The sequence below is a fragment of the Maribacter orientalis genome, from assembly GCF_900109345.1.
Taxonomy (GTDB): Bacteria; Bacteroidota; Bacteroidia; order Flavobacteriales; family Flavobacteriaceae; genus Maribacter; species Maribacter orientalis.
The window spans coordinates 288,358-403,700 of sequence record NZ_FNZN01000004.1 but is presented as its reverse complement, the minus strand read 5'-3'; the positions used below and the strand labels follow the sequence as shown (position 1 = coordinate 403,700).

The 115,343-nt window shown below is 35.8% G+C and carries 98 protein-coding genes, 1 tRNA gene and 1 pseudogene (1 of these 100 running past the window's edge); 26 read left to right on the top strand and 74 right to left on the bottom strand.

What is annotated here, in order from left to right; all coding sequences use genetic code 11:
- Together BMY56_RS11380 and rimK (BMY56_RS11375) are read left to right on the top strand one after the other, a co-directional pair.
- Positions 1–485, top strand: the 3' portion of a protein-coding gene (locus BMY56_RS11380; protein WP_091624127.1) for a bifunctional GNAT family N-acetyltransferase/carbon-nitrogen hydrolase family protein. It extends 1,042 nt beyond the left edge of the window; 485 of the gene's 1,527 nt are visible here — the last part of the coding sequence; the start codon falls outside the window, past its left edge; its stop codon occupies positions 483–485.
- A 38-nt stretch (positions 486–523) separates the two neighbouring features.
- Positions 524–1,894, top strand: coding sequence for a 30S ribosomal protein S6--L-glutamate ligase (gene rimK / locus BMY56_RS11375; protein WP_091624124.1), 1,371 nt, complete (start codon positions 524–526; stop codon positions 1,892–1,894).
- Between the two features lie 16 nt (positions 1,895–1,910).
- On the opposite strand, the gene BMY56_RS11370 is transcribed toward rimK (BMY56_RS11375), so the two are convergent.
- Positions 1,911–2,858, bottom strand: coding sequence for an NAD-dependent epimerase/dehydratase family protein (locus BMY56_RS11370; protein WP_091624122.1), 948 nt, complete (start codon positions 2,856–2,858; stop codon positions 1,911–1,913).
- A 63-nt stretch (positions 2,859–2,921) separates the two neighbouring features.
- On the opposite strand from BMY56_RS11370, the gene BMY56_RS11365 reads away from it, so the two are divergent.
- Both BMY56_RS11365 and BMY56_RS11360 read left to right on the top strand, forming a co-directional pair.
- On the top strand, positions 2,922–3,419 hold the full coding sequence (locus BMY56_RS11365) for a hypothetical protein (RefSeq protein WP_091624119.1): 498 nt from the start codon (positions 2,922–2,924) through the stop codon (positions 3,417–3,419).
- Positions 3,406–3,897, top strand: a complete 492-nt coding sequence (locus BMY56_RS11360) for a nuclear transport factor 2 family protein (RefSeq protein WP_091624116.1) — start codon at positions 3,406–3,408, stop codon at positions 3,895–3,897. Before BMY56_RS11365 ends, BMY56_RS11360 begins: the two co-directional genes overlap by 14 nt.
- A gap of 48 nt (positions 3,898–3,945) precedes the next feature.
- On the opposite strand, the gene BMY56_RS11355 is transcribed toward BMY56_RS11360, so the two are convergent.
- From BMY56_RS11355 to BMY56_RS11340, 4 genes are all read right to left on the bottom strand, one after another.
- Positions 3,946–4,650, bottom strand: a complete 705-nt coding sequence (locus BMY56_RS11355; protein ID WP_091624114.1) for a tetratricopeptide repeat protein — start codon at positions 4,648–4,650, stop codon at positions 3,946–3,948.
- 132 nt (positions 4,651–4,782) lie between these two features.
- Positions 4,783–5,157 carry a hypothetical protein gene (locus BMY56_RS11350; protein ID WP_091624111.1) on the bottom strand — a complete coding sequence of 125 codons (375 nt, stop codon included), beginning with the start codon at positions 5,155–5,157 and terminating at the stop codon, positions 4,783–4,785.
- A 125-nt stretch (positions 5,158–5,282) separates the two neighbouring features.
- Positions 5,283–6,092: an NAD-dependent epimerase/dehydratase family protein gene (locus BMY56_RS11345; protein ID WP_091624109.1), complete on the bottom strand. Its 810-nt coding sequence runs from the start codon at positions 6,090–6,092 to the stop codon at positions 5,283–5,285.
- Entirely contained in the window at positions 6,085–8,370 is a 2,286-nt protein-coding gene (locus tag BMY56_RS11340) for a M28 family peptidase (protein ID WP_091624106.1), read from the bottom strand. Before BMY56_RS11340 ends, BMY56_RS11345 begins: the two co-directional genes overlap by 8 nt.
- A gap of 120 nt (positions 8,371–8,490) precedes the next feature.
- Here BMY56_RS11340 and BMY56_RS11335 point away from each other — a divergent pair, with 120 nt between their 5' ends.
- Positions 8,491–8,955 (top strand): CBS domain-containing protein, encoded by a 465-nt coding sequence (locus BMY56_RS11335; RefSeq protein ID WP_091624103.1) that lies wholly within the window; start codon positions 8,491–8,493, stop codon positions 8,953–8,955.
- A 60-nt stretch (positions 8,956–9,015) separates the two neighbouring features.
- Here the strand turns inward: BMY56_RS11335 and BMY56_RS11330 are convergent, their stop codons facing one another.
- The 7 genes from BMY56_RS11330 to BMY56_RS11305 all read right to left on the bottom strand — a co-directional run bounded on the left by BMY56_RS11330 (position 9,016) and on the right by BMY56_RS11305 (position 15,463).
- Positions 9,016–9,369 (bottom strand): hypothetical protein, encoded by a 354-nt coding sequence (locus tag BMY56_RS11330; RefSeq protein WP_091624100.1) that lies wholly within the window; start codon positions 9,367–9,369, stop codon positions 9,016–9,018.
- A gap of 8 nt (positions 9,370–9,377) precedes the next feature.
- Positions 9,378–9,869, bottom strand: a complete 492-nt coding sequence (locus BMY56_RS11325) for a DUF6265 family protein (RefSeq protein ID WP_091624097.1) — start codon at positions 9,867–9,869, stop codon at positions 9,378–9,380.
- A 51-nt stretch (positions 9,870–9,920) separates the two neighbouring features.
- On the bottom strand, positions 9,921–10,304 hold the full coding sequence (locus BMY56_RS11320; protein WP_091624094.1) for a VOC family protein: 384 nt from the start codon (positions 10,302–10,304) through the stop codon (positions 9,921–9,923).
- Positions 10,305–10,998: 694 nt separating this feature from the next.
- Entirely contained in the window at positions 10,999–13,392 is a 2,394-nt protein-coding gene (locus BMY56_RS11315) for a DUF2309 domain-containing protein (RefSeq protein ID WP_091624091.1), read from the bottom strand.
- Complete coding sequence (locus tag BMY56_RS11310; RefSeq protein ID WP_091624088.1) at positions 13,392–14,876, bottom strand: proton-conducting transporter transmembrane domain-containing protein; 1,485 nt, start codon at positions 14,874–14,876, stop codon at positions 13,392–13,394. The genes BMY56_RS11315 and BMY56_RS11310 overlap by 1 nt, the downstream gene beginning before the upstream one ends.
- A gap of 41 nt (positions 14,877–14,917) precedes the next feature.
- Entirely contained in the window at positions 14,918–15,088 is a 171-nt protein-coding gene (locus BMY56_RS18630; protein WP_177170958.1) for a hypothetical protein, read from the bottom strand.
- Between the two features lie 78 nt (positions 15,089–15,166).
- Positions 15,167–15,463, bottom strand: coding sequence for a hypothetical protein (locus tag BMY56_RS11305; protein ID WP_091624085.1), 297 nt, complete (start codon positions 15,461–15,463; stop codon positions 15,167–15,169).
- A gap of 102 nt (positions 15,464–15,565) precedes the next feature.
- Here BMY56_RS11305 and BMY56_RS11300 point away from each other — a divergent pair, with 102 nt between their 5' ends.
- Positions 15,566–16,489: a LysR family transcriptional regulator gene (locus BMY56_RS11300; protein ID WP_091624082.1), complete on the top strand. Its 924-nt coding sequence runs from the start codon at positions 15,566–15,568 to the stop codon at positions 16,487–16,489.
- Positions 16,490–16,905: 416 nt separating this feature from the next.
- On the opposite strand, the gene BMY56_RS11295 is transcribed toward BMY56_RS11300, so the two are convergent.
- The 9 genes from BMY56_RS11295 to BMY56_RS11255 all read right to left on the bottom strand — a co-directional run bounded on the left by BMY56_RS11295 (position 16,906) and on the right by BMY56_RS11255 (position 27,562).
- On the bottom strand, positions 16,906–17,475 hold the full coding sequence (locus BMY56_RS11295) for a pentapeptide repeat-containing protein (RefSeq protein ID WP_091624079.1): 570 nt from the start codon (positions 17,473–17,475) through the stop codon (positions 16,906–16,908).
- Positions 17,476–17,485: 10 nt separating this feature from the next.
- Positions 17,486–20,638 (bottom strand): WD40/YVTN/BNR-like repeat-containing protein, encoded by a 3,153-nt coding sequence (locus BMY56_RS11290; RefSeq protein ID WP_091624076.1) that lies wholly within the window; start codon positions 20,636–20,638, stop codon positions 17,486–17,488.
- Positions 20,639–20,674: 36 nt separating this feature from the next.
- A complete protein-coding gene (locus tag BMY56_RS11285) occupies positions 20,675–22,228 on the bottom strand; it encodes a M20/M25/M40 family metallo-hydrolase (protein WP_091624073.1) in 1,554 nt (517 codons plus the stop codon).
- 75 nt (positions 22,229–22,303) lie between these two features.
- On the bottom strand, positions 22,304–23,596 hold the full coding sequence (locus tag BMY56_RS11280; protein ID WP_091624071.1) for a M20 family metallo-hydrolase: 1,293 nt from the start codon (positions 23,594–23,596) through the stop codon (positions 22,304–22,306).
- Positions 23,597–23,602: 6 nt separating this feature from the next.
- On the bottom strand, positions 23,603–24,565 hold the full coding sequence (locus BMY56_RS11275) for a 2-hydroxyacid dehydrogenase (protein WP_091624068.1): 963 nt from the start codon (positions 24,563–24,565) through the stop codon (positions 23,603–23,605).
- The gene (locus BMY56_RS11270) at positions 24,558–25,052 is read right to left on the bottom strand and encodes a VOC family protein (protein WP_091624065.1); all 495 of its coding nucleotides are present in this window, start codon (positions 25,050–25,052) and stop codon (positions 24,558–24,560) included. Before BMY56_RS11270 ends, BMY56_RS11275 begins: the two co-directional genes overlap by 8 nt.
- Positions 25,053–25,055: 3 nt before the next feature.
- Positions 25,056–26,219, bottom strand: coding sequence for a mandelate racemase/muconate lactonizing enzyme family protein (locus BMY56_RS11265; RefSeq protein WP_091624063.1), 1,164 nt, complete (start codon positions 26,217–26,219; stop codon positions 25,056–25,058).
- Complete coding sequence (locus BMY56_RS11260) at positions 26,219–27,103, bottom strand: sugar phosphate isomerase/epimerase family protein (protein WP_091624060.1); 885 nt, start codon at positions 27,101–27,103, stop codon at positions 26,219–26,221. The genes BMY56_RS11265 and BMY56_RS11260 overlap by 1 nt, the downstream gene beginning before the upstream one ends.
- Positions 27,104–27,127: 24 nt before the next feature.
- Positions 27,128–27,562, bottom strand: a complete 435-nt coding sequence (locus BMY56_RS11255; protein WP_091624058.1) for a (4Fe-4S)-binding protein — start codon at positions 27,560–27,562, stop codon at positions 27,128–27,130.
- A gap of 476 nt (positions 27,563–28,038) precedes the next feature.
- Here BMY56_RS11255 and BMY56_RS11250 point away from each other — a divergent pair, with 476 nt between their 5' ends.
- From BMY56_RS11250 to BMY56_RS19000, 3 genes are all read left to right on the top strand, one after another.
- A complete protein-coding gene (locus BMY56_RS11250) occupies positions 28,039–28,725 on the top strand; it encodes a GNAT family N-acetyltransferase (protein WP_091624056.1) in 687 nt (228 codons plus the stop codon).
- Between the two features lie 511 nt (positions 28,726–29,236).
- A complete protein-coding gene (locus tag BMY56_RS11240; RefSeq protein ID WP_091624050.1) occupies positions 29,237–31,546 on the top strand; it encodes a DNA topoisomerase 3 in 2,310 nt (769 codons plus the stop codon).
- Positions 31,547–31,553: 7 nt separating this feature from the next.
- Positions 31,554–31,685 (top strand): hypothetical protein, encoded by a 132-nt coding sequence (locus BMY56_RS19000; protein ID WP_262493786.1) that lies wholly within the window; start codon positions 31,554–31,556, stop codon positions 31,683–31,685.
- Positions 31,686–31,726: 41 nt separating this feature from the next.
- On the opposite strand, the gene BMY56_RS11235 is transcribed toward BMY56_RS19000, so the two are convergent.
- Positions 31,727–32,686: an alpha/beta hydrolase gene (locus tag BMY56_RS11235; protein WP_091624048.1), complete on the bottom strand. Its 960-nt coding sequence runs from the start codon at positions 32,684–32,686 to the stop codon at positions 31,727–31,729.
- 329 nt (positions 32,687–33,015) lie between these two features.
- Between BMY56_RS11235 and BMY56_RS11230 the strand changes: the two genes are divergently transcribed.
- Both BMY56_RS11230 and recQ read left to right on the top strand, forming a co-directional pair.
- Entirely contained in the window at positions 33,016–33,348 is a 333-nt protein-coding gene (locus BMY56_RS11230) for a single-stranded DNA-binding protein (protein ID WP_091624045.1), read from the top strand.
- Between the two features lie 191 nt (positions 33,349–33,539).
- Positions 33,540–35,624, top strand: coding sequence for a DNA helicase RecQ (gene recQ / locus BMY56_RS11225; RefSeq protein WP_091624042.1), 2,085 nt, complete (start codon positions 33,540–33,542; stop codon positions 35,622–35,624).
- Positions 35,625–35,629: 5 nt separating this feature from the next.
- On the opposite strand, the gene BMY56_RS11220 is transcribed toward recQ, so the two are convergent.
- From BMY56_RS11220 to metG, 5 genes are all read right to left on the bottom strand, one after another.
- Positions 35,630–36,916, bottom strand: a complete 1,287-nt coding sequence (locus BMY56_RS11220; RefSeq protein ID WP_091624039.1) for a serine hydrolase domain-containing protein — start codon at positions 36,914–36,916, stop codon at positions 35,630–35,632.
- An 89-nt stretch (positions 36,917–37,005) separates the two neighbouring features.
- The gene (locus BMY56_RS11215) at positions 37,006–37,839 is read right to left on the bottom strand and encodes a phosphatase PAP2 family protein (protein WP_091624036.1); all 834 of its coding nucleotides are present in this window, start codon (positions 37,837–37,839) and stop codon (positions 37,006–37,008) included.
- A gap of 78 nt (positions 37,840–37,917) precedes the next feature.
- Entirely contained in the window at positions 37,918–38,820 is a 903-nt protein-coding gene (locus BMY56_RS11210; protein WP_091624033.1) for a histone deacetylase family protein, read from the bottom strand.
- Positions 38,821–38,828: 8 nt separating this feature from the next.
- The gene (locus tag BMY56_RS11205; RefSeq protein WP_091624030.1) at positions 38,829–40,970 is read right to left on the bottom strand and encodes a Tex family protein; all 2,142 of its coding nucleotides are present in this window, start codon (positions 40,968–40,970) and stop codon (positions 38,829–38,831) included.
- Positions 40,971–41,000: 30 nt separating this feature from the next.
- Positions 41,001–43,079 carry a methionine--tRNA ligase gene (gene metG, locus BMY56_RS11200; RefSeq protein WP_091624027.1) on the bottom strand — a complete coding sequence of 693 codons (2,079 nt, stop codon included), beginning with the start codon at positions 43,077–43,079 and terminating at the stop codon, positions 41,001–41,003.
- 209 nt (positions 43,080–43,288) lie between these two features.
- On the opposite strand from metG, the gene BMY56_RS11195 reads away from it, so the two are divergent.
- Entirely contained in the window at positions 43,289–43,468 is a 180-nt protein-coding gene (locus BMY56_RS11195) for a hypothetical protein (RefSeq protein ID WP_091624024.1), read from the top strand.
- 59 nt (positions 43,469–43,527) lie between these two features.
- On the opposite strand, the gene BMY56_RS11190 is transcribed toward BMY56_RS11195, so the two are convergent.
- Both BMY56_RS11190 and BMY56_RS11185 read right to left on the bottom strand, forming a co-directional pair.
- The gene (locus tag BMY56_RS11190; protein ID WP_091624021.1) at positions 43,528–45,231 is read right to left on the bottom strand and encodes a DUF1501 domain-containing protein; all 1,704 of its coding nucleotides are present in this window, start codon (positions 45,229–45,231) and stop codon (positions 43,528–43,530) included.
- Between the two features lie 11 nt (positions 45,232–45,242).
- Entirely contained in the window at positions 45,243–46,736 is a 1,494-nt protein-coding gene (locus BMY56_RS11185; protein WP_091624019.1) for a DUF1800 domain-containing protein, read from the bottom strand.
- A gap of 188 nt (positions 46,737–46,924) precedes the next feature.
- Here BMY56_RS11185 and BMY56_RS11180 point away from each other — a divergent pair, with 188 nt between their 5' ends.
- Positions 46,925–47,284: a YraN family protein gene (locus tag BMY56_RS11180; protein ID WP_091624016.1), complete on the top strand. Its 360-nt coding sequence runs from the start codon at positions 46,925–46,927 to the stop codon at positions 47,282–47,284.
- Between the two features lie 89 nt (positions 47,285–47,373).
- Positions 47,374–48,033 (top strand): aspartate kinase, encoded by a 660-nt coding sequence (locus BMY56_RS11175; RefSeq protein ID WP_091624014.1) that lies wholly within the window; start codon positions 47,374–47,376, stop codon positions 48,031–48,033.
- On the opposite strand, the gene BMY56_RS11170 is transcribed toward BMY56_RS11175, so the two are convergent.
- The 12 genes from BMY56_RS11170 to BMY56_RS11115 form a co-directional block, all read right to left on the bottom strand.
- Entirely contained in the window at positions 48,030–49,349 is a 1,320-nt protein-coding gene (locus BMY56_RS11170; RefSeq protein WP_091624011.1) for a thioredoxin-like domain-containing protein, read from the bottom strand. The genes BMY56_RS11175 and BMY56_RS11170 overlap by 4 nt on opposite strands.
- A 154-nt stretch (positions 49,350–49,503) precedes the next feature.
- On the bottom strand, positions 49,504–49,833 hold the full coding sequence (locus BMY56_RS11165) for a tellurite resistance TerB family protein (RefSeq protein WP_091624008.1): 330 nt from the start codon (positions 49,831–49,833) through the stop codon (positions 49,504–49,506).
- A gap of 4 nt (positions 49,834–49,837) precedes the next feature.
- The gene (locus tag BMY56_RS11160; RefSeq protein WP_091624005.1) at positions 49,838–50,167 is read right to left on the bottom strand and encodes a TerB family tellurite resistance protein; all 330 of its coding nucleotides are present in this window, start codon (positions 50,165–50,167) and stop codon (positions 49,838–49,840) included.
- Between the two features lie 108 nt (positions 50,168–50,275).
- On the bottom strand, positions 50,276–51,544 hold the full coding sequence (locus tag BMY56_RS11155; RefSeq protein ID WP_091624003.1) for a serine hydrolase domain-containing protein: 1,269 nt from the start codon (positions 51,542–51,544) through the stop codon (positions 50,276–50,278).
- Between the two features lie 62 nt (positions 51,545–51,606).
- Positions 51,607–52,620 (bottom strand): 3-dehydro-L-gulonate 2-dehydrogenase, encoded by a 1,014-nt coding sequence (gene yiaK / locus BMY56_RS11150; RefSeq protein ID WP_218144563.1) that lies wholly within the window; start codon positions 52,618–52,620, stop codon positions 51,607–51,609.
- Between the two features lie 192 nt (positions 52,621–52,812).
- On the bottom strand, positions 52,813–53,130 hold the full coding sequence (locus BMY56_RS11145) for a TerB family tellurite resistance protein (protein ID WP_143057811.1): 318 nt from the start codon (positions 53,128–53,130) through the stop codon (positions 52,813–52,815).
- A 1-nt stretch (position 53,131) separates the two neighbouring features.
- A complete protein-coding gene (mfd, locus tag BMY56_RS11140) occupies positions 53,132–56,500 on the bottom strand; it encodes a transcription-repair coupling factor (protein ID WP_091623996.1) in 3,369 nt (1,122 codons plus the stop codon).
- Positions 56,501–56,641: 141 nt separating this feature from the next.
- Entirely contained in the window at positions 56,642–57,433 is a 792-nt protein-coding gene (locus tag BMY56_RS11135) for a hypothetical protein (protein WP_091623993.1), read from the bottom strand.
- 49 nt (positions 57,434–57,482) lie between these two features.
- A complete protein-coding gene (pdeM, locus tag BMY56_RS11130; RefSeq protein ID WP_091623991.1) occupies positions 57,483–58,163 on the bottom strand; it encodes a ligase-associated DNA damage response endonuclease PdeM in 681 nt (226 codons plus the stop codon).
- A gap of 14 nt (positions 58,164–58,177) precedes the next feature.
- A complete protein-coding gene (locus BMY56_RS11125; protein WP_091623988.1) occupies positions 58,178–60,646 on the bottom strand; it encodes a ligase-associated DNA damage response DEXH box helicase in 2,469 nt (822 codons plus the stop codon).
- On the bottom strand, positions 60,646–62,283 hold the full coding sequence (locus BMY56_RS11120; protein ID WP_091623985.1) for an ATP-dependent DNA ligase: 1,638 nt from the start codon (positions 62,281–62,283) through the stop codon (positions 60,646–60,648). The genes BMY56_RS11125 and BMY56_RS11120 overlap by 1 nt, the downstream gene beginning before the upstream one ends.
- A complete protein-coding gene (locus tag BMY56_RS11115; RefSeq protein ID WP_091623982.1) occupies positions 62,280–63,305 on the bottom strand; it encodes a ligase-associated DNA damage response exonuclease in 1,026 nt (341 codons plus the stop codon). Before BMY56_RS11115 ends, BMY56_RS11120 begins: the two co-directional genes overlap by 4 nt.
- A gap of 102 nt (positions 63,306–63,407) precedes the next feature.
- Here BMY56_RS11115 and BMY56_RS11110 point away from each other — a divergent pair, with 102 nt between their 5' ends.
- Positions 63,408–63,830, top strand: coding sequence for a tellurite resistance TerB family protein (locus BMY56_RS11110; RefSeq protein ID WP_091623980.1), 423 nt, complete (start codon positions 63,408–63,410; stop codon positions 63,828–63,830).
- 47 nt (positions 63,831–63,877) lie between these two features.
- Here BMY56_RS11110 and fbp read toward each other — a convergent pair whose 3' ends face one another.
- On the bottom strand, positions 63,878–64,888 hold the full coding sequence (gene fbp / locus BMY56_RS11105) for a class 1 fructose-bisphosphatase (protein WP_091623977.1): 1,011 nt from the start codon (positions 64,886–64,888) through the stop codon (positions 63,878–63,880).
- A gap of 108 nt (positions 64,889–64,996) precedes the next feature.
- On the opposite strand from fbp, the gene BMY56_RS11100 reads away from it, so the two are divergent.
- The 3 genes from BMY56_RS11100 (at position 64,997) to BMY56_RS11090 (ending at position 68,660) form a co-directional block, all read left to right on the top strand.
- Positions 64,997–65,479 (top strand): GNAT family N-acetyltransferase, encoded by a 483-nt coding sequence (locus BMY56_RS11100; RefSeq protein ID WP_091623974.1) that lies wholly within the window; start codon positions 64,997–64,999, stop codon positions 65,477–65,479.
- Between the two features lie 34 nt (positions 65,480–65,513).
- On the top strand, positions 65,514–66,761 hold the full coding sequence (locus tag BMY56_RS11095) for an aspartate kinase (protein WP_091623972.1): 1,248 nt from the start codon (positions 65,514–65,516) through the stop codon (positions 66,759–66,761).
- A gap of 81 nt (positions 66,762–66,842) precedes the next feature.
- Complete coding sequence (locus BMY56_RS11090; RefSeq protein WP_091623969.1) at positions 66,843–68,660, top strand: GNAT family N-acyltransferase; 1,818 nt, start codon at positions 66,843–66,845, stop codon at positions 68,658–68,660.
- 1 nt (position 68,661) lies between these two features.
- Here the strand turns inward: BMY56_RS11090 and BMY56_RS11085 are convergent, their stop codons facing one another.
- From BMY56_RS11085 to serS, 17 genes and pseudogenes are all read right to left on the bottom strand, one after another.
- Positions 68,662–69,162, bottom strand: coding sequence for a GNAT family N-acetyltransferase (locus BMY56_RS11085; RefSeq protein WP_091623966.1), 501 nt, complete (start codon positions 69,160–69,162; stop codon positions 68,662–68,664).
- A gap of 11 nt (positions 69,163–69,173) precedes the next feature.
- On the bottom strand, positions 69,174–69,659 hold the full coding sequence (locus BMY56_RS11080; RefSeq protein ID WP_091623963.1) for a DUF6428 family protein: 486 nt from the start codon (positions 69,657–69,659) through the stop codon (positions 69,174–69,176).
- A gap of 15 nt (positions 69,660–69,674) precedes the next feature.
- The gene (locus BMY56_RS11075; RefSeq protein ID WP_091623960.1) at positions 69,675–69,998 is read right to left on the bottom strand and encodes an ArsR/SmtB family transcription factor; all 324 of its coding nucleotides are present in this window, start codon (positions 69,996–69,998) and stop codon (positions 69,675–69,677) included.
- 78 nt (positions 69,999–70,076) lie between these two features.
- Complete coding sequence (locus BMY56_RS11070; RefSeq protein ID WP_091624480.1) at positions 70,077–70,484, bottom strand: YtxH domain-containing protein; 408 nt, start codon at positions 70,482–70,484, stop codon at positions 70,077–70,079.
- A gap of 55 nt (positions 70,485–70,539) precedes the next feature.
- Positions 70,540–70,925: pseudogene (locus tag BMY56_RS11065) on the bottom strand (VOC family protein).
- Between the two features lie 12 nt (positions 70,926–70,937).
- Entirely contained in the window at positions 70,938–71,393 is a 456-nt protein-coding gene (locus BMY56_RS11060; protein ID WP_091623958.1) for a DUF1801 domain-containing protein, read from the bottom strand.
- 1 nt (position 71,394) lies between these two features.
- Entirely contained in the window at positions 71,395–72,339 is a 945-nt protein-coding gene (locus BMY56_RS11055; protein WP_091623955.1) for a 2-hydroxyacid dehydrogenase, read from the bottom strand.
- A gap of 11 nt (positions 72,340–72,350) precedes the next feature.
- The gene (locus BMY56_RS11050) at positions 72,351–72,716 is read right to left on the bottom strand and encodes a cupin domain-containing protein (RefSeq protein ID WP_091623953.1); all 366 of its coding nucleotides are present in this window, start codon (positions 72,714–72,716) and stop codon (positions 72,351–72,353) included.
- 141 nt (positions 72,717–72,857) lie between these two features.
- Positions 72,858–74,210 (bottom strand): magnesium transporter, encoded by a 1,353-nt coding sequence (mgtE, locus tag BMY56_RS11045; protein WP_091623950.1) that lies wholly within the window; start codon positions 74,208–74,210, stop codon positions 72,858–72,860.
- On the bottom strand, positions 74,197–75,063 hold the full coding sequence (gene rsmA / locus BMY56_RS11040) for a 16S rRNA (adenine(1518)-N(6)/adenine(1519)-N(6))-dimethyltransferase RsmA (protein WP_091623948.1): 867 nt from the start codon (positions 75,061–75,063) through the stop codon (positions 74,197–74,199). Before rsmA ends, mgtE begins: the two co-directional genes overlap by 14 nt.
- A 20-nt stretch (positions 75,064–75,083) precedes the next feature.
- On the bottom strand, positions 75,084–75,716 hold the full coding sequence (locus BMY56_RS19070; RefSeq protein ID WP_177170957.1) for a DUF4286 family protein: 633 nt from the start codon (positions 75,714–75,716) through the stop codon (positions 75,084–75,086).
- 87 nt (positions 75,717–75,803) lie between these two features.
- Positions 75,804–77,591 (bottom strand): tetratricopeptide repeat protein, encoded by a 1,788-nt coding sequence (locus BMY56_RS11030; protein ID WP_091623945.1) that lies wholly within the window; start codon positions 77,589–77,591, stop codon positions 75,804–75,806.
- A gap of 68 nt (positions 77,592–77,659) precedes the next feature.
- The gene (locus tag BMY56_RS11025; RefSeq protein WP_091623942.1) at positions 77,660–78,304 is read right to left on the bottom strand and encodes a YdeI/OmpD-associated family protein; all 645 of its coding nucleotides are present in this window, start codon (positions 78,302–78,304) and stop codon (positions 77,660–77,662) included.
- Positions 78,305–78,387: 83 nt separating this feature from the next.
- Complete coding sequence (locus tag BMY56_RS11020; protein WP_091624478.1) at positions 78,388–78,714, bottom strand: DMT family transporter; 327 nt, start codon at positions 78,712–78,714, stop codon at positions 78,388–78,390.
- A gap of 138 nt (positions 78,715–78,852) precedes the next feature.
- A complete protein-coding gene (locus tag BMY56_RS11015) occupies positions 78,853–79,257 on the bottom strand; it encodes an OsmC family protein (protein ID WP_091623940.1) in 405 nt (134 codons plus the stop codon).
- 88 nt (positions 79,258–79,345) lie between these two features.
- Complete coding sequence (locus BMY56_RS11010) at positions 79,346–80,407, bottom strand: acyltransferase family protein (RefSeq protein WP_091623937.1); 1,062 nt, start codon at positions 80,405–80,407, stop codon at positions 79,346–79,348.
- Between the two features lie 222 nt (positions 80,408–80,629).
- Positions 80,630–81,901: a serine--tRNA ligase gene (gene serS / locus BMY56_RS11005; RefSeq protein ID WP_091623934.1), complete on the bottom strand. Its 1,272-nt coding sequence runs from the start codon at positions 81,899–81,901 to the stop codon at positions 80,630–80,632.
- A gap of 79 nt (positions 81,902–81,980) precedes the next feature.
- Between serS and BMY56_RS11000 the strand changes: the two genes are divergently transcribed.
- Positions 81,981–82,361, top strand: coding sequence for a VOC family protein (locus tag BMY56_RS11000; protein ID WP_091623932.1), 381 nt, complete (start codon positions 81,981–81,983; stop codon positions 82,359–82,361).
- A 5-nt stretch (positions 82,362–82,366) separates the two neighbouring features.
- Here the strand turns inward: BMY56_RS11000 and BMY56_RS10995 are convergent, their stop codons facing one another.
- Both BMY56_RS10995 and BMY56_RS10990 read right to left on the bottom strand, forming a co-directional pair.
- On the bottom strand, positions 82,367–83,701 hold the full coding sequence (locus BMY56_RS10995) for an HTTM domain-containing protein (RefSeq protein WP_091623929.1): 1,335 nt from the start codon (positions 83,699–83,701) through the stop codon (positions 82,367–82,369).
- Between the two features lies 1 nt (position 83,702).
- Positions 83,703–84,629, bottom strand: a complete 927-nt coding sequence (locus BMY56_RS10990; RefSeq protein WP_091623926.1) for a bifunctional riboflavin kinase/FAD synthetase — start codon at positions 84,627–84,629, stop codon at positions 83,703–83,705.
- Positions 84,630–84,681: 52 nt separating this feature from the next.
- On the opposite strand from BMY56_RS10990, the gene BMY56_RS10985 reads away from it, so the two are divergent.
- Together BMY56_RS10985 and BMY56_RS10980 are read left to right on the top strand one after the other, a co-directional pair.
- Positions 84,682–88,446: a zinc-dependent metalloprotease gene (locus BMY56_RS10985; protein ID WP_091623924.1), complete on the top strand. Its 3,765-nt coding sequence runs from the start codon at positions 84,682–84,684 to the stop codon at positions 88,444–88,446.
- Positions 88,443–89,129 (top strand): hypothetical protein, encoded by a 687-nt coding sequence (locus BMY56_RS10980; protein ID WP_245737200.1) that lies wholly within the window; start codon positions 88,443–88,445, stop codon positions 89,127–89,129. The genes BMY56_RS10985 and BMY56_RS10980 overlap by 4 nt, the downstream gene beginning before the upstream one ends.
- 1 nt (position 89,130) lies before the next feature.
- Here the strand turns inward: BMY56_RS10980 and pth are convergent, their stop codons facing one another.
- The 3 genes from pth to BMY56_RS10965 form a co-directional block, all read right to left on the bottom strand.
- Positions 89,131–89,697 (bottom strand): aminoacyl-tRNA hydrolase, encoded by a 567-nt coding sequence (gene pth, locus BMY56_RS10975; protein WP_091623921.1) that lies wholly within the window; start codon positions 89,695–89,697, stop codon positions 89,131–89,133.
- A gap of 149 nt (positions 89,698–89,846) precedes the next feature.
- The gene (locus BMY56_RS10970; RefSeq protein WP_091623918.1) at positions 89,847–90,476 is read right to left on the bottom strand and encodes a 50S ribosomal protein L25/general stress protein Ctc; all 630 of its coding nucleotides are present in this window, start codon (positions 90,474–90,476) and stop codon (positions 89,847–89,849) included.
- A 46-nt stretch (positions 90,477–90,522) separates the two neighbouring features.
- Positions 90,523–91,464 carry a ribose-phosphate pyrophosphokinase gene (locus BMY56_RS10965; protein WP_091623916.1) on the bottom strand — a complete coding sequence of 314 codons (942 nt, stop codon included), beginning with the start codon at positions 91,462–91,464 and terminating at the stop codon, positions 90,523–90,525.
- A gap of 192 nt (positions 91,465–91,656) precedes the next feature.
- Here BMY56_RS10965 and BMY56_RS10960 point away from each other — a divergent pair.
- Positions 91,657–91,736: transfer RNA gene (locus BMY56_RS10960), tRNA-Leu, on the top strand.
- A gap of 206 nt (positions 91,737–91,942) precedes the next feature.
- Here the strand turns inward: BMY56_RS10960 and BMY56_RS10955 are convergent.
- From BMY56_RS10955 to BMY56_RS10935, 5 genes are all read right to left on the bottom strand, one after another.
- Positions 91,943–92,314 carry a sensor histidine kinase gene (locus tag BMY56_RS10955; RefSeq protein WP_091623915.1) on the bottom strand — a complete coding sequence of 124 codons (372 nt, stop codon included), beginning with the start codon at positions 92,312–92,314 and terminating at the stop codon, positions 91,943–91,945.
- Between the two features lie 411 nt (positions 92,315–92,725).
- A complete protein-coding gene (locus BMY56_RS10950; protein WP_091623913.1) occupies positions 92,726–94,909 on the bottom strand; it encodes an endo-1,4-beta-xylanase in 2,184 nt (727 codons plus the stop codon).
- Between the two features lie 48 nt (positions 94,910–94,957).
- A complete protein-coding gene (locus tag BMY56_RS10945; RefSeq protein ID WP_091623911.1) occupies positions 94,958–96,313 on the bottom strand; it encodes a glycan-binding surface protein in 1,356 nt (451 codons plus the stop codon).
- 33 nt (positions 96,314–96,346) lie between these two features.
- On the bottom strand, positions 96,347–97,978 hold the full coding sequence (locus tag BMY56_RS10940; protein ID WP_091623908.1) for a RagB/SusD family nutrient uptake outer membrane protein: 1,632 nt from the start codon (positions 97,976–97,978) through the stop codon (positions 96,347–96,349).
- 11 nt (positions 97,979–97,989) lie between these two features.
- The gene (locus BMY56_RS10935) at positions 97,990–101,154 is read right to left on the bottom strand and encodes a SusC/RagA family TonB-linked outer membrane protein (protein WP_091623905.1); all 3,165 of its coding nucleotides are present in this window, start codon (positions 101,152–101,154) and stop codon (positions 97,990–97,992) included.
- A 786-nt stretch (positions 101,155–101,940) separates the two neighbouring features.
- Here BMY56_RS10935 and BMY56_RS10930 point away from each other — a divergent pair.
- The gene (locus BMY56_RS10930) at positions 101,941–106,029 is read left to right on the top strand and encodes a hybrid sensor histidine kinase/response regulator transcription factor (RefSeq protein ID WP_218144562.1); all 4,089 of its coding nucleotides are present in this window, start codon (positions 101,941–101,943) and stop codon (positions 106,027–106,029) included.
- 597 nt (positions 106,030–106,626) lie between these two features.
- Here BMY56_RS10930 and BMY56_RS10925 read toward each other — a convergent pair.
- From BMY56_RS10925 to BMY56_RS10910, 5 genes are read right to left on the bottom strand one after another with little or no spacing between them, the layout of a single operon-like run.
- Entirely contained in the window at positions 106,627–108,573 is a 1,947-nt protein-coding gene (locus BMY56_RS10925; RefSeq protein WP_091624473.1) for a sialate O-acetylesterase, read from the bottom strand.
- Positions 108,574–108,598: 25 nt separating this feature from the next.
- Positions 108,599–109,030, bottom strand: a complete 432-nt coding sequence (locus BMY56_RS19065) for a glycoside hydrolase family protein (RefSeq protein ID WP_317040617.1) — start codon at positions 109,028–109,030, stop codon at positions 108,599–108,601.
- Complete coding sequence (locus tag BMY56_RS19060; protein WP_317040616.1) at positions 109,018–109,635, bottom strand: family 43 glycosylhydrolase; 618 nt, start codon at positions 109,633–109,635, stop codon at positions 109,018–109,020. Before BMY56_RS19060 ends, BMY56_RS19065 begins: the two co-directional genes overlap by 13 nt.
- Positions 109,636–109,639: 4 nt before the next feature.
- Positions 109,640–111,091 (bottom strand): MFS transporter, encoded by a 1,452-nt coding sequence (locus BMY56_RS10915; RefSeq protein ID WP_091623899.1) that lies wholly within the window; start codon positions 111,089–111,091, stop codon positions 109,640–109,642.
- Positions 111,092–111,115: 24 nt separating this feature from the next.
- Positions 111,116–112,288: an endo-1,4-beta-xylanase gene (locus BMY56_RS10910; protein ID WP_091623897.1), complete on the bottom strand. Its 1,173-nt coding sequence runs from the start codon at positions 112,286–112,288 to the stop codon at positions 111,116–111,118.
- Positions 112,289–113,318: 1,030 nt separating this feature from the next.
- Here BMY56_RS10910 and BMY56_RS18875 point away from each other — a divergent pair.
- From BMY56_RS18875 to rimK (BMY56_RS10895), 3 genes are all read left to right on the top strand, one after another.
- Entirely contained in the window at positions 113,319–113,546 is a 228-nt protein-coding gene (locus tag BMY56_RS18875) for a hypothetical protein (protein WP_245737199.1), read from the top strand.
- Between the two features lie 13 nt (positions 113,547–113,559).
- On the top strand, positions 113,560–113,694 hold the full coding sequence (locus BMY56_RS18995; protein ID WP_262493785.1) for a hypothetical protein: 135 nt from the start codon (positions 113,560–113,562) through the stop codon (positions 113,692–113,694).
- A gap of 384 nt (positions 113,695–114,078) precedes the next feature.
- Positions 114,079–114,954, top strand: coding sequence for a 30S ribosomal protein S6--L-glutamate ligase (gene rimK, locus BMY56_RS10895; RefSeq protein ID WP_091623891.1), 876 nt, complete (start codon positions 114,079–114,081; stop codon positions 114,952–114,954).
- The last annotated feature ends 389 nt before the right edge of the window (positions 114,955–115,343 follow it).

Here is a 115,343-nt window from a genome sequence, read left to right as displayed (position 1 = left end):
AGGCAAAGATTTGGGGAATGCAAGGAGGTACGCATTTCAAGACTTTCGATACGGATTGCGGAAAAATAGGAGTATTGATTTGCTATGATTCTGAATTTCCTGAACTAAGTAGGTTATTGGCCGATGAGGGTATGGATATTCTTTTCGTACCATTCCTGACCGATACCCAAAACGGATATTCACGTGTGCGCCATTGCGCTCAAGCACGCGCGATTGAAAATGAATGCTACGTAGCGATTGCAGGTAGTGTGGGTAACTTGCCAAATGTTCAGAATATGGATATACAGTTCGCTCAATCTATGGTGTTTACACCGTGTGATTTCTCTTTTCCAACCAACGGTATTAAGGCGGAAGCTACTCCAAATACAGAAATGATTTTAATCGCAGATGTGGATATTGACCTATTGCGAGAGCTTAATCAATTTGGCGCGGTACGCAATTTAAAGGATAGAAGAACAGATTTATTTGAGTTAAGAAAGAAATAAGAAAAACTCCATTTTTAAAGGAGTCAAAAAATAACAATTTGGATAATTTACAGATTATAGGTAGTGAAGAGTGGTGTGTATTTAATGAGTTGGGTATACCAGCTATAAAAGCAAGGGTCGATTCTGGCGCAAAAACATCCTCTTTACAGGCTGCCAATATAAAAATAGTTAATAGAGGAGCTACCGAATGGGTGAAGTTTGAAGTGAGCCCATTACAAGAAAATCGAAGTATTGCAATCGAATGCCAGGCAAGATTGGTCGATCGTCGTATGGTAAAAAGTTCTTCAGGTATTTCTGAAGTACGCTTGGTTATAAAAACACCCGTCACCATTGGGGATTCGACTTTTGATATTGAGCTTACGTTGGCCAATAGAGATACGATGGAGTTTCGAATGTTATTAGGAAGAGAAGCCCTCAACGCACGTTTTATAGTAAATCCAGCGGTTAATTATCAATTACAAGATTTTGATGATACCGAAGTCAATAAAATGTACGCACCTTACTTTAAAGAAAAATCTGGATTAAAGATTGCGCTTTTGGCGAGTAATCCGTTGTTGTACAGCAATAAAAGATTAATGGAAGCTGCTGAGGCTAGGGGGCACGAAATTGTGTTTTTGAATGTTGAGCAAGCATACATGAAACTTGATGCCCATTCTCCTGAAATAAGATATCGCGGAGGTAATATTCTTAAAGATTTTGATGCCGTTATACCGCGTATAAAACCTGCCGTAACTTTTTATGGCTGTGCGTTAATACGTCAATTCAAAAATTTGGGTGTGTATTGCCAAAATTCGGCTGAGGCTATTTCACAATCAAGAGATAAGCTTTTTGCATCTCAGTTATTCTCTAATAACGATATTCATATTCCTATTACCGGTTTTGCAAAATCACCTATGGATACCAAAGACCTTATTAAGATGGTTAACGGTGCGCCATTAATTATAAAACTTTTAGAAAGTACCCAAGGTAAGGGTGTGGTTCTGGCAGAAACAAATAAAGCTGCGGAAAGTGTTATCAATGCATTCAAAAGTGTGAATACTAATATTTTGGTGCAAGAGTTTATCAAGGAGGCGAATGGGCAAGATATACGATGTTTCGTGGTAAATGGTAGAGTTGTAGCTAGTATGCAACGCCAAGCGCAAAAAGGTGAATTTAGAGCAAATATTCACCAAGGTGGTGTAGCTTCAATAATAAAAATCACTCCAGAAGAAAAGAAATTAGCCTTAAAAGCAGCCAAAGTATTGAACTTGGCAGTTGCCGGCGTTGATATTATTAGATCTAATAAAGGGCCGTTGTTGTTAGAGGTGAATTCCTCTCCAGGACTTGAAGGTATTGAAAACGCTACAGGTAAAGATATCGCCAATGCAATGATTGTGGCGATTGAAAAGCGTTTGAAATTCAGTAATTAAAAATTTGAAAAATAGGCTAAACCCTATTTTTCAAATTTTCTAGCATTGTTTCCGTGGTTTTTTGAAGGTCGAATTCAGCCTTCCATTTCCAATCTTTTTGTGCCTTGGAGTCATCTATACTACTTGGCCAAGAATCGGCGATATTTTGTCTAAAATCAGGTGAGTAATCAATTGTAAATTTTGGTAGAATGGCTTTGATATTTTCAGCCATTTCTTTTGGGGTAAAGCTCATGGCTGCCAAATTGTAAGATGACCTCTCTTTAATTTTACTTTCGGGAGCTTCCATTATCTGTAAGGTGGCACGTATGGCGTCGTCCATAAACATCATGGGCAATTTAGTGTCTTCTTTTAAAAAGCACATGTATGAGCTTTCTGATAAGGCCTTATGGTATATTTCAACAGCATAATCGGTTGTACCACCTCCAGGCATTGTTTTCCAGCTAATAAGTCCAGGGTAACGAATACTACGCACGTCAACATTGAACTTGTTGAAATAATATTCACACCAACGTTCTCCAGATTGCTTACTGATGCCATACACCGTACTCGGTTCCATTATAGTGTTTTGAGGTGTGTTTTCTTTAGGGGTATTTGGTCCAAAAACGGCTATGCTTGAAGGCCAGAAAATTTTATCTATTTTTTTCTCTTTTGCTAAATTCAGTACATTAAACAAGGTATTCATATTCAAGTTCCACGCACGCATCGGAAATTTTTCTGCAGTTGCACTTAACATGGCTGCCATTAAATAAATTTCACTTATATCATAGTATGCAATAACTTCTTCTAAATTATCATAGTTGGTGGCATCTAATATTTCAAAGGGTCCAGACTGCATTAATTCGTCGTTACCTTCTCTAATGTCACTTGCGATGACATGGTCGTTTCCGTATTTTTCCCTGAGGGCTAAAGTTAGTTCCGTTCCAATTTGACCACAAGCTCCAATTATCAATATGTATTTTGGCATTTAAAATAGCGTTAAATGAATATCATATAAAGATACCTTTTCTTAAAATTTGTACATTCGCTTATGCCCAAAATTATTTTTTATTTAATAGTTATACTTCTTGCTTCTTCATGTAAGGAGGCTGTTTCTGAAATAGAAAATGTTCAGGAATGGCAATGGGATGTTACTGATAGTCTTCCCAACAAAGTAAGTATAGATTCAAAAGCACAGACCATACTTAATGATTGGAAAGATTTCATGGCTTTGGAAAGGAGTTTTGATAAGATTTATTCAACTGAAAATAGAGAAGATTTCGTTTTAATAGTTGATGAGTTGGTCGAAAATCAGAAGAAAATGGAAGTGGGTATTTATCCTACTGCTTTTGATATACCTCAAATTAAAGGAAGACAAAAGGTTTTTAAAACATACGTTTTAAAAACAAAAGGTGATTTAGAGTATCGTCAAAACCCAAGGAAATCTTTGATAGAAATGATAACCGCTTTCAATGACCTTAGAAATCAGTTTAATGTAGTAGTAAATAATACGCTGCCAGATGAATTACGTGCAAATGAAGAAAATTAGTGTATTAATTCTGTTTATGGGTACTATGCTTTTTGGGCAAAGTGACGAAAAAATTCTAATTACCAAAGCCTTAGACGATTGGCATGCAGCTGCTGGATCGGCTGATTTTGATACGTATTTTGGACTAATGACCGAAGATGCTGTATTTATTGGAACAGATGCAACTGAAAATTGGCAGAGAGATGAGTTTATAAATTATGCTAAGCCTCATTTTGATAAGGGTAGGGCTTGGAATTTTACTGCTGTCGAGCGAAATATATATGTAAACGGCGAAGCAAATATCGCTTGGTTCGATGAGCTTTTAGATACGCAAATGAAAATTTGTAGAGGTTCTGGTGTTTTGAAAAAAGTAAACGGAAAATGGAAAATAGCTCATTATGTACTTTCTATAGCAGTGCCTAATGAAAATGTAGATGAGTTGGTGAAACTCAAAGGTGAAAAAGATAGTCTATTACTGAAGCAGTTGAAAATGAATTAAAAAAAGCGGATCCATTGGATCCGCTTTTTTTAGTCCTATAGCTTAATATTATTTTTTCTCTTCAGGAGCATCTTTTCTAGATGTTAAAGCTTGCTTGCTTAAACTTGCCAAATTAAAGTTCGGGTCCATTTGTAAAGCTTGATCAATCGTGGCAATAGCTTGATCAATATTATTTTTGTCCATGTTATACTGTATGAGACCTTTAATATGCATAAAGGCTGCTTTTAAAGGAACTTCATAGGGCTGTTGGCGCTCGTAAAAGGCATATTTCATGTCATCAGTTGCATTTGCAAGACCATATTCGACATTTTTCATGGCACCTGCATTGTCCCCTAACTGTACTTTTAAATCTGCTAATTCATAGGCTAAATATGCATTAGGCTCTCTAACGTTCAAAATTTCAAATTGCTCTAAAGCTCTTTTTGGTTGGTTTAAGGCTTTTAAAGAAATCGCCTTAACTTGAACAGCAAGGTCTGAATCAGAATCTACTTTTTCTATACCGATAGTATTTAACGCCTGTAAATGCTGATTGTCATTTGCATAGATGTAAGCAAGTGTATCCATTCTTTCTTTAGAAGGAGACAGTACATTCAAGTGGGTCAGTGCATTAATAACACCATCTACATCACCCTGTATACGCATTTGGTCATAAAATGCTTGATAATGCTTTTCTAATTCTGTCTTCGTTTGTGAATATCCAAAATTGCCAGAAAATAATGTGGCAATTAATACTATCAAAACAGTCTTTTTCATCTTTTTAGTTCTATTTAAGGTGCGCTAAACTATTAAAATATTCTGTATGGTCCTGTTAAGGAAAGCCTTAAATGTTGAAAAAGGAAAAAGGCGCCTACAAGGCGCCTACTAAAATCAATATTTTTTAAACTTTTAAACCAATTCAATGGTATTATTAGAATTTCTAAAAGAGTTTAAAAGTTGTGAATAAAAGCCAATGCTTTTGTTGTCTCTTTCAACACAAGATTTTAAAAATTTACTTAAACTATTAAAAAGTAAATTTGCATAGAATGTTGGCAAATAGGTATTTACCATTTTTGGGTCATATAAACTATCATCTTGTATAACTTCCATCTTTATTCTATGTCGGTGATAATCTATTATTACATTAGTAGCATTATAGTACTTTTTTAATAATGCGACATGTAATTGCTCGTACTTTCTAGAACCGTTCGGATTCTTACAACTTAGGGAGATGAGCTTCTCTAATTCAACTAAAACCCTCTCCCTTAATTTTTCTTTCTTCATGACATTTTGGATTTAAATTGTCATATAAAGATATGTCATTCATCTATAAATTGCTGAAAATCAATGTTTTATTAACTATTTTATGCCCAATATGTTGTGAAAATGAATGTAAGTGTTGTAAAAAGTTAATTTATTGATGTAAGAAAATCATATTCATTAATAAGAAAAAGACTACAGGTAGTTATTAATTTATATGTCTTGTTGTTTTCTGATTCATAGTGGGGTGGAGTTATTCCTTTCTTTAATGCTTCTTTAGTGTAATATTCTTCTTTGGTTGGGTGTTTTGGATACACAGCATTGAGAATCGCATTCCAATGATTATGATGAATAATGGACTTTATTATTCCTATACAATCATCTAAATGAATAAGGTTGATGGGTGCATTGCCACCTTTAAGATTTTCCCTACCGGATAGCATGGTAATCGGATGCCTTTCTGGACCAATTAATCCTCCAAACCGAATAATGGTAGTATGTAATTTTTCATCATTTAGGAATAGATTTTCACACGCCAATAATTGAACTCCAGATGCCGTATTTGGTGCCGGCTTAGTTTTTTCTGTAACTATACCCTCAGCTTCTCCATAAACAGCCGTGCTACTCGCAAAAATTACTTGTTTTATTTCTGTTTTTTTAATGGCGGAATATAAGAGTTTAATTTTTTCGATATAACTTTCCTTTGGACCTTTACCTCTTAAACCAGGAGGAATATTAATGATAAGTATAGATAACGTACTTAAAAATTCTAAAATAGCGCCATTGATACCATCTTCAGAAATTGAAATTTTAAAAGGTTGAATTCCTTTCGATTTCAATAATGCTATCTTTTCTTCTGAAGTGGTTGTACCGCTAATACGATACCCTACTTTATGCAACTCTTCCGCTAATGGAAGCCCTAACCATCCGCAACCAATAATTCCTATGTTTTTAGTCAAATTTTACTTTTTGAATGGTTAAAATGGCATCGTTAAGTACAAACGGCATTGGCATTTCATCCTCTTTCCTTTGAGGTATGGTGAACAAAGCGTTACTCAATAAATCATTCGATGCCTCATAGACTGTTAATTCTAATTTTGCGTCTAAAGGAATTTCAAGGTTTAGTTCTGTATAAACAATATCACTGATGTAATGTGTTATTAGCTTTCCATTCCCTCTGTTTTTTAAATAATATTCAGATAGTTCTATGCCATTTACATTAGCTTTTAATATATCAACCTCATTAGTAAAAACTTCTAGACGATTAATAGCTCTATTCGGTGTAATACAAACTTTTAGCTGTCTAATCGGACCAATAACACTATCTAATTGTATATCGATGTTTGGCGTTGGCACTTCCTTTAAAGGGGCCTTATTGGTATAGGTGAAATTTGAGCCATATTTACTGCTAATCGTATTCTTGGTTAAGGTACTATCTACATAATTTTCATCGGTAATATATTGAGCTGTCCAATCAGATAGAACATTTTCATAAGTTGCCCACATGGCTTTTTCTTCGTCAACATTTAAGACATAAAGTAAGCTGGTAGGTTTCTGACTTTCTTTTGTGAAATTAGATTGCATATGAGCAGACACCATAAAACCTACAAAGAGCAAAAAGCTAAGAAAAGCTAATGCCGCTTTTTGTCGATATTTTGTAATTAGGGGTAATAATAAAAAGAAAATTAAAGTAGTAAGAAGGGTTGTTGCAACCATCATTTTTAAACCTAAACCAACAGGAAACATTGTAACGAATGGCGATAGAATAAATAAGGCAGGTATACCCAGAAACACCAACAAAAATGGGTTCGGATTCTTTTGATTGATATGCACATAAAGAGCAACTAAAAAACTAAATAGAGGCACAATTAAAAATGCTGCACCCTTAAGATAGACGGCTAATAAACTACAAATTATTAGCCATAAAAAAAGAGGAGCCACCAATAAATTGGCTGTTTTCACCATTTTAAATCTATGGTATGCGTAGAAACATGTGCCCAGTGAGAAAAGAGTGAATGCTATAATATAGGCATGACCATTATAGGTGAACCCATGTAACATATCTTTATAGCTCGGATAAAGCCATTTAAGTATCGACCAACTATAAAAACCAACGATTCCGTTAATGCCAAGGGAGAATAATACGGGTATAAAGCCTTTTAAAATGTCTTTACCGTTTAACACCTTCTTTTTAAAACCTACTATTAAAAGAATAATAAAAAATAGAACGGCTAGAATTAGCATGGGTATAATCCACGTAAAAGGGTAGGAGACCATTCTAAAAAACGGCACATTAAAATAGACATTATCATTCAAGCTTTTCAAATTCCCTAAATCAATACTGCTGAAATAATTCAATAGGGGCATTAGATAACTGCCTTGGTGCGCTAAGGTATTTCTATCCAATCGTTCATAATTATCATTTACAGTATGATAATCGAAGTGATCATCGATAAAAGCAAAGTTAAAACCCTCTATATCGGCATCTTCCCTAAACACGGTTAAATCCGTATCATTTGGCAACATTTTATAGATGCTATAGGCCAATGAATTTGCTACTGGAAATTCAGGATTCGCAGTAATGAATTCTGAAATTAAATGGCTATTGCCACGGTTAGTTTCCATCAGCATGTAACTAGGGCCGCCACTACCGCGTGCTTCAAAGTTTAAAACTAGGCCAACATCTTTGAGCCATTCATGTTCGCGGACAAACAAGTCTGCACCATTTAAACCTAATTCTTCAGCATCGGAAATAAGGATGATAATATCGTTTTTAGGATTTGGATTCGTCTTTAGAAAAGCTCTTACCCCTTCAAGTATAGTGGCAACCCCGCTGCCTGCATCACTTGCGCCAAGTGATGAATGCGGATTGCTGTCATAATGACTTAATAATAACAAAGCCTTACCAGATTCTTTCCCTTTAATACGTGCAAGAATATTTTCCGCTTTGCTGAGGTTACCCCAATCACCTGCAGTGTACCCTTCTTGTATTGATGTTTCGAGACCTAATTTTTGAAGTTCTGAGGCGATATATAAACGTACTTTAGCGTGAGCAGGAAAACCAACTGAGTGTGGTTCTTTAGAAATTTCTTTTACATGTACTAGAGCTCTGTCAGTTGAGAATTCAGATTCTACTACTGCATTATCTGCTTTGTATTTGGGCAAGAGCGTACGAAAGCTCCAATAGACTGAAAGAATAACTACGAGTAAAGTTAAAATGGTTGGTGTTTTTTTCATCATTATGATATTCTTTTATAAAGTCATAAATTATTAAAAAATAAGTTGCATACATCGATTTTTATTAGTAAAAATGATATTTTTTAGTATCTTTAGTAATTAACCTCTAAATAAACTGTTATGGGAATCAAAAGTTTTCAAGGCGTTCGAAAGATATTTAAAAAACAATTTGAGGCCCCAATTTTGGTAGCCGATTACATGACGACTAAGTTAATCACTTTTTCGCCAGATGAGTCTATTTTGACCGTAATGGAAAAATTTGCCAAACATCATATTTCAGGCGGACCCGTTTTGGACAATAATGGGTTTTTGGTTGGTATTATTTCAGAGGCAGATTGTATGAAGCAAATTTCTGAAAGTCGTTATTTTAATCAACCTATTTTAGATAAAAGTGTTGAAAATTTCATGACTAAATCTGTTGAGACAATACCTCATGATATTTCAATTTTTGATGCTGCGGGTATTTTTGCTCAACATAATAGAAGAAGATTACCTGTTATGAAAAGCGGTATTCTAGTAGGTCAAATTAGTAGAAAAGATATTGTTATCGCGGCACTTAAGTTAAGCGGTCATAATTGGAAATAGTTTCATTTTTATATTTTTAATAGCTAAAGGCACTCGTAAGAGTGCCATATTTTTTACAAGTTACTCTCGTTTCACAATCATATAAAAATCATTGTCTAAAGGAAGGTATCCTAGGTCATATAAAAAGTAATAGGTAGTTCCTTTTTTTGTCGTGTAGAGATTGGTGACATAATCAAAATCGAAACCTTTATCTAGCAAACGGGTACGTGTGGTTTTGGTTTTGCCATCGGTAAGTTTGTAACTATCTAAAACCTTGTAATTCTTTCGAAGTCGATTGTTAATATTTCGAATTAGGTTTTTACTATCAGGATTAACCTTGTTGTTGTAGGCATTACGGCAGTAGTCGTTACAGAACTTTTTGTCTATACGGCCCATGACTTCCTTTCCACATTCCAAACATTTTTTCTTTTCCATATTAGCTATTACTGTCTATGGTAATTAAATTTTACCTCGTTAGAGGTGCCATCTTCTTCACCAACCTCTACATACATGTTTATCTCTTTATCCGATATGCGTTCTATGGTGAAGTCATCGAAATAAAAGCGGTCTTCTTCTACCTTTACCAACTTAAAATCGATTGTTTCTTCTTTTTCTTCCCAACCACTTAAATCAGCATTAAAGTGCTTAAGTTGTAGAATTAATGTACCGTCTGTTTCAAGTATATGCCCAAATTCATAAAAACTTATCGCGCCATCTGCTACTAACCGAAATGAAAACATCATGACGCCTCCTAATTTCGGACTCCATATTTCTTCAGCTATACCGCCAAAGGCTTCTCCTCTCCAATGACCTGTTAGCCATTCTATATTTTTAAGATTGGATTCTGGACTTGTCATTCCTTCTTCAAAAGAGAAGGTGTTTTGAGCGTGTAATAAGCACGTGGTGCCAATTAAGAATAGCAGAATAAGTTTCATATTCAGGTATTTGTACCAATATACAAATTAAACGTTTACAAACGCCTTTATCTACTTTTCGTAAAACTCAATAGGTAAGTAATCAGGATCGGCAATAAATGTGAATCGCTTTTGAGTGAATTCGTCAACTCGTATTGGCTCAGCAATTACATTGTATGACTTACAATGTGCTATGATTTTATCTAAATCATCTACCTCAAATGCTAAATGTCTGAGTCCGCATGATTCTGGTCTCGATTGTCGTTTTGGAGGATTGGGAAAAGAAAACAGTTCGATGATGTACTCACCATTTAAGGCCAAATCTAGCTTATAAGATTTACGCTCTTCCCGGTATACTTCCCTTATTACCTCTAAACCTAATACATCAGTATAGAATTGTTTGGAAACCTCATAGTCTAAACTTATGATGGCTATATGGTGTACTTTGTTTATCATTCAATTAAGCTTTTGACGATCTTTTCCCTGTATTGCTTTTAGAAAAGTTTATGTTTAGAATCCTTTCTTTCATTTTTTAAAATATGATTTTCTTTGTTCTAGAAATAATTTTGAATTAAGGTTTAAAGATTTTTTGAGTTGTTCATATTTTTCTTTTTAAACCACTAAAAAATCTTCTTTTCCGTCAGAGTGTATTTTCCGTTCAATAATTATTTTTTTAACATTAGTAGTTAACTTGCATCAATTTTAACTTTAGAAAAGAGTGCATTTCTTTTTGCTTTTCCTGCGCTATTTCTGGTGCAATTTAATGTATTCATCGACTGTTTTCGGTTTCATTTTTTGTGATTCTTAAAAGACTCACAATATTGTATATAGTAACAAGTTACAATATTTCTGTTTTTGTGAAGGATGTATAGTTTTTAAGTATTAAATGTATTACCCAGCGCTTATTTATCTTTATGAAGATACTAATACTCATCTTTTGCTCTTTGATATTTAGTGATTTCGTAAAATTTTATAGACTTGCAGTTTTTACTTTTTCTCAAAATAGAGATATACAAATACAATTTTCAATACTTAGTAATACCTGCTTGAAAGGAAAATAAACAAATAAAAAACCACTGCCTTAGCTGTGGTTTTTTATGAATAATACCGAATTTGAACTGAATAATCTTCTTTCTTTGAGAATTAGATTTTATACTAGATTCCCATCTAATATAGTTAGCTCTATTTCTGAACGATATTTTTTTTCATCAAATTGTTTTTCCTTTATAGGAATCCATTTCATGCCGTTTTCGTACCTCTCTACCATATTTTGTTTCAAGGGATCCATGACCATTAAATATATCCACTCATTGTCTAAAAGTGTTTTTAGATGTTCATTTTGTAAAAGAATTTTTTGTACCCGGTCTACCGGTGCTTGTACAAGAACTGTTAGACGCAGAGGTTGATGATACATTTCCTTATCGGATTGGCGTATAGATTGTAAGGGAAGGCCCATTTTAAGATCGCCTCCATTTCCTTGGACCACGCCAAATTTCCCTGTTATGTTGTGGGTAATCTTTGTGCCTCCGCCAAAATTGCAATTATCTACTGTAGAAAAATAATAATGATTGTTAATCCATTGAGTGACTACCATGGGTCCCTGTAGAATACTTTCCAAAGCTTTTCCTTCGGTATCCATTTCCCAGTCGTAAGAGTGAAGAAAACAACGGCTATTAAGATTAACGTTTTTAGTGAGATTCCTAGGGGCTATTATGAAACCTGCATTTTTGGCTAAGCCCCATTCTGGTCTAGTTTCTCCCCAGTTATTAGCTTTTTGCTGGGCTTTAGAAATACTATTTCTATCAACACCAAGCCTATCCTGAGTTGCTGTTTTTTGTGCTTTGAATAAATCCGATTTTACTTGAAGTAATAGTTTTTGATGCGAATTCGGTACTTCAGTATCAAATATCTCAATCTTATCTGTAGTGGTATTATGTTCGGCCCCTAGAAATATTGTAGTATGTGGAATGATAATTTTATACTTATTTAGGAGTGCCAATCTAACTTCAGAAAGATTTGCCAACTTAGCCAGCATACGGGCATTGTGTCTACCTGGACTTGCTGCACATGCACCACAATCTAGACTGGAACCGAACGGATTGTTCGCAGAATGACTACCGTGGCCTACAAAAAGTACCAAAGGCGAAAAGTATTTCCAACCAGTTAGGTCAAAAGCGGATTTTACAATAGCCACTTGTTCATCTAAAGGAATTCCATAATTAGAGTCGTCAACAGTTAAACTATTGATTTTTGGTTCGCAGATATGCTCAAATGAAGATGTGTTTTTTATTTTGAGTTTATAAAAATAACCTGGTACAAGAGTGCGTGCCAGTATTGAAAGGCCATAAAATAATCCTGACCCTTCTACATATCCGAAAGCAGAGGGTAGCATATTCTTCATTCGAGATAGAAAATATTCTCCGAATTTGAAGATTTCATTCTTCTTTTTATACGCTAGTACCTTTTCTATTTTCCTCGCTTGTGGTATTTCAGAAACTTGATATGATGAAGACACAATTGGTGGACATGATTTACGAGACAGACCGTTGTTTAAGTCTTTATAGTCCATTGCAATCCCGAAAAATCCTGCATATCCAAAAGTTTCATAATTACCTTTAGTTTCCACATGCCTCCTCATAAGTTCAGATCTTGTATCGATACAAAAGACCATTTGAGCATCTGGAGATTTTACTCTTGGCTGGTTATTTTTAATTTCTTTAGATTTCTCTTCTAAAGTATATATCAATTGGTCTTGCCAACTTTTTTCCCAGGCCTTTAACCATAAATACTGAAGTAATTCTATGCTGCTATCCTTTTTTGGCTCTTCATTTTGTGGAATAATAGGGATTTTTAGCTGTTGGGCTACATATAACCGTACCGCCAAATAATCCTCTATGTTTATAGGATATTTTTGCTGCCAAGGTGAATTAGATTCAAACCTGTGGTTAATATATCCCGTCCATCCAGGCAAAGCTGCTAAATGATAAACTAAGATTTTAATATAGTCATCTTTTAAATGGTCTTTTAAAACACATGCTAAGGCATCAGAGCTAGTTTTTGGAATATCACTATTTCTCAATATTTCCAAATCATTATCATAAGGAGCTAAGGAGCGCCAAGCTTTATAAAACCCTTTTTCTTTTCCGGGCATATTCCATTCTGCAAGGCCCTCATCCAAAAAGGCGGATAGCCATTTCACCATAATTCTATCTAAATCGTGAAAGCTATTTTTTTTCTCTGTCGGTATTTGCGATTCCAATTGACGAAGGTAGAATTCTGGAGTATTGGTGAGTCCGTTCTGTTTCAGCAGGTGCAATATATTTTCCTTTGCAATTTCTCCTTTTTCCCATGCTTGTCGGTAGAGAGTAGCTTCTGGAAAAACTCTCGCATTCAAAAGTTTTTTGGCGTCGCTTACAGCGACTTTAAAAGGCGATTTTTCATACCCCGAAAGTGGGTTGGAGGTCACAAAGGAGTACAATGGCCAAGTCTTTCCAAAAATTTTAGAGGCTTCTTCGATACTTTTTAGAATATTTTGCTGGTTCATTAGAAGTTTGATTTATAAAATAATATGGATTTTTTATAGGGCTGAGACAGGTTAAGAAGTTTTACATATAACCAGGGAATCTTGCGGTAAAACCCAAGTTTCATAATGAAAAACCCTGCTAAGAAAATAATGCCAAAAACTATCTGTAGAGAGGAAAGCGGCAAGGGTACAGAAATCATTGGCATGTCTGCTAACATAAGGGTTACTACATTATATAGCATTGCATACGTGCCTATGCCTAAGAAAAAAAGTAAGGGCGGCAAAATGATTTTTTGAGAAATTGATAGACTTCGCTCCTTTACGATATTATAGGTTACCTGACCTACGGTAATCGCTACTATTAAAGTTAGGAAAATACTACTATCTATTTGGGTTCCCTTTCCTGTAAGCAAAACGAAAAGTGTGGCTCCAAGAACTCCAAATAAAATAACAATGACTGCTTGTAGCGGTCTTATCTTAATTTCTAATGGGGTTCGCGGTTGTGAATGTGCGATTTCTTCCCCAGAAGATAGAAATAGATAGGCCTTATAAAACCCGTGAAGAATTAAGTGTACTATGGCCGCATTGAAAAATCCCAACCCGCATTGCATAATCATAAAACCCATTTGAGCTATGGTAGAGCATGCTAATTTTTGTTTTACATTAACTTGTAAAAGCTTGGTGAACTGAGCAATGATTGCGGTAAGTCCCCCAACAATCAATAGAATATTAAATGTGTTAGATGTAAAGATTAAGGTAGAAAATAAAGCTAATACTATTCCCGAACCATTTACAAAACCTGCGTGCATAAGTGCTGAGGCAGGCGTAGGCGATGTCATGGATGAAAGCAACCAACGATGGAAAGGGTAAATGGCAGATTGTATAAAAGCTGCAACAATGATGCAAAGAGCTGCTATGAAAACAATGTGCTTTGGTAGATTCTCTAGTATAGGAATTATTTTACTTATGGTAAAGGTTCCACTTTCATATGCCAATAGAAGTAATCCAGAACTTAGGAATAAACTACCAGTAAGAAAATAGCGAAAAGTAAATTTTAAAGCTTCCCGTGCCTCTCCCCATTCAGAATCTATACCGATTAAATAAGACATAAAACTGCCCATCATCAGCCAGCTAAATAGTAATAGTAATACATGATTAGACATGACTAAAAGCATTACTGAAAGCGTAAACCCAATGCATAGCAACATGAATTTGGTATGGTGTTTAAAGCCTTGTAGATAGGTTTTCGCATAACTACTTACAATGGCACTGAAGAAGGTGACGGTTGTCCAGATTAAAATAGTGAAACCATTAATTTTTAATATAGTTCCTTTAGACCATTCAGGTATCGTAGGATAAAAATATAAGGCGTACATAATATTTCCAATAAATAATAACCACAGAAAAAGTGGAATAATATTTATAAGTGCTATAGAAAGGGAGGTATTGTTTTTTTTGTTTGTTTTAAAGGTCGTTTCTTCTTGTGGCTTGTTTTCAAGAATCATATGCAGATTTTAAAAGAATTTTTAATTTTTGGATGTAAAATCTATTGTTTTCTGTTTTCGCCCAGCTTGGCAATAAATACGAAACTTAAAATGACGCTACAGATTAAAATACGGTCTAAAAAAATGGCTTCATTTACATAGGACATTAGAATTAATAATGCAAGTAAGATTATGCCCATTACCGGTAGAATAGTAGATTTTGAAAATTGCATGTTCGATTTTTTTAGTGAAAGATGTTGTTAAAAAGTTCAATAAATAGGATTTTGATGGTCTAATTATTTGCTTGATTCTTATTCAGAAACCTTGATTTCCAAAATCCCGTTGATTACATATTTTCTACCAATTTCTTTGGTATCTACTAGGAACTCTTTGGTATTTAATTTTTCTTTTAGAAGTTCTTTAATTCGACCGTCCAAAAGGTCTGTTTTACAAATGTGATTTCCTTCCCACAGCTGAAGCCTTTGTAGTTTGTGAAAGTTGATTTTTTCATCGATAAGTGACATAATAATATCGTTGGCTTCCGGCGAAGTGAATTCACCTTTGACCAATTGAATTTTTTTTGTTGAGGTTACTTTTTTTGTTTCCATTTTAAGACTATTAAGATTAATTACTATTTCTTTAAGCAAAGATTATGTATTTTAATTATAAATTTTTATTTATATTAGTTATACTATACATAAACAAATTTTATGCATTATACGTTGCACCAACTTCAAATATTTTTAAAAATAACCCAAATACAGAGTATTACTAAAGCTGCTGAGGAGCTCCATTTGACCCAGCCTGCAGTTTCTATTCAGTTAAAAAATTTTCAAGACCAGTTTCCTATTCCCTTGACCGAGGTGGTAGGTAGAAAGCTTTATATCACAGATTTCGGAAAGGAAATAGCCTTGGCAGCGGAAAAAATACTAAATGAGGTTTATGCTATTAATTACAAAACCTTGGCATACCAAGGTTCCCTTTCAGGGAGGCTCAAAATATCTATAGTATCAACTGGTAAATATGTAATGCCTTATTTTTTATCTGACTTTATGAAGATTAATTCGGGGGTAGATCTTGTTATGGATGTTACCAATAAGGCGAGAGTGGTTGAAAATCTAGAATTGAACGAAGTAGATTTTGCACTGGTTTCGGTTTTACCTAATAAATTGAAAGTGAACAGGGTGGAACTGATGTCTAATAGATTGTTTTATGTAGGTAGTTCAGATCTTAAGTTTAAGGGAGCTCCAAACAAAAAGAAATTGTTTGAAGACCTGCCCTTAATTTATAGAGAACAGGGATCGGCGACTAGAAATGCGATGGTAACTTTTATTGAAACGAATAAGTTTTCTGTACAAAAAAAGATTCAACTAACCTCAAATGAAGCAGTTAAACAAGCAGTAGTTTCTGGGTTAGGATGTTCTATAATGCCTTTAATCGGTATTAAAAATGAGCTTAAATGTGGAGATTTGCAAATTATACCTGTAAAAGGACTTCCCCTCGTAACGACTTGGAATTTAATTTGGCTGAAATCAAAGAAATTGTCTCCTACTGCAAGTGCCTTACTTGAATTTTTGGAAAAACAAAAGGAAGATATCATAAAAGAGAAATTTGCCTGGATCAATAATTTTTAATCTTACAACAAAAGTATTCTCGGCAGAATTTTATTGGAATCTTTTGTTTAAATGCCTTTATCTAAGAAATATTGAGTTTCCCGAATTCTTTAATCATTTATTTGAACTTTTCGAATTGCAACACGTTGGCCCTGACGCATTCTTTTTTTAAATTTAGTTGATGTTAATTAGATTAACACTAACCTTATTTTGATTTTTTTAACCTCTTTTCTTCTTTTTTTTCTTTAGCTGTTTTTACCGGTGCCTTTTTTACATTTTTCTTTGCGTCTTGACCTTTTCCCATGATAATTTTTATTTAATAATTAGTAATATATGTTTTTACTCCTTGGTTATAATCAATTCTGTTAATGGACGTTATTTTTTGTCTCTTGCCTTGTAGTTAAATTCAATTTAAGCTTTTTATAAATTTCTTATTACTAGACTATCTTAAGTTTATATTTCTGTAATAAACCGACAAGGCCATCATTTGTAAAAATGGCACCTGTCATCTTATTGTTTTCGGGGTCAATGTTATAATTAAAAGCAGTGCTGAAATCTGTCTTTTCAAGATTAGTTCTAGAAAAAATTGTGCGATTTAAATCGCACGAATCAAAGTTCGCTTTACTTAGGTCGCTATCTGAAAATTCTGCTTCATTCAGTTTACACGATACAAAGAACTGCCCCACAAGTTTTAATTCATTAAAAATTGCATAACTGAGATTGCAGTCAAAAAACGATATGTCAATCAAAAACGTATTACATGTATTAAAAGCCGCTCCCATAAGTTTACAATGTGAGAACTTCACTTCTTTAAAGGTGGTGTTCACAATATTTGTATTACTTAAATTACATTCTATAAATTCACATTCCATGAATATTTGGTTATCCAAATATCCTTCGGAAAAGTTACATCCTTCAAAAACGCAATTTTCATATTCTGCTCTTGGCAAACGAGTTTTAGTATAATCTTCCCCTTTATAAATTGTGTCAATAATTAAATTGTTCAATTCGTCGTATCTATTTTTTATTGGATAATATTAGTGCTGGAATTTCTAAACTTCTAAACGCCTCATTATATGTGGCCATTTCAGTAGTAATAATCGCATTTTGCTCTGTTTTAAACATTCCCCATTGCGCTAAAAGGTCTTGTAGCCTAACCTTCGCACCTGCGGTAACTTTTGGTTCTACTACATCAATGTAACCTCTTAAATTTAATAATTGGGCATTTAACTTATTTTCAAAATTGATTACATCTTGAAAAGTTTTTTGATTCGGTTGTATTAAATTTTCTTCCCAAGCGGTAATTCGTTTCACTAAAGAATCTCCTTGCTTTAATAGAGATTCAGCTTTTTCATTGTCTTTTAAGAGTTTGGCATAATATTTCAATTGTGCCTTTGCCGAACGCATAGAATTCACTGAATTGTGCATATCTACCACAGCAGCCTCTATAGTCTTTAAAAGTTCTTGTTGCTCAGCATAATCGGCTAGGCTACTTTTCACTTTCGGGTTCGGTAAAATTTTGACGGTAGTTTCTGAGGTGCTTGTCCCTAAAGTTATTTTTAAGGTATAGTCTCCGGGGCCTACTGTTGAACCATCATGACCACCCAAAACAAACACCTTGTCAACTGCGGGCAAACTTTCTCTTTTAAAATCCCAAGTAAATCGATTATATCCTTTTTTAGAAGGTAACACATTTGGTTTAGATGGACCGCCAGGCCATGATTTGAAATCTTTTGGTTTTTGGTTGGAAATGGTACGAATGACTTCACCGTCTTTTATCACCTCTAATTTAAGTTCTGTACTATCTTGTTTTTCAATTAAATAGTAATCAAACGTTACTCCACTTTTAGGATTGCTCCCTAACCCCGGAACAGGTTTGTCACTTGATCCACCCATAAACAAATAGGTGTCTTTGGGTTGAAAAATAGAAACCTCTTGTTTGGGTGTTTTTATATTTTGTAACGTAGCCAAATCATCTAAAATCCAAAATGCACGACCGGCAGTGGCAACTACCAAATCATTATCTTGAATGGTTAGGTCATTTATAGGAGTCAAAGGTAGATTTAGTTGTAAGGGCTGCCAATATAGGCCGTCATCCAAAGAGATAAAAAGACCTGTTTCGGTACCTGCATATAGTAAACCTTTTACCTTTTTGTCTTCACGAACAACACGGGTAAATGTATTATCACCTGTTATTCCATTGGTAATCTTCATCCAAGTTGTTCCGTAATCAGTGGTTTTAAAAATATAGTTGTCAAAATCCATTGACTTATATCGCATAAGTACAATATAGGCCGTGGCTGGGTCATGTGGAGATACTTCAATACTATTAATAATTCCTTCTTTAATACCTGTTGGCGTAACGTTGGTCCAATTTACACCACCGTCTTTTGTAACATGTACCAAACCATCATCGCTGCCAGACCAAAGAACACCTTCTTCATGTGAAGACTCGGTAAGGTAAGTAAGCGTGTTGTATATTTCACCACCTGCAGCTTCGTTGGTAAATGGCCCACCTCCTAGACCGTGTTTGTCAGTTTCATTTCGGGTTAAATCGGGACTAATAACAGACCAGCTTTGGCCTTCGTCTGTAGATTTGAAAACAACGTTACCACCGTGGTAAATCGTTTTTCTGTCGTGTGGCGATGTAATAATCGGAGCATTCCAGTTATAGCGATATTTTGCATTTTCGGGCGAGATACTTAAACCAAGTTCTGGATATTCTTTAATAGGTTTTGATTCTTTTGTATTAGCATCCCACTTATCAATATTTCCTTGGTAAGTACCACCATAAATCAATTTTGGATTGTCTGGGTCAAAAGCTAAAAAAGCACTTTCTCCACCCGCAACTGCATACCAATCTTTCCAATCGATACCATCATCATTGGTTCTAGATGCTATGGCGACTGTAGAATTATCTTGCTGGCCACCATATACATTGTAAGGCACTAAATTATCTGTTATCACCCTATAAAATTGTGCTGTGTTTTGGTTTTCTTGGGTGCTCCAGCTTTTACCTCCATTGTTTGATACATTGGATCCGCCGTCATTTGAATTTATCATACGTTGATTGTTCAAAGGGTCGATCCATAAATGGTGATTGTCACCGTGCGGAGTAGATAATGGGGAAAAAGATTTGCCGCCATCAATGGATTTGGTCACTGGGGCGTTCAAAACATAAACAATATTCTCATTTTGTGTATCCGCAAAAATCTCCATGTAATACCATGATCGCGTAATATTGATACGGTCTTTATTGATCAGTGTCCACTTCTTACCCGCGTCATCAGATCTATAAACACCTCCTTTTTCGCCTTCAGCCTCAATTACAGCAAATACCCGCTCAGGATTTGCCCGAGATACTGAAACACCGATTTTACCCATTTCTTTAGGTAGACCTTCGGTTACTTGTTTCCAAGTATCTCCGCCATCGGTAGATTTGTAGATGCCCGAATTTTTACCGCCAGATTCCATCGTCCAAGGAAAACGTCTGTGTTGCCACATTGCAGCATACAGTATCGTTGGGTTCGTCATATCCATAGAAAGTGAAGAAGCACCTGTTATATTATCTATAAAAAGAACATTCTCCCAAGTTTCGCCACCATCTATAGTTTTATAAATACCACGTTGAGAAGAAGGTCCGTATTGTGCTCCTTGGGCTGAAATCAAAATAATATCAGGATTGGTTGGGTGTATGATAACATCAGAAATATGTCTAGTTTCATCTAACCCCATATGCTTCCATGTTTTACCTGCATCGGTAGATTTGTAAACACCATCACCCATAGAAGTCATTACCCCTCTAGCGGCATGTTCGCCCATACCGGCAATAACAATATTGGGATTGCTTTCAGATACGGAAATGGCACCTACGGTCGCAGTTTTCAAGAATCCGTCAGAAATATTATTCCATGTAATTCCGTCATCGGTAGTTTTCCAAATTCCACCTCCAACAGTTCCCATGTAATAGGTCATTGGTTGACCAACCACTCCGGTTGATGCAACACTTCTACCGCCTCTAAACGGACCTATATTTCGCCATTTTAATCCTTGAAAAAGTGAGTCTTCGAGTTTAATCGTTGGCTCGGTGACCTTATTTTTTCTACGTTGCGATTGAAGTGCTAAAGGAGAAATAAGGAGTAGTAAAAGTAAAAGTTTGATGGTTCTCATGATGTGGTTGGTTTTTGTTCTTTTTATTTGGAAAATTTATTCTTGACCTCCATTGCGTTTCGGACTTCTAGGATCAGGCCATGTGGCTTGTTCGCCAGTTCTTGAATCTTTTCCTAATACCGCTTTTTCCCTCGATGTTTTTTCAGGGTCTTCACACGCCATATAGGTTAGAATGGCTGTAAGAATTGCATTGTTGCGAACATCATCAAAAACGATTTTATCATACGTATCCAAGTTTGTATGCCACGTATAGTTCCAATAATCCCAACTTAGGGAGCTTAATGAAAAAGCGGGTGCACCGGCTGCAACAAAGGAAGCGTAATCAGAACCTCCACGGCCTGGCGACCCAGGGAACGTAGTTTCTATTTCATTTTTATACGTTTCAGGAACAGCCTCTAACCAACGACCTAAATAATCATAGGCATGAAGAAAACCTTGACCTGAAAGATTAACTACACGACCAGTACCATTATCTTGGTTGAAAACAGCTTGTACGCCTGCAACAATTTCTGGATGGTCTTGTACAAAAGAGCTTGAGCCGTTCAATCCTTGTTCTTCACTACCCCAATGCCCAATTAAGATGGTTCGTTTAGGGTTAGGATACACTTTTTTAAGGATACGGGCAGCCTCTAACATGGTAATAGTACCTGTACCATTATCTGTGGCACCTGTCGCTCCATCCCAAGAATCGAAATGTGCTGATAGAATTACATACTCATCTGGGAATTCAGTTCCTGGTATGGTAGCAATAGTATTGAAGGTCGGTACTTTACCCAAATCTTTCGATTCTGCTACTATTTTTATCTGTGGATCAACACCATGCTCAACCATACGGTATAACATGCCATAATCTTCTAAGGAGATATCTACAGCAGGAATTTTTTCGGTACCTGCACTGAATATCTTATTCGCTCCAAAACCTTCTGACCATCTTGATTGGGCAATACCTACTGCACCTGCTTTTTCAAAAGCAGCATTGATATTTCTACTGGTATACCCCGTATTACTAATATTCTGCCTCCAAATTTTTTCTAATGAATCGCGTTCCGTTTTCATTTTTTCAAAAGATACTTTGGTCGCGTATTCTTCCCAGTTTTCATCTGGTCGACCGGTAGGCTGTAACATGCTTACCATTACAATTTTACCTTTTACATTAGGTAGCCATTTAACAAAGGCCAAAGAATCAGAGAAGCTTGGTAATGTAATTAAAGATGCAGTAACGCCTTTTTTATGTGTACTAGGGTTCCAAGCCAATTGTGTGGCATGAAGTGATGCTACGCGAGGCGACACCATATCTACATGGGTGATGCCGCGTTGCCAACCTTTCCAAGTTCCCCATTGTTGGTTTTCTGCAGAAATGCCCCATTTTTTATAGGTGTTAATGGCCCAATCATGAGCAGTTTTCATTTCGGGGGTTCCTACTAATCTCGGTCCGTTAAGGTCCATTAATTCGAAGGCTAGTTGTTCAAGCTGTGAATTTCCATTACCTTCTTTTTCAATGGCGGCAACAATATCTTTTTGGGTTTGTGCAGTTATAATAGAACTGTAAAGTAATAGCGTTATAGCTAAAAGAGATAGTAGTTTTCTCATAAGAATATGTTCTTTGGTTTGAGTTAACTAAAGATAATACTATTGAAAAAAACAGTGTTCTGAAAGTGGTTAAAATTATAACGATTTATCCAACGCTAAAATAGTTTTCAATAACACATTGGCGCCGTTTGCCATATCGGAAGCGGAAGTGAATTCTTTCGGCGAATGACTAATGCCACCTTTGCTCGGAACGAATATCATTCCTGTAGGTGCAATTAATGCCATGTCTTGAGCATCATGGCCAGCACCACTTGGCATAGACTTATAACTTAGCCCAAGTGAATTGATGCTTTTTTCTATTTCCTTTTGAATAGTTGAATCCATTATTGCGGGATCAGCCGTGGTATCCAAAGCGTAAAACTTAATTTCGACACCCGATGCTTTACTAATCGCTAAAGCTCGTTTTTCAATTTCTTGATATACTTTTTCAATAACTTCGGATGAAAGGTCACGTATTTCTAGGCTAGAAACTACTTTGCCAGGAATCACATTGGGCGCACCCGGTTCAGCAGATATTCTGCCGACAGTGGCAACTTGAGCGCCCTCAAAACTAGTCGCTACCTCGTTTACGGCGATGATAAATTTTGCAGCGGCCAATAAGGCATCTTGTCTCGCATTCATAGGTGTGGTGCCCGCGTGATTGGCAAAACCATTGAATTCAACATTCCACCATTTTAGACCTACGATGCCTTCCACAATACCAATAGCAAGATTTTCTTTTTCTAGTATACCGCCTTGCTCAATATGTAATTCTAAGAACGCTGCAACATCCCCTTTTTTTCGAGCGACATCTGCAAGTCTGGTGGTATCACCACCTAATCGCATCATGCCTTCACCAATGGTATATCCTGTAGAATTTTTAACAGGAAATGCAGTTTTGTTCAATTGGCCAGCAATCGCTCTGCTACCTACAACACCACCTTCTTCATTTGAAAAAATAATAATTTCTAAAGGATGTTTTGTTTTAACGTTGTTTTCATCGAGCACCTTTAGAACTTCTAAGGCAGCCATGCTTCCAACACAGCCGTCATAATTTCCACCATGCGGCACACGGTCTATATGTGAACCAAAAGAAATTGGCTTTTTAGAAGCATTGGTTCCTTTTCGAATACCAATTATATTTCCGGCGAAATCGATATGGGTTTCTATGCCCATTTCTTTTAATTCGGAGATTACCCATTTTTGCGCGGCAAGATCTGCATCACTAAAAGCTACTCGTTCTGTTTCTCCGTTTTCTTGAATTCCAAATTGGGCTAGTTCGGTTATTCTTTTTTCTAAACGGTCTTGGTTAACCGTAAGTTGAGCATATAGCCCAATTATTGGATTAATCAGTAAAACGATAAACAGTAGACTTTTGTAATTTTTCATAGTATTCTAGTTGGTACTCAATTCATTTCTATTGTAAATACAATTGGCCATAGGTTGTGCACCTGCTAAAATGGCTAAGGTATTATCAACAGTCATGGTACACATTTTTGTGTAGGTGGTTTTTGTTAAACTGCCCAAATGTGCAGTAATTAAAACATTATCTAATTGTAAAAGTGGGTCGTTGGTATCGGGTGGTTCTTGTGCTAAAACGTCTGCTGCGAAACCTGCTATTTTTTTATTCTGTAAGGCACTGTACAATTCCTTTTGGTTTATGATACCACCTCTTGCGGTGTTTACCAATAAAGCATTAGATTTCATTTTTGAAAATGCGCTGGCATTCAATAAATTTTCTGTCTGTGGAGTCAAGGGCAGATGAAGACTAATACTATCTGATGTGCTTAAAAGTGCATCAAAATCTAAAAAAGGGTAGGGGACTTCTTCTTTTTTGGCACTCCAATACACAACGTTCATTCCCAAAGATGTTCCAATTTTCGCCACTTTTCTACCAATATTTCCCATACCGATAATACCTAAGGTTTTACCGTGACTTTCATCACCAATATAGGTACCTCTATCGGCCCATCTATTCTCTTTTACCATAGTAATGGCGTTATACAAATTGCGCTGAAGCATTAATAAAATAGCGATGGTATGTTCTGCAATAGTATCGGCGTTCGAATTAGGAGCGTTTACTACTTTTATATTTCTTTTAGTAGCTTCTGATACATCAATATTATCTAACCCTACGCCACATCTAGAAATTACTCGTAAGTGGGTAAGTTTATCCATTAAATCGGTACGAACTTGACCTTTACCTCGTGTGATTATAGCATCGATTCTTTCCGTTGAAATATAATGAAGTAGCGTTGTTTCATCAAAACCTTTCAAAATCTGTATATTCTCAGCAGCTTCCAATAGTTGCATTGCCTCATCTGCAACGGTTTCTAATAAAAGGATGTTCTTACTCATCAGATTTATGATAAAGGGTGGCGTCTTTAGATTTGTAACCACGGAAATCATTTCTTCCGGAGACATATATTCCTTCTTTATATAATTCGTCCTCGAATATTTTTGGGTCAATATAATCACCTGGCACAGAAGATAATTCCACTAAATTTCCAGATGGGTCACGAACAAACATTTGAATGGCACCATCAGGTAGTTGACGAACTTTCCCCCATGGTTTAATATCGATAACACCTAATTCCTTCATCCGAAAAAACATCGTATTAATATCATCTACCTGTACGCAAATATGCCCTCTAAATGAACAGGTATCTTCCCACTCAGTTAGATGCAATTGCTGTTCTTCGTTAAACTTAAAAAATGCCGTTGGATAATCGAATAGAAATGCGGGAATAGCCTCTAAGCCCAATTCTTCTTCATAAAATTTACAGGCTTCCTCTAAGTTGCTAACAACAAGTGCTACGTGATTTATTTTTACTGCTTTTGCCATTGTCTATTGTTTAAAGTCTTTTACAAAATCCCAATTAGGGGTAAGTCCTAAGCCTGGTTTATCAGGTGCTGTGAGCATACCTTCCTTATCCACGACTATATTTTCTTCCACCAAATCATACATCATTGGGTTGCCCCCTAATGAAAATTCAATAACATTTGCTGATGGGGAAGCGAACGCTACAGAAAGTCCCGCCATAAAAGAAAAGGCAGATCCCCAACAATGCGGTGCCAGTTCTAATTGATATGTATGTGCCAATTGCGATACACGCATGGCTTCGGTAATTCCACCAATAATGGCGCAATCAGGCTGTAAAACATCTAAAGCCCGTTCTGCAATTAAATCCCGTACGTCAAAAGCGGTGTATTCACTTTCGCCAGCTGCAATAGGTATAAAGGTATTCGCACGTACTTCTGCAGTACCGATTTTGTTATCGGGACTAATAGGCTCTTCAAACCAGTATAAATTACAATCTTCGACCCCTTTTGTAAATTGTTTGGCTTCTGGTACGCTAAAAGTACCATGAGCATCAGTCATTAATTTAATATGGTCAGGCAATGCTTCTCTTGCTGCTTTTACCCTTTTAATACTTTCGGCAACGGTTTGGTCCATAATACCAACGCGCATTTTTACCCCACTGAATCCTTTTGAGGTGTAGCCTAATAATTGTTCGCCTATAGCATCTGCTTTTGCCCAACCACCACTTGCATAAGCGGGCATTTTATCACGACAGCTGCCACCCAATAATTCAACTACTGGTGCGCCTAAAGTTTTGCCTTTAATATCCCACAGTGCGGTATCAATTCCGCTCATGGCAGAAATCGTTAATCCCCTTCTCCCTAAAATCGGGAATTTGCGTCCACGAGACAACGAGTAATGGTCTCTTGTTCCATTATAGATATGTTCCCATATACGAGATATATTACGGGCGTCTTTACCAATCAATTGTGGCTTCAGTTCATTTTCAATGCAGCTTACAATTGAAGCACATGAACCTGATGATCCTACTGCAGCTTTTGCTTCTCCAAAACCTTGAAGTCCTGTATCTGTAGTTACTACGACCAAGGTCATGTCAAAATTGGTCAGTAACCCATAATCTGAAAAGTGTTGTTTTTCTTTTGGGATAGGACAGCGTAACCAATACGCTTCTACATTGGTAATTTTCATTAGATAAGTGCTTTTAATGTATCGATTGATTTTTTGGTGAGCATAGTGTAAAACTCATCGGTAACGGCAGAACTACCATGGTCTTCTAAAAACTTCTTTTGTTCAGCAGTTAGGCCTTCAGGATTTGTTTCAATGGAATTCGGATATGGATTCGCAGGTGTACGGTCTAATGGTGAACAAAATTCTACCGACAGCACCTTGTCATATTCAATTTCTTTTAGCGTACTAATAATTTTAGGCCAGTTGAGGTGTCCCATACCTGGTGCCATACGATTGTTGTCGGCCACATGAAAATTAACAAGTCGTTTACCGATTTTTTTCATGGTATTGAACATATTTTCCTCCTCCAAGTTCATATGAAAAGTGTCTAGACAAACTCCGCAGTTCGGACCAACAGCTTCTGCCAATGCCAAAGCTTGTTCGCCTCGGTTAATGAAATAGGTTTCAAATCGGTTAATAGGTTCAATTCCGATTTTTAGCCCATGGTCTTCTGTGTATTTATATATTTCTTGAATCCCTTCAACTGCCCATTCCCATTCCTCTTCTGGTCTGGCATCGGGTACTATTTTACCAACTGTTGCAGGTACTAACGAAATAACCGTACCACCCAATTCATACACCATTTTGGCAACGTCTTTTACATATTGAACCGACATTTTACGTTGAGCCGGATTTTTAGCCAATAAATTTCTTTGCTCAAGCATAAGGGTAACAGATCCCCAGCACTTGATGCCATAGAGGTCTAAAAGCAATTGTGCCTTTTGAGTGTCATAGCTTTCTGGGGCACCCTGTATTTCGATATGAGTATAATCTAATTTATTAATTCTATTGAGTGTATGCTCTAGAGATTCGGCGCGCATCCAATTATGTATGGCTAATTCCATTTGTAAATTTTACGATTATACTTCCTATCCGATAAAGTCTATTTTTCTATGTGAACCATCACAGAACGGTTTGTTTTCCGATACACCACAACGGCAAAAACCGGTTGTACCTTCTTTGGTTACAATTTCACCAGATGCCAATTGTATTTCTAAGTTCCCCTTAATTTTTAACGGCCCGTTGTTAGCAACAATAATTGGAGTAACATTTGTTTCAATTGATTCTTTTTCTTCGCTCATTTCGTTTTTTATGTAATAGGTTAAAGCCCCAGTTGGGCAATTATTAATTTGTGATTTTAAGTCGGAGGTAGTAGCATTTTCTGGAGTTATCCAAGGTTTTTCAGTTGGTTTATATACTTTGGGAAGAGTATGGACACATACTTTTGAATGGATACATTTTTTTGGTTTCCAAACAATTATAAACTCACCGTTAGCGTATTCTTTGGTAATTTCTTTCTCCATGATTTATTGACCAATGTTAACACCTTTCATTACTATTTTTTTCCGTTCCAGATGCTTTTTTAAATATAGGGCAACAAAAGGACAAAGTAGAATTAAGGTTAAAACTTTTCCTTCTAAATCTACCGAATTCAATTCAATCAAAAATAAAAATTTAGAGTTTTAAGGTATGGAAAAAATGCCTCTTTTGATAGTTAAGTGTACATCAAATTGTTAAATATTGTCATTTTAGTGTTCAATAACTTAACAGTTTGTCCGTAGCTTCAACCGATATATTAATTGACTTGTTAGATGAGTTTTATGAGAATGATAGTGAATTTGAAACAGGTGCTCAGTATTGTTTACTAATGGATTTCTAATTTGCTTCTAAAGAATATGTATTTAATGTAGATATTGCAGCGTTGATTGTGAAGACAGATTGATATTAAAGTTTTAATTAACGATTTATTCTCATTTAATCTTTTTTATATTTATTCAAAATGATTGCATTAGAAGAACAACTTAAAAACCCGGTGTGGTATTCCTTAAACGAAACTCATAAAAAATTTGTTATAGAATATGACGGAGTTCAATTTTACAACCCAGAGGTGTGCACCTTTGGTGCTTTCTTTGATGAAACTAAAACAGCCAAAGCTTCTAATCAATATCTAAAAACCACAGACCATTTCTTTTTAGTTTCAGAGAATCAAACACCGATAATAGACGATGAAAAAGTTTTTCTAGAGAAGAAAATTGATGGATGTCAGATGGTTTTAAATGAGCTGACAGACGTTCAAATATCCGAAGACATTGTGCTTTTAGGACGTGAATTTATAGAGGAGATTTATGATTTAATTTGGTTGGTTATGCCTGGTTATTATAGAAAGAGAACTTATGAAATGGGTAACTATTTCGGGATATTTAAGAATGGTAAATTAGTATCAATAACCGGTCAGCGAATGCAAACGAATCAGTTTATTGAAGTAAGCGCGGTTGTAACGCATCCTGATTATGCGAGAAAAGGATTGGCAAAACAGCTAATTGCCCATACTACGAAAGAAATTTTAAAAGAAAATAAGAAACCTATTTTGCACACAAACAAAGGAAATCTTGCAATTCCTCTTTATGAGAAATTAGGTTTTGAACTAACAAGAGATATGAATTGGTGGTTGTATCGTAAAAAATAAAAAGTACAATTCAATGTATGATAACTTAAGATAGGATAATGAACCTACTTGTCGGTTATCCATAAAAGACTATTAGAGGTTAGCAGTATAGAGATAGGGAATGATAACAAGAGTTAAATCACAACTTCAATTCTTAAAGCTAAATTGTTAAAATTATCCTGGCTAACACATTCATTTATAGAATTATTAATATTACCAATTTTGAATATAAAGTCAATTACAAATTTTTCTCTATCAGATTTTAAATTGAAAAGGAAAAACGCAACGGAAATAAGAATCACATTATTCGAAAACCAAACCAATTCTGAAAGGACTCTAAACATCGGTTTGCAAGCAGGAAATTATTTTGATGGAATAAAAATAATTCAATCGGCAGATTGAACTTTTTATAATATGATATCTTTAGCTAGTTATTACTTGTTTTCCAAAATTCAAATAAAGGATTAATAGATAGCGAATAACTAAATAGTCTACAACCTTACTTCGATTTTTTAAATTTTAAACATATTAAATGAAAGTCTGTATTGCCGAAAAACCATCTGTAGCGAGAGAAATTGCTTCCGTTCTTGGGTCTACCACCAAACGTGATGGGTATTATGAAGGCAATGGATATGCTGTAACCTATACTTTTGGACATCTTTGTACGCTTAAAGAGCCAAACGATTATAAACCGCATTGGAAAAGTTGGGATTTAAACAATTTACCAATGTTACCAGAACATTTTGAAACCAAAATATCTAAAGATGCTGGTATTCGAAAACAGTTTAAAATTATTAAACAACTATTCGATAAAGCAGATGTTGTTATAAATTGTGGTGATGCTGGGCAAGAAGGAGAATTAATACAACGCTGGGTTTTAAATCAAGCGAATTACAAAGGCAAGGTAGAAAGGCTTTGGATTTCTTCGCTTACAACCGAAGCCATAACAGAAGGTTTCAAAAACTTAAAAGCATCTGAAGATTACGATAATTTATATTATGCAGGTTTTTCTCGTGCTATTGGAGATTGGCTTTTAGGTATGAATGCAACACGTTTGTACACTTTAAAACATGGTGGCTACAAACAAGTATTATCAGTTGGTCGTGTGCAAACGCCAACATTAGCTATGTTGGTTAATCGGTTTAAGGAGATAGAAAATTTTAAACCACAACCGTATTGGGAATTGCAAACGATCTATCGCGATACTTTATTTAGCTACGAAGAAGGGCGATTTCTTAACGTTGAAGATGGAGAGAAGTTAGCAAAAATTGTAAAAGAACACGATTTCGAAATTGTTTCTATTACAAAAAAGGCAGGTAATGAATATGCACCAAAGCTATTTGATTTAACAGGATTACAGGTCTATTGCAATACGAAATTTGGATTTTCTGCAGATGAAACCTTGAAGATTGTCCAAAAACTATACGAACAAAAAGTAGTTACTTATCCTAGAGTTGACACCACGTTTTTACCAAACGATGTTTACCCAAAAGTACATGGCATACTGAAAAATTTAACTAATTACACAGCTTTAACAGCGCCTTTGCTTGGAAAAAAATTAAAGAAGACGAAAAAGGTTTTCGATGATAGCAAAGTAACAGATCACCACGCAATAATACCAACCGGGCAGCAAATGAATTTGCAATACAATCAGCAACAAGTTTACAATAGTATTGTACGCCGTTTTATAGCTGTCTTTTATCCAGATTGTAAAGTCTCTAATACTGCGGTTATTGGTAAAGCTGAAAAAGTAAAGTTTAAAACTACAGGGAAAGAGATTTTGGAAAAAGGTTGGCGTGTTGTTTTTGAAACTCCAAATTCTTCGTCTAAGGAATCTGGAATGCTACCAACATTTAAAAAAGGTGAAAAAGGGCCACACAAAACTTCATTTCTAGAAAAGCAAACCAAACCACCAAACCAATTTACAGAGGCCTCACTGCTACGCGCCATGGAAACTGCAGGAAAACAGGTAGACGACGATGAACTTCGTGAAATTATGAAAGAAAACGGTATTGGTCGCCCTTCTACACGTGCTAATATTATTGAAACGTTATTCCGTAGAAAATATATAAAAAGAAATAAAAAGCAAGTAATCCCTACGGATACTGGAATTCAATTAATAGATACCATTCAAAATGAATTATTAAAGTCTGCCGAGCTCACTGGCAAATGGGAAAAGCAGTTAAAGGACATTGAAAAAGGAACATTTAGTGCCGGAAGTTTTATTAAGCAAATGAAACAAATGGTAGATCGTTTGGTGTACGAAGTTAGAAGCGAAACTAAAAAAGCTAATATTTCGTCAGTACATAATAGGACTACTGGTACAAAGAAAAAAGCAGTGAATAAAACCTCAGGAATAGCATCTGAAAAATGTCCTAAATGTAAGAATGGATCTATACTGAAAGGAAAAAGTGCTTATGGATGTTCGGAATTTAAAAAGAACTGCGATTTTATTATTCCATTCATTTTTGAAGGTAAAATCATCTCAGAAAAACAGTACGTTAGATTGTTGCAAAAAGGGTCGACCGTAAATTTAAAAGGCTTCAAAGTTAATAATGCCGCTATTGAAGGACTTATAAGATTTGATGAAAATTGGAATCTAAAATTGGAATCTAAAAAGCAGTTGAACACTAAAACTGTTCCCGATTCGACAAGGTCATCCGAAGAAAATAGTTGTCCAAAATGTAACAAAGGAACTATTATTAAAGGAAAAACAGCTTATGGTTGTAGCCAATATAAAACAGGTTGTGATTTTCGATTTAGTTACGAATCCGTTCGTGAAAAAGCAAAAGGACAACAATTGACCAAAGACCTGGTTTTTAAAATATTTAGAGGAAACTAAATGTTTTGTGATAGTCTTCTTATTTGTTGTTTCATTTATATTGTCATCATCTGGTTTAAGTGGTCTATTGGGTGATTATGGAAAAGCTTATGCCGATTCTAGGCTTTATGCAATTCCGATGGAAATAGTGAAAAGATAATGAACAATGTATATCTAAGAGGTTTTTAATAATCGTATAATTTACTTTGATTTATTTATAGAAGCGGCTTCTAGAAATTTGTTGACCTCAAGCCAATGCATAAAGGAATCGAACCAACGGTTGCTTGTTCGATTGGGATTCCCAAGCCCAAAACCGTGGCCACCGTTTTGGTAAAGGTGAAACTCAACTGGAATTCCTGCTTTGTACCAAGATTCAATTACTCCAAATTGTCCCAGGAAAAGAAAATCATCCGTAGCAATAACACTAAACATAGGTGGTGCATCTTTAGGAACATCTACAGGTCCCATACCTCCATAGATAGGACCAATAAAAGCCAACTTCATGGTCTTGGAATTTAGGGTTGAATGCATGGTAAGCCCTGCGCCGGCAGAGAAGCCGATCATTCCAATTCTATTTGTGTCTACCCCCCACTCATCAGCTCGATCTATTATCATGGCATAAGCCGCTTCTGCATCTTCCAACTGATTAGATAAGTTACGTTGCTGGGTACTTGGCTGTGTTGTATTCTTCAATGTATTCGAAGTTTCTGACGGCGTTGGTCGTGGTCGATTCATCCAGATCTTAAAATCTTCAAGGGATTCATCAGTGGGTTTAAGGCGGTACTTTAATACAAATGCTGCGATACCTTGCTCAGCCAGTGCTTCCGCTACTTCCCAGCCTTCATTGCCCATGGAGAGCCACATAAAGCCTCCTCCTGGTGTTACGATTACCGCAGTGCCGTTAGCCTTTTCAGGATCTGGTAAAAAGGGGGTTAGTGTTGCTTCGGTTATATTTCGAGCCATAGGGTCTCCCCATTGGCGAAACCAGGTCTCAGAAGCAGGCTGGTTTTCGACCCCACCTGTATTAAGTGGAATGGCCGTTGGTTCTTCAGGGGCTGTAAGTGGATAGATTGTTCCGTCTTGGGCGATTGTTACTGAGGTAAAAAAAAGTGTTACGATAAAAACGAAACTTTTTGATAGGTTTAATGGAGTGTTCGACATGTTAAAGTGTTAAAATTACACTTAAATATATATAATGTTTACGATACTTTAAAATTTATTTCATTTTCTGATAAGTTGAAAATTTATTCTTTGCGATTAATTACCATTTAGAGGGCGCAATTTTATTTAATTTGAAATATTTTTGATGTATGATACTTAATATATATGATTGATAATAAGCTATATAAAAGTTTGCAAACGACTGTAAACGATAACAAACGATAGTAAGTGTTTAGAAGCCGAATAATAATTGTAGTCTGTTTTAGGTTTGCAGTGTCAAGTCAACGAGGCTTGATAGTATGAACTGTTTAACGATAAAATTATTTAAGATGAACGCACTAAAAAACAAAGTACAGTTGATTGGAAACTTGGGTCAGGACCCAGAAATTGTAAACTTAGAAGGAGGGACTAAATTGGCAAAATTTTCAATTGCCACTACCGATAGCTTCAAAAATGCGAAAGGCGAAAAAGTTGATGATACGCAATGGCATAATATTGTAGCTTGGGGAAAGACTGCAGAAATTGTAGAGAATTATTTGACAAAAGGAAAGCAAGTCGCTATCGAAGGGAAACTTACACATCGCTCATACGAAACTAAAGAAGGTGAGAAACGATATATCACTGAAATTAGATGTAATGAATTGTTGATGTTGGGGAAATAATCACTTCTTCAAAAGCCTTCGACTGCGCTTAAGATGACATTCTTAAAAGTAATTTGTTTGGTAATAAATCCCTTATTTAAAGGAGCTGAATATCTATTACCTAATTAAAAAAACTGAATTCGAATTATTAATGTCAGTCTGAGCGCAGTCGAAGACCTTAATGGTATTTAAACTTCCTATTTTTGCACACTATGATATCAACAGTACAAGAACTACTTCCTTTATTAAAAACCAATTTTGGCTATGATTCCTTTAAGCCAAATCAATTAGCAATAATAGAAGATGCCCTTAGCAAAAAAGATGTGTTGGCCATTATGCCGACTGGGGGAGGAAAATCGTTATGTTATCAATTGACGGCTTTAGCTTTGGAAGGTACGGCTATTGTTATTTCACCTTTGATTGCCTTAATGAAAGACCAGGTTGATGTTCTGCAGGCCAATGGTATTGCAGCTGCATATTACAATAGTTCTCAATCAGAAGAAACTCGTCAGGCAATTTTACAGCAATTAGAAAAGGGCGAATTGAAACTGTTCTATGTTGCTCCAGAAAGCTTAGGATTCTTTGACTCTATTTTAGAAAACTTGAAAATTAGCCTATTTGCAGTAGATGAAGCACATTGTATTTCTTCATGGGGTCATGATTTTAGACCTGCCTATACACAGTTGGGTAGTTTAAAAAAGCGTTTTCCGAATATACCTGTAATGGCACTTACAGCAACCGCTGATCGAACTACACAAGATGATATTGCCGACCAATTGAAGATTCCGAATGCAGAACGACATTTGGCGTCCTTTAATAGGCCTAATTTATATCTAGATGTTAAACCTGCGCAAGACCGAATTAAACATATACTCGATTTTTTGGAAGACCGCCCCAATGAAAGCGGAATCATTTATTGTTTGAGCCGAAAAAGTACGGAATCCATTGCTGAAAAGTTGCAAAAGGCCGGTTTCAAAGCTAAGGCCTATCATGCAGGTTTGTCATCTGAAGAACGGTCTAAAGTACAAGAAGAATTCATTACAGATAGAGTTCCCATCATTGCGGCAACAATTGCTTTTGGTATGGGAATCGATAAGAGTAATGTACGTTGGGTAATTCATTATAATCTTCCGAAGAATATCGAAGGATACTATCAAGAAATAGGTCGAGGTGGTCGAGATGGTCTTCCTGCCCATGCCTTGCTGTTTTACAGTTTTGCCGATGTAGCTCAGCTACGCCGATTTATCACGCAAAGTGAAAATGCAGATGTAGAATATGCCAAATTAGAACGGATGCAGCAATTTGCAGAGGCATTGAGTTGCCGTCGAATTGCATTGTTAAACTACTTTGGAGAGCAAGTTACCATAGGATGTGGTAATTGCGACATCTGTGCGAGTCCACCAGCATATTTTGATGCTACATTATTAGCTCAAAAAGTATGCTCTGGGGTTGCTCGATTACGTGAACGTGAACCTATGGGTATGGTTATCGATGTCTTAAGAGGAGCACAGAATGCCCAAGTATTAGAACGAGGATATCAAAATATTAAAACATATGGCGCTATTAAAGATGTTTCTTGGTTAGACTTACAACAGTATGTAATTCAGTTATTGAACCAAGGCGTGTTGGAGATTAATTTTAGGGAAGGTGCCAGATTGGGTTTGACGCCATTGGCTAAAGAAGTACTATTTTCCAATAAAAAGATTCAATTGGCAGTATTGCAAACTGAAAAGGAAAAGAAGAAAAGTACTGCCAAAGCCAAAACTCCAAAAACAGGGCTTTTCGAAAAGCTTCGCATGTTACGGCAGCGAATTGCCGAGGATCAGGGCGTGCCAGCTTATGTTGTTTTTGGTGATGCCAGTTTAAAGGATATGGAACTCAAGATGCCTAAAAATGAAAAAGAATTCATGGAGGTGTCTGGTGTAGGGCAGGCAAAATTAGAAAAATACGCTGATGTATTTATAAAGGAAATTGCCAAATATGCGCCAACCAAAAAATCAAAAAGAGCGACGCACGAGCAAACGTTCGATTTATTCTCTGACGGTTTAACAGTTTCTGAAATCGCAACCGCAAGAAACCTTTCTGAGAATACCATTTATGGTCACCTTATGAAAAAACATGCGGAAGGTGAAGAACTAGATTTGACTCAATTCGTTAGCGCAGATGAAATCGCCAAAATTGAGAAGGCTAAATCAGAGTTGATTGATGCCAATGGACTAAAAGACTATTTTGAATTTTTTGAAGAACAAATGCCGTATTGGAAAATTAAATTCGGATTGTATTTGTTAGATTCTTAAAGTTTTTAATCATCAATGCTAGAAAAGAGCATTTGCTTAAATTTCCAAGAGGTATTATCATCTACTGGGCCTTGGGTCTGTTTCATTAAAATTCCAATAATTTCTTCTTTTGGATCTGCAAAATATTGGGTATTAAAATAACCGCCCCATTCAAATGTTCCGTCACTACCTAGACCACCTGAAATTTCACCTTTTTCATTTACTACTGAAAATGCTAGTCCGTGGTATTTGGGACCATCCCAAATAGCTCCTATTTGATTACCTAAAATACTTCTTACCGTGGTTCTACTTAATAATCGCACTCCATTCAGTTCTCCCTCGTTTAGATACATCTGTAAAAATGTAGCGTAGTCTTTGGCTGTGCTTGAAAGGCCAGCACCACCAGAAAAGAACGTTTTTGCACCTTTTATAGGATAGTCTGTGTCGTAAAAGGTGACAGGGTATTTTATCCATTTTTCATTTTCTTTTTTTTGTACAGCTACCAATCTATTATAGTTTTCTTTCGGTTGGTAGAACCAAGTATCTTTCATGTTAAGTGGTTCGAAGATTCTTGTTTTTAAAAATTCATCAAATGGTACACCAGAAATTACTTCGATAAAATATCCTAAAACATCTAAACCTTCGCTATAGGTGAATGCTTCTCCCGGTTCATGATGTAAGGGTAGTTTTGCCAATTTTTTTACGCTTTCCGCAATGGTAATATTTTCTGTTGTAAATAGGTCGGTAACACTTGCTTTTGCATATATTTTCTTAAATCGCTCATCTCCATCAATTACGCCATAACCGATTCCAGAAGTATGCGTCAATAAATCTCGTATGGTAATTTGATTTTTCGCAGGTTTGGTAGTGTAAGTGCCATCGGTTTCATTAAAGGTATCTAGAATTTGTGCTTCACCGAATTCTGGAATATATTTAGATATATTATCATCTAACTGAAATTGACCTTCTTCCCAAAGCATCATTACGGCTGTTGAAGTTATTGCTTTTGTTTGAGATGCAATACGAAAAACGGCATCCTTATTCATCGGAATATTTGCTTCATTGTCTGCCATTCCATAGGCATTATAAAAAACAATCTTACCATTACGTGCAATTAGAGCAACAGCCCCAGGGATATTGCCATTAGTAACTTCTGCTGAGATCATGGCGTCTATTTTTGAAAGACGCTCTGCTGACATGCCTACGTCTTTTGCATTTCCTTCTGTTAATATCGGAGATTTTTGAAGAGAGGATGTTTGGGCAATGGACAACAGGGTGAAAAATGCGAAGAAAAAATTGATGAAAGTTTTCATTGGTTGAGTTTTTAGATGCTTGACTAAAGTACTCAAAGTTTTGTCAAACTTCAACAGTAATTTTTAACGAGTGATTCAATTAAACGACGTTAGAAATTAATCGTTACACCCATTTGACCCGGACCAAAATTTAGATTCCAACTCACCAATTTTTGTAGGTTGTTATATTTCTCGTCATATTTTTTGTCCAGATATCTATCTATTGATTCCACAGTAGCTATACTTATTGCGAATGCAAAAACCATATCGCTTAACCAATGTTGACCATCCCAAACTCTCGATATACCAGGTATGGTACCCACGGTATAAATACCTGCTTTTACCCACGGATTTTTAAATTGTTTTGCAATGGCATACGCATTGGTAAAAGCCAACAGAGCATGCCCTGATGGAAAAGAGTGAAAGTTTCTACTTGAATTAAAAGGGTCAAATGTATCCTTACCTAAATTAGCCAAAGGTCTTGCCCTGCCTACAATTGACTTTAACACTTGTTGTAAAAGTCCGGCAGAAGTTGCCGAAGAAATTAATAACACCCCTGTACGCCGTAATTTTTCATTTTTTGTAATCAATCCGGCAAAGTAAACCCCAGATGTGGCGATATAATTATTTTCTGGACTTCCATAGATCTCTCCATAATCACGTAGGAATTTTGGAATGCCTTCCCTATTATTTCTAATGAATCTCGAAGTGTTATCATCGGCTAAATATATTAAGCCGGTGCCACTAACAACAGCACCGAATTGGGCCCATTGTTTGCCTTGCCAATGTAAAGGACGTGCATATGAATATCCTACACCTTTGACCATAGTGCCAACATCGTAGGTGAACATATTCCAACGGGTCTGAGACGAATCTTTACTTGCCTCTTGGGCAGGTAAAAATGAACAACAGATTAGGAATAAGAGTGTTACTATCTTTTTCATACAACAAATTTAAACTTCTGTCGACTTTAAAAATAATCGGTAACCATTAATTTTGAGTTCAAATAGAAAAGGATTTTTCTAAAAGTATAAAGTTTGCGCTAACCGAAACGTATTGGCATGTGCTTCCACAATAATTTTAATGTCTTCGGAATATCCACCACCCATACTACATTGCACAGGGATTTTTAATTTTAGGCATGTGTCGAGTACATATTCATCTCGTTTTTTGCATCCATTTAATGTCAAACTCAAGGTGCCTAATTTATCACTTTCAAGAACATCAACACCACTTAGGTAAAAGATAAAATCTGGTTGTACTGCGTCAATTAATTTAGGTAAGTTCTCTTTTAGAACGGAGAGGTATGTTTTATCATCTGTACCTTTAGGTAATGGAATATCTAAATTTGATTGTTCTTTTTTAAATGGATAATTTCCTTCTCCATGCATTGAAAAGGTAAAAACTGAGCTGTCATTTTGAAAAATTTCAGCGGTTCCATTACCTTGGTGAACATCTAAATCTACAATGAGTATTTTTTTTGCTAGCCCTTTGCTCAATAGGTATTTTGCGCCAATGGCTTGGTCATTTAACATACAAAAAGCTTCCCCGTGATCACTGTATGCATGATGCGTACCTCCGGCAATATTCATCGCAATGCCGTACTTTAATGCGAATTCACATCCTTTTATGGTGCCGTCTGCAATAATCCGTTCTCGTTCCACTAAATCTTCTGAAAGGGGAAACCCTATTTTTCGTGACATTTTTGCTGAAATCATCATATTCAACAAATCGTAAAAATATTCAGGATCGTGAACGGCTACAATATACTTGTCATTAGGAATTTCAGGTTCGAAAAAGTTAGCTTCTGTACACGTTCCTTCGTGAAGCAATTGCTGAGGCAAAAGCTCATATTTTATCATTGGAAAACGATGCCTCTCTGGTAATGGATGTTTATAAATGGGATGGTAGGCTATTTTAAGCATTAGCTGGTCTATTTGTGTAGCTTTAGCTGAATACGCTTTCTAAGTACATCGACATCTATAACCTTCACAATTATTTGCTGATGCAAATGCACATGTTCATTAACATCTTTAACAAAAGAATCTGAAAGATTGGATACATGTATGAGTCCGCTTTCTTTGATGCCGATATCTACAAAACACCCAAAATTGGTAATGTTGTTTACGATACCGGGTAGTAATTGACCACTATGTAAATCAGTAATCGATTTAATGTTTTGGTCGAAGGTAAAAACTTTCGCTTTTTCTCGGCGGTCTAATCCAGGTTTTTCTAATTCTGAACGGATATCCTCTAAGGTTGGTAGACCAACATTTTCGGTGCAATATTTTTTTAATTCTATCTCCTTAAGTAACGATTTGTTGCCGATTAAGGATAGAATTTCGGTGCCTTTATCTTTAGCCATTTGCTTAACAATAGCATAGCTTTCTGGATGTACCGCAGAATCATCTAAAGGGTTATCAGCATCTTTTATTCGTAAAAATGCAGCTCCTTGTTCAAAGGCTTTACCTCCTAAGCGAGGTACATCCATGATTTCTTTTCTGCTTTTGAATGCGCCTTTTTCTTTTCTTTGGATAACAATGTTTTCAGCCAATTTTGGTCCGATACCTGAAACATAACTTAATAAGGGAACACTGGCTGTATTTATATTTACTCCAATGGAGTTTACACAACTTTCTACTACGACGTCAAGCGAATTTTTTAGTTTAGTCTGATCTACGTCATGCTGATATTGGCCAACACCTATAGACTTCGGGTCTATTTTAACCAGTTCTGCAAGTGGGTCGGCCAAACGTCTACCGATAGAAACTGCGCCACGTACGGTAACATCATAATTTGGAAATTCATCACGTGCAATCTTGGATGCCGAATAAATAGATGCCCCAGCTTCGCTGACTACAAATACTTCAACCGGATTATTGAATATCACTTTTTTGACAAGATGTTCGGTCTCTCTAGATGCTGTGCCATTTCCTATGGCGATAGCTTCAATTTTATAGGCATTAACTAACGAACTTAATTTTTTAATTGCACCGCTTACATCATTTTGAGGTGCATGCGGATAGATATTTTCATTATGCACTAAATTACTTTGAGCATCTAAACATACTACCTTACAGCCCGATTTAAAACCTGGGTCAATAGCAAGTATACGTTTTTCTCCCAAAGGAGCTCCTAATAGCAATTGTCTTAGATTATTGGAAAATACACTGATAGCCTCATCATCTGCCTTTTCTTTTGCAGCTTTTAATAGTTCGTTGGATAATGATGGAAATAATAATCTTTTATAGGCATCGGCTAGTGCCAATTTAATTTGTTTAGCGCAAGCGTTATTAGATTTGATAATTCTATTTTCAATTCGGTCTAATAATCGTTCGTCATCCAACTCAATTTTCACGCGGATAAATTTCTCCGACTCGGCTCGTAAAAAAGCTAAAAATCGGTGTGATGGGCATTTATTCAAAGGCTCGCTCCAATCAAAATAATCGCGATACTTCTGTGCTTTTTCGTCTTTTTTTTTGGTGGAAATAACCTTTGTGGAAATAATTGCGAAACGGGCTAATTGAGAGCGTATTTGACTTCTAATATCCGTTCGTTCGTTAATCCATTCAGAAATAATATGTCGAGCACCTTCAAGGGCATCATCTTCGTTTTCTACATCGTTATTGAGATACTTGGATGCTGTAAATTCAATATCATCATTTCGTTGTGCCATGATGATTTTTGCCAAAGGTTCAAGTCCGTTTTTACGGGCTACTTCTGCTTTGGTTTTTATACTCTTTTTGAAGGGGAGGTAAAGGTCTTCTAACTGCGTGATATCTTCTGCAGTTTCAAATTTAATACGAAGTTCAGGAGTTAAGGCATCTTGTTCCTCAACAGCTTTAATGATAGCTTTTTTACGTTTCTCTAGTGATTCAAACTGTTCTTTAAACTGTACTATGGCGCCAACTTGAACTTCGTCAAGATTGCCTGTTTTCTCTTTTCGATACCTTGAAATAAATGGGATTGTACAATCCTCATTTAAAAGTTCAATCGTGTTTTTCACTCCTTTTTCTGGGAGTTGCGTGTGTTTTAATATATAGCCAACTAGTTGGGCCGATTCCAATTTTGCCATTTGTATTGTGATAATTTTTAGGAGAGGTAATTAGTTTATTCCTTCCCCATTCCCAACTCCATCTTCATCAGGATTCACGAATACCAATTTTCCATCGGTATTTTCGGTCATTAAAATCATTCCTTCACTATCTACGCCACGAAGGGCACGAGGTGCTAAATTGATTAATACCGTTACTTTTTTTCCAACAATCTCTTCTGGAGTAAAGCTTTCTGCAATACCGGAAACTATAGTGCGTACATCTAAACCGGTATCTACTTTTAAAACTAAAAGCTTTTTGGCCTTAGCCATTTTTTCGGCTTCGATGATGGTACCTACACGCATGTCTAGCTTAGAAAAATCATCAAAGGTAATAGTGTCTTTTTGGAGCATTAGTTTTTTATTTTCGTTCGCGTTCGCTTTTTTGGTGGCCTCCAACTTGTCTAATTGTGCCTGAATTTCACTATCCTCAATTTTTCTAAAAAGTAATTCTGCTTGGTTGATTTGATGGTCTTCTGAAAGCAAAGCTTCGGCAGATGAAACTGATTCCCAACTTAGGCCTTTTATAGAGTTCAAGTTGATATGGAGTATATTTTTAAGTTTAGCAGAGGTAAATGGTAAAAATGGTTCGCTTAATACAGCTAAACCAGCAGCAATTTGCAAGGCTACGTTCATGATCGTTTTTACACGTTCTTCGTCAACCTTAATAACCTTCCAAGGTTCTGCATCGGCTAAATATTTGTTTCCTAAACGAGCCAGGTTCATTAATTCTTGTCCGGCCTCTCTAAATCGATAGCGTTCTATAGAACTGGATATGGTATCTGGAAATTTACTAAGTTGCTCAAGTGTTTCTGTGTCAACTTCAGATAAACTGCCAACATCGGGCACTTTTCCATTATAATATTTATTGGTCAATACTACTACCCGATTTATGAAATTCCCGAAAATAGCAACCAATTCATTGTTATTACGGGCTTGGAAATCTTTCCAAGTGAAATCGTTATCCTTAGTTTCTGGTGCATTCGCTGTTAACGTATAACGTAACGAATCTTGCAATTCTGGAAAATCAATTAAGTATTCGTGTAACCAAACTGCCCAGTTTTTAGAAGTGGATAGTTTGTTGCCTTCTAAATTTAAAAATTCGTTGGCAGGTACATTATCTGGTAAAATATAACTTCCTTCTGCTTTCAGCATTGAAGGGAAAATAATACAGTGAAAAACGATATTATCCTTCCCAATGAAATGAACCAATTTGGTGTCTTTGTCTTTCCAATAGGGTTCCCAATCTTTACCTTCACGGGCTGCCCATTCTTTGGTAGATGAAATGTATCCGATAGGTGCATCAAACCATACATACAATACTTTGCCTTCACCACCTTCCACTGGTACAGGTATACCCCAATCTAAATCTCTGGTAACAGCTCTTGGTTCTAGCCCGCCATCGATCCATGATTTACATTGTCCGTATACATTTGGCTTCCAATCGTCTTTATGCCCTTTAAGAATCCAATTTTTTAAAAATTCTTCATAACGATCTAAAGGCAAAAACCAGTGTTTCGTTTCTTTAGTGGTCGGTATTGTCCCTGTTATAGTTGATTTGGGATTTATTAAATCGGTCGCATTTAAGCTAGACCCACAATTTTCACACTGATCGCCATACGCTTCTTCATTGCCACATTTGGGACAGGTACCTATTACAAAACGATCTGCTAAAAACTGCTGGGCTTCCTCATCAAATAACTGCGCGGTAGTTTCTTCTATAAAATCTCCTTTTTCGTAAAGCTTAACAAAGAATTCTGATGCTGTTTCATGATGTATAGGTGCAGATGTTCTAGAATAGTTATCGAACGTAATTCCGAAATCCAAGAAAGACTGCTTAATTATCGCGTGGTATTTATCGATAATATCTTTTGGGGTTACGCCCTCTTTTTTAGCTTTCATTGAAATGGCTACGCCATGTTCATCGCTACCACAAACAAATGCAACATCTTTACCGGTTAATCTTAGGTAACGAGCGTAAATATCTGCGGGTACATAAACGCCAGCTAAATGACCAATGTGTATTGGACCATTCGTATAAGGTAAGGCAGCAGTAATCGTATATCTAGAGGGTGATTTAATATCGGACATCAAAATAAATTAAGCTACAAAAATACTGAATTTGATGGGAGAATCACCAAATACTTGCCAATTGTAATTAGCACTTAAATAGATTAAATGGTGATATCTTAAATAAAATAGATGATAAAAGTGTGTCTTGTCGATTATTTATACGAAAGATTTAAAAAAACTGTTTTTTTTATAAAAAATACTTAATTAATTACAATAATATAAATGATATGAGTGTTGGTAATTTTAAAAAATTAAGATTGGCTGAAGGCTTGCAAAAGATAGATGTAGAATCACAAAGAGAAGAAGCTAAAGTAGAGGATATAGCATTAGTCTATAAGGATAAGAACCATAGAGTAAAAAAGGTACTGTCTTTTAAAACGAAGAATGACAAGTCGAAATTAGCTTAAATAAAAAAGCCCTATTCATACGTATTGAATAGGGCCTTTTTATAATAGTGGGAAACAATTTAAGCTACCATCACGGATTTACTCATCTTTTGATTCTGTACACTTATACGATATATGTACTTTCCTGTTGATAGTTGTTCGGGCATGCGCTCTCGTATATTTATTTCGGTAGACCCTTCGAACATCATTTCATTAAAAACAGTGCCGACTCGTTGACCTAGGATATTAAAAAGTTGAATATCTACGTGTGCCGAAAAAGGCATTTCTAGATAAATATGTGGAGTACTATCCGTTGGATAAAATGGTTTGTGAACAACGGCATTCAACAAATCAGGATTGAAGGGTGTTTCAGCTTCTTCCTCAGTTGGTACTGGTGGTGTAACCTCACCATCGCTATACGCTATTTCTGGGAATGCTTCACCACTACAGCTAAAGCCTAAATTAACGGGTACATAAGGTTTGTAATTCAATAAATGAGCTTCCACTAAAGGAACATCTACACATAACCACTCGGCAAGTACGGTAGCATAAAGATCTCTAAAATCCATTGTGTACTCTAAGTTGCCCCTTCCATCTGGGTCATCTAAAGTTGGGTGGTCGCCAACAAAAGCACTGCCATTTAAACCTGAACCAAAGAATAATGTTGGGGAAGCTTTACCATGATCAGTACCGTTAGAACCATTTTCAAAAATACGTCGACCGAATTCTGAAAAAGTCATACTCAATACCTTATCGTCTTGTTGCGTAAATGCTAAATCTTCGTAGAAATTGTTGACTGCAACCGATAAAGTTGTCATTAATCGCGCATGAGCTTGAGGTTGATTACCATGGGTATCAAAACCTCCCATTGAAATCATAAATACTTTTGTACCTAAGTTTCCTTTTATTAATCTGGCTATAAGCGCCAATTGGCGTGCAAAGCCGTTTTCTTGATATTCTACTTGATTTTGTCCTCTTTCATAGGCCTCATGAATGAGTCCTGAGTATTCATACGTCGTATTGGCAACCCCTCTAAGAAACTTAAGTTGATCACCATACATGCAATTGTTAAAAAGTGTATCGTCTAAACCATAGACCACTCCAGATTCAGCAATTTCTTCGAGCTGATCAATGTTTGAGGTTACAAATGCATAATTAGTCTCGTCACCTTGAAAGACCAAACTACCAAATTGACCGATTTGAATAGCTGCTGGTGCAGCTGGTGGGTTTATTAAATAATCTGGATAAATATTTTCAAAATGTCTACCCATCCAACCAGTATTTAATCCACTAAAACCTGTTGTTTCTATATCGGTATTGGCAAAAATATCAGAACCTGTAAAATGCGAAAGACTTTGGCCTTCATAACCCACTCCATGTACAGCCTTAAATTGGCCTTCTTCCCACATGGGTGCCAAAGCATTCATATAAGATGGAACACCAAATTCATCAGTAAGTTTTAATACTTTACTTTCAGGGATATAAATATTTGGTCGTGCTTTAGCATAACTATCATACTGTTCTAAAGGTATAACGGTACTTAACCCATCATTACCCCCTGATAGTCTTATTAATATCAGAATATTGTCTGTTTCAGCTGCCGCAATACCTGCTGATAAGGGTGATGGGGCAGAAGCTGTTAACATGTTTGCGCCGAGCATCATAGATCCAGAACCGGCAATGCCCATTGCTTGTAAAAATGATCGACGGCTCCATGTTTTATGTTCGTCATCATGACCTTCATGTTGAAGACCTTTATATGGGGAGTGGTGTGTATTGCACATAACTGTAGGTATTATTTTAATTGAAACTCAGGTTGTCTAGCTAGATATTGCATTAAAAGATATACTTGAAAAGGGGCTTGTTGCCAAGTTGCCAATGTCCAAGATTCTTGGTTACCACCTTCATAGTATACTTCTTCAATATCACTTCTGAATATTGCGTATGCTTTTGCATATTCAGGTTCATCTAAAAGTCCTTTAGGGAGCATAAAATCGATAATTAGTCTAGCGACGGTATCTGGATTTGTGCTTGTTAAACCTGCATTCCCAGATATATCTAATCCTAATGTTCTAAATTGTTCATTATCGGCCATATAAAAGTTTTCCAATATGCTTTCAATAGTTAGCCAACGCCCAATCATAAAATTGGTGTTAATCCAAGATCTATCACGTTGCCATCCGGCCACATCAACAGGTTCAAAAATTTCTTGACTCAGAAGTGCGCTATAGTTCACCATTTCAGCAATATTCGTATCGGTATAGCTGAAATCCGTTTCTTTTAGGGTGTTAAAATAAAAATCTATCGGACTTTTAATGATTACACCAATTGCTTCGTCATCAAAGAAATGTTGACTTTTAAATAGCTGTCGTAAGACAGGTGCTATTTCGAAGTCATTAGATACGAAGGTTGCTGCCATACCCTCTATAATAGTTTGTGCATTATTTGCTTCATCTTTAGAATCTGGGTGAACGAAAAATTCATATAATTTGCGACAGATAAATTCTGCAATTTCTGGCGCTCTCTGATTAAAAAGAATATTGATAACATCATCATAACCCCAATTGCCGGTTTGCCCTAGAATAGTTTTGGATCCTGTATCGTGTTTAGTTGCATCAAAAGTTACTGGTGAACAGCCTATATCACTGCGTTCTACATATCCACTTAGAGCCCTGGCCGTTTCTATGATATCCTCTTCTGTATAGCCATTACCTTCACCTAGTGTGAAAAGCTCATATAACTCACGACCATAATTTTCGTTAGGATTGTTTCCATTGTTGAATACACCATCCAAATAATATAACATGGCATTGGTCAATCCTATTTCACTTACAAAAGTTTTAAAGTTACCTAGTGAATTGCGCTGTAGACAATTGATGTATTCATATAAATAAGAATTACAATTATAGACTTCTAGTTCTGTCACAAAATGGTTGCTCCAGAAAAAGCTTAGTCGATCTCTTAGATTATTATTTAATAATCCATTCGCATAATCTAATTGAAATTCAGATTTCTGCTGATTCTTCAATTGATTACGGGCATCGTCATCTTCAGGATAATTAGCATTGGTCCAATTCGCCCATGCTGGTGCGGGTAGAGGGGCCATGTTTAATGCTTGATCTACTAAATTATCTATTAAAGCTGCGGCAGATTGGCCGGTTGCTTGATTAATAGTAGTGACCGAGGCACTAAATCCTAATCTTCTGTATAAATGTGATGCTCTTAATTGGTCTAAATTAGCAGTATACGGAGCAAGAGTAGAAGTATTACAATTAATGAAATATTCCATAATCTTAAAATAGGCGTTTGTATTACGTTCGTAGAGTTGGGGCTCTTTAATCTAAACGTTTCGAAATTTGGTATAGTATTTTAAACTATCTATTTTCGATACTCAGGATTCAAATAACGATATTTATTAACAAAAAAGCGTCGAAAGACTCGTATTTTCGATGAATTACATAATCTTAAGGGATTATTATGGGAAAACATAATGAATTTGGTAAAGAAGGCGAGCAAATAGCGGTTGACTATTTAATGAAAAAAGGATACACTATTAATTATAAAAATTACAGATACCTTCAAGCAGAAATAGATATTATTGCTCAAATGAATGATACATTGGCCATTGTTGAAGTGAGATCAAGAAGATCCGATTATATTGAGAATATAGCAGAAACGGTAACCCCAAAAAAAATTAAGTTGTTGGTTATGGCTGCAAATCATTATGTTACCGAAAATGAAATAAATGCTGATGTGCGATTTGATATTATTACGATTCTTAAGAATAAAAGTCGTTTTGAACTAGAGCATTTAGAGTCTGCATTCTATCATTTTTAAGTAATCTACCGGCTTAGTAGATTTTATTTAAAAACATTTTGTTTTATTTGTAACAAGTTGTTATATTTGCACAACAACCAACTAACACAATGAAAACAATCTCATCAGTAGTAGAAGAGTACATTAAGAAAAAACCATTTCTACAAAGTGCTCTAGCACAAGGTATCATCAACCTTACGTCATTATCAAGAATAGTAAAACCAGAAATTGAACACGAATTAGGTAAAGACATTCGCAATGGCGCTATCGTAATGGCATTGAAACGATTATCTGATGATCTTGAATTTAGAGCGACCCATAAGATATTAAAGGTTCTAAAGAATATTGGAGAGATAACCGTACGTTCTTCACTTACAGATTATACTTTTTTAGCTTCGGATAAGATATTGGTACATCAAGCCAAGTTGCTTGAAGAAATCAACAATAATCAAGATGTTTTTTATACCTCTAGCCGAGGTGTGAATGAAATAAACATTGTTATTAGTAATGTGATGGACAAGACCGTTGAGCGATTGTTCAAAGATGAAAAATGTACTCAAAAAGCAGAAGAACTCTCATCAATAACGGTGAAATTACCAGCAGAAAACGTTTCTGTTCCAGGTATTTACTACTTCATATTTCAACGTTTAGCTTGGGAAGGAATTGTACTTTACGAAGTTATTTCTACTACAAATGAGTTTACCATTCTTGTGAACGATGAACAAGTTGATATAGCTTTCAAAACTATAAAAGACTTAAAGTCGCTTTAATTTTCTAGAAATTCAACAACTTCTTTATCTGATTCCGGTTTGGCGATAAAGCGTTTTTCGCTATCTAAAATAAAATAGGTAGGTGTGCTTTGGATATTAAAAGTTTTTGCATACTCACTTTCCCATCTTCCAAGAGCGATGGCATGACTAAAATTGGGTAGGGTAGCGGATACCTTTTTCCAATTTATTTTATCATCTTCTAATCCAATGGCTAGTACTTTTAAAGAATTAAAACCCTTTAATTCTTCATGTAATATTGGTAGTTCTTTAAGGCAATGTGAACAAGTACTGCTCCAAAATACCAATAAGTAGTTTTCTGCTTTTTCCATAGTAGAAAGAGCATGTTTTTTTCCATTTGATTCCCAAGTAATTTCGGGTGATTTCACACCTATTCTAAGTCTCGAAGAAGATTCAATATCGTCAACCATTTTTTGATTTCCATTGGCAATAGCTAATTTTTTTAAATGATTTGTGAACGTATAATCTTGTACAGAACCCAAAGTATTTGCTTCGGCTATTTCCCAGATTTGATGCAAGGCCTTTGTTTGAAAGTTTATAGGAGTACTTTTAATAATGTTAGCAACAGCTTTTACGTTTTTAATTACTTCTATTTCTAGTGCATCTTGGGTTGCAATATCTGTTGGTATGGCAGAGAAAATATAACTGGCCATCTTATCAGTGAGAAAATTAGAGCCTTGTAGAATTGGGTCGTTTAAATTTACATTATCAAAATGATGTTCCTTCTTATGTTTTAGAAATGTTTCTAAATCTTCATAATCTTCGGGAAGATAAGACCTATTCGCCTTTATGAATTTATGGGCTATAGTATTGGTGTGATTTTCCTCGTAGGACTTTTGAATGGTTTTTAACTCTTTAATAATATCAGAATACTCCTTCTTCGATTCATTTCCTTTTTCATAATAATCCATTAGCCTGTCTTGGGCCATTTTGATTTTAGAAAAATATTCATTGAACCACTTATTCTCTATTGAATTAGTAATTGTTAATCCGTCTTTAATGTTATAATTGAATTTTACCTCCTCCTTTTTATCATAGATAACATCAACATAAAATTCATTTTGTGGCACGGCATACACCAATCTATACATGCCGGGTTGCGCATTAATAGGTATTTCTAAGGTAAAGGAACCGTCTTTTACTGCTGTGTCTGCAGTATATCGTTCACCACCTGGGGTCAATTGATAAGCTATTAACCATTTGAAATCTTTAGCAGGAGAGAAATTACCAGCGATAGAACCTTGAGCGTTTAACCCAATTGAAATAAATAAAATGCAGTAAATAATAAAAACTTTCATAGAAAAGGGGAAACAATTATCGGACCAGAATTTCTTAAAAACAATTATATTTTAATGTTTTTTGATGTGCTAAAGGCCTTGTTCAATAATTTTTAGTTGATAATGAGCTGTAAGGGTTAATTGGCTAAGTTAATCTAATGGTACTTAAATTCTTTTATGATAACTCTATGCCAATTTCCATATGGCCAAGAGCTTCTGTTATTTTGATGATTTCTTTTTCATGAATAAAGCCATCAGATATGGCAACTTCATCTAAAAGTTGAGCTAGAATTTTCTTCTTGCTCAAAGACATTAGACTTAAAGTTTTAAAAGCTTTGTCTTTATTTAAATTTCTCGCCTGCCCAATAAAAAAGCTATCAAAACTAAACCGTTCCATTAATTGAGTAAGTAAATTCATTTCGGCAGGATCTACTTTACTGTCAGCTAATATTACATAATCTACCATTTTAACTACAGCTAATTTTTCCTCTCTTGTAAATTCCATACTGCTATTCCGTTTCTTCACCTAAACCAATGTTAATAAATGTATCTATGATTAAGGCCATTTCTTTTTTGTGAACCGACCCGTCAGATATGGCTACCTCGTCTAAAATTTTCACCAAAGCTTTCTTTTGCTCATGAGTTATGTTATAAAGGGTAACAAGCGCATTATCGTAATCTAGCTTTTTAGTTCGTTCTAAAAACGCATCATCAAAACCTAGGGTTTTTTTAAGCTCATTTAGTATTTCTAATTCTGCGGGGTGAACTTTACCGTCTGCTTGTATAACCTCGTAAATCATCTTTACAAAGGCTGCTTTTACAAACTCTTCAAACTTCATGTGTTTTTTTTAGAGTAGAAAGATAAGCAAAACCCCAGAAATTTTAAATGTACTTTATTATCGAGTTTTATAAGATTATTAAAACTTATCAAGGGATAGAGCTTTATGTTATTTTCCAAACGAATATGGACCATATACAGCATCTCTAAACTGTTTATGAAGACCTATTTGGTCATAAGGAAAAAGTTGTACAAAAAGAACGGCGGTTAAGTTGTTAACTGGATCCACCCAAAATAAAGTAGATGCAGCCCCATCCCAGTAAAATTCTCCTACTACGCCATTGTTTTCTTCAGGTGTTTTTGGTGGTGCTACCCTTACAGCAAAGTCGATACCGAAACCAACTTGACCTTTAGTAGGTAACCAAGAACGTTCAGTAACACTATCTGCCAATTGATTTGTTGCCATAAGTTGAATAGTTTCTGGTTTTAAAATTTTAACGGAATCTAAACTACCTTCATGAACTAGCATTTGGGAGAAACGCATATAGTTGTCTAAAGTTGAGGTAAGACCAGAACCACCTCGGGTAAGTGGCCAATGTTCAGTATAATTACTGTAGGTTATAGAATCTTGAACTAATTCACCTTCACCTTTTCTTATATATAGTTTTGCAAAACGGTCTCTGTCTTCACTGGGGATAAAATATCTGGTTTCGCTCATTTCAAGTGGGTCTAAAATATTTTTCCTGACATATTCCCCATAAGGTATGCCTGCTATTCGTTCTACCAATAATGCTTGTACATCAACACATGGGCCATATTCCCATTGTGTACCTGGCTGAAACCATAATGGCACTTTTCCCATTTTCTCACCCATTTGGGTTAGGGTATTTTCACGATTCATGGCATCGGCTTTTATCATAAGCTCACTCAGTCCAGGAATGTCTGCTCTGTTCGGAAAACCTGCGGTATGCCTAGTAATATCTCTTATACTCACTTCTCTTTTAAGTGGTTCGGTCATCACATTTCCATTTGAATCTACACCTGTGTAAACAGTCATATTTGAAAATTCTGGAAGGTATTTTGAGATGGGATCATCTAGTTTAAACTTACCTTGTTCGTAAAGGGTCATTAATGCTGTACCCGTAATAGGTTTGGTCATAGAATAAATTTGAACAATCGTATTCCGGTCCATTGGTTTTTTTGCATTTAGGTCTGCATAGCCAAAGGCATTGTAATATACTTCTTGACCTTCTTCAAAAATAAGTGCTGAAGCGCCCGCAATATTTTGAGTATCTACAAAATTTTGAAGTACTGAATCTATTCTTGCCTTAGCCGAAGGAGTTATGATTACTGGCTCTGCAACCACCGTTTCTTTTGGAGATTCTTTACAGGCAGATATAAATAAGAACAGTATAAAAAGGATGGGTAGTTTTTTCATATTAGATTGTTGACTGAGTGTTTTCTAAAAGTACTAAAAATTATATGGTGATTGCAATTTGATTACTTTGCTAATGAGAGAACTTGCTCCCAAATTTTAGCACTAATTTGCATACCTTCTTTATTGTTTTTTGCTCTAGTGGCTAAGGTACGTTCACCAGGATAAAATGTGGCACCTCCATTTTTCATAGGATGAACATCATGAGTATATTGTATAATTTCATTCACTAGTTTTTCCTGTAATTCGCTATCTGAGAAAACTCTTGGGTCTACACATAAAAACACTTGTGAAATAGCAGTTTCAGAACTTTTTTGACCAATTTTATAGGTAGAATTTCCTGCGGATAACAAGGTGGCCAACATATCTAAAACCATAGACAGTGCAGAACCTTTCCAATACCCAATAGGTAATGCACGCCCAGAAGCTATAATGTCTTTAGGGTTTTTGCTTAGTTGATTTTTAGTGTCCCAGCCACCATGAAATGGTAATTGTTCCTCTTTTAAATCCAGGTTTTCCATTTTGCCAAATGAAAATTGCGAGAGTGCCATGTCTAAGACTACGTGACCTTCTTTTCTAGGAATCGAAATGACCAAAGGATTATTTCCTATTCTATTTTCTTTACCTCCCCAAGCTGGCATATTGGGTGTGGTATTGGTAAACATAATTGAAATACAGCCCTGTTCAGATGCTCGCCATCCATAAGTTCCGCCACGCATCCAATGGTTGGTATTGCGTAGTGCTACCATACCCATGCCATGTTCTTTTGCTAATAAAATCGCTCTGTCAGTACAGGTGATGGCATTTAATATACCTGAGCCAAGGTTACCTTCCCATCTTTCAATACTTCCCATTGATGCTATTAGTGTTGGGATGGAATCTACTTTTACCAGACCTTTATTAACGTAATCTAAAAATATAGGCACTCTGTTAATACCATGAGAATTAATACCGTCTAATGTACTTTCGGTATGTATATTCGCCAATATTTTGGCCTGTTCTTTTGAGAAAGAATATTTCTGGAATGCAGATTCTAAAACCCGTCTCATTTCATGAGATGAAATTTTTACTTCCCTCAACGTACGTATTATTTAAAATTAGTTTCTTTCGTCAAGATACGATAGTTGAGAACTTTTTTTGAAATTATGAATTATTATAATTGGAGGGATTCTATTTCTTATTCAGATTGAAATTAATATTATATTCGAAATAGGGAAAATTTATATATGAGTATAGATTTTTAAAAGACAATTCCCCTAATTCGTTAGTCTCTAGACATTACCGATAGATTTATGAATATGATTTATAACATCGTTTTCCTTTTCATGAAAGAAACCATCCGATAGAGCTACATCTTCTAATATTTTCACAAGTCTATCTTTCTTTTCTTGTGGCATTCCATTAAGAATCACGATGCTTTGCTCGGTATCAATCGTTCGGGCTTGAATTAAAAAATTACTGTCAAAATCAATGATTTCCATCAATTTGCTCAATGCATCGATTTCGCCCTTATGAACTTCACCATCTGCCACGATTACAGAATCTATTACATTAACCATTGCCAATTTTTCAGATATATCAAATTTCATTTTAAACAATTTGTTTTTCTTTTATTTCGAATGGCTTCAAAGCCAAGTATGCTCTATCTACGGATCGTATGTTTTCAAAAACTAATAATAAACGTAATCCGTTTCGGGTCTGTTTCTCTTTTATTTTACACTGCTGTGCGTGCGATTGAACATATTGTAAAACTCTTGTAAAGTTAGGTGTCTGATAAAATGCTGACTGTTGGTCACTAATGAAATAACCAATCATTTTGCCTTGTTTCATGACTATTTTCTCCAAGCCAATGCTATTTGCGATCCACTTAATACGAACAGAATTTAATAAGTCTGCTGCTTGATCTGGTAATTCACCAAAACGATCTACTAATTGTGCTTCGAATTTTTGAAGAGCAATTTCATTCTTAACTTGATTTAAATCAGTGTATAAGGTAAGTCTTTCAGTTATATTGTTAATATAATCGTCTGGGAAGAGTAATTCAAAATCTGAATCGATTTGCGTTTCCTTAACAAAAATTTTCTCATGTGGACCTTCAACCTCGTCATACAAGTCTTTAAACTCATTTTCTTTTAGCTCGTCAATAGCTTCTGCTAATATTTTTTGATAGGTTTCAAAACCTATTTCGTTAATAAAACCACTTTGTTCACCTCCTAATAAATCTCCTGCACCCCTTATTTCCAAATCTTTCATAGCAATATTGAAACCACTTCCTAATTCGGTAAATTGCTCTAGAGCTTCAATTCGTTTACGGGCATCGTTTGTCATTACTTCGTAAGGCGGAGTTATGAAATAACAAAATGCTTTTTTATTGCCACGGCCAACACGACCTCTCATTTGATGTAGATCGCTTAAACCAAAATTATTGGCATTGTTGATGAATATGGTATTGGCATTGGTAACGTCTAAACCACTTTCTACAATGGTCGTAGAAACTAGAACATCGAATTCGCTATTCATAAAACCTAGCATAAGGGCTTCTAATTTCTTTCCTTCCATTTGCCCGTGACCAACAGCTACTTTTGCATCGGGTACCAAACGCTGGATCATACCAGCTACTTCCTTGATATTTTCAATGCGATTATGGATAAAGAAAATTTGCCCGCCTCTTTCAATTTCATAACTAATTGCATCTCGAATTATTTCTTCATTGAACCGCACAACTTGACTTTCAATAGGATATCTATTCGGTGGAGCTGTTGTGATCGTAGAAAGGTCGCGAGCAGCCATAAGACTAAATTGAAGGGTACGCGGTATAGGTGTAGCGGTCAACGTGAGCACATCAACATTCTCTTTAATAGATTTTAATTTATCCTTCACGGCAACACCAAACTTTTGTTCTTCATCTACAATTAAAAGACCAAGGTCTTTGAACTGTACATTCTTGTTCACCAACTGATGTGTACCAATAATGATATCGACCTTGCCTGCAGCTAGTCGTTCTATAGTATCTTTTTTCTCTTTAGCCGTCCGAAATCTGTTCAAGTAATCTACCGTTACCGGCATGTCTTTTAAACGTTCCGTAAAAGTACGGTGGTGTTGAAATGCCAAAATTGTGGTCGGTACTAAAATGGCTACTTGTTTACCATTATCAACTGCTTTAAACGCGGCTCGAATGGCAACTTCGGTTTTTCCAAACCCTACATCTCCACATATTAAGCGATCCATAGGTCGCTCACTTTCCATATCTCTTTTTACATCTTCGGTAGCCGTACTTTGGTCTGGAGTATCTTCGTAAATAAAAGACGCTTCTAGTTCATTCTGTAAATAACTATCCGGATTGTATTGAAATCCTTTTTCCAGTCTTCGTTTTGCATAAACCTTTATAAGATTAAAGGCAATTTTCTTGACTCGGCTCTTGGTTTTATCCTTTATTTTTTTCCAGGCACCAGAACCTAATTTGTAGATTTTTGGAGGTGTTCCGTCCTTACCGTTAAACTTTGAAATTTTGTGCAATGAGTGTATACTTACGTATAAAATATCGCGCTCGCCATACATCAATTTTATGGCTTCTTGTTTTTTACCTTCAACATCTATTTTTTGAAGTCCACCGAACTTACCAATACCATGGTCAATGTGAGTTACATAATCACCTATTTCAAGTTTGTTCAGTTCCTTTAATGTAATCGCTTGCTTTTTTGCATAGCCGTTTTTTACATGAAACTTATGATAACGTTCAAAAATTTGATGGTCGGTATAACAAACTAATTTTTGGTCGTCATCGACAAAACCTTGAAACAATGGAAAAACAATTATTTGATAGTGAACGTGCTCGTTTACCTCTTCAAAAATATCATGAAAACGTTTTGCCTGTTGTTCGCTAGCACAGAAAATATAATTCGTATACCCTTGCTCACGGTACCCATTAAGATTTTCGATAAGCAAGTCGAATTTCTTATTGAATGAAGGCTGAGGTTTGGTATGAAATTCTATAAGAGATTCTGAGTTACGTTTAGCATCTTGGGTTAAAAGAGCGAAATCTGAAAGATGCTTCCTAAACTCTGTACCACCCATAAACAATTCTTCTGGCTCGGCATGTTTAATATCTTTCGAGAGTTTGGTGAAAGCTTCTTTTGCCTTTTCAAAGAAATCATCTAAACGGTCATATAGCAAGTCTGTGTTTTTTGCAAAAACCAATGTTTTTGATGCGACATAGGTTAAAAAACTCTGTCTTTTCTCCGTTAAAAATTTATTGGCCATATTTGGCACAATAGTTATTGACTTTACTTTTTCTTTAGAAAGTTGTGTTTCTACGTCAAAGGTTCTAATACTATCTATTTCATCGCCAAAAAACTCAATACGATATGGTTCATCGTGAGAAAACGAATACACGTCAACAATACCGCCCCGTACCGAAAATTCGCCGGGTTCGGTTACAAAATCGACCCGCTTAAATTTATATTCGAATAAGATTTCATTTAAAAAATCTAAGGAGAGCGTATCTCCTAATTTCATTTTTAAGGTGTTCTTATCAAGTTCTTTACGCGTTACCACTTTTTCAAAAAGCGCATCGGGATACGTAACAATTACCGCCGGTTTTTTTCTAGAATTTATTCTATTTAATACCTCGGCACGTAAAAGAACATTGGCATTATCGGTTTCTTCAATTTGATAGGGTCTCCTATAACTACCTGGGTAAAAAAGAACATTATCTTCGCCAATAAGGCGCTCTAAATCATTTAAGTAATAGGCGGCTTCTTCCTTGTCATTGAATATGGCTAGAAAAGGACGCTCTGAATCTTTAAAAACATTTGCTAAAACAAAGGAGAGAGATGAACCTACAAGCCCTTTTAATTGAATGTTTTTTGATCCCGAATTTTCAGAATCGGCAATAGATTTCTGCAGTTTCCCTATTTGGGGAGACTGACCGTACTGTTGTTGGATAGAAGAATGACTCAACAATTTAAAATTTGTGCAAATATAAGAATACCTAAGAAACGATCAGAGTGCAATTTTTAGATTACCAGTTTGAAGTTGGGACATATTATTTTAAATAATAGGGAAACGATAATAAATTCAAATCATTGTTTGGATAAGCCCTTATAAACGTTCTTGCAATTTTTTAAAAGGATTAGTATTTCTGTTTTTAAAGCCGTGTATGCTTATTGTTATGAGAAGAATAATACACCCAATTAAAGCAGTGTACGCAATAGAATTATAGGAGCCTTCATGTCTACTATATATGGCGAACAAAGCCCATATGCCAACTAATGCAAATTCACGCATATTCCTTTTCCAAATCATCAATAAATTGAGAATTATTGCCACTACTATCATACTAATTGTCCAAGCTTGTTCAGAAAGTATACCACCATTCCAATTAAGTTTACTTAAGTATGCTGAAATATTTGCAATGGTAGCGACAGAAATCCATCCGCTATAGATACAAATGGGCCACCAAACGAATGCTATCGTAGAAATGGGAGCGTCCCAACGTTCCATATTAGTGTTTAGAATAATCTTAATAAGTGAAATTAGAATACCGAACATGATAAGTACCGAAAGCCCAGTATAGTTATAAACAAAGGCAAATACCCAACAACAATTTAAAATATTGGCCAAAACGAACCAGTAGCCTGTCTGTTCTATGAATATGCTTTCTTTTTCACTAAAAAAGGCTCTGCGAACTTGAAATATACCATAAGCCAATAATGCTAAAAATATGATTCCCCAAATGGCAAAGGCATAGCTAGCGGGCGTAAACAGGTTTACATACCTTGAGCTAATTTCACCAATAGTGGTGCCATTAAACTCCATTATCTGAGAAATATAATTTACGGCAATGACAAAAATAACCGACATTAGGTTTAGAATGGATAGCTTTTTCTTCATAATGCTTAAAGCTAGTATGATAAATTAAAGAAAAGAACTTTTTGTAAAATTAAATGGGCTTTTTTCGAAAAGAGCGTTTCTTTTTCACCTCTTTTATCGGTACGGGTAGCACTGCATCACCTAAAAGAGCAAATACTTCACACCCATCACAAGGTTCTAGAGTATAATTACCAGTAAATTCTCCAAACGCGGGAAGAATCATTTGAGATTCCGTTTTATAAAAACAGGGTAATCTTACCGATTGTCGTCCTAACCCGCTTAATCTTATTGCGGGATGAATATGACCAGAAAAATTAAAAAATCCGTCACGTTCTTCTGGGTGATGGGTCAATAAAAAGGAATCTAAAACTAACTCAGAAATCACCTTTATGTGGATAGTCTCATATTTCAATGGAGAAATAATATCATGGTTACCGCTTACCAAAACAATTTCTGCATTGGTTGATTGTACCCAGTCTTCAAACAAGGTCCATTCTATATTTAGGGCAGAATGGAATAGGTCCCCTAAAAAAAGAACAGTTTTTGGTTTAAAATGTTCAACCACCAAAGTAAGTGAATCAAAATTCTGTTGTACCGCTAGTTGTGGTACGGCAGCACCATATTTTCTAAAATGGGAAACTTTGCCCAAATGAACATCACTGATTAGCAGCATTGATTGCTCTTTCCAAAACAATGCGCCAGAGAAGTGCATTTCAAAATATTGTTCTTGAAGGGAAATCAAATGGGTCATGAATGCAAAATTACCTATTTCTTCATCAATAGTGCTGCCATCTTTTTAATACGGTCAGCCAATTTTTCACTGGATAATTTTTCGCGACTCATTCGGTCCGTTATCAGTGGAAAGGAAAATGGGGTTGGTTTTGCGCATTCTTTCCAAACGATATCTTGGGAGGCAATACGTTCTAATGAAAGTCGTAAACGACCTTCTTCCAATTGATGTTCAAAAGTTTCGGTAAAGGCTTGTTGAAACAATAAATTATCTGGTTCATAATCTCTAAATACATCGAACAGTAATTGAGAGCTGCTTTGTAAATGCTTCATTTTAATGCCTTTCTTTGGGTAGCCGGTAAACACCATTCCGCTGATAATGGCAACATCCCTAAACCTACGGCGTGCCATTTCTGTGGCATTGAGACTTTTCTGTAAATCATCCAACATAAAATCTACCGTAAACAGATCATTATCCAGAACTTGCTGAATATCTATCTGTTGGTCCGATAAGAGTTCGAATCCGTAATCATTGAAGGCCAATGAAAAGGTTATTGGGGAAAGCAAGCTAATGCGATAGCCTAATAAACTGCCCATAGCCTCATGTACAAAACGACCTTCAAAAGGATAAAAAAGGTGATGGTAACCATCACGGGTCTTAAAAGTTTCAATTAAAAATTCTGATGGCTTCGGTACTATACTATCTCTTCGTTGGCGCTTAAAAAGTGGCGCCAATGCACGTATTTCTATGGATTGGTTTTTTAGAGGTTCACTAGAGCTATACAACTCATTTCTTAGTAATTCGGACATTTGTGCTGATAGGGTTAAGCGACTCCCCATCCAACTAGAGATTTTATTGGTTTTTTTATTGGAGTTCCTTACTTGTACGGTCATTTCCTTAATTCGGATAAACTCTAGATTTCTTCCTGCAAAAGTAAACACATCTCCTTTGTTTAGTTTTGATATGAAGAATTCTTCAATAGAACCGATATATCCTCCTTTTTGATATTTCACGGCCAAATTAACATCGCCTACAATGGTACCGATCTGGAAACGATGTCTCATGGCAACACCACGATTATTCACTTTGAATTTACCATCTTCTTCAATGTCTACTTTTTTGTACTCATCATAGCTTTGAAGACTTTGGCTCCCCATCACCAAAAAGTTCAAAAGCCATTGCCATTTTTCTTCAGTAAGGGTTTGGTAGCAAAAGGTCTGCTTAACCTCATTATAGAGTTCCTTTGGGTAGAATCCGTCTGAAATTGCCAAAGTGGTCAAATATTGTAAAAGCACATCATAACTGTTGAGGTAGGGCATGCGATCTTCAACCGTATTCTGTTTTACCGCTTTTTGTAATGCAGATGCTTCTATAAGTTCTATGGCGTGTGTAGGTAAAAAATAGATAACACTTTCTTTACCCGGACTGTGACCACTACGACCTGCACGTTGTAAAAAACGGGCAACCCCTTTAGGCCCACCAATTTGAATAACGGTTTCCACCGGTGCAAAATCTACCCCCAAATCTAAACTTGAGGTGCACACTACTGCTTTTAAACTTTCATTTCTAATAGCATTTTCTACCCAAACCCTGGTTTCTTTATTTATGCTACCATGGTGCATTGCTATTTCACCGGCATATTCAGGGTGTTTCTCCAATATTTTCTGAAACCAAATTTCACATTGGCTACGCGTATTAGTGAACAGTAAAGTGGTTTTACTAGAATTGATTATGGGGATAACATCTTCTAGCAAATGAAGCCCCAAATGACCGCGCCATGGAAAGGTTTCCATTTTTTTTGGGATGATACTTTTTACGGTAATCTTTTTGTTGAGATTGGCTTTTATAAGAACAGAGTTGTCCAAAGCATGTGATTCAATTCCTAATAAAACATCTCGTGCTTGTTCTAAATTACCTATGGTTGCAGATATCCCCCATATTCTTAAATGTGGAGAAACATTTTTTAATCGGGATAGAGCAAGCTCCATTTGTACACCTCGTTTCGTCCCTAAAATTTCATGCCACTCATCAACAACAATAGCGGTGCAATCTTTAAAAATTTTATCATAACCTGTAGTTGCCAGTAATAGCTGCAAACTTTCTGGTGTGGTTATCAACAAATCGGGCATTTGCTTTTTTTGTTGTGCCCGCTCTTTGGTAGAAGTATCTCCTGATCGAATACCAACGGTCATTTGTGTGCTTAGATCCAGCGTAATACGTTCTGCCGACTGTTTTATTTCTTGTGATAGTGCACGTAGCGGAGTAATCCAAATAGCTTTTAAACCCTTTTTGTGTTTGGTTTTGTAATCCGGATTGTTTTTAATATAGTTTAGAACAATGGGAAACCAGAGCGCGTAGGTTTTTCCACTGCCTGTTGGGGCATTTAAAAGTCCATTTTTACCCTGTAGAAAAGCTTTCCAAGTGTCTTTTTGGAATTTAAAAGGTTTCCAATTTTGTTCTTGGAACCAATTTTTAGCGATATCGTAGAGTTCCTCTCTGTTCATTAGGGGATTAATAATTTTAAATCCTCAAGAGTATTCGCTTCATGAATATTCTTATCCTTTCTCCATCGTAACATTCTTGGGAAACGGGTAGCGACACCACTTTTATGTCGTTTTGATAAAGCGATACCTTCAAAAGCAATTTCAAAAACATGGTAAGGAGTAACGCTACGTACGGGACCAAATCGTTCTAAGGTGTTTTTTTTAATCCAGGCATCCAGCTTTCCAAATTCCGTATCCGTTAATCCAGAATAAGCTTTGGCAAAAGTCATCAATTCTTTTTCACCTTCTTCGTTTTCACTCCAAAGTGCAAAAGTGTAATCGGTAAAAAGATTACTTCTTCTTCCGTGACCTCTCATGGCGTAGGTGAGGACGGCATCTATGGTTAATGGGTCTACTTTCCATTTCCACCAGTCGCCTTTTTTTCGTCCTACCAAGTACGGCGAATCCTTTCTTTTCAACATAAGTCCTTCACTATGCATTTCACGAGAACGGTCTCTTTCTTTCGCTAATTCATCCCAAGAACTAAAATGCTTTGTTACAGATAAGTGAAGTGGAATACTACTTTGGCTACCCCCTGTAACCTTGTTTTGATTATTTTCATTGGTTACCATTTTAAATAATTTCTCCAAAATTTCTCTACGTTCAATAAAAGGGAGTTGTCTAATATCTTTTCCTTCCCATTCTAAAACATCATAGGCTTTTAAAATAACGGGTACTTTTTTTAATAATGCCGCGGATATAGTTTTTCTGCCAATACGGGTTTGTAGGTCGTTAAAAGTGCCAATGTTTCCTTTAGGGAAAGGAAGTATTTCACCATCTATGACCGTACCGTTTGGTATAACTCCTATAAATTTTTCAAATTCGGGAAATTTGTCGGTCACCAATTCTTCGCCGCGGCTCCAAACAAATAATTCATCATTTCTTAAGATTACTTGCGAACGTATACCATCCCATTTATGCTCTGCGGACCATTCTTGAATGTCACCCAAATCTGAAGCCTCCCCTTCTATAGCATACGCCAAGTAAAAAGGATAGGGTTTGGAGAGATAGTCACTTTCATTTTTTTCAAGTACTAATTGTTGAAAGGTGATTATATTTGGATCCCAATTACCCATTAATTTGTAGGCCAAAATATCTTCATCTATTTCAGTAGCTTTTGCCAAAGCTCTTGTCATTAGTTTTTGACTGACACCAATTCTGAATCCTCCAGTGATTAATTTTGTAAAAACAAAGCGTTCGTAATAATTGAGAACTTTCCAGTTTTCATAGAGATAGGCTTTTTTATCATCATCGGTCTTCTTTTTTAAGGCAATCATTTCCTCTAAAAATACAGTCAGACTTTTATCTGAAGATTGATTAGCTGCAGGTATGACCAAGGCAATGGTTTCTGCCAAATCACCTACAATGTGATAGCTCTCTTCAAATAACCATAAAGGAATTTGTGCTAATTCTGATGCCCAAGTTCTAAGAAGGGTTGTATTAACCGGTCGTGGTGGTCTGCGATGCGAGAGTATGGCAATTGTCCAAACTTTATCCGCATCGTTAGCTTTAAGAAAGTAATCGGTCAATGCTTGCACCTTAACCGTAGTTTTGTTGGTGCTGTCTAATGTTTTTATGAGGAGTGCAAAATTTTTCATGCTGTAGCGGTAGCTTTTGAAGCTAAGGCGGCTTCTGTTTCTTCCTCCCCATATTGTGTTGCCTCGGTTCGGGCATCATAACCTTGCTCACGTAGATATTTTGAAAATATATCCGTATAACCATGTGTGCAAATTATCTTCTCAGCTCCAGTAGCTTCAATACTCTCTAAAAGTCCGGGCCAATCGCAATGATCGCTAAGTACAAAGCCTTTATCTATGGCCCTACGTCTACGGGCACCTCTAAAAGTCATCCATCCACTAGCTGAAGCGGTTACGTATGGTACCATTTTTCTAATCCAAGTACTACCATGGGCACTTGGTGGTGCCAATACTATATTTCCTAACAGTTGTTCTTTTTTTGTTTCTTTGGTGATGAGTGTTGTTTTCGGGAAATCTACAAATGGTCTCAATACTTCGGTCATATTTTCTATAGCGCCATGGGTATATATATCTCCAATGTCTGTATTCAGGTGTTTCAATAATCGCTGTGCTTTGCCTAAACTATAGCCAAAGAGTATGGATGTTTTGCCCTCGGCTCTATTTTCTGCCCACCAATTATTTATATTCTCGAAAACTTCAACTTGTGGCGTCCATTTAAAAGCTGGTAATCCGAAAGTACATTCGGTGATAAACGTATCGCATTTAATGGGTTCATAGGGAGTTGAAATTCCGTCAATTTCCGTTTTGTAATCACCGGTAAATACCCATACTTCCCCTTTGTGTTCAACACGTATTTGAGAAGATCCAATAATATGACCTGCAGGATGTAGACTAAATTTTACATTGTTGATGGTAAAGGTTTCGCCCCAATCTTTTCCTACTACATTAATTTCCCCTAATCGATGTGAAATAATGGGAACATTTCTTTGGTGTGTAATGTATTGTTTATGTCCATAACGACTATGGTCGGCATGGCCGTGAGAAATAATGGCTTTGTTAACAGGTTTCCAAGGATCAAGGTAAACTTGGGCCTTTTCACAGTATATACCATTACTAGTAAATTGTAAAAGAGGTGATTTCATAGCCTACGAAAGTTACAATTTTTTGAAAACAACAAAGTTGTGCCAGATATAAACTTTAACCTCTAAAAAAATTATATTTGCTCAATAATTAAAAAATAAGATATGTCTTTTGCAGATTTATATACAAGTGGTGAGCACAGGAGAAATTTAGCCCATTTTGCCGCATTGGCAACCTTGGCGTCTATTGACGGTGAAATAAGCACAGAAGAAAAAAAATTATTGGATCGTTTTGCGATTAAATTGGATATTACCAAGGCCGAGTATGAGGAGGTCTTAAAAAAGGAAAATAAATATTCCATTGATTCAACACCTGATTCTGAGAAAAGATTGGAGCGTTTATATGATCTTTTTACAATCATTTATTCGGATCACGAGATTGATGATGAAGAGCGTATTTTGATTAAAAAATATGCCCTAGGACTTGGCTTTACAGAAGAAAAAGCTGATGAAGTTATTGAACGTTCTGTTGCTATTTTTGGTGGTAAAATAGATTTCGAAGATTATCTATACCTTGTTAAACACTAACGTGCCAAAAGAAAGAAAATAAAAAGGGAGCATTTTGCTCCCTTTTTTTATTGATACTTATTTAAAAATTCCTGAAGTTTTTCTACCATATTACGACTTCCACAGAAGAAAGGAACGCGTTGGTGCAATTCAGTGGGTTCAATATCCATAATACGATTTACTCCACCAATTGCAAGTCCATTGGCCTGTTCTGCGATAAAGGCCATAGGGTTACATTCATATAGAAGCCTAAGCTTGCCACTTTGGGTTACACTACTTTTTGGGTACATGTAAATACCACCTTTTATCATGTTTCTATGAAAATCTGAAACTAACGAACCAATGTACCTAGACGTATAAGGTCTATCTCCTTCTTCCATCTGACAGTATTTTATGTAATCTTTTACACCTTGATGAAAATGAACATAATTACCTTCATTTACAGAATAGATAGTACCATTTTCTGGAAATTTCATGTTGGGGTGCGATAGATAAAAAGTACCCAAGGCAGGGTTTAAAGTAAAACCATTTACGCCGTCACCAGTTGTATAGACCAACATGGTTGAAGTGCCGTATACTATATACCCTGCAGCGACTTGTTTATTGCCTGGTTGTAAAAAGTCTTCTATGGTAACAGGCGTTCCAACAGGCGTAACCCTTCTATAAATTGAGAAAATTGTTCCAACAGATACATTTACATCAATATTCGATGATCCATCTAAAGGGTCGATAAGCACAACATATTTGTTCTGATGATTATCATCATTACTGTTGATGCTTATAAAACTATCTTCTTCTTCCGAGGCAATGCCGCATACAATTTCGCGATTTTTTAAGGTTTGAATAAATTTTTCATTCGCAAATAAATCTAATTTTTGCTGATCCTCCCCTTGAATATTTGTCTCACCGACCCCACCTAAAATGTCAATTAAACCAGCTTTACTAACCTCATGATTAACAACTTTCGCTGCTAATCTAATGGCATTAATGAGTTTTGATAATTCTCCTGAAGAATATTGAAAAGAATCTTGATTTTCAATAATAAATTCTCCAAGGGTTTGATTTTTTTTAGGTAACATGTTTTAGTTTATAGTTATATACAAATATCCGATATTTTGTTAAACGTTCAAGTTTGGTATTAATTTCATTTTTTAAATTTATAACTTTGTGTTTTATTTGTAACAATTATGGAATACACAATCAGAACCGCCCAAAAAGGAGATATGAAGCAAGTACTTCAATTGATTCATGAATTAGCCACTTTTGAAAAGGAAGAAAATGCGGTAGAAATTAGTGAGCAAAATCTTGTGGAAGATGGTTTTGGTAAGCAGAAGCTGTTTCATTGCTTTGTCGCTGAAAAGGAAGAAAAAATTGTCGGTATGGCATTGGTCTATCCAAGATATTCTACATGGAAAGGACCAGTTATTCATTTAGAGGATTTAATCGTAACCAAAGAAATGCGTGGTACCGGTTTAGGTACTGCACTTTTAGACGAGGTTGTAAAATATGGAAACGACTTAGGTGTTAAGAGAATTAGCTGGGAGGTAATAGACTGGAACGAACCTGCAATAGGATTTTATGAAAGTAAAGGAGCGAACGTAATGCGGGATTGGGATGTTGTACAGTTAGATGAAGCAGGTATAAAAAATTATTTAAACGCAATAGCGTAAACAAAGAGAGATTGATTTAAGATAAAAGAAGGCTATGAGGGTTTTTAAATTTGGTGGTGCATCGGTTAAAGATGCAGATGCAGTAAGAAATGTTGTTAAGGTTTTAAAAGAAGTAGGGTATGAAAATACGTTGCTAGTTGTTTCTGCCATGGGTAAAACCACAAATGCCATGGAAGATATAATAAACGCATATTTTAATGATAAAAAAGACATACCATCGAAGGTTGCAGAAATGGTAGATTACCACCTTGGTATTGTCTCTGAATTATTTCCTAATGCTCAACACTCCATTTACAAGGAAATTAAAGTTCTAGTTGATGAAATAAATGGTTTTCTCGTGTGGAACAAATCACCTAATTACAACTTTGTATATGATCAAGTTGTAGGGTATGGTGAATTGATTTCAACCACAATAATTAGCGCATATTTCAAAGAAATCGGTATCTCAAATAATTGGTTAGATGTGAGAAACTTTATAAAAACAGATAGTAGTTATAGAGATACTACTGTTAATTGGGAGCGTACACAAGAGAATGTAACCAAAATAGACAAGAAAGTTTTAAATATTACTCAAGGTTTTTTGGGTAGCGATGATAATAATTTCACTACTACTTTAGGTAGAGAAGGTTCAGATTATACGGCAGCAATTTTGGCTTTTTGTTTAAATGCAGACTCTGTAACTATTTGGAAGGATGTACCTGGTGTTTTAAATGCCGACCCACGGTATTTTAAAGAAACGCAATTATTGAACAATATCTCATACAGAGAAGCAATAGAATTAGCTTTTTACGGGGCGTCGGTTATTCACCCAAAAACATTGCAGCCATTGCAAAGAAAAGAAATACCATTACACGTTAAATCGTTTATAAACCCTACGAATAAAGGAACAACTGTTGGTAAAGGTATTGGTATCGAGCCAAAGGTTCCGTGTTTCATTGTTAAAAAGAATCAAGTTTTAATAAAATTATCTTCGCTCGATTTTTCATTTATAGTAGAGGATAGTATCAGCGAACTTTTCAAGTTATTTCATCAGCATAAGATTAAGGTAGATCTTATTCAGAACTCTGCTATTAGTTTTTCGGTTTGTATAGATAATAAGTTTGGAGGTTTAGATGCGATGCTTCAGCAATTGAAAAGTAAATTTAAGGTTGCCTATCATGAGAATGTATCCTTATATACTATTCGTCATTTTGATACGCTATCATTAGAATCATTACAGAATGGTAATGAGTTGCTTTTAGAACAGCGAGGTACAGAAACCGTACAGCTGGTTGTGAAGTAATTCCCTTTTAATTTCACCTTGTTTAAAAGCGAAGCTACTACTGCTATTTTCCTATATTTACAGTCTAATTGAGGATGATATATGGGTTTAGTTACCTCCAAAGAAGTTGCCAAGGCTATTAATCTTGCTAAATATGGAGTATTCGGTACTTTTATTGGTTGGGTTTTATTAAAAGTCACTCGATTATCGGGTATCAATAGGTATTATGATTCCATTGCCCATTTGGAAGGTGAAGCTTATGCCGATGCTATTTTAGAGCATTTTGAAATCGACTACGAAATTCCTGAGGAAGACTATAAAAGATTGCCAAAAGAAGGACCGTATATTACCATTAGCAATCATCCTTTAGGTGCTATTGATGGTATTTTGCTTTTTAAGTTAATGGTGAAACAACGGCCTGACTATAAGATAATGGCTAATTTTCTATTACAGAGGATGGTGCCATTAGCGCCTTTTATTTTACCGGTAAATCCTTTTACCGACCATAAAGACGCAAGAAGTAGTATCGCAGGGTTTAAGAATACACTACAACATTTAAAAGATGGTCATGTATTAGGCGTTTTTCCTGCTGGTGAGGTATCTACTATTAAAGAAGGTAAAATGATGGTAGATAAGCCTTGGGAAGAGGCTGCCATAAAATTGATTAGAAAGGCTGATGTGCCAGTAGTACCTATATATTTTCATGCAAAGAATAGTGGACTGTTTTATCGTATTGCCAAATTGGGCGATTCATTACGAACCGCAATGATTCCTTCTCAAGTTTTTACTCAAAGAAATAGGCCTATTAAAGTTAGAATAGGACAGCCAATTTCTGTCGTTACCCAAAAGGAGCAAGAAAGTTTGGAAGAATATACAGATTTGCTACGTCGCAAGACCTATATCTTATCGAACGCATATGAAAAAGAACGTTTAATAGACCAAATACCAACTTCTCTTAAACTTCCTAAGCAACCTAAGAAAATAGCTACAGCTGTTCGGAAAGAGGTAATGGAGGGTGAGATTGAGAAGCTTAGGGAAAAAGATTGTCGTTTATTGCAAAGCAAGAACTACGAAGTGTTTTTAGCCAAGGAAAAGGATATGCCTTTTATCTTAAAGGAAATAGGAAGACAGCGAGAAGTTACTTTTAGAGCTATTGGTGAAGGTACCAATAAGGCGATAGATTTAGATAGTTTCGATTCGTATTACCACCATTTATTTCTTTGGGATGATGAGGCGAAATGTATTGTCGGCGCATACAGAATGGGAATGGGTTCTGAAATTTTTCCACAATATGGTATTGACGGATTCTACGTTCAAGATCTGTTTAGAGTTGAACCAGAATTATATGATATGATGCAGCACTCTATAGAAATGGGTAGAGCGTATATCACAAAAGAATATCAACAAAAACCAATGCCCTTATTTTTACTTTGGAAGGGTATTGTACATACTACCTTAAGATTCCCTGAGCATAAATACCTAATTGGTGGAGTAAGTATTAGTAATCAGTTTTCAAATTTTTCGAAATCATTGATGATCGAGTTTATGAAATCTAATTACTGGGATCCATATGTGGCGCAGTATATAAGGCCAAAAAAAGAATTTAAGGTAAAACTTAATGATGCCGATAAAGAGTTTGTATTTGATGAAACTCAGGCAGATTTAAATAAGTTCGATCGATTGATTGATGAGGTAGAGCCAGGTAATTTGAGGTTGCCTGTATTAATTAAAAAATACATTAAACAAAACGCAAGGGTAGTTGCTTTTAATGTAGATCCTCTATTTAACAATTCTGTTGATGGTTTAATGTATATTAAGATTGCAGATTTACCTGAAAGTACCGTTAAACCGGTAATGGAAGAATTTCAGGCTGAATTGGAACGTAGACTTCAAGAAGCTCAAAATCATGAGAAGGAGTAATTTAATCAACACCGACCACGCGACTTCTTCGTTCAAAAAGTACATTATCGATCCATTGTCCATTTAATTTTCCAACACGTTCTCGTGTACCTATTAGTCTAAAGCCTACTGCTTCATGTAGCTTAATACTACCGTGGTTGGTTGGGAAAATTCCGGATTGTAATGTCCAAATGCCTTCTTGTTCACTGGCATCTATTAAATGTTTCAATAATAATTTGCCAATACCATTACCTCTACTAGCTTTTGAAATGTAGACGCTGACTTCTGCGACCCCACCATAGACGCATCTGCTAGAAACAGGTGATAGTGCCACCCATCCCGCGATAGTATTAGAGCTTTCTGCTACAAACCTACAAGCGGTCATATGTGCGTTGTCCCAAGCTTCAAAGGAGGGAACATTAGTTTCAAAAGTTGCAAAACCTGTAGTGATACCTTCTTTGTAAATAGCAGCAACAGAGTCCCAATCTGTTGCTGACATTTTTCTAATAGTTACCTTCTTCATAGGTTCGATAATTAACAGCAACCTTGGCCTGGTAGGCATGAAGATTCCATAGCCTCTGTAGTTTCAGGTATACCACAAGTTTCTTTTGCTTTGCAATCTGTTTTTTCAATCCCTAAATGTAGTAGTAGACTATTACCCTTATTTTGATAGGATAAAACAAACAACTGAGCAGTATGAAATAAGGCATTGCTATATTCGAATTTAACTTCAACATCTTTTTCCATAGGTTTTATTTTATCTACCTTATTTAAAATGGCCAATGCTTTATAGGCAGACATATAATCTCTTTTTCCAATCTCTTGTGGACTTTCCCATAGTTGAATAATCGTTTCTTTCCAGAAATCGGTGCCTGCACCACAATCAACAGAATCAATAGTAATGTTTTTTACTTCTGTGATATGGTAATTTGCACCAACCAATAAACCAGGTGCATATTCAAATACTAAACTTTTATCTGAGTTTTCCTTTAATAAGGCTAGAAATTCATTTGTTTTCATGTTTTGAAATTTTAATTAACAACAATTGCTTTTAGTAGTATTGAAGAAGGAATTAAAAAGGGCCTGTATTTCTGTCCATTTCGGTAGATTAATACAATAACAAACCTTCTTACCTTCAATTTCTCCCTTTATAAGATTAATGCTTTTTAGTTCTTTTAAATGCTGTGATATGGTTGGCTGTGCTAGTCCAATTTCATCAACGATATCATTACAAATACAAGAATCTTGATGACTTATATATTGTAAGATGGCAATACGAGCAGGATTAGATAATACCTTAAAAATGACTGCTAATTCGTTTTGCTCTATATTAAATATTTGTGTTTTAGTAACGCCCATATCATATTTATATATTGCAATATTACGATAATAAATTAAATAATAAAAGTCGGATAGAATTTTACCCGACTTATTTTTTTAAAGACTTTTAAACCAATCTTGAAAATACTCCCCAACTACGGGAGTTGGAACTTTTTTTTCATTAGCGGCATTAATTACACTCATCACTATGAGTACTACACATATTAAAAATGCAAAACATCCTACAATAGGTATCCAACTAAGTACGAGGGCAAGAAGCCAAATACCCAAAGTTTGCCTTATATAATAGCTACCTAGCTCAGTTTTGTTGCTACCGTTCATAATTATAGCCACTATCCACCCAATTAAAGTAATATGAGCAATAATTGCCACAGTTTTACCGCTATCAGGGTTGTTGGTGTCAAAGGTTTTTTTTACATCATCTGAAAATTCCTTTGCAGATTCTTTAGCTTTATCAAAAGCATCTTCAGCCTTATCTCCTAAATCTTTATTCTCGTCTGACATTTTAGTTGTTATTTGGTGGTTATTAGTAATGTTAAATGTAGCAAATATTTGAACATCATAAAAATGCTTTATCAATAGGTTCCCAAAGTTCTATTTTATTACCATCAGGATCTAGAATCCAACCAAATTTCCCATAGTCAAATTCCTGAATTTCAACAACTACCGTACACCTTCTTCTTTTAAAACCTGTATTAATTCCACTAAATTTTCGACCCTAAAATTCATCATAAAACTCGATGTGCTAGGCTCAAAATAGGTGGTGTCATCCTTCATAGGACTCCATTGTGTAGAGCAGTCATTTCCCTCTTTATTTTTCCACCAAAATGTACTCCCATATTGGTCGGTATTTAGGCCTAAATGCTTATTGTACCAGTCTTTTACCTTGCTGGGATCCTTTGTTTTAAAAAAGAAACCTCCTAATCCGGTAATTCTTTTTTTCATGATTACTTTATTTTATTTCTTTATATTTTTCTCATACAAGGTAATCCAATCCTTAGTTGTCACCTTAGTGCATAATTCTCCAATTAGGGTATAGGGAATGTCATTTAAGTTTTTAAACCGAATGCAACTTTTACCCATGTTTAGTTTGAGTTTACAATGCTTCGGATATTCTGCAACAAACCAGTCTAATAAATTAGTGTTGGCGTAAATACCAGAATGATATAGCGCTATAAAATTCTTTTGTGATGCCAGGTTGATGAACGGTAAGGGTAATTCTGGGTTTACATGATACCCAGGCGGATACACTGAATGTGGTACAACATATCCCAGCATACCATAGCTTAGTTGCTCTTTAAACCCCTGTGGTAAATTTTGTAAAATAACAGTGCGTATTTTTTCAATCACTTCACGACGTTCTCGAGGAAGTTGGTCCACATAATCTTTAGGTGAATTGGCGACATATTTCATTTTAAGCAATAAATTTTGCTTTTATTTTATTGACTATAGTTTGGGCTAATTTTACTTTACTTTCAACCGTCCAACCAGCTACGTGGGGTGAAAGTATTACTTGGTCAGAGTTTATTAAATATTGAAAGGCGTCAGGTAAATTATTCTCTGAAAACATATTCTCGAAAGAAGCTTTTTCATACTCTAATACATCTAACCCCGCACCTAGAACTTTACCAGATTTCAATGATTCTACCAAATCTGAGGTTATGATACATTTTCCTCTAGCGGTATTTATAATCCAAATAGGATTTTGAAACTTTTCCAGAAATACGGAGTTTATCATTCCGATTGTCAATTCTGTTTGAGGTACATGTAAACTTACTACATCAACACGATTTTGAAATTCCATAATCCCAACTTGACGCGCATTTTCATCTTCTACACCGCCTTGTATATCATAGCAGATAACTTCTTCAACATCAAAACCTATTAGCTTTTTAGCAAAGGCTTTGCCCATATTACCATAGCCAATAATACCAACTATTTTACCTTCTAATTCTAAGCCTCTATTGCCTTCACGGTCCCATTTGCCACTTCTCACTTCTCGGTCAGCGGAATTTAATTTATTAAATAGGGATAACAGCATACCCAAGGCGTGCTCACCAACTGCATTTCGATTACCTTCTGGGGCAGCAGCAAGAAATATGCCTAGAGATTTGGCATATTTTGTGTCAATATTTTCGAGTCCGGCACCTAATCGACCAATAAATTTAAGATTCTTCGCCTTGTCTAAAAATTGAGAGTCTATAGTAAATCGACTACGAATTATTAAACCATCGTACTGGTCAATTTTGTTTTCAATTTCTTTTTTAGATGAGGAGTAATCTTCATCGTTCTGAAAACCTAATTCAGAAAATTGTTCAATAATTAGTGGGTGGTTAACATCGACGTGTAATATTTTCATTTAATAGGGGATTATATTTTTGGGTAATCGGTTTGAGTTAAATATGTTTCAACCTTTCCCGTATGGTTTGTAGTTAATTTTTCAAATAATAATACCTGAACCTCTTCGTTGTTTTTTGTTTTTGGGCAATGTTCAACTCCTTTCGGTACAATAATAATTTCACCTTCATTTACCACTTCCGTATGGTCTCTAAACTGCATATAAAGCGTTCCTTTTATAACTTGAAATAGTTCATCTTCATTATCATGGGCATGCCAAACGAATTCACCTTTTAACTTTGCCAACAATACTTGCATATTATCTACTATACCTATTTGGTGTGGATGCCAATGGGCATCAACCAACTCATATTTGTTTTTAAGATTTATGCTATTCATTAGTGCGAGCTATTTTTAATACTATAGCTGGTACCAGCTATAGTATTTAGAGAATACAGTTACTACTCATTCAATCTTAGTAAAAATGTATATAGTAAGTTACGAAAGGCAGGCCTATTTTAAAACTTCATTGGCTTGTTTTTAAATGCCCAATATAAGTTTCGCAATTGAAAAGTAAATTAAAATACCAAAAATATCATTACTGGTAGTTATAAAAGGTCCTGTTGCGATTGCTGGGTCAATACCTCTTTTGTCAAGAAATAAGGGCACAAAAGTACCGATAAACCCAGCTACAACGATAACTGCTATAAGTGAAATAGAGATTGCCAAAGAGGTTAAGAAATCCCCTTTCCAGACCCAAGTAAATACTAATAATAGACATGATAAAATAAATCCGTTTAATAGGGCAAGTAGCATTTCTTTGATCAAACGGTTACTTATGCTTCCCTTTATATCATCGTTTGCCAAACCCTGTACGATAATAGCGCTAGATTGAACACCTACATTACCAGCCATTGCCGCTATTAAAGGTGTAAATAAGAACAATACGGTATACTCACGAAACATTTCTTCAAAACCACCCATAATAACGGCTGCCGCGGCACCTCCAAAGAGGCCTAAAATCAACCATGGTAAACGTGCACGGGTAAGCTCCCAAATGCTTGCATCTGCTTCAACATCTTGCGATATACCTGCAGCCATTTGATAATCACGCTCGGCCTCTTCCTTAATAACATCAATAATGTCGTCAATCGTGATACGCCCTACAAGCCTACCGATCTCATCAATTACAGGTATAGCCTCTAAGTCATACTTGCTCATAATACGAGCTACCTCTTCGGGGTCTTCATTTACGTTGACCGAATCTACGTTCTTAATAAAAATATCCTTAATATGTGTTTTGGTAGAAGTAGTCAATAGATCTTTTAAGGATAGCCGTCCCTTAAGCTTGTCTTCATCATCAACTACATAAATGGAGTGAACACGGGTTACATTTTCAGCTTGTGCCCGCATTTCTTTAACACAGGTCAATACATTCCAGTTCTCGTTGACTTTTACAAGCTCTTTGGCCATTAGTCCACCAGCAGAATTTTCTGCATAACGCAATAAGTCTACTATATCTTTGGCGTGTTCCCTATCCTCAATTTTAGAGATAACATCCTGTACTTGCTCTTTTGGGAGCTCACCAATTATATCTGCTGCGTCATCGGTATCAAGTTCTCCCAGTTCACTGGCAATTTCTTTGGAAGAAAGATTTCCTAAGATAGCCTCGCGAACATCCTCATCTAATTCTGTAAGAATATCAGAGGTTTTGTCGCTATCCAATAACTTTATCAGATAGGTAGCTTCATCATTATCTAGTTCATTGATAATCTCAGCAATATCAGCATAATGAACATCTTGAAACAATGCGATTAGTTCAGCATTATTTTTATTTTCTATGTGCTGTTCTATATTCTTTACAAGTTCTTCGGTGAGTTTAAAGGGTGTCATTTGCTATCTTCTTCGTCAATGCTATAAAATCTGCTACGGACAGTTGTTCTGGCCTTAGGTCAAATATAGTATCTTCTTTGAGAATATCTGAAAGGTCAAAGGTTTTTAAACTATTACGTAACGTCTTTCTACGTTGGTTAAAAGCTGTTTTTACCACTCTATGAAACAGTTGCTCATCACAAGAAAGTTCAAAGTCTTCTTTACGTGTTAAACGTAAAACTCCTGATTGCACTTTTGGTGGTGGGTCGAATACATCTGGTTGTACCGTAAAAAGATATTCTGCATCATAAAATGCTTGAACCAAAACTGATAGAATGCCATAAGCCTTACTTCCTTCTTTAGAACAAATACGTTGGGCTACTTCTTTTTGAAACATACCAGAGAATTCTGGAACTTGATCTCTCAATTCTAGCATTTTAAACACAATTTGGGTGGAGATATTATATGGGAAGTTACCTGTAATACCAAATTGCTCTGTGCCAAATAAAGTTTGAATATCAAAATTCAAGAAATCGGCCTCAATGACCTTAAATGAGCCATCACCTTCAAATACCCTCGGATGCTCTAATGGAAAGGTCTGATTTAGATATTTAATAGACTCTGAATCTAAATCCATCGCTATTAAATTACTGTTTCGTAGAAGTAGGTATTTGGTTAAAACCCCTGTACCAGGACCAATTTCTATAACATTATGATATTCTTTTTGTAAAAGTGTATCGGCAATTTGTTTGGCAATATCTTCATCTTTTAAAAAATGCTGACCTAAGTATTTCTTGGCTTTTACTGGTCCTTTCTCTTGATGCTTTTTATGAGCATACGTATCACTTTTATTCTTTTTCCTTTTCGTTCCCATAAAATGTTCTTAAGCCAAACTTATTTTGCAATATATGCCCATGCATTTTTACCAGATGCCAATTGAATTTGAATTCGTTCGTAGGCCTCACCTTCGTAAATATCAGCTTTTTGTAATTCTTGATGAGATAGCGTATAGACTTGCCCTTTAATACTATCTTCTTGTTGTCCGGTGTAATGCAACGTAGGATATAGGTCTGCTACTTTTTTGTCCGAAAGAATATACAGTGGTAATTCATCTTCAAAACCAGTTAAGGGTCTTGAAAAAACTCCTAATTGCACTTCTCTTTCTTGCAATGTACCATAGGTAAACAAGTAATGTGTAGCTGTGGCGCGCTGCACGAAGTATTCATCTATAACCTCTAACTCAGTTTTAAAGGAAACCAATTTACCTGCAAAATTTCGTTGAATACTATCTATTAACTTAGTAGCATCTTCCTCATAATATCGTTCTAAAGTAGCTTTATCCTTTACTGTATATTGAACCGAATAAGTGAAACCACCCATGTCTTCTTCAATCAATACTTTTGTGAATTTTGCACTTAGAAACTTACCGGTAGATAGTACTTCTGGTATATGAATTTCTTTCATCCATTTTACCCAGGTATCATGACTGGTTTCTTCAATATTGGTGGTTACGTTATAAATGTACATACGTTAAATTCAGTTTCTTCCGTAAAATCAAATGTCAGATACAAAGTTAAATGAACAGTATCTTAAATATAATTGTGAAGATATTTTTTAATTAATAGAGTCGCCCCTTAATATTCTAAAGTTCTTTCGTGCTTGTGGAAAATAATAACTGTCTTGATAATTGTAAATTATTTTTTCATACTGTTCTTTAGCTTTTGCGGTGTCTTTGTAAATTTTTCTGTAGAGCTCGCCCAAAGCATAATATGCATCATCGGCCAAAATACCATTTCCATAAAAGGCGATTATTTTTTGATAGTTTAATTGAGCCTCATCATATTTTTTTAGCAACTCATATAATTGAGCTTGCTTTAGTAACGCATCATCTTCAATTTTTTCGCCCTTATGGTTTTCAAGAATATCGTTAAGGACAATAATAGCATCTTCAGTTTTATTTTGATACGCCAGAAAGTCTGCTCGTGCATATTTTTTCAAAGCTGTTTGGGTAGAATCTTCTAAAGAATTATCTGAAATCAATAAGCTTAATTGCATCGCATCATTGGCAATCAATTGTGAAGTTGAACTTCTTAAAACTTTTAACTGGGTCAAGGCCCAATCAAAATCTCCTTTATAAAAACTAGTTTGGGCAACTTTATAGCGGGCATCTTGCCCTAGAACGTCATTCTTTAGTTTTTGCTGTATCTGTGAGAAATAAATAAGTGCTTCGTTGAATTTTTTGTCATAGACCAAAATATCACCCAAAGCTAATTTTAGATATGCAGTTCCACGGTCGCTCAAAGGAAGTTCAAGACTATTTTTTAAAAGCTTTTCTGCTGGTTGTGGTTCATTTTTTTTAAACGTGAGAAAATTTGCATAGGCTACTTGAAGTTGAAGGGTCTGTGCCTTATAGCCGTAGATATCTATAAGTTGGTCATATCTCTTCCTAATTATTTCTAATTGACTTTGAGAGGCATTTATTAACTCAATATCGATTAGGTTTAATTCTGCATCTAATTTGGTGATTTCATTGTTGGTATTGCCGATGATATAGCTATAAATATCTTTAGCGACTTCGTAATCTTCAGCTTCTAAGGCATTATCACCCAAATTTTCTAAACGCACAGTAGAACTGCCATCTATACGTTTAAATATGGCTTTTTCTTGTCTGAAGGCACTACTGTATTGATTTTGCTGGGTAAAAAGCCAGCTAAGTAATTCGTTCCAAATAATGTCAGGGTTTTTCTGAGCTCGTTCTAGTAGTACTTTCTTTAAAATAATATTATTGGTATCCTCAGGATTTTCTGAAACGAAATCGTCGATACTCCTTAAAATATTCGATTTTGAAGTTTTTCCGTCCATAACCAAATTCAGGTAGGCATTGTACATTGCTTCAACATTACCTTGCTCGCCATAAATACGTGCCAATTGAAAGTTGAAATCTAATGCTGGGTTAAGCTGCATTGATTTTTCATAAGCGCTTATCGCCATATCTAAAAGGCTATACTTTTGAAACTGTAGACCGATTGCATAACCGTAATTCGGATTTTTAGGAATAATGTCTAAGGCTTGATCATAATAATTTTGTGCCATTTCTGGCTGCTCTTGAAGGGCGTGATTATATCCTAAATCTACCAATAAAGTAGGGTAGGGGTTGCGATCTTTTAAACGTGTCTTAATAAATTCACCTGCGTCTTCGTAGCGTTCTAATTGTTGGTAGCAGGCGACTAAATCTTGTGCATATTCTGTTCGTCGTGGATTTTTCTCCACTAATTTCTCGTAGAAAACCACTGCTTTTTCAAAATCGCCATCAGCGAAATATTGCTTTGCCAAAAAATCATCTTGAGCCCAAGAAAAAGTGGCCAGTGATAAATACGAAATAAGGAAAATTAAGATACGCATATTCAAAGATACGTAGAATGCTATAAGATGGTATAAAAGTGATGGTAACAACACGAGTGTAAAATATTTTATTTAGAAGAGAGTTGATTATGAGAACTATCACAATTCGGCATACGCTTAGAAAGTCCGCAAATACAATCGTTTAATCCCTTACCATCAAAAATTCGTTTAGTGTTTTTTTCTATTCTTGTAAGTCGCGTTGAAGACTGTTTTGCTTGAGAAAAATGTAGTAGATACCCTTTCTTTCGCCCAGGAGTAAGATTATTGAAGGCAGTTTCAAGTTCACGATTTTCTTTAAATTTTTGCTTTAGTTCTGCAGGAAAAGCAAAATCCGTCACTTTTTTCATCGGTATTTTCCGACCAGTTTTTTCATGTTCTACCGCTTCTAGTATATAACTTTTAATTACAACTTCTAATTGATTAATCTCTTCTAAATTTATAAATCGAATTTGCCGACCAGTCTGTACATTTTCTGTTTGTTGAATCAGTATTTTCTTTGGGTCTTTTAAAAGTGCTCCTTTGTAAAATAGCAGGGCACTATATTCTTTAAAACCGTGAAGTAGTACAATGTTTTTACCTTTAAAGGTATAGCATGGATGCATCCATTTAAAATCTTCGACCAAATTACAGTCAAGAATTATCTCGCGAAGTCGGCTAAGTTCTTCTTTCCATTGGGTAAGTCCATTAAGATAATCTGTAACTTTTTTATTCATGATAATCAGATTTTCAAATTATAAACTTAAAAAAGTAGACTTTGAATCTACTTAATAGCTACTGAATCTCTAATTGCTTTAATTTAATGAGATACTACCTTTAAACCAATAATAGATCCTATGAGAGTGGTGATAAATAGAAGTCTAAGAAAAGTGGCAGGTTCTTTAAATACCACAATCCCCAATAAAACTGTGCCAACGGCTCCAATACCTGTCCAAACGACGTAAGCCGTTCCTATTGGTAGCGTTTGTGTTGCCTTCACTAAAAGAACCATGCTAATACATAGTGAAACAAAAAAGCTTATATACCATAGGTACATTTCGTTTCCTGTAGTTTCTTTGGCCTTTCCTAAACAGAAAGCAAAGACAACTTCGAATACCCCTGCAATAATTAAAATAATCCAATTCATTTTTTGGTATTTATTGTAATAGTGGTGACTCACTTTGGCTAAATCGTTGTCATGAAATTTCATTTTCAAGTTGTTAGTTCAAAGAATTTATAATGCCTACTATGTTGAAAAAATAGGGATTTTAAAACCTTCGTTTTTCTAATCTGAAATTTTTTCAATGCTACCATTTATTGTACAAGATAATTTGATAGTGTTATAAATTGTCCCGTACTTTTCAATATTTTTTTTCAGTAAGTCTATATTTAAGTTATTGTCTTTGCTATGTACTTTTAGTATATAGTTAATCTCGTCCATTCTGGCAGGTTTTTCGAAACGTGTTGCCTTTACCGATATTTCAGCAGTGGTATATTCAAAATGCATAAGAATCGAGAAACGTTCAACATTTTTAAGAATACAAGATGAAAATGAGCCTAAAAATAATTCTGCTGGGTTTGGTAGGCTCTCATCTGTTTCTGGGGTAATCCCAAATTCAATGCTTGTTTGTTTTATGGCTATTGTAGCACTTGTTTTTGAGGCTGAGTATGCTGTTGTATAGTATTCCATAGTTTAGATATCGTTATAATTTATTAATTGGAAAGTCTCATAATATACATTACTAAAGCTAAACCAATAAAGAAAGGAATATTATCAATTAGCTACCAATTAGATATCTACTATATTTTGGAAAAATTCTTTTTACAATAAAAGTTACCATTAGGGAAAAGAGAAATACAATTGATGCAACGATGAAATATAATATAAATGAATTTGGGGTAAATGAAAAATCAATTTCCATTTTAATACGTCCTAAAAGATAAATGACAATCCCATGAATAAAAAATATGCCAAAACTATTGGTAGCTATTATTTCAAAAAAACGAAGTTTATAGTTTTCAATACGATTTAGAAAAAGCATAAAAAAGAGACAAAGGAGAAGTTTCTGAATTATCATTAAATCCATCCCACCGTAAATAAAGGGCGATTTGTGATAATTACCCAACTCGCCAATGTATGCCTGATATATTGCTAGTGTAAGTGCAAGGCCTAATATATAAAATTCTTTTTCTTTAAATTTAATATAAATAACATCTTTCTTTTCTGAGGATAAGATGCCCAATAAATAAATAGGTGTAAAAAATAAAACATTCTGAAAAACAGAAAACGCATTTGATTCGATACCCCTGTGCATAAAAATTGAACAAATTAGGAGCAAAATGGTAATTAATATCTGGGTTTTAAAATTAAGTTTTATGAATCTGATAAAAAGAGGTGATAGTAAGAAAATGATTAAAATAAAAGGGATATACCAGTAGCCAATAAAATTTTTATCAACTCCGGTGAGGTAATGACGAAATATTGGAAAGGAAAAAAGTTCATTATAACGTTTTGTAATTGAGCTTGATGAAGAAATGCCTGCAATACAAATTCTAAGAAGTAAATAGGCTATTGGTAGTGTTGATAATATTAAGTATGGTAATAAAACGTATTTAGTTTTTTTTATTAAAAACAGCCTATATTGAAATTTCGCGTAAAAAATATGGTGAAACAAAAAACCAGAAATAAACACAAAAAAAGACGTTCCTCCTAGAGTCAAGTTATGAATTGTATTACCTAAGACTGAATTATAAGAAAAATCAGCTAGACCTAAACAATGTCCAAAAACGATGAGAATTATTGAAATACCTCTAAAATAGTTTAATGAGTTTAAATACATTTATTTAATCTAACCTTTGTATGAATTTTTAGAGAGCAGAGAGAAAATGGGTACGGGGGTTTTTGTTCAGGAAATTTAAAATAAAGTCATGTCTGGATGATTTGCCGAAATGGTACGGTAAATGAGTAAATGCCACTAGCAATGAAATCATTTTAGAAATAATCCAGATATGAACAAGATAATACCATCATAGATAGCATTATTAGTCTCCCAAGTATGTGGTTAATCAATCATATTAAATCCACAATAAGGTACTAATACATCTGGTATTCTAATACCTTCAGGGGTTTGGTAATTTTCTAAAATACCTGCCAAAACACGAGGTAAAGCTAAAGAGCTACCGTTTAAGGTATGTGCTAATTGATTTTTTCCGTTTTCATCCTTATACCTCAATTTTAATCTATTGGCTTGGTATGTTTCGAAATTCGAAACAGAGCTAATTTCTAGCCAACGGTCTTGTGCTGTAGAAAACACTTCAAAATCAAAGGTAAGAGCGGCTGTAAACCCTAAATCACCACCACAAAGGCGAAGAATACGATATGGTAATTTTAATTCCCTTAAAATATTTTTCACATGTTCTACCATGCCATCTAAAGCTTCATAAGACTTCGCTGGATGTTCTACACGAACAATTTCAACCTTATCAAACTGATGTAAACGGTTCAGACCACGTACATGCGCACCATAACTACCTGCTTCCCTCCTAAAACATGGTGTATAGCCCGTATAGGTTATCGGAAAATCACTTTCATTTACAATTACATCCCTAAAAATATTGGTAACAGGTACCTCTGCAGTAGGTATTAAATAAAGGTCATCTGCGGTTACGTGATACATTTGCCCTTCTTTATCAGGTAATTGCCCTGTTCCATAGCCAGATAATTCGTTTACTAAATGAGGTACTTGAATTTCTGTATAACCCGCTTCTATATTTTTATTTAAAAAGTAATTTATTAATGCTCGCTGTAAACGGGCTCCTTTTCCTTTGTACACGGGAAATCCGGCTCCTGCTATTTTTACTCCTAATTCAAAATCGATAATGTCGTATTTTTTAGCCAATTCCCAATGTGGCTGGGCTCCTGCATCTAAGGTAGGTATGTCACCTTCTTTATAAATTTCTTCATTATCGACTTCGGATGAACCTTTCCTAACAGAGGTGTGTGGTGTATTCGGTATCTGATATAGCAATGCTTGAAGCTCTTCTTCGACAGTATTCAAATCTTCAGCCAGTTGTTTAGATTCGTCTTTTAAATGGACTGTTTTCTCTTTTAATATATTGGCCTCCTTAGCCTTTCCTGTTTTGTACAATGCACCAATTTCTTTGGAAAGGGAATTGGATTCAGCTAAGACATTATCTAATTGGGTTTGAGTAGTACGTCTTTTTTCATCCAATTGAAGAACATTGTCCAAGAGGGTATGAGCGTCAATATTTCTTTTTCCAAGGGCAAGGACAATTTCTTCTTTATTCTCCCGTATGGTCTGTAATTGTAACATTTTAGGTTGTATTTGACTACAAATTTACGTTAATCTTAGTTTTAAATTAGATACTTTTATGGTCTAATCATCGATTAAAATGACTTTTGAACACTTTGCATTAAATGTGATTGATATTAACGGGGTGGTTAATTGGTACTGTACCCATTTAGGGCTAACGATAGCGAACCAACAAAGGGAATCTCCATACATGACTTTTTTGGCCGATAGTACAGATCGTGTAGTTATTGAATTTTATAAGCGAGAAGACGAATTAGCTGAGGATTTTAGTAATAGGCACCCATTAACGTTCCATATAGCTTTTGTTTCTGAAAATGCAGAAGAGGACAAACAACGATTACTCAATGCTGGGGCTAGCTATTTTGAAGAAATTTTAAAGGAAGATGGTAGTCATTTGGTAATGTTACGAGATCCTTGGGGTATGCCGCTTCAACTTTGCCAGCGTGCTTTAAAATTCTAGTAAAATCAGTTAGTACTTGCCTCAATATTAGAAGGTAAAATCCATAGGTGATGCTGTAGTCTTTTCCAAGGTACTGCCGCCAAGTCGGTGGTGGAATCTATAAATGGCACATAAGGTTTTCGGTTAATGCTGATTTGAGAATCTTCTAAATACACGGCAACGTCCATATTCTTATTTTCAAAATCAATTTTTAAATATTGAGCGAATTGCCATGCAAAATCTGGATAGGCAAACACTTTTCGTTCTTGGCTTGCCGTAAGGTAATCTTTAGGTATTATCTCAAATATTTGTTTGGTATTTTTATTAACGACCTTAAAATTACCTTTGCCAATTCTGCTGCGTAACATCATTCGCCAGCTCATTCGATGACCTTCTTCTGTCCATAAAACATCATCTTCAATAACATAATGCCTAACAGGTAGCAATAACTGAGCTATAAAATATATAGACATGAGTAACAGTAGGCTGTTTTTGTAATTTGGAACTATAGTATTGTTTAAACTGATAAATGGTTGTTTTGATTTAAAGAATGTGCTTTGTATGGTTTTTGGTTCAAAAAAGAATACACTGAAGGCAATTGATAAATAAGGAAAAATACCGATTTGAAATATAATAGAATTGAATAAATGAAAAATTATAGAGGTAAAAAAAGCCGCCCTTCTTGTTGGTTTGAAAAGTAAAGCCGGCACAATAAGTAAGTCGAAGAGTATACCTGCCGTACCTATAATACTATGTAACCAAGGTTGTTGCAAAACTTCACCGATTAACCAGTAATCTCTTCTTGGGTGCATTAATACTTTAATCATACTGAAGTCTAACCAGTCTCCGTACATTTTAGCAAAAGATGCGTATGCGTAAACTATAAACAATTGAAGAACAATAGTCCATTTTACATAACTATACATAGAGTTGGTCTCTAGGTTTGGATTTAGTTTTGCATCAATTGATTTTGCTTTTTCTGCAGGAAAAAAGCACATCAAAAAGGAAATTAAAATGAGGAGATAATAATGGTTGTTATAGGCAGTCTTTTGCATTAAATAGGTTACTGCCCAAAGCAAGGTAAACGTAATTATGCTCACTCGATATTTAAAACCTAAAGCTATACATAGACCTAAAAGGCCCATAAGGCTAAAATAGAAATACATGCCTGATCCAGGTAATGGTTGTAACCAATCAAAATCTATAAAAGGAAAATTGTATTTAGGATCTATAAGATTTCTTTTAACCCATCCTGTAGCGATTGCCCCAAAACATTCAAGAGATATTAAAATGCCGAAAAATATACGAAAAATGATCAGTGGGCTATTATCTATCTTTTGAAATAATAACTTGTTAAACATTTTATCGCTGTATATATTGGAGAGATTTTTCTTTGTCTTTTGCCAATTGCGCTTTTAAACCATCTATCGATTCAAATTTGTGTTCGTCACGTAAGCGCGATAAAATATCTACCTGTATCTTTTTATCATAAAGGTCGGAATCAAAGTCGAAAAAATTGATTTCTATAGTCTTTTCTGTACCATTTACTGTTGGGTTGAAGCCTATATTCATCATGCCATAAACCGTGGTTACGTCTAGCTCAGTTTTAACTATATATGCGCCATTTTTAGGTATAAGTTTGTAGTCTTCTGTAATTGATAGGTTTGCTGTTGGGTAGCCTAGCTGCTTGCCAATTCCTTTTCCTCTTACAATTGTACCTGTAAGCATATATTCATAGCCTAAATAACTATTTGCCGTATCTATATCGCCATCCTCTAAGGCTTTTCTGATTTTAGTAGAACTTACAGATACGTCGTCAATTTCTTGTGCAGGAATTTCATCTACGGTAAAATCTAACGCATTTCCGAAAGCAATTAGGTCTGTAATATTGGCATTTCTATTTCGGCCAAATCTATGGTCATAACCGATAATAACTTTTTTAATGTTCAATTTGTTCACTAAAATGTCACGAACAAATTCTGTAGCGGTAAGTCTAGAAAACTCTACTGTAAACGGATGAATAATTAAAACATCTAATCCAAGTCGTTCTAAGATGCTAATTTTTTCGTCTATTGTATTCAATAGTTTAATATCGGCATCTTTCTGTAAAACCATTCTTGGATGAGGAAAAAAGGTAAGCACTGCAGATTTTAGTTCAGTGCTCTTGGCATGGTTTATGACTTTATTAAGTATTTTTAGGTGACCTATATGCACCCCATCAAAAGTGCCAATAGTAATGACTGTGGGATATTCTTCTTTATATTTGGAAATGTTGCGGACTGTTATCACCTATGATAGAAAATAAAAAGACTTATATTTGATTTGAGATAAAATCCTCTTAATGATTGTAAAATTACGCCTAGTTTTTTCAATTACCATACTATTTCTTTCCTTTTACGGGGTGGCTCAATCTACATATTGGAAAAATACGGAATTAAATGCAAGCGCTAAACAATTATCTAAGCAACGTTTACGAGTAGATAAAGGTCGGGCATTTACTTTGAATCAAGAACAATTTTTAAATACGCTGTCTGTAAAATCAAGTTCTAAAATAATTTATTTTCCAGATGAGCAAGGTAATTTGGTTCCTTTTCAGGTGGAAGAGGCTAATGTTTTTTCGGAAGGTCTTGCAAAGAAGTTCCCTACTATAAAGTCATATAAAGGTGTAGCATTACATAACTCTACCAAGCAAGTTCGTTTTAGTGTTTCAGGTAAGGGCATTCAAAGTATGATTAGCACGCCAGGGGAACACGGAGCACTATTTATGCAAAAGTCAACCGATGACATCTATGTTCTTTATAGAAGAACCGAACAAGAAGAAAGTGATCTTCACTTTGTCTGTAGTACCATGCCAGAGGTTATGGAATATTCTCAGAATTTAACTGCAAAATTAGTCGATGATCAAACCCTTAGAAAGTTTAGGGTTGCCATTTCAGCCTCTGGGGAGTATACTCAATTTCATGGTGGTACAAAGGTTGATGCTCTCGCCGCAATTAACGCGACCTTGACAAGAATAAATGGGATTTTTGAACGTGATTTGGCAATTACCCTTGAATTAATCGATAATACCGATTTGGTAATTTATACTGATCCCGAAACTGATCCCTACACCGGTAGTTTAAGTGCTCAAGTTCAAAATACACTAACTAGTATTATAGGTGAAGCTAATTATGACATAGGGCATCTGTTTAACCAACAGGATAATACTTTAGATGGTAATTCTGGCTTTATAGGGGCGGTTTGTACAGATAATAGAAAGGGTAGTGGTTATACGACTTTGTCATCGCCTACTGGTGATGCGTTCGATATTGATTTGGTTGCACATGAAATGGGGCATCAATTTGGGGCCAACCATTCTTTTTCACATATTTCTGAAGGTACCACCGTGCAGGTAGAGCCAGCCAGTGGAACAACTATAATGGGCTACGCAGGTATTGCAGGTAATAATAACGTGGCAGCCAATAGCGATGATTATTTTCATTATGTGAGTGTGGTACAAATAAGAGATTATCTACAAACTGTTTCTTGTGGACAAACTCAGGTATTGACCAATTCACCACCAACGTTACTTCCGTTGTCTAACTATAGTATACCTAAAGGAACGCCTTTTGTATTAACAGGGGTGGCAAATGATGTTGATACTTCAAATATACTTAGTTACACATGGGAGCAGATAGATAATGGTGTGGTTACCCAAGCCACTTTTGGGCCTAATAATCCGGCGGGTGCTAATTTTAGGTCCTTACCTCCGAGCCTTTCGCCGCAGCGTTATTTTCCAAATTTGACTCTAATTTTGAGCGGACAATTAACTGAGACATTACCTAAAGTGGGTGAAGCTTGGGAAACACTTTCGAATATAGGTCGTGAGTTAAATTTTTCATTGATGGTTCGTGACAATGCATTAAACGGCGGTCAATCAATTTCAGATGAGTTAAAGGTGTCCGTAATAAATGAAGCTGGGCCATTTGTTGTCACCTCACAAATTACAGAGCTATCTTTTGAGGCGGGTTCGGTACAAACGATAACTTGGGATGTAGCCAATACCAATATTGCACCGATTGGTGCTGAAACGGTATCAGTATTTTTGTCTATAGATGGTGGTTTTACGTATCCTATAACATTGGTTGAAAATACTTTAAATGATGGAAGTCAAAGCGTGATTATCCCAAACACTTCGGCCAGTGCCGGTCGTATTATGGTAAAGGCTGATAATAATATCTTCTTTGCAGTTAATGCTGCTGATTTTTCTATAACACCGTCAGAAATTGTATTGAATTTTGAGCAGGTAGTATATGATATATGCAAACCAAACGATATTAACATTCCTTTTACGTATGAGATAGGCTTAGGCTTTAATGAGCAGAGTACGTTCAGTGCTATTGAGATGCCTGCAGGTTTAACGGCGCAGTTTACTCCAGTATCTGCTGATTTTACTGATACACCTGTTATTATTGATTTTCAAGGTATTTCGAATTTATCTGTTGGTACATACCCAATTCGAGTTTTGGCTACTTCTGCGACGGTCACTAAAGAAGTAATTCTTCAGTTAAGGGTATACGATGATAATTTTGAGGCGGTGCAGTTATTGTCTCCCTTAGACGGCTTTGTAGATGCTTCAAAGGATATTATTTTACAATGGAATGCGGCATTGGGCAATACACTTTATGATGTCGAAATTTCGACTGATGCTGGTTTTTCAAATATTATAGAATCTGCTACCGTGAGTACAGATACATATTCCCCTGTACAAATAGATAATAATAGCCAATACTTCTGGAGGGTAAAACCGAAAAATGATTGTGGCGAGGGTATTTTTAGTTCAGTATTTAGCTTTACTACCATACAATTTAATTGCACGACAAAAGATGCTACAGCATTACCTATTTCTATCTCAAGTAGTGGTACACCGGTAATCAGTTCTAAAATTGTATTCTATGAAGACTTGCCTGTGGCCGATATGAATGTTGTAATCGATCTTGAACACACGTTTTTGGCCGATTTGGTTATTAGCTTAACATCACCAGCAGGTACTGTGGTTACTTTAGTTTCTAGTTCTTGTGGTGAATCGCGAAATATAAATGCCACTTTTGATGATGATAGTCCGTCGTTTAATTGTTCGATTGATCCAGCTATAAGTGGAATGGTAAAACCGCTAGGTAGTCTTAGTGCTTTTAATGGAGAATCTATACTTGGAGAATGGGTTTTAGAAGTTCGAGATAACGCACCTTCAGATGGTGGTAGCTTAAAAGTCTTTGCTCTTGAAGTTTGTGTAGAGGGTAATTTTAGGCCAGATGCGGATAACGATGGAGTTTTTGATGACGGAGACGACCTTTGTTTGGGTACACCAGAAGGTCTAGAGGTAAATGCCTCTGGATGCCCAGTTTACCGTTTTCCAGCTGAAAATTTTACTGTGAGTCTGGTTAGTGAAACATGTAGGGAAAATAATGATGGTGCATTAACCGTAATTCCGAAACTGGCCCTTGATTATCAAATAAGGGTATTAGGGAATGGACTTGATGTAACTCAGAGTTTTTCAAATTCTTTTAATTTGGCAAACTTAAGTTCTGGTGCGTATTCGCTTTGTATTACAGGAACAGATGGTAGTATTTCTTACAATGAATACTGCTTAGAGGTTCAAATAACAGAACCTGAGCCGCTAAGCGTCACATCTAAAATGGCTTTAGATGGCACGCAGATTACCCTTGAGTTGGAAGGCTCTTCTTTTTATACTATAGAGCTTAATGGAATTTCAATACAGACCGAAGAGTCAATTGTGGTTTTAGATTTAGAGAAAGGGATTAATACACTTAAGGTGTCTACTAATATTCCTTGTCAAGGAATTTATGAAGAACAAATTAGCTTTTTTGAGAAGCCAATTGTTTTTCCAAACCCTGTAGTCGATTTTGTTCAAGTTTTTTTGGGTGAGAGTGATGAAAATATTATAGTGAGAATTTTTAGTGCTGATGGAAGATTGATTTCTAATTCTAGCGAATTTGCAAAACAAGGAATAATAGAGTTAAATTTAAGTTCATTGTCTACCGGTATCTATTACTTAAAATATGAAGGGATGACTATAAAAGGGACCTCTAAAATAATTAAAGAATGATGCGCTTTTTATTTTTAGGTTTATGTATGATGATGGCTTTTACGAGCTGTAAAAAGAAGCGTACACCTTCCCCTCCAGAAGCTGTTCAATTGATATTCCCAGAGCAAAATTCTGAATGTACAACTGGTCTGAGTTTAGGGCAGGTAACTAGCCAGGTCGAATTTAGATGGTCTGCAGCAGATAATACCGAAACATATGAATTAAGAGTAACTAATACTTCTACAGGCACGGTACAAACTATTACTTCATCAACTACATCTGCAAAACTGCCATTGGCAAAAGGAGAGCAATTTTCTTGGATTGTACGCTCAAAAAATAGTCAGGTAGACCAAACGGTATCAAGTGAAGTTTGGAATTTTTATAATTCTGGTTCAAGAACTACGTTTGCCCCTTTTCCTGCAACTAATGTGAGTCCGGTATCTTCAGAAAATGTATTTAAAGATATAAACAATGAAGTTACCCTGTCTTGGAATGCATCCGATTTGGATAACGATATAGTTAGTTACGAAATTTATTTTTCTGTAGAAGCTATTCCAGTCGATTTAATTCGAACACTTCAGCCTACAGTAAATAGTATAAAGGTTTCGGTCACGGCAAATACTGTTTATTATTGGAGTATAATTGTAATCGATGCTGAAGGCAATAAATCTAATTCAGGAATTTATAATTTTAAAGTACTATAGTTTACGTGTTATTATATTGATTCATAGTGCGAGCAATACCAGCTAGTACAAATGAATTAATTATTTCGGTTGATTTTTTTAATCGTTCTGGTAACAATGCTTTTTCTTCTTCGTCCCATTGTCCCAATACGTATTCTACTTGTCTGCCTTTGCCAAAATCTGAACCTACACCAAAACGATATCGGTTGTAGAGTATGGTTTGTAGAAATAATTCAATATCCTTTAATCCGTTATGGCCGCCATTACTTCCTTTTGTTTTAATACGTATGGTGCCAAAAGGTAAATTAATGTCATCTGTAATAACAAGAACATTGCTTTGTGGGATATTTTCTTTATCCATCCAGTACTTCAATGCTTTGCCACTACGGTTCATATAGGTTGAAGGTTTTAAGCAAATTACTGTTCTACCCTTAATTTTATATGACCCTATTTCACCAAGTTTTGCTGTTTCAAAAGTAAAGTCGTTTGCTTGCGCTACTTCATCTAATATCTTGAAACCAATATTGTGACGCGTCTCCGCATATTCATCACCTATATTACCAAGGCCAACAATTAAAAATTTCTTCATGGGATCTTTCTCTTATGGAATTATGGTCTTTTTTGTAAATAATGATTTAAAAAAACCGAACATAGCTAGTTAGAATTATGGGATAAAAATACAAAAGCATCCCGATACACGTATCGGGATGCTTAGTAGTAAATCTTAAAAAAAGATGTTTATTCTTGAGCAGTTTCCTCTGCAGCACCTTCTGCACCTTCTTCTCCTTCTCCTTCTTCATCTTCATCATCAATAGCAACGGCAGTACGAGCAGTTTTAACTTGCACAACAACAGTAGTATCAGGATGTAGAATGCTGAAATCATCACTTAACAATGAACCAACAGAAATGTTTTGACCGATTTTCAATTTAGAAATATCGATATCAAAGAAATCTGGTAATTTGGCAGGTAATGCTTTGATTGCAAGTTTACGTTTTCTAAATAATAAACGACCACCATTACGAACACCTGGTGAGTTTCCTTCTAAACGTACAGGAATATCCATAGTAACCATTTTATCATCGAACAATTGATAAAAATCAATGTGAATGATCTTGTCTGTTACTGGGTGAAACTGAATATCTTGCATAACTGCTTTAACAGAAGCTCCACCATCCAATTCAATTGCAACTGTGTGCGCATTTGGAGTGTAAACCAAGTCTCTGAACGCTAGTTCATCTGCTGAAAAGTGTAATGGTTTATCCCCTCCGTATACTACGCAAGGAACCTTTCCAGCATTACGTAAGGCCTTCGTTGCCTTTTTGCCTACGCTTTCTCTTTCTGATCCTTTAATTGTAATTGACTTCATTATATGTATTAAAAATTAATATTCTATTTTAAATTTTCCTTCCGAACTACATTAAAAACTTGGAAGAGATAGAGTTATTGTTGTGAACCTTGTCCATAACATCTGCAAATAGATTAGCACAGCTTAATACTCTTACCTTATCACTCTTTATTTCTATTGGAATTGAATCTGTGATAATTAACTCTGTTAGTTTCGATTTTTCTATTTTCTCATATGCATCGCCAGATAGTAGGCCATGTGTTGTAATAGCTCTTACGCTAGTAGCACCACGCTCCATCATTAAATCTGCCGCTTTTGTCAGAGTTCCTGCCGTATCAACCATATCATCTACGAGAACAACATTTTTTCCCTGTACGTCACCAATCAATTCCATATGGGAAATAAAATTCGCCTTAGCCCTTTGTTTGTAACATACAACCACATCACAATCTAAAGCTTTAGAATAGGCGTAAGCCCTTTTTGAACCTCCCATATCTGGCGAGGCTATGGTAAGGTCGTTTAAACCAAGATTTTTCAAGTATGGTAAAAACAAAGTAGATGCAAAAAGATGATCTACAGGCTTCTCGAAAAACCCCTGTATCTGATCTGCATGCAGATCCATTGTAATAATTCTAGTAGCTCCTGCTGTTTCTAGCATTTTAGCAACAAGCTTTGCTGCAATCGGCACTCTAGGCTTATCTTTTCTATCTTGTCTAGCCCAACCGAAATAGGGCATTACCGCTGTTATATGACGTGCCGATGCTCTTTTTGCAGCATCGATCATCAATAACATTTCCATTAAATTTTCAGGACCTGGGTGTGTCGAACCAATAATAAAAATTCGAGTTCCACGTATAGACTCTTCAAAAGAAGGCTGAAACTCACCGTCGCTATAGCGCGAGAATAATACATTGCCCAGTTCCATTCCATATGCCTTAGCGATTTTTTCGCCTAAGATTCTACTTTGTGTGCAAGCAAATATTTTCGGTTGTGGAACTTGGTATGGCATGTCTTTAATTATTGTTTCCCAAACAGTTACTTCGATAAATCGTTGAAGTTCTTATTTTTAAGGAGGTGCAAATTTAAAAATTAAATTTGGTTGCTAATGCATAAATCTTGATATTTTTGGTGTTAGTAAGAAAATAATTATTTAGTTTTGCAGTCCTATTTTTATGGGATGTCTTTTATTGACGATAATTATGCTCGAGTGGCGGAACTGGTAGACGCGCTGGATTCAAAATCCAGTTCTTCGGAGTGCGGGTTCGATTCCCGCCTCGAGTACAGAATAAAACCCTAACAATCTAATTTTTAGAATGTTAGGGTTTTTTAATTTTATTTAATGCCGATATTTTGAAAAGGCAACTAAAATAAAAGAATTGTTAAAGTTCAAATAAACCATACTTCATTTAGAAGTAAGACTTTTTATATTCGAAAGAATCTTCCCCACAATAGGGATAGGGGCTGTTTTTAGTACAGTATTACCTGAATTAGGCTGTTTTTCGCCCACTTGAAAAAGAAACAGTAATAGTCGTACCTATAGTTTCCTGACTAACAACATGAATTTCCCCTTCGTTTCTTTTTACGAATTCAGAGCTTAGTACAAGGCCAAGACCGCTACCTTTTTCTCCTTCGGTACCAGGAATTCCTTTGGGTTTTTCAATAGAAAAAAGATTTTTACTGAACTCAGACGACATTCCAACACCGGTATCGGAAACTGATATTTTAATTTGGTTTGAAGTTTGGGTAACCGATACATTAACAATACCCTTTCTTGGGGTGAACTTAATGGCATTGTTGATTAAGTTACGAATCACAAATTCAACCTGATCCTTATCTCCTATAAAATGAGGTTCACCCATTACAGAAGCTATTAACCTTATCTCTTTGTTATTGGCAATTACTTTGAAGATATCACAAATCTCGTTAACGACTTCCCTTAGATTTATGAAGTTATTATTGTATAAAAATTGAGTAGTGTTTTTTAATTTCGAATTGAGTTTAGAGATTGCAATCCCAAATTATTGCATTGATTTCCTACAGTAAAACAGGATAGGTCATAATTCAAAATCATTACATTTTGAAAAGTTTAAATCAACGATGCATCTAATTCCATTTTTTACTAAAAAAAATAGAAGCGTAATTCTTATTACGCTTCTATTCATCAACTTAACTAAACAACTACTTTTATAATTTTAATACCACTAAACCAGGTATACTTTTTTTATTTTAATATTTGGGTACAAACCAAAGCCTAATAACTTTGTAAGTTATTAATTCTGAATTTCCCCGGTAAAGTCTTCACTTACATCCCTACCTGCAAGACCATCAGCAACACCTTTGTATGCTGGTTTTCTTCCAAAATTACTATCAAAAACATTTGGTGACTCATTTGGTAACCAGAACTCGTGCTCGTTTGCCTTATCGGAAAGATTCCAAAGTGTAATACCGTAGCGCTGATTCGCAGGAATGAATTCGTTAAACGAATTCACTACGAATTGATACATGTCTGCTTGATCTATTAATTGGGCCATGGTTGGCGCTGCGGTTCCTAATCTTACATCCAGTTCGGAAATTTTAATCAGCTTACCACTTGCCGCTAATTTTTTAAACATTTCAACAATATTTTCTCTACTGGTATTTAAGGAAATGTGCATTTGTGTACCAATACCATCAACCGTGGCTCCTTGACTTTCTATATAGTTGGTATATTCGATAATACCATCGCATTTTGCAAGACTAGCTTCTAGATTGTAATCGTTTATAAATAATACATCTGTAGGATTACCATATTGTCGGGCAAGATTGAAAGCGGTAACTGCATAATCTGGACCCAAGTATTTTACCCAGTAAAAATCATCGCCTGCCAATTCCGTCACGTTGCCAGTACGTAATGACCCTCCTTCTAACATAGGTTCGTTGACTACATCCCAAGCGAATACTTCATCCTTATAGTGCCCTACCATTCCGGCTATCCAGTTTTCCATGGCTTCCCCAATGATCGCCGTTTTTTCTTCATCCGTTTTTTCTATAATAGTAGGCTCGGATCCACCTGAAACTTCCCCTGAAGTAAATACAATATCATCAATGGTGTACGTAGTGGCGGATTCGCCAAAATCAAAAATAAACCGTATTCTATCGTCTGAAGATGGTGTTACCGTTTGCGTAATTTGCATCCAATCTGTACCTACGCTAATACCACCATAATAATCACCACTGTAGTCTTCACTTTGTAGTTCAAATTGTAAGGTCGATGGAGAACTTGCCTTTACCCAAAATGAACACGTATAATCCGTTCCTGCTTCAAGAGGTTGGTCAAAGGTGAACAGCTGTTGCGCCTCATAACTTTGGGCTTCTGTGGGATTGGTAAGCACCATGGCATAGCCGGTATCCCCAAAACCAGATCCTTCAGTGGTTACTTCCCTGGTAGAACCATTTCCATAGCCACCCCAACCGTCTAAGGTTCCATTTTCAAAATCTCCATTTGTAATTAGGTTAACAAAAGAAGGTTCAGCATCCAAATCCACGACGCTGATATTATCTACATCTATGTAGTAGGTAACCCCTGGTAAATAGCCTAAATCAAATGCCATTCCAAACGTAGTATCGGTAAAATCGTTTACGGTGAATTTAACCTGTTGCCATTGAGAGTTTGTAGCAAAGGACTCTGTAAACTCTCCTCCCATATTATACCAATCTTGATATGGGTAATTATTTTCAAGACCACTGAATGAAATTCTTCCTTGCCCAGGTTGGTCGGATTTTATATAAAATGAAACTTCATAGTTATTACCCATAACGACAGGAATATTCGGAGTAATCAATTGCATTTCATAGGGTTGTGCAGAAGCCGCTCCAGAAATCAATTGCACTGCCTGTGAAGTTCCGGATAGACCGTTATCTTCCAAAATAGAAATACCATCACCAGCATTAAAAGCTCCCCATCCGGTCAACGTTCCATCTTTTAATCCTGATAGGTCTAGTGCATTGGATCCACTAGAACCAGGTATCACCGTGGAGGCAATTAATCCATTTAAGTAACTGGCGTTTTGGTTGGCATGCCATACTAAGGTATGACCATACACATCAATACCAGCTTCATTGGTTAGAGCAATAAAATTGTCTACGGCATTAAAATTAATTTCACCTTGGGCATTCACCATTGCGCCATGTTTCATCGCATAGCCTACGGTAACATCGTCATAATTTTCGTTCACGAGATTTCTGTATTCAGCATCATTAACATACAGGTCCATTACAATGCCACAGCCAATAACATAATCGCTGTAGGTTTTAAGTGGTGCATATCTGCTAATTTTCTCCTCAAGACCTAAAGGCAGTTCTGCTTGGGTAATTTGGTCGTCTTCATTCACTTGTTCCCATTCCATAATTGTATCGTCACAAGAGAACAGCATCATGGCAAAGGCTGTAAAACTTAATATTCGTTTATTTTTCATGTCAATTTTTTTAATTATTGTAAAGTAAATAGTCCTTTTGGAAATGAATTATTCCGGAAAATCGCTTAAAGCAGGTACTGCTAGTGAAACGATTCTCCAATTATCGGTATAAACCGCTATCGAAGTTTCGGATGCAGGGAAAACCACATCACTATTGGTTCCAGTAACACTACCCAAGGGAACATCAGAATTATTAAAGAAAAAACCAAAATTTGCGAATGTGGCCCCTTCCCTTAATTGCAATACATCTTCAAAGGTGAAATCGCCATCGGAAAATGCGTAAAAATCGCTAAAAGGGACGGTTACCGTTGTCCAACCTGTGGTTTTAAAAGGTTCAACCGCTCCATCTACGATCCATGGTATATAGTTATAAACACCACCTGTAAATTCACCACCATTGAAATTATTGATCAACAAAATTTGTATGAAACCGGTACCTTCCCAGGGTTCTGGAACAAAGACATCAAATTGAAACGCAACGGAATCTACAGGGGTAGTAACTGGAATAAAGGAGGTGTAAGCAGTACGCCAGCTTTCATTTCCTCCTGTAAATACTTCTGAATTTCTATTTGCACCGGCACCAAACGTTTCGCCATCCGCAGGACCGTGATATACATAATTACCATGTGACACGTTACCTTCCCCAATAGATGCGGACTGAAGTTCATCTTGTCTAATGGTATTCCCAAATTCTCCTAATGAGCCTGTGCCATCAAAATCTATAATGAGACCTCTTCTTACATTAAAATAAGAAGGTGAATACACACGACCATTAGCAGTTTCCACCAACAAAGGTCCGCCACTGTCCGGAATACCCGAGGGTACGGTAACGGTAAAGAATTCTCCATCTTCCTCATCAAAAGTAATGCCCGTTGTAACCTCTATGTTGCCAGGAAATATGACTTTTGAAACCTCTATTAAGCCTGTACCAAAAACAGTAATTTCTTCACCTGCATTAGGTAACGTATTGGAAATATTGTTAATGGAGGGTGCAGAATCCCTAATCTCAAAAGAATAGGTTGTTTCTGTCGCGCCCTTTACCAAACGAATGGTGTTTCTGGCTTCTTCATCAGCTTCCACAGTAGGCGTATCTCCTGAAATACGAACCAACAAGGAATTGTCCGAGACATAAACGGTATTGAAAAAGGTTTCAAAACCGTTTATGTAAATTTTAGAAATTCCTGTAAATCCAAAACCTTCTATTCGTAAAAGTTGGCCTAGACGTCCAAAACTGACGACCCTATCTTGTACGGTAGAGTTTACATCCTGCAGATAAACGGCACTGATTCCTATAGGACTACCGGTAGCCTCTTCATCTTCACATGAAGCAAAGAAAAATACTGTGGCAATCAATCCAAAAAGAACAAATGGCTTTAGGATATTACGATTAATTATTTTTTTCATCTTACTTAAATTTTAAAGTATTTAATTTTCAATCTAGAAAAGGTCTGTAATACGTTCCTCGGTAAACTCATAGGGTACCGGTGGTTGCCCCAATAATGGATTTTGAACTACCTCTGATTCTGGATAAGGTAATAGCAAAATTCCCTCGTTGACCGCACCAACCGCTTGCGTGGTAATATCACGTGTTTCATCAATAGTCACTTTATTTGTTTCTGCATCATAGGTAAATGGAATTACCGATCCCCTATCTTGGGCATCAATGAAGTTGAGTACCTCCTGTTGTTCGTAATAAGATTGCCTAACTAGATCATACCAATATTGGCCTTCCATACATAGTTCTATCCGTCTTTCTAGAAAAAGACTTTCCCTGGTCAAGACTGTTAAGTCCGTTAATCCTGCTCTTGACCTAAGTGCATTTACGTAGAACAGGGCATTGGCATCAGTGGTACTGGCATTATTACCTAAAACTGCTTCGGCATAATTTAAATACACTTCGCCCAATCGCAACATATAGGTGTTTAAAGCGGAATTTTGTATGGAGATGGCTGGGTTATCTTTTGTAGAACCTACAACTCCTTTTTTCACGTTTACGTAGGTATTCTCGTGATCAACGGTGTACCCTCCATTTTCTTTATTTATCTCCGGATAAAAATCTCCGTCCGCCATCCAAGTCGCTTTACGACGTAAGTCATTCGGCGCATAGATTTGAAGGACATCATAAGTAGCTCTTGTGAAGAAACCATAAGCGGCGGCGTCACCCGTAATTTCAGAATTAAGGGCAAAAAAGGCTTGGTGCGCATTACCTACACCATAATCTCCATTTGGTACCCATTGAAGAGCAAACATGGATTCTTCATTGTTGTTGTTCTCAACGGTAAATAAATCCGCATAGTCTTCCATCAAGGTGTAGGGCCCTTCCTCAATTGCTTTGGTGGCTGCCTTTAGTGCAAGATTTAATTGTTCTTGGTTTCTCTGTCCACTATTTGGTTCATCACTCAAACCTGCATAGGAAAGATAGAAACGTGACAGCATTCCAAATGCGCTATATTTGGTGACACGGCCTGTTTGTCGAGCCTGTTCCGGTAAATATTTTGCCGCATATTCCAAATCTCGAATGGCGAATTCAGATACATCACTCCTAGGGCTTTTGTTTACAATAGGATTTTGCACTAATTCCGCAGGATCAGTTGAAATAATGGCATCTCCCCAAAGTGATGCTAAATACCAATAGGCAGTTCCTCTCATAAACCTAGCCTCTGCAATGAACTCCCTTTGTATTTCTTCATCAACATTACTACCCTGTATGCCAAGTATGGCACGATTGGATTGTTGAATAACAATGTACAATGACCCCCATGCTTCCACTAATGGCCCTGTTAAACCAGTTTCGGTAAAATCCGTAAACGGGAATATATAATCAGAGAATGGCGCGTATAAGTTATTGGAACGACCATCGCCTAAACCAAAATAAAATTTATCATTGAAGGAGAACCAAACCCTATTGTACAAAGGGCCGGTCGCCGCTAGGAAATCTTGTTCCGATTGGAAAAAATTTTCCTTTGATATTTGATCTGATGGTGAAATGTCAAGCTCACTACTACAGCTACTTATACAAACGAAAAGTACCGTAAAAAGAATATGTTTTATAGATATGTATGTTTTCATAAGTTTCTTTTTTAAAATTTAGCGTTAATCCCTATGGTGTAAATATGCGGCGATGGATAACGGGCATTGTCTATACCGGTAAGCAGAACATTCTGATTAATGGAACCAACTTCTGGATCATAGCCGGAATATTTGGTGAAGGTGAACACATTTTGCATGTTGCTATAAACCTTCAAATTAGAGAGTCCAAATTTTGAAATAAATGATGTAGGTAGATTATAGCCTAAGGATATGTTTTGGATCCTTAGGTAAGATCCATCTTCCACAAACCTATCGCTGTATCTAAAGTTGGATGTAGAAGAAGCGGAGGAAGCGGCTATTCTTGGCATGTATTTATCACCACCAACTATCTCTACGTTCCTGTAGTCGTTTGGACCATTTGGATTGATCAAAGCCAATTCAGCATATCCTAGGGCCGAATTCAATAGGTTGGTATTACCACGTGGGTTTTCGAGAAAACGTCTTTGATAGTTTACCACTTCATTACCGTAAGATCCAGATAAAAATATAGTCATATCAAGACCTTGGTATGAAAAGGTGTTCCCTATACCAAACGTAAAGTCCGGAGAAGGATTTCCAATGTAAGTTCTATCCTGTTCATTGATGACGCCATCATTATTTATGTCCGCGAATTTGTAATCGCCGATCCAAGTGGCGTTTTCACCAATGGTATTAACGTCACTGGGCAAGGGTGTCGGTACTATTTCTCCATTTTCATTTCGATAGTAAAAGTCTGTTGCGTTCTCAAAACGGCCGATTACCTTATAGCCATAAAACTGGCCTATAGGTTGCCCAACTGCGGTACGGGTCACAATAGTTGTTTCGGATCCTTCACGTAATGTTTCATCTAAAATGCCTGTTTCAGAATTTAGGGACAAAACTTTGTTTCGGTTCATTGAAAAAACAAAATTAGATCGCCAAAGAAAATCCTTGGTGTCTGCGTTTACCGTATTTAAAGTTAGTTCGAGACCTTTGTTTTCTAAGGAACCTATATTAACCGTTGGTGCTGCTGTGGCTCCGACACCACTGCTTCCTGCATACGCCGGTAATGGTAGTTGCAGTAATAAATCTTGTGTCTTTTTATAATAGATATCGGCTATAAGTTCTACGCGATTATTAAACAAACCGATATCCAAACCTAAATTACTAGAATAGGTAGTTTCCCATTTTAATTCTGGGTTTGCCGTGTTAGAAGGTAACAATCCGGTTCCTTGATTGGTTGCCGAAGCACCGTATAAAGATGTGAAAGCGTAATTAGGTACACTTTGGTTACCGACTGCACCCCAGCCGACCCGTAATTTCAAATTATTTACAGTGGTATTGTCCTTTAAAAAATTCTCGTTAGAAATTTTCCATGCCAATGCCGCAGATGGGAACCAACCCCATCTATTCTCTTTGGCAAAGCGTGAAGAGCCATCGTAACGTAAGGTAGTGGTTAGTAAATATTTATCATCAAAAGAATAAAATGCCCTACCAAAATATGAACTTATAGAATTGCTGAATCTAGCATTATTATTCCTAGCGGTAGTAGCATCACCTAAATTAAGGTCAGTAGCTGTATTTGTTAAGTACCCAGATCGATAACCAAAAAGATTTTCAAAACTACTTTCCTGATATTCCTGTCCTAAAATGCCATTGATGGTACTTTTTCCGAAGGTATTGTCATAGGAAAGTAAATTAGAGATATTATAGTATTTACTGTAGGCCTTGGTTCTTGTTCCTTCCCTAATATCATTTTGCAACGCTCCAAAGGTGTATGAAGGGTTGAAGGTATAGGCATTAGAAAATCCATAATCAATAGCGTATTGCGTTTTAAATTTTAACCCTTTGAAAATGCTTAATTCAGCAAAAGTGTTTGCTCTTAAACCAGCCGTTTCATTACGATTATCTCTAATACTTGCTAAGCCTATCGGATTATTTTGAACAAATTCGTTCGTAGCCGGACCATCAAAGGAACCGTCAGCATTTCTAATCGCTACATTAGGTGTCTGTCTTAAAGCTATGGATATAAGTGAACCATCTGATACCGTAGTGGTTTGCTTTGAATTGTTAAAAGCAAAATTGATTCCCACTTTTAAATATTCTTTCACTTGTGTATCAACCACTCCTCTAAGGTTAAATCTCTCAAAACTAGATCCAAATGCAATACCTTCTTGGTCCAGATAACCAATACCCATAGAATAAGTGCTTTTTTCGCTTCCTCCGGAGATTGATAGGTTATGGCTTTGCATAAATGCTCTATTGAACAGGGCATCCTGCCAATCAGTGCCTTCTCCTAATAAATCTGTCCTAACGAAATCTGGGTCTCGTTGAACGATACCAAGATCAGATCTTGTGTTTTTGTGAATTGCATATTCCTGTAGGTTTAGTAGGTTTAATTTGGTAGGTATTTCTTGCCATCCAATATAAGAGTCCAGGTTAATGGTAGACTCTCCTTTTTTACCTCTTTTTGTAGTAACGATGATTACGCCGTTTGCCGCTCTTGATCCATATATCGCGGTAGCCGACGCATCCTTCAACACATCAAGGGAAACAATATCTGAGGGGTTAATGGCCGAAAGTGCATTTTGTGATCCGGAACCTGTAGTGTTGTCTATAATTACGCCATCTATTACGAAAATTGGTTCGTTAGATCCAGTTAAGGAACTTACACCTCTAATTCGTATAGACGAACTACCACCAGGTGCACCACTATTTTGCTGTAATTGCACCCCAGCTGCCCGACCTTGTAATACTTGATCGATAGAGGTTGGAACGGATTGCTCAATTGATTCTGCTGAAATTGAGGTTACGGCACCTGTTAAATCAGTCCTTTTCAAGGAACCATAGCCGATTACCACTACTTCATCTAATGATGAAATATCAAATTCTAATGAAACATTGATTTGTGTTTGTCCATTTACGGCAATTTCCTTCGTCTTATACCCTATCGAGCTAAAGATTAATACACCGTTGGCAGGTACATTTTGAATTTGATAATTACCGTCAAAATCAGCAGCGGTTCCATTAGAAGTACCCTTTAAGACTACGTTCGCAGCTGGGATAGGGGCATCTTCATCTGAAATTGTTCCAGAAACGCTGGTTTGTGCGTTGACATTCATTATGAATAAGAGCATAATAATGGAAAATCCGAAATTCTTTAGGTATCCAATTTTAAGTAATAATTTTTTTTTCATAAAAGTTAGTTTCAAAAGTGTGGTAAGCAACTGATTATTTGAATGCTGTTTTTTTTTGGAAAATTTCAACAGAGCAAAATATTTGGTATACAATTAATCTGGTACTGTGAAATACATTAGTTTTTAGGTTTGTTTTAATACATGGACTAGCGTTATTCGAGTTGAGGTTCTATTGTTCATTTTTAAAATTTCAGATATTTAGTTTACATCATGTTATCCCTAAATTTGCAGTACATCTTTCTGGACTTAAAAGGATATTTTTTCATTTGGATGAAATTTTATCTGTACCAAAAAACTGTACTCGTTTAAATTTTTGTTACTTGTTAGGTAACCTAGTGGTGAAATGTGCTAAGGAATTCCAACTTTTCTGAATACTAATGCTAGTCTAGCAATGGTTGGGTTAAAAAGTTTTATTATTCTTAATTATAGCATTCCAAACTTACTATGTTACTGATTAGGAGAGTATCAATTTTAGTGCTTAGTAGTATAACTTTTGAAGCATTTAAAAATTTGGAGGGTTTATTTTATGCAATAGTCTATTTAAATGCTTTTTTTTGACATATTATAAATAATGCACATTATATACACCCACACAATTAAATCGATCTTGAACGGATTTCAGGTGAAGTTCGGAGTCTATGGTATGTGTCATGATAGTTTAATAGTCCTGAAACTATATTTTTTAAAAATAATTTCCTACTTAAGATGAAACTCTTCCTTTTTATTAAGTGTTCAAATTTAAAAGTTAAGCGCGCTCTGGCCGGAATGTTAATTTTTTGTCAGGCTTTGCTATTTTCTCAGGAAACTTCATTTCCAAAATATAAGTTCGAAACTTTAAAAAATAGTACTACCCAACGTGCGGTATCCTCCATCTCCCAAGATGAGCAAGGATTTATTTGGATGGGAACAAACGGGTTGGGATTGAATAAATATAATGGTATCGATTATATTTCCTATCAGTTTAATGGGTCGGATAGTACGAGTATCAGCAACTCCCTCATACACACCACCTTTGTTGATTCTAAAAATAATCTCTGGATAGGGACGCAAGTGGGGCTGGATTTATATAATAGAGATCTAGATAATTTCAAGCATATTGAACTGGTACCGGAAAATGGATATAAGACGATTATTTCTGTTCATGCGATTATGGAAGCGAAAGATGGCTCAATAATTATTGGAACACATCAAAAAGGCCTTTTTAGGATAGACCCGAAAACGTTTAAAGCCACTACCATTCCAATTAGGGGTGTTGAAAATGTAGGTTATTTACTTATAAATGCGCTTGCGGATTTTGACAACAGAATCCTTATTGGAAGCAATAAGGGGGTTATGGAACTTGAACATGTAAGCAATGAATACGCACATCCTATAAGTTTTAAAACACAAAGTGGTGAACCCGAAATCTCTTCATCCATCGAAACGATGCAAGTAGATTCAAAAGGTTCCGTTTGGATCGGTACTACACAAGATGGGATTATTAAAATTGACGGTAATGAAAACGGTCGCTATCAATTGGAAACGATTAAGATTACGGAAAAGCGGATAATGAGCCTATCGGAAACCCCAAGAAATACCATTTTATGTGGTACAGAAAATGCGGGCATGTTTGAAATGAATCGAAAGGGTATAGTCATTAACCATTATTTAAATCAAAATTTCGAGGAAGGCGATTTGAAATCCAATTCCATCTGGGATTTATTTTTGGATAATAAAAATCGGATTTGGGTTTCCTATTATAATAATGGAATAGGTCTTTACGATGCCTTTTATGACAAATTTCTGGATATTGAAAGTAAAAGCAACTATGTAAATTCTCTACAAGCAAATTCCGTTACGGCAATTTCGGAGGATGATCAAGGAAGACTATGGATTGGTATGGATGGTGGTGGTGTTGATGTATACGACATGAACCTGAAAACCTTTACGCACCTTTTGGATAGCAATAATCCTATTGCAAAAGGTTTGGATGCTTCTGATGTACAAACCGTATATAAGGATAGTAAGGGGAATATGTGGGTAGGAACTTGGAATTTTGGCATTTACTTTTTGCAAAAAGGGAGTCGCCAATTTATTAATTATTCCATGGACAATACCAATGGAGCACTCGAAACGAATAGGATACTAAGTTTCTCAGAGGATGCAGATGGGATATTGTGGATAGGAACATTTTCAAGTGGCCTATATTCTTTTGATCCAACTTCAAAAAAAATCACTTCCTATTCAAATACACCTTTTATAGTTAACAAAATCGCCTACAGTGATGTCCGGACTGTTTATGTAGATAGCGAAGACACTATATGGATCGGCGGTAATGCGGGATTGTTCAGGTTGACCAAGACTAAAAACGATTTAAAAATAGAGTCCTTGACCCAACGTTTAAGGAAAGGCCAGCAACGGGATCAACAATACACCGGCCTCGTTTTACAGATTTATGAAGATTCAAAAAAGAATATTTGGATTGGAACTGACGGCACAGGACTTTTTAAATATGATATGCGTAAAGACTCCTTTACCTGGGTGAATGTTGAAGGATTTAATAAGGTCACCGTTTCCTCTATTATTGAGGATGAAGTTGGCAATCTTTGGGTTGCTGGAAACAATGGTATATCCAAAATAAATCAATTGACAGGTACGGTTTCAAATTTTTCTATCAACGATGGGCTTTTAACCAATGATTTCAATAATAATGCAGCCTATAAAAGTGAAAAAGGAGCACTTTTTTTCGGTTCTTATGAAGGTATCAATTACTTTGATCCCAATGAACTACCTCTTAATAGCAACACATCCGACGTGTATCTTTCAGATTTAAAACTGTTTAACAAAAGTGTAGTACCAGGTCAAAAAAATACACCTTTAACCAAGGTACTTTCGCAAACAGAACAAATTACTTTGAACCATGAACAGTCCGTTTTTACCATAGACTATGCTCCCATAGATTTTACTAGGCCAGAGGAAATTTCGTATGCCTATTATTTGGATGGTTTTGAAAATGATTGGAATTACGTCCAAAGCACAAGAAATGCTACCTATACAAACCTGCCCGCCGGTGATTATACCTTCAAGGTAAAGGCAGCAAATAGTGATGGCGTATGGAATACGAATTTTGCCGCCTTGGATATTACCATATTGCGACCATGGTGGGGTACTAATTGGGCAATTTTATTATATATACTCATTACGTTGACATTGGCTTACGTTATTTTTCAATTTTTGGATGCAAGGTTGAAATCAAAACGCCTGATTTTACAGGAACGTGAAAAATACCTGCAAGAAGAGGTTTTGAACACTAAAAAAATTCAGTTTTTCACCAATATATCACATGAATTTAGAACACCCCTCACATTAATTTTAAGTCCGCTCGAGGATATCCTGAATGAGCACTCCTTACCCGAAAACATCAAGAAAAAGCATGGCATCATCCATAAGAATGCTAACCGTCTAAAGCGTTTGATTGATGAGCTAATGGATTTTAGAAAACTACAATTCAATGAAATACCGCTAGTTGTAACATTTTTTGATGTGGTTGTCTTGGTGGATGATATTATGGGCCATTATTACGAAGAAGCACAGCAACGGAATATAGCGCTTTCCTTGGAGAAAGAATTTGATTGTATTCATGTATCGGCGGATAGGAATAAACTTGAAAAAATTATATTCAACATACTTTCTAACGCCTTTAAAAGTACACCTACCAATGGTATTATTACGATAACACTGTCAGTTAAAGAAGCCTATCATTTTAAGCTTATCCAGAACGGCCGACCTATAGATGCCCTGGAACTAACTATTGAGGATACTGGAAAAGGTATAGATCCGGGAGAGTTAACCAAGATTTTTGACAGGTTCTATCAAATTAAAGAACTTGACCAACAGTATTTCGGAGGTACCGGCATTGGCCTTGAGGTGGTGCGTAGCTTTGTGGATCTTCATCAAGGTGAAATTGAGGTGGAAAGTGAAATAGGGGTCGGTACTAAATTTAAAGTTTTGATTCCCATGATTAATACCCAGCAAGGTATTATGGATAAAAGTACCTTGGAAATTGCTGAAGCTGAATTAATACAACCTTCAGAAAAGGTTGCACAGATTAATGTGGACAAAATATTGAATGAAGCTCAGGAGCTTAAAAAAACGGTATTGATTGTTGAGGATAATATAGAACTCTCAATTTATATTAAGGAAGAATTGAAAAAGGATTTTAAAATCGTGCTGGCCGAAAATGGACAAATGGGGCTTGAGGCCGCGTTCAAAAGTATTCCTGATGTAATTATAACCGATATTTTGATGCCGGTCATGAACGGTATAGAATTTTGCCAAAAGATAAAGAAAGATTTACGTACCAGCCATATTCCCGTACTTATGTTAACCGCAAAAGCAACGGCAGACGATTGGGTAGATGGACTTGAATCTGGTGCTGATGTCTATATGAACAAACCTTTTGATATGAAGGTCATAAAATCGCATATCAACCAATTAATTAGCAATAGAACACTACTATTTTCTAAATATCTAGGGGAAGAATATAATGAACTTCTTGAGTCTGACGTGAGTTCTCTAGACCAACAATTTATCTTAAACATTATTGGCCATATCAATAAAAATATAAGTGAGCCAAATTTAAATGTTGAAAAATTGGCCATAGATTTTTACTTGAGCAGGAGTCAACTCTATAGAAAGATAAAGGCATTGACAGGAATAAGCGCCAATGAATTGATTCGTAAAATAAGACTGGAAAAGGCGAAGGAGCTTATTGAAAATACCGATCATTCCATTGGGGTAATCTGCGACTTTGTTGGTTTTTCTTCACCTTCCTATTTTTCGAAATGTTTTAAGGAACGTTTTGGTGTTTTACCTACGGATTTGAAAAGTGAATAACCCAAATCTTTAATAAAAAACTGGTAATCTATCATATGATACCCTAAAAAAGGGGTTTAATAAATTCTATGGTTGAGATAAAAGTAACTATAGTAATCATAATAAAGGGATGGCGATTTGAAAAGTACAATAGTTAAAAAAGATACTCTTCCGATAATAGTCACTACCGTTAATACATAATAATATGTTGCCCAAAAAGTAGTACTCCAATTATAAATGGGTATTAAAAAAAAGTAGGATTATAAGGGGTAGCTACTAGGGAATTCCGTACCATACCCAAGAAATGTGGGGAAGATGACCCATGCAAATGAGGTAGATTCCATTGAATATTTAGCCAATCCTTATTCTAATTTCCCCTAATTCTTATTGGCAGAAAAGATATATAAGTGTCTCGGATGCTTGAAAATTTACAGGAAAGAAGAATTCCCGAAATCATTAAGAATTTTGAACCAAAAATATATGTGAACTTACCATAAAACAGTACATTAAAAAAGGGGGGCATTCACTGACAATACATTAATATAAGCAAATCTTATTGAGCACAGATCAAATAATAAATAGAAAAACTAATTTATTGAATACCATCGATCTTAAGATTTATTCTGTGGTAAATGGAGAAGCAGGTAGGCCTTCTACGTTATATAAATTAGGATTGTTTGGATTATCCGCCCATGCATACCGTACGTATTTTGGTTTTTGAATTTTATCGTTCCAGACTATTATTTTATCACCTTCTATTTTGGCTTTGGCCCACACATAATGTTTATCTTCTCCAGCAATTGCAAATTCGCTCAGCTGGTTTCCATCCTTCGAGACTAATCCATTTCCAATATTTGAAAAAGAGATTTCAATTGTTTTTTCACGGATTTGATACCCGCTATATAAAGGACCAGAATGAACTACATCCTCATTATAGGCAAGTTTTAAAGCGGACAATGCTAGTCGCTTTCCCACGTCTTTTTTATTATCCGGATGAATATCGTTCCATTCTCCTAAATCAATATTTACTGTCATGCCGGTATTCGGTATTTTTAAGCCCTCAATTTGAGACTGCCTAAGTTGCGCCCAATTACTTTCCTCCGGTGAATAATTAACTTCCATAAAATTGGGTAATTGAGCGTAAATGAAGGGAATAGTAGGTTGGTGGAACTGTTTGCGCCAGTCATTTATCAACGCCTTTAGAAGTCTGGAATACGCTTTCGGTTTCCCGGAATTACTTTCGCCTTGATACCAAAGTATTCCTTTGAGATGAAGTTGGGTATAGGGTGCAACCATTGCATTAAAGAGTGCCGTAGGTTCATTTTGAGCGTTAAAGGGTTTTACGGATGATGACGGAGCCTTTGGTTCAAAGACTTCTCCTACTTTATACTTCCAATATCCCATTAGATCTATCGTATCTTTTTTGGTATATATATAATAGGGTTTATCTGGAACAAAACCACCTTTACCATTGTAATTAGTGACTCTTATTGTAAATAAATTTGTACCCGATTTTAGTATATTTTTTGGTATGGCATACCTTCTTTGCGGATATTGATAAGTGGTGTTTCCAACTTTTTGACCATTAATGTAAAGTTCATCTGCATCTACGATTCTTCCTAAAAATACCGTGGCCTCCTGCATGTCTATTTCATTCGGGATCTCTATTTCCTTTCGGTACCAAACCGTTCCATTTAAATTTCGTATTCCTTGATCCTCCCAATATCCCGGAATACTAATGTTGCGCCAGTCATTCGGTTTAAAATTTGGCTCATACCATTTTATGGGACCGATCAACCCTTTATCTCTATGTTCGCTGGTGATATTATAAGGCCTATTATTTTCCCTATTACGACTGTTAACATAAACGGTATCCTTATTCTTTTCTATAGTTTCCAAAATTTCGGGAAACTCCTTAAAACCATTTTCGCTGGTCCACGATTCAATGGGGGTACCACCTACACTGGCATTTATGAGTCCGATAGGAACTTTATACTTTTCATAAATTTGTTTCGCAAAGAAATAAGCTACAGCTGAAAAGGGTCTTATTTCTTCTGGGATTGCTGCTTGCCAAGATCCTCCATTGAAATCAGCATCAGGTCCATTCAAATCGGTTTGGGTCGGTATTTTAAAATGCCGTATTTCTGGATAGTCAGTATTGGCAATTTCATCCGCATAGGTAACATCATGTATATCCAACTGGTGTACCATGTTAGACTGGCCCGCACATAACCAAACATCACCTATCAAAATATCCTTTAGCGTTATTTCATTTTTACCATTTATTTTCATGGAGTATGGGCCACCTTCCTTCATTTTCTTGAATGACACACTCCAATTACCATCGGTAGATGCGATGGTGCTTAACCGTTCTTCATTGAATGTAACTGTTATTTTTTCTTGCGGAGAAGACCAGCCCCAAACTTCTATTGGGCTATTGCGCTGCAGTACCATGCTGTCCCTTATTATTTGGGGCAGTTTCACTTGGGCGTTAAGTTTTTGAAAACTACAGAAGCAAGTAAAAAGGACAATAAAACCCTTCAAAATAATATTTAAATTTTTCATATGAAATGCTAAATTTTCAACGGAATTATTTAGAATACGGTGCAATCGTTTTAATACTCCCATCTTCTAGATGGTGAAGCTCGGTCACTTTTACAGATCTTAAATGGGTAACACCTTTGGATAGGCTACTATCGTGATAGAATAGATACCAGGCATCCCCAACCTTACAAATGGAGTGGTGGGAGGTCCAACCAACAACAGGTTCCAAAATTTTACCGCCATAGGTAAAGGGACCATAGGGTGTATCACCAATAGCATAACAGATAAAGTGAGTATCACCTGTAGAGTATGAAAAATAGTATTTTTCCTTATACCTATGCATCCAAGAAGCCTCAAAAAAACGACGATCAGTATCCCCGGCTAATAGTAATTCGCCATTTTCGTCTAAGATTTCTATTTCCTTCGGGGCTTCGGCAAATTCTAAAAGGTCATCGGTCATTTTTGCTATGAAGGGCATAATGCGGGTTCAACATCTTTCGGAATATGTGCAGTGGGGCTATCAGGAGATTCAGCATTAAAAGTTCCTTTTCGCCATCGTTGTAATTGTCCTCCCCAAAGTCCGCCAAAATACATATAATAGCTACCGTCCTCATCTTCAAAAACGGCAGGATCAATTGAAAAACTATTATTAATGGCTTTTGGTTGTGGCTGGAAGGGCCCGACGGGATTATCACTCACGGCAACACCTATCCTAAATATACCATCATATGCCTTTGCAGGAAAGAACAGATAATATTTTCCGTTCTTATGTGCTGCATCTGGGGCCCACATCTGTTTTTCAGCCCAGGATACGTTATCAACATGTAAAGCAACACCATGATCCACTGCTTCGGAATTAATGGAATCCATTGAAATAACATGATAATCTTCCATGGCAAAATGGCTCCCCAAATCATCAAAGGCTTCTCCTGCATCTACATCATGGGAGGGGTATATGTATATTTTTCCGTTAAAATAATGTGCCGATGGATCAGCCGTGTAGATATGGGACACCAAAGGCTGGGAAATGGCTTTTTCGTTTAATTTTATAAAATCTATATGATCGATACTTTCTTCTGGCATAACGTTATTCTTTTCTTCTTTTAATTAAGTCCTCTTCAATCTCCACTTCCATTTTTTTATTGATTTCATAGAAGAATAATAGAGCAATGGCCAAGAAAAAGGCAATGGCCGGAAAAATGCTTACAAGCATTTTTGTTCCCTGTATGGCAGTCTCTGGTTGTAAAACAGCATCGTTGACCGCAAATTTCTTAGGAATATAATGATAAAGTCCTAAAATCCAGGTGACCAGAGAACTACCAATGGTCAATCCTAATTTTAAACCAATCATCATGGCTGAAAAAATGATTGCGGTAGCGCGTCTATTGTTCTTCCATTCAGAATAATCCGCAACATCAGCTATCATGGCCCATAACAGTGGAATAGTAATTCCATAGAAAAATCCGTGCAAAATTTGAGATAGAAACATCAATTCGACCGAGGTAGGCGTAAAGAAATAGAAAACGGCAATAAACAAGGTTGATACAAATAATGCGGCCCCGAAAACATCCCGTTTTCCATATTTATCCGCCAATCCTTTGGATAGGGAAATACCAACGATCATAAAAATAATTCCACCTGCATTAAATAGTCCGAAACCTGCAGAAATGGGATTATCACCGAAAAAATCGACACCAATACTAGTTAGTCCACGTAGCAGGGGACCGATGAAATCTGCCAAGCTATTGGCATCTACATAATTTTCAAAATAATAGACATACGAACCACCTTTCATTGCTAAAGTAATGAAAACCAATGTCGTAAGTACTAACATGATAATCCAAGGTTGGTTTTTAACTAGATCCCCCAAATCTTCTTTAAGGCTTGATTTTTGTTCTATAGTAGGAATTACCCTTTCCTTGGTAGTGAAAAATGTAATCAGTAGCATTATGGTACCAATTACTGCCAAATAGGTCATCACAATTTCAATTCCAATAGCTTTATCCCCACCACCGGCATATTCAATAATGGGCAACATAAATACCTGAACAAAGAATTGCGCGAACATCACCGCTACGAACCGGTAAGAGGAGATACTGTTACGCTCCTTCATATTTCCGGTAATTACGCCACTCAATGCCGCATATGGTAAATTATTTGCAGCATATAGTAATAATAATAAAGTATACGTGACGGCGGCATAAGCAACCTTACCGGTATAATCGAAATTAGGAGTACTGAATGCCAATAGCGCAACAATACCTAATGGAACCGAGGTAAATAAAATCCAGGGCCTGAATTTCCCCCATTTGCTAAGTGTACGATCAGCAAGTGCTCCAATTATGGGATTAAACGCAAAAGCCGCAATCATCCCTACAATGAAAATGATTAAAGACGCATCATTGTTTTCCAATCCATAGATATCTGTATAAAAATAGGCCAAATAGGTGACCAAGGTTTGGAACACAAGGTTTGCCGAAAGATCACCCAAAGAATAGCCAATCTTTTCCTTTAAGGATATTATATGGTTTTTGTTCATTAATTAAGATGTGTTAGGTTGGCTTTATAAAATGGTGTCTCTAGAAACTTGAATAATGCTGTCATAAGCTGATTTAGGCCTGTTATTTCTGTTAAATGGTAGTGGGTAATTTGTTCTTCCTTTAATTGGCCAGCCATTGAGCCAAGACTGTCCATCGTTTACCCCCCAAAAGGTAACCCTGCTTATTTTATCACTATGCTTTTTAAATAATTGAAAAATATCTGAATATCTTTTGGCCAGTCTCAGAGCTACCGAATCTGGTAACTCATTTGGATATGGATTCATTGCTGCACTGTTCTCGTAATTTTGGCTCACTTCAGCACCTTCCAAATCCCATGGGTTTGGTAGTACGGTAATATCTAGCTCGGTTATCATTACTTTTATACCCAAGGCGGCGTATTCCTCAATACTTGTTTCAATTTCCTTTAAAGATGGTTCTTCTAGGTTCCAATGTCCTTGCATACCGATACCGTCTATTTTAGCACCATTTTGCTGTAATAATTTAACAAGTTCAATGGCGCCAGACCTTTTTTCAGGATTGCACATATTGTAATCATTGTAATATAATTCCACATTGGGATCGTACTCCTGAGCCCATTTAAAGGCATCTACTAAATAACGATCTCCCAATTTTTCGTAGAATATCGAGTTTCTTAAGGTGCCGTCCTCATTTAAGGCTTCATTGACAACATCCCATCCATCTATTTTGCCTTTGTAATGCTCTACAATGGTTTTTATGTGGTTATGGAGATTGCCGGAAAGTTCTTCGGGACTTTCAATAGTAGGTACCCATGCGGCCAATTGACTGTGCCAAACCAAATTATGACCAATAACGAACATCTTATTCTTCTTTCCAAAGGCCACAAACCTATCTGAGGTATCGAAATCGAATTTTCCTTTTTCAGGTTCCATAAACATCCATTTCATACAATTTTCAGGGGTAATACTATTAAACTCTTTTTTTACGAGCTTAATAGCCAAAGAATCGATTTCAAAAATTTGATTTTCGTTAAGAGCAGTTCCTATTAGAAATTCATTTTGAAAAGCTTCTTTTAATGAGGTTTCGGTTACCTGTTTTGGTTGATCGGATTTATCTAATTCCCCACAGCCTGTTATTATAAATAACAAAGAAAATACAATGAGGAAAGGTTGATAATTGGATTTAATACGGAATATTTTTGGTCTAAATGTATTCATACTTTTTTTCAGGTTGATATTAATTTTGCAACAAGTTAAAAATAGTCCAAAGCATAAAATTCTATTGAAACAATTGAAGCATTACTTAATAAACATGTTGCATTGTTAACTATTAAACCTATAAAACGTATTGATATCAAAATTTTGAAACTAAAAACTAGAATAGTTTATATTAATTAAATGAAAGTTTGAACTAAAAATTTTGTTCAGGAAATTGTTTTATTTCGGGTATCTAATTAATAAACTATTAAAAAATAATTTTATTGATAGTTGCACCTTTGTTATAATATCCACACAATGTGAAACCGGCGATGAGTCAGTTTTCGACACAGAGTATTTCATTGCTAACAGTAATAATATCTATTTAATTCTGGTTATGGAAGATGTAGGAGAAATGTTTAGTGAAAGTCAATCAAGTCAATTTATTGCGGTCGCTACTGATTTGGAATGCTTCTACCCTGAAATTATCATTTAAATTATAAGCAAAGAAGGAACCAACTAGATTATTTTCAACTTTTTCATTTAGATTTATCACAAATCTTTCTAAACATTGTTGTAAAAAAGTGCCTTCTATATTTTTTAAACCCAGAGGAAGATGTAGGTGTAGTAGGTTTTTTTGGTAATTCGATACTAACGGTTGTAATTGCGCTTATAGCTAGTAATGTTATAATCCTAATTTTTCAGAATATTAACCTCTTCTTGCTGATTGCTGTGTTATTGTTGTTGTATGGTCTTAAAAAAAAATGCATCTATCCTCATTAATAATTATTTTGATATTCGTCTTGGTCATTGCAAACATGAAGTTGTTCTTCAAAGGTAAATTGTCCAAGTATCTCAAGTATAAACAAGCGTATCATATTTATCATGAGCTTCATACGATAACTGGTGAAACAGCTTTTGTTGTGCGTACTTTTTTCTTTGTAATATTTGGGCTCAGTATTTCCATTACATCTATATTTAATTTAATGTGGCACTTATAAGCTCGCTTATCATTCTATCTATATACACTATTTGATTTGTGCTATTGTTCATGTTTGTTGGAAAGGATATATTACCTCAATTGTGTATAGCTCAAAGAGGATTGATTACGGTGTTGTTATTTTATGAGATACCTATAGAAACACAAGTAGCAACTTTTAATCAGGGTATTCTTCTTTTTGTCATTATCGGCACTAGTTTGATAATGAAATTCGTGATGATTTATGACAAGCCTTGGGCAGGTACGGTAATCAATACAGTCAACAATAAAAAGGTATGAACTGCGAAATGGAATGCACCCAACATTAGCGAGCATTAGTTTTAGTAGTCTTGCTATAGATTTTTCACTAACAGATAGTTTTAAAGCGGGTTTTCCTATGAGCGATATTAATTTTGAAGCAGATATATTGTTCAGGGAAAATTTTTAGCACCATTCTATTTCCTAAAAGAAGTGCATTTCTATAATCGTTAAAAATTAATGTCGAATATAGACTTTAAAGGATTTTGTTGCATAAAGGGTAACTTCCTCCGGCATAAGGGTCAATTATAATAGTGATTTTTTATTGCTGCCATTTAAAATGGATCATCACGAAGTAACTTTTGAATAAATAGGTGTATTAAAATAATAACGCATAATAAAGATTATCTTGGCGATTACTTGCATTAAGATTTAAACTATAATAAAATTAACCTGATTTTGAGCCTTTAGGCTAGTTCTAAGGTATTTTTATTAAAGTATTATTTGAAATTTCAAGTGCCGTAATTCTAATTTTTAATTCAAATAAATAACCTAAATAAAGCAAAAAAGTAATATGAAGATTGTAGTTCTATCACAAAATCCAAACTTATATTCTACAAAGAGATTAGTCGAAGCCGGAGAGAAAAAGGGGCACGAAATGGTTGTTGTAGATCATACCAAATGTAATTTGGTTATTGAAAAGAAAAAACCAAGTATAATTTATAAAGGGCAGGAAATTACTGATGTAGACGGTGTTATACCTAGAATTGGGGCTTCTGTGACTTTTTTCGGTACAGCCGTTGTAAGACAGTTTGAAATGATGAAGGTTTTTACCGCAACAGAATCTCAAGCACTGGTTAGGTCTAGAGATAAACTTCGAAGTCTACAGATATTGTCTAGAGCGGGCTTAGGGCTGCCAAAAACCGTTTTTAGTAATTACTCTAAAGACGTTAGTCAAATTGTAGAACGCGTAGGAGGTGCTCCGTTAGTTATTAAATTATTGGAAGGAACTCAAGGTTTAGGAGTGGTATTGGCAGATAATCAAAATTCAGCAGAGTCTATTTTAGAAGCATTTAATGGACTACAAGCCCGTGTAATAGTACAAGAATTTATAAAAGAAGCGAAAGGGGCAGATGTAAGAGTTTTTATTGTTGACGGAGTAGTGGTGGGTGCTATGAAGAGACAAGGAAAAGAAGGTGAGTTTAGGTCTAATCTTCATAGAGGTGGTAGTGCGAATATTATAGAATTAACCGATGAAGAAGAAAATGCCGCACTTAAGGCAGCAAGGGCTATGGGCTTAGGAATCGCAGGGGTAGATTTGCTGCAGTCAGCGCGTGGTCCTCTAATATTAGAAGTAAATTCTTCACCAGGCTTAGAAGGTATTGAAAATGCTACTGGCAAAAATATTGCAAATCATATTATTAGATATGTTGAAAGAAATGCCGAATAACAATGTTGAAATAATTGGTAATTAAAAGAAAAGGGATATCTATAATATCATTTTTTATAGGAAAATTAATAAGCAAAAGCCAGAATTGATATTCTGGCTTTTTGTTGTTTTTTACGATAATCAATACAATACCAATGAGCACAACTTAGGTATTTATCGGTATTTTGGCTGTTAGGGAAATAGCAATTAGCTATCGTCTTAAATAGGATATGCTTTATAAGACATACCATACCATACCATATCAGAGTCAATGACTTTACTAAAGTAAATACCGGGCTATTTGTAAGTGTTTTAATTACCTATTTATTCAGTTTCTTAAAGTTTAAGCTTCTAGTGTATAACTGTAAATTTTTCTGATTAGCTTTTTAGAAACTGGTCATGAATGTTCA

Bases quoted from the DNA above. Each gene is read 5' to 3' on its own strand.
- rsmA (WP_091623948.1), bottom strand. From the start codon at position 75,063: ATGGGAACGAAAAGGAAAAAGAATAAAAGTGATACGTATGCTCATAAA.
- BMY56_RS11000 (WP_091623932.1), top strand. From the start codon at position 81,981: ATGACTTTTGAACACTTTGCATTAAATGTGATTGATATTAACGGGGTG.
- BMY56_RS11360 (WP_091624116.1), top strand. From the start codon at position 3,406: ATGAAGAAAATTAGTGTATTAATTCTGTTTATGGGTACTATGCTTTTT.
- BMY56_RS11095 (WP_091623972.1), top strand. From the start codon at position 65,514: ATGAGGGTTTTTAAATTTGGTGGTGCATCGGTTAAAGATGCAGATGCA.
- BMY56_RS11280 (WP_091624071.1), bottom strand. From the start codon at position 23,596: ATGAAAAATTACAAAAGTCTACTGTTTATCGTTTTACTGATTAATCCA.
- BMY56_RS11230 (WP_091624045.1), top strand. From the start codon at position 33,016: ATGAACGCACTAAAAAACAAAGTACAGTTGATTGGAAACTTGGGTCAG.
- BMY56_RS10980 (WP_245737200.1), top strand. From the start codon at position 88,443: ATGATGCGCTTTTTATTTTTAGGTTTATGTATGATGATGGCTTTTACG.
- BMY56_RS11290 (WP_091624076.1), bottom strand. From the start codon at position 20,638: ATGAGAACCATCAAACTTTTACTTTTACTACTCCTTATTTCTCCTTTA.
- recQ (WP_091624042.1), top strand. From the start codon at position 33,540: ATGATATCAACAGTACAAGAACTACTTCCTTTATTAAAAACCAATTTT.
- fbp (WP_091623977.1), bottom strand. From the start codon at position 64,888: ATGTTACCTAAAAAAAATCAAACCCTTGGAGAATTTATTATTGAAAAT.
- BMY56_RS11340 (WP_091624106.1), bottom strand. From the start codon at position 8,370: ATGAAAAAAACACCAACCATTTTAACTTTACTCGTAGTTATTCTTTCA.
- BMY56_RS10985 (WP_091623924.1), top strand. From the start codon at position 84,682: ATGATTGTAAAATTACGCCTAGTTTTTTCAATTACCATACTATTTCTT.
- BMY56_RS11060 (WP_091623958.1), bottom strand. From the start codon at position 71,393: ATGAAATATGTCGCCAATTCACCTAAAGATTATGTGGACCAACTTCCT.
- BMY56_RS11175 (WP_091624014.1), top strand. From the start codon at position 47,374: ATGAAAACAATCTCATCAGTAGTAGAAGAGTACATTAAGAAAAAACCA.
- BMY56_RS11180 (WP_091624016.1), top strand. From the start codon at position 46,925: ATGGGAAAACATAATGAATTTGGTAAAGAAGGCGAGCAAATAGCGGTT.
- BMY56_RS11125 (WP_091623988.1), bottom strand. From the start codon at position 60,646: ATGAACAGAGAGGAACTCTACGATATCGCTAAAAATTGGTTCCAAGAA.
- BMY56_RS11155 (WP_091624003.1), bottom strand. From the start codon at position 51,544: ATGAAAAAACTACCCATCCTTTTTATACTGTTCTTATTTATATCTGCC.
- BMY56_RS10915 (WP_091623899.1), bottom strand. From the start codon at position 111,091: ATGAACAAAAACCATATAATATCCTTAAAGGAAAAGATTGGCTATTCT.
- BMY56_RS11320 (WP_091624094.1), bottom strand. From the start codon at position 10,304: ATGATAAACAAAGTACACCATATAGCCATCATAAGTTTAGACTATGAG.
- BMY56_RS11080 (WP_091623963.1), bottom strand. From the start codon at position 69,659: ATGAAAACAAATGAATTTCTAGCCTTATTAAAGGAAAACTCAGATAAA.
- rimK (WP_091623891.1), top strand. From the start codon at position 114,079: ATGAAGATTGTAGTTCTATCACAAAATCCAAACTTATATTCTACAAAG.
- BMY56_RS11285 (WP_091624073.1), bottom strand. From the start codon at position 22,228: ATGAGAAAACTACTATCTCTTTTAGCTATAACGCTATTACTTTACAGT.
- BMY56_RS11010 (WP_091623937.1), bottom strand. From the start codon at position 80,407: ATGTATTTAAACTCATTAAACTATTTTAGAGGTATTTCAATAATTCTC.
- BMY56_RS11220 (WP_091624039.1), bottom strand. From the start codon at position 36,916: ATGAAAACTTTCATCAATTTTTTCTTCGCATTTTTCACCCTGTTGTCC.
- BMY56_RS11330 (WP_091624100.1), bottom strand. From the start codon at position 9,369: ATGGAAAAGAAAAAATGTTTGGAATGTGGAAAGGAAGTCATGGGCCGT.
- BMY56_RS11275 (WP_091624068.1), bottom strand. From the start codon at position 24,565: ATGAGTAAGAACATCCTTTTATTAGAAACCGTTGCAGATGAGGCAATG.
- BMY56_RS11260 (WP_091624060.1), bottom strand. From the start codon at position 27,103: ATGGAATTAGCCATACATAATTGGATGCGCGCCGAATCTCTAGAGCAT.
- BMY56_RS11240 (WP_091624050.1), top strand. From the start codon at position 29,237: ATGAAAGTCTGTATTGCCGAAAAACCATCTGTAGCGAGAGAAATTGCT.
- BMY56_RS11145 (WP_143057811.1), bottom strand. From the start codon at position 53,130: ATGAAATTTGATATATCTGAAAAATTGGCAATGGTTAATGTAATAGAT.
- BMY56_RS11115 (WP_091623982.1), bottom strand. From the start codon at position 63,305: ATGAAATCACCTCTTTTACAATTTACTAGTAATGGTATATACTGTGAA.
- BMY56_RS19070 (WP_177170957.1), bottom strand. From the start codon at position 75,716: ATGTACATTTATAACGTAACCACCAATATTGAAGAAACCAGTCATGAT.
- BMY56_RS11350 (WP_091624111.1), bottom strand. From the start codon at position 5,157: ATGAAGAAAGAAAAATTAAGGGAGAGGGTTTTAGTTGAATTAGAGAAG.
- BMY56_RS10940 (WP_091623908.1), bottom strand. From the start codon at position 97,978: ATGAAAACATACATATCTATAAAACATATTCTTTTTACGGTACTTTTC.
- BMY56_RS11020 (WP_091624478.1), bottom strand. From the start codon at position 78,714: ATGAATTGGATTATTTTAATTATTGCAGGGGTATTCGAAGTTGTCTTT.
- BMY56_RS11070 (WP_091624480.1), bottom strand. From the start codon at position 70,484: ATGTCAGACGAGAATAAAGATTTAGGAGATAAGGCTGAAGATGCTTTT.
- BMY56_RS10950 (WP_091623913.1), bottom strand. From the start codon at position 94,909: ATGAAAAATAAACGAATATTAAGTTTTACAGCCTTTGCCATGATGCTG.
- mgtE (WP_091623950.1), bottom strand. From the start codon at position 74,210: ATGACACCCTTTAAACTCACCGAAGAACTTGTAAAGAATATAGAACAG.
- BMY56_RS11370 (WP_091624122.1), bottom strand. From the start codon at position 2,858: ATGCCAAAATACATATTGATAATTGGAGCTTGTGGTCAAATTGGAACG.
- pdeM (WP_091623991.1), bottom strand. From the start codon at position 58,163: ATGACCCATTTGATTTCCCTTCAAGAACAATATTTTGAAATGCACTTC.
- BMY56_RS11160 (WP_091624005.1), bottom strand. From the start codon at position 50,167: ATGAAGTTTGAAGAGTTTGTAAAAGCAGCCTTTGTAAAGATGATTTAC.
- BMY56_RS10995 (WP_091623929.1), bottom strand. From the start codon at position 83,701: ATGTTTAACAAGTTATTATTTCAAAAGATAGATAATAGCCCACTGATC.
- BMY56_RS11050 (WP_091623953.1), bottom strand. From the start codon at position 72,716: ATGAATAGCATAAATCTTAAAAACAAATATGAGTTGGTTGATGCCCAT.
- BMY56_RS10945 (WP_091623911.1), bottom strand. From the start codon at position 96,313: ATGAAAAAAATAATTAATCGTAATATCCTAAAGCCATTTGTTCTTTTT.
- BMY56_RS10910 (WP_091623897.1), bottom strand. From the start codon at position 112,288: ATGAATACATTTAGACCAAAAATATTCCGTATTAAATCCAATTATCAA.
- BMY56_RS11030 (WP_091623945.1), bottom strand. From the start codon at position 77,591: ATGCGTATCTTAATTTTCCTTATTTCGTATTTATCACTGGCCACTTTT.
- BMY56_RS11015 (WP_091623940.1), bottom strand. From the start codon at position 79,257: ATGGAATACTATACAACAGCATACTCAGCCTCAAAAACAAGTGCTACA.
- BMY56_RS10955 (WP_091623915.1), bottom strand. From the start codon at position 92,314: ATGGGTGAACCTCATTTTATAGGAGATAAGGATCAGGTTGAATTTGTG.
- BMY56_RS11135 (WP_091623993.1), bottom strand. From the start codon at position 57,433: ATGAAGAAAAAGCTATCCATTCTAAACCTAATGTCGGTTATTTTTGTC.
- BMY56_RS11210 (WP_091624033.1), bottom strand. From the start codon at position 38,820: ATGCTTAAAATAGCCTACCATCCCATTTATAAACATCCATTACCAGAG.
- BMY56_RS11235 (WP_091624048.1), bottom strand. From the start codon at position 32,686: ATGTCGAACACTCCATTAAACCTATCAAAAAGTTTCGTTTTTATCGTA.
- BMY56_RS11335 (WP_091624103.1), top strand. From the start codon at position 8,491: ATGGGAATCAAAAGTTTTCAAGGCGTTCGAAAGATATTTAAAAAACAA.
- BMY56_RS11255 (WP_091624058.1), bottom strand. From the start codon at position 27,562: ATGGAGAAAGAAATTACCAAAGAATACGCTAACGGTGAGTTTATAATT.
- serS (WP_091623934.1), bottom strand. From the start codon at position 81,901: ATGTTACAATTACAGACCATACGGGAGAATAAAGAAGAAATTGTCCTT.
- BMY56_RS10925 (WP_091624473.1), bottom strand. From the start codon at position 108,573: ATGAAAAATTTAAATATTATTTTGAAGGGTTTTATTGTCCTTTTTACT.
- BMY56_RS10935 (WP_091623905.1), bottom strand. From the start codon at position 101,154: ATGAAAAAAAAATTATTACTTAAAATTGGATACCTAAAGAATTTCGGA.
- BMY56_RS19065 (WP_317040617.1), bottom strand. From the start codon at position 109,030: ATGCCCTTCATAGCAAAAATGACCGATGACCTTTTAGAATTTGCCGAA.
- BMY56_RS19060 (WP_317040616.1), bottom strand. From the start codon at position 109,635: ATGCCAGAAGAAAGTATCGATCATATAGATTTTATAAAATTAAACGAA.
- BMY56_RS11055 (WP_091623955.1), bottom strand. From the start codon at position 72,339: ATGAAAATATTACACGTCGATGTTAACCACCCACTAATTATTGAACAA.
- BMY56_RS11250 (WP_091624056.1), top strand. From the start codon at position 28,039: ATGATTGCATTAGAAGAACAACTTAAAAACCCGGTGTGGTATTCCTTA.
- metG (WP_091624027.1), bottom strand. From the start codon at position 43,079: ATGTCCGATATTAAATCACCCTCTAGATATACGATTACTGCTGCCTTA.
- BMY56_RS11085 (WP_091623966.1), bottom strand. From the start codon at position 69,162: ATGAAGAAGGTAACTATTAGAAAAATGTCAGCAACAGATTGGGACTCT.
- BMY56_RS11165 (WP_091624008.1), bottom strand. From the start codon at position 49,833: ATGGAATTTACAAGAGAGGAAAAATTAGCTGTAGTTAAAATGGTAGAT.
- BMY56_RS11355 (WP_091624114.1), bottom strand. From the start codon at position 4,650: ATGAAAAAGACTGTTTTGATAGTATTAATTGCCACATTATTTTCTGGC.
- BMY56_RS11190 (WP_091624021.1), bottom strand. From the start codon at position 45,231: ATGTGCAATACACACCACTCCCCATATAAAGGTCTTCAACATGAAGGT.
- BMY56_RS10970 (WP_091623918.1), bottom strand. From the start codon at position 90,476: ATGAAGTCAATTACAATTAAAGGATCAGAAAGAGAAAGCGTAGGCAAA.
- BMY56_RS11270 (WP_091624065.1), bottom strand. From the start codon at position 25,052: ATGGCAAAAGCAGTAAAAATAAATCACGTAGCACTTGTTGTTAGCAAC.
- BMY56_RS18630 (WP_177170958.1), bottom strand. From the start codon at position 15,088: ATGCAATTTTCAAAATCTACTATTCTACCGGTAATGGGCATAATCTTA.
- BMY56_RS11110 (WP_091623980.1), top strand. From the start codon at position 63,408: ATGTCTTTTGCAGATTTATATACAAGTGGTGAGCACAGGAGAAATTTA.
- BMY56_RS11300 (WP_091624082.1), top strand. From the start codon at position 15,566: ATGCATTATACGTTGCACCAACTTCAAATATTTTTAAAAATAACCCAA.
- BMY56_RS11365 (WP_091624119.1), top strand. From the start codon at position 2,922: ATGCCCAAAATTATTTTTTATTTAATAGTTATACTTCTTGCTTCTTCA.
- BMY56_RS11195 (WP_091624024.1), top strand. From the start codon at position 43,289: ATGAGTGTTGGTAATTTTAAAAAATTAAGATTGGCTGAAGGCTTGCAA.
- BMY56_RS18875 (WP_245737199.1), top strand. From the start codon at position 113,319: ATGTTTGTTGGAAAGGATATATTACCTCAATTGTGTATAGCTCAAAGA.
- BMY56_RS11325 (WP_091624097.1), bottom strand. From the start codon at position 9,869: ATGAAACTTATTCTGCTATTCTTAATTGGCACCACGTGCTTATTACAC.
- BMY56_RS11100 (WP_091623974.1), top strand. From the start codon at position 64,997: ATGGAATACACAATCAGAACCGCCCAAAAAGGAGATATGAAGCAAGTA.
- BMY56_RS10965 (WP_091623916.1), bottom strand. From the start codon at position 91,464: ATGCCATACCAAGTTCCACAACCGAAAATATTTGCTTGCACACAAAGT.
- BMY56_RS11310 (WP_091624088.1), bottom strand. From the start codon at position 14,876: ATGATTCTTGAAAACAAGCCACAAGAAGAAACGACCTTTAAAACAAAC.
- BMY56_RS11090 (WP_091623969.1), top strand. From the start codon at position 66,843: ATGGGTTTAGTTACCTCCAAAGAAGTTGCCAAGGCTATTAATCTTGCT.
- BMY56_RS18995 (WP_262493785.1), top strand. From the start codon at position 113,560: ATGCACCCAACATTAGCGAGCATTAGTTTTAGTAGTCTTGCTATAGAT.
- BMY56_RS11185 (WP_091624019.1), bottom strand. From the start codon at position 46,736: ATGGAATATTTCATTAATTGTAATACTTCTACTCTTGCTCCGTATACT.
- BMY56_RS11075 (WP_091623960.1), bottom strand. From the start codon at position 69,998: ATGGGCGTTACTAAAACACAAATATTTAATATAGAGCAAAACGAATTA.
- BMY56_RS11305 (WP_091624085.1), bottom strand. From the start codon at position 15,463: ATGGAAACAAAAAAAGTAACCTCAACAAAAAAAATTCAATTGGTCAAA.
- BMY56_RS11265 (WP_091624063.1), bottom strand. From the start codon at position 26,219: ATGAAAATTACCAATGTAGAAGCGTATTGGTTACGCTGTCCTATCCCA.
- BMY56_RS11170 (WP_091624011.1), bottom strand. From the start codon at position 49,349: ATGAAAGTTTTTATTATTTACTGCATTTTATTTATTTCAATTGGGTTA.
- BMY56_RS11205 (WP_091624030.1), bottom strand. From the start codon at position 40,970: ATGGCAAAATTGGAATCGGCCCAACTAGTTGGCTATATATTAAAACAC.
- pth (WP_091623921.1), bottom strand. From the start codon at position 89,697: ATGAAGAAATTTTTAATTGTTGGCCTTGGTAATATAGGTGATGAATAT.
- BMY56_RS11120 (WP_091623985.1), bottom strand. From the start codon at position 62,283: ATGAAAAATTTTGCACTCCTCATAAAAACATTAGACAGCACCAACAAA.
- BMY56_RS11315 (WP_091624091.1), bottom strand. From the start codon at position 13,392: ATGAACCAGCAAAATATTCTAAAAAGTATCGAAGAAGCCTCTAAAATT.
- BMY56_RS11215 (WP_091624036.1), bottom strand. From the start codon at position 37,839: ATGAAAAAGATAGTAACACTCTTATTCCTAATCTGTTGTTCATTTTTA.
- BMY56_RS11025 (WP_091623942.1), bottom strand. From the start codon at position 78,304: ATGAATAAAAAAGTTACAGATTATCTTAATGGACTTACCCAATGGAAA.